107 protein-coding genes (2 of these 107 running past the window's edge) are annotated in these 111,741 nt (G+C 64.8%); 40 read left to right on the top strand and 67 right to left on the bottom strand.

The window, feature by feature from the left end:
• The 6 genes from IE126_RS15340 to IE126_RS15315 form a co-directional block, all read right to left on the bottom strand.
• A protein-coding gene (locus tag IE126_RS15340; RefSeq protein WP_054301455.1) for an aspartate-semialdehyde dehydrogenase crosses the window boundary here: on the bottom strand, positions 1–201 show its 5' end (the start). The gene continues 822 nt to the left of window position 1, outside the view; the window shows 201 of its 1,023 coding nt (coding positions 1–201); its start codon is at positions 199–201; its stop codon lies off the left edge, out of view.
• Between the two features lie 69 nt (positions 202–270).
• Positions 271–888, bottom strand: coding sequence for a glycosyltransferase family 29 protein (locus IE126_RS15335; protein WP_189381513.1), 618 nt, complete (start codon positions 886–888; stop codon positions 271–273).
• Complete coding sequence (locus IE126_RS15330; RefSeq protein WP_189381512.1) at positions 885–2,015, bottom strand: capsular polysaccharide export protein, LipB/KpsS family; 1,131 nt, start codon at positions 2,013–2,015, stop codon at positions 885–887. Before IE126_RS15330 ends, IE126_RS15335 begins: the two co-directional genes overlap by 4 nt.
• A 51-nt stretch (positions 2,016–2,066) precedes the next feature.
• Positions 2,067–3,239, bottom strand: a complete 1,173-nt coding sequence (locus tag IE126_RS15325; RefSeq protein WP_189381511.1) for an MFS transporter — start codon at positions 3,237–3,239, stop codon at positions 2,067–2,069.
• Entirely contained in the window at positions 3,239–4,474 is a 1,236-nt protein-coding gene (locus tag IE126_RS15320; RefSeq protein WP_054301454.1) for an MFS transporter, read from the bottom strand. The genes IE126_RS15325 and IE126_RS15320 overlap by 1 nt, the downstream gene beginning before the upstream one ends.
• A complete protein-coding gene (locus IE126_RS15315) occupies positions 4,471–4,641 on the bottom strand; it encodes a hypothetical protein (protein ID WP_161805983.1) in 171 nt (56 codons plus the stop codon). Before IE126_RS15315 ends, IE126_RS15320 begins: the two co-directional genes overlap by 4 nt.
• Positions 4,642–4,688: 47 nt before the next feature.
• Here IE126_RS15315 and IE126_RS15310 point away from each other — a divergent pair, with 47 nt between their 5' ends.
• The gene (locus IE126_RS15310; RefSeq protein WP_189381510.1) at positions 4,689–6,287 is read left to right on the top strand and encodes an alpha-amylase family glycosyl hydrolase; all 1,599 of its coding nucleotides are present in this window, start codon (positions 4,689–4,691) and stop codon (positions 6,285–6,287) included.
• Positions 6,288–6,290: 3 nt separating this feature from the next.
• Here IE126_RS15310 and IE126_RS15305 read toward each other — a convergent pair whose 3' ends face one another.
• Genes IE126_RS15305 through IE126_RS15295 form a run of 3 tightly spaced genes read right to left on the bottom strand, consistent with a single transcriptional unit; the run spans position 6,291 to position 7,748 of the window.
• Positions 6,291–6,779: a GNAT family N-acetyltransferase gene (locus IE126_RS15305; RefSeq protein WP_189381509.1), complete on the bottom strand. Its 489-nt coding sequence runs from the start codon at positions 6,777–6,779 to the stop codon at positions 6,291–6,293.
• A complete protein-coding gene (locus IE126_RS15300) occupies positions 6,769–7,269 on the bottom strand; it encodes a GreA/GreB family elongation factor (protein WP_189381508.1) in 501 nt (166 codons plus the stop codon). The genes IE126_RS15305 and IE126_RS15300 overlap by 11 nt, the downstream gene beginning before the upstream one ends.
• A complete protein-coding gene (locus tag IE126_RS15295) occupies positions 7,266–7,748 on the bottom strand; it encodes an NUDIX domain-containing protein (RefSeq protein WP_189381507.1) in 483 nt (160 codons plus the stop codon). The genes IE126_RS15300 and IE126_RS15295 overlap by 4 nt, the downstream gene beginning before the upstream one ends.
• Here IE126_RS15295 and IE126_RS15290 point away from each other — a divergent pair.
• The gene (locus tag IE126_RS15290) at positions 7,711–8,505 is read left to right on the top strand and encodes an alpha/beta fold hydrolase (protein ID WP_229825541.1); all 795 of its coding nucleotides are present in this window, start codon (positions 7,711–7,713) and stop codon (positions 8,503–8,505) included. The two genes, IE126_RS15295 and IE126_RS15290, sit on opposite strands and share 38 nt — an antisense overlap.
• 54 nt (positions 8,506–8,559) lie before the next feature.
• Here the strand turns inward: IE126_RS15290 and IE126_RS15285 are convergent, their stop codons facing one another.
• The 4 genes from IE126_RS15285 to ubiA all read right to left on the bottom strand — a co-directional run bounded on the left by IE126_RS15285 (position 8,560) and on the right by ubiA (position 13,592).
• Positions 8,560–10,038, bottom strand: coding sequence for an NAD-dependent succinate-semialdehyde dehydrogenase (locus tag IE126_RS15285; RefSeq protein ID WP_189381506.1), 1,479 nt, complete (start codon positions 10,036–10,038; stop codon positions 8,560–8,562).
• 118 nt (positions 10,039–10,156) lie between these two features.
• Positions 10,157–10,486, bottom strand: a complete 330-nt coding sequence (locus IE126_RS15280; protein WP_054301422.1) for a hypothetical protein — start codon at positions 10,484–10,486, stop codon at positions 10,157–10,159.
• A 33-nt stretch (positions 10,487–10,519) separates the two neighbouring features.
• On the bottom strand, positions 10,520–12,556 hold the full coding sequence (locus IE126_RS15275) for an OmpA family protein (protein ID WP_189381505.1): 2,037 nt from the start codon (positions 12,554–12,556) through the stop codon (positions 10,520–10,522).
• 61 nt (positions 12,557–12,617) lie between these two features.
• Positions 12,618–13,592, bottom strand: coding sequence for a 4-hydroxybenzoate octaprenyltransferase (gene ubiA, locus IE126_RS15270; protein ID WP_189381504.1), 975 nt, complete (start codon positions 13,590–13,592; stop codon positions 12,618–12,620).
• A gap of 14 nt (positions 13,593–13,606) precedes the next feature.
• Between ubiA and IE126_RS15265 the strand changes: the two genes are divergently transcribed.
• Genes IE126_RS15265 through IE126_RS15255 form a run of 3 tightly spaced genes read left to right on the top strand, consistent with a single transcriptional unit; the run spans position 13,607 to position 16,282 of the window.
• Complete coding sequence (locus IE126_RS15265; RefSeq protein WP_189381503.1) at positions 13,607–14,332, top strand: 16S rRNA (uracil(1498)-N(3))-methyltransferase; 726 nt, start codon at positions 13,607–13,609, stop codon at positions 14,330–14,332.
• Positions 14,329–14,877: a hypothetical protein gene (locus IE126_RS15260; protein WP_308429984.1), complete on the top strand. Its 549-nt coding sequence runs from the start codon at positions 14,329–14,331 to the stop codon at positions 14,875–14,877. Before IE126_RS15265 ends, IE126_RS15260 begins: the two co-directional genes overlap by 4 nt.
• A 55-nt stretch (positions 14,878–14,932) precedes the next feature.
• Complete coding sequence (locus tag IE126_RS15255) at positions 14,933–16,282, top strand: glutamate--cysteine ligase (protein WP_189381502.1); 1,350 nt, start codon at positions 14,933–14,935, stop codon at positions 16,280–16,282.
• A 33-nt stretch (positions 16,283–16,315) separates the two neighbouring features.
• Here IE126_RS15255 and plsY read toward each other — a convergent pair whose 3' ends face one another.
• The 15 genes from plsY to IE126_RS15185 form a co-directional block, all read right to left on the bottom strand.
• On the bottom strand, positions 16,316–16,921 hold the full coding sequence (plsY, locus tag IE126_RS15250) for a glycerol-3-phosphate 1-O-acyltransferase PlsY (RefSeq protein WP_054301416.1): 606 nt from the start codon (positions 16,919–16,921) through the stop codon (positions 16,316–16,318).
• Positions 16,922–16,924: 3 nt separating this feature from the next.
• A complete protein-coding gene (pyrC, locus tag IE126_RS15245) occupies positions 16,925–18,199 on the bottom strand; it encodes a dihydroorotase (protein ID WP_054301415.1) in 1,275 nt (424 codons plus the stop codon).
• Between the two features lie 42 nt (positions 18,200–18,241).
• Complete coding sequence (locus tag IE126_RS26280) at positions 18,242–18,364, bottom strand: hypothetical protein (RefSeq protein WP_255349794.1); 123 nt, start codon at positions 18,362–18,364, stop codon at positions 18,242–18,244.
• A complete protein-coding gene (locus IE126_RS15240) occupies positions 18,361–18,855 on the bottom strand; it encodes a hypothetical protein (protein ID WP_189381501.1) in 495 nt (164 codons plus the stop codon). The genes IE126_RS26280 and IE126_RS15240 overlap by 4 nt, the downstream gene beginning before the upstream one ends.
• Entirely contained in the window at positions 18,852–19,307 is a 456-nt protein-coding gene (locus IE126_RS15235) for a hypothetical protein (RefSeq protein WP_189381500.1), read from the bottom strand. Before IE126_RS15235 ends, IE126_RS15240 begins: the two co-directional genes overlap by 4 nt.
• The gene (locus IE126_RS15230; RefSeq protein ID WP_108128732.1) at positions 19,304–20,266 is read right to left on the bottom strand and encodes an aspartate carbamoyltransferase catalytic subunit; all 963 of its coding nucleotides are present in this window, start codon (positions 20,264–20,266) and stop codon (positions 19,304–19,306) included. Before IE126_RS15230 ends, IE126_RS15235 begins: the two co-directional genes overlap by 4 nt.
• 78 nt (positions 20,267–20,344) lie before the next feature.
• Positions 20,345–23,032 (bottom strand): calcium-binding protein, encoded by a 2,688-nt coding sequence (locus IE126_RS15225; RefSeq protein ID WP_189381499.1) that lies wholly within the window; start codon positions 23,030–23,032, stop codon positions 20,345–20,347.
• Between the two features lie 177 nt (positions 23,033–23,209).
• Positions 23,210–24,643 (bottom strand): mannitol dehydrogenase family protein, encoded by a 1,434-nt coding sequence (locus IE126_RS15220; RefSeq protein ID WP_407646043.1) that lies wholly within the window; start codon positions 24,641–24,643, stop codon positions 23,210–23,212.
• A 2-nt stretch (positions 24,644–24,645) separates the two neighbouring features.
• A complete protein-coding gene (locus IE126_RS15215; protein WP_189381498.1) occupies positions 24,646–25,416 on the bottom strand; it encodes an L-iditol 2-dehydrogenase in 771 nt (256 codons plus the stop codon).
• A complete protein-coding gene (locus IE126_RS15210) occupies positions 25,416–26,411 on the bottom strand; it encodes an ABC transporter ATP-binding protein (protein WP_189381497.1) in 996 nt (331 codons plus the stop codon). Before IE126_RS15210 ends, IE126_RS15215 begins: the two co-directional genes overlap by 1 nt.
• Positions 26,412–26,419: 8 nt before the next feature.
• The gene (locus IE126_RS15205; RefSeq protein ID WP_054301407.1) at positions 26,420–27,250 is read right to left on the bottom strand and encodes a carbohydrate ABC transporter permease; all 831 of its coding nucleotides are present in this window, start codon (positions 27,248–27,250) and stop codon (positions 26,420–26,422) included.
• Between the two features lie 3 nt (positions 27,251–27,253).
• Positions 27,254–28,126 (bottom strand): carbohydrate ABC transporter permease, encoded by an 873-nt coding sequence (locus IE126_RS15200; protein ID WP_189381496.1) that lies wholly within the window; start codon positions 28,124–28,126, stop codon positions 27,254–27,256.
• Positions 28,127–28,217: 91 nt separating this feature from the next.
• The gene (locus tag IE126_RS15195) at positions 28,218–29,525 is read right to left on the bottom strand and encodes an ABC transporter substrate-binding protein (protein ID WP_054301450.1); all 1,308 of its coding nucleotides are present in this window, start codon (positions 29,523–29,525) and stop codon (positions 28,218–28,220) included.
• 118 nt (positions 29,526–29,643) lie between these two features.
• Complete coding sequence (locus IE126_RS15190) at positions 29,644–30,600, bottom strand: sugar-binding transcriptional regulator (protein ID WP_054301405.1); 957 nt, start codon at positions 30,598–30,600, stop codon at positions 29,644–29,646.
• Positions 30,597–31,277, bottom strand: a complete 681-nt coding sequence (locus tag IE126_RS15185) for an HAD family hydrolase (RefSeq protein ID WP_054301404.1) — start codon at positions 31,275–31,277, stop codon at positions 30,597–30,599. The genes IE126_RS15190 and IE126_RS15185 overlap by 4 nt, the downstream gene beginning before the upstream one ends.
• A gap of 80 nt (positions 31,278–31,357) precedes the next feature.
• Here IE126_RS15185 and IE126_RS15180 point away from each other — a divergent pair, with 80 nt between their 5' ends.
• Positions 31,358–32,179: a uracil-DNA glycosylase gene (locus IE126_RS15180; RefSeq protein WP_189381495.1), complete on the top strand. Its 822-nt coding sequence runs from the start codon at positions 31,358–31,360 to the stop codon at positions 32,177–32,179.
• Here the strand turns inward: IE126_RS15180 and IE126_RS15175 are convergent, their stop codons facing one another.
• Positions 32,180–33,094, bottom strand: a complete 915-nt coding sequence (locus IE126_RS15175; protein ID WP_108128724.1) for a DMT family transporter — start codon at positions 33,092–33,094, stop codon at positions 32,180–32,182.
• Between the two features lie 113 nt (positions 33,095–33,207).
• Here IE126_RS15175 and ade point away from each other — a divergent pair, with 113 nt between their 5' ends.
• On the top strand, positions 33,208–34,908 hold the full coding sequence (ade, locus tag IE126_RS15170) for an adenine deaminase (RefSeq protein ID WP_189381494.1): 1,701 nt from the start codon (positions 33,208–33,210) through the stop codon (positions 34,906–34,908).
• 16 nt (positions 34,909–34,924) lie between these two features.
• Here the strand turns inward: ade and IE126_RS15165 are convergent, their stop codons facing one another.
• The 8 genes from IE126_RS15165 to IE126_RS15130 form a co-directional block, all read right to left on the bottom strand.
• Entirely contained in the window at positions 34,925–36,862 is a 1,938-nt protein-coding gene (locus IE126_RS15165) for a YfbK domain-containing protein (protein ID WP_189381493.1), read from the bottom strand.
• Positions 36,859–37,398, bottom strand: a complete 540-nt coding sequence (locus IE126_RS15160; protein WP_054301449.1) for an RNA polymerase sigma factor — start codon at positions 37,396–37,398, stop codon at positions 36,859–36,861. The genes IE126_RS15165 and IE126_RS15160 overlap by 4 nt, the downstream gene beginning before the upstream one ends.
• 119 nt (positions 37,399–37,517) lie before the next feature.
• Entirely contained in the window at positions 37,518–37,979 is a 462-nt protein-coding gene (locus tag IE126_RS15155; RefSeq protein WP_108128721.1) for an Hsp20 family protein, read from the bottom strand.
• 114 nt (positions 37,980–38,093) lie between these two features.
• Positions 38,094–38,885: an ABC transporter permease gene (locus IE126_RS15150; RefSeq protein ID WP_054301398.1), complete on the bottom strand. Its 792-nt coding sequence runs from the start codon at positions 38,883–38,885 to the stop codon at positions 38,094–38,096.
• Positions 38,882–39,601 carry an ABC transporter ATP-binding protein gene (locus tag IE126_RS15145; RefSeq protein ID WP_054301397.1) on the bottom strand — a complete coding sequence of 240 codons (720 nt, stop codon included), beginning with the start codon at positions 39,599–39,601 and terminating at the stop codon, positions 38,882–38,884. Before IE126_RS15145 ends, IE126_RS15150 begins: the two co-directional genes overlap by 4 nt.
• Complete coding sequence (locus IE126_RS15140) at positions 39,598–40,047, bottom strand: hypothetical protein (protein WP_189381492.1); 450 nt, start codon at positions 40,045–40,047, stop codon at positions 39,598–39,600. Before IE126_RS15140 ends, IE126_RS15145 begins: the two co-directional genes overlap by 4 nt.
• Before the next feature lie 17 nt (positions 40,048–40,064).
• Positions 40,065–41,033: a YVTN family beta-propeller repeat protein gene (locus IE126_RS15135; RefSeq protein ID WP_189381491.1), complete on the bottom strand. Its 969-nt coding sequence runs from the start codon at positions 41,031–41,033 to the stop codon at positions 40,065–40,067.
• A gap of 4 nt (positions 41,034–41,037) precedes the next feature.
• Positions 41,038–42,228: an ABC transporter substrate-binding protein gene (locus IE126_RS15130; protein ID WP_189381490.1), complete on the bottom strand. Its 1,191-nt coding sequence runs from the start codon at positions 42,226–42,228 to the stop codon at positions 41,038–41,040.
• Positions 42,229–42,379: 151 nt separating this feature from the next.
• Between IE126_RS15130 and pedF the strand changes: the two genes are divergently transcribed.
• Both pedF and IE126_RS15120 read left to right on the top strand, forming a co-directional pair.
• Complete coding sequence (pedF, locus tag IE126_RS15125) at positions 42,380–43,060, top strand: cytochrome c-550 PedF (RefSeq protein ID WP_108128718.1); 681 nt, start codon at positions 42,380–42,382, stop codon at positions 43,058–43,060.
• Position 43,061: 1 nt separating this feature from the next.
• Positions 43,062–43,994 carry a transporter substrate-binding domain-containing protein gene (locus IE126_RS15120; protein ID WP_108128717.1) on the top strand — a complete coding sequence of 311 codons (933 nt, stop codon included), beginning with the start codon at positions 43,062–43,064 and terminating at the stop codon, positions 43,992–43,994.
• A gap of 2 nt (positions 43,995–43,996) precedes the next feature.
• Here IE126_RS15120 and IE126_RS15115 read toward each other — a convergent pair whose 3' ends face one another.
• The 3 genes from IE126_RS15115 to IE126_RS15105 all read right to left on the bottom strand — a co-directional run bounded on the left by IE126_RS15115 (position 43,997) and on the right by IE126_RS15105 (position 46,246).
• Positions 43,997–44,785 (bottom strand): exodeoxyribonuclease III, encoded by a 789-nt coding sequence (locus IE126_RS15115; RefSeq protein WP_189381489.1) that lies wholly within the window; start codon positions 44,783–44,785, stop codon positions 43,997–43,999.
• A gap of 101 nt (positions 44,786–44,886) precedes the next feature.
• Complete coding sequence (locus IE126_RS15110) at positions 44,887–45,195, bottom strand: hypothetical protein (RefSeq protein WP_108128716.1); 309 nt, start codon at positions 45,193–45,195, stop codon at positions 44,887–44,889.
• Positions 45,196–45,559: 364 nt separating this feature from the next.
• Positions 45,560–46,246, bottom strand: coding sequence for a response regulator transcription factor (locus tag IE126_RS15105; RefSeq protein WP_054301390.1), 687 nt, complete (start codon positions 46,244–46,246; stop codon positions 45,560–45,562).
• 153 nt (positions 46,247–46,399) lie between these two features.
• Here IE126_RS15105 and ribA point away from each other — a divergent pair, with 153 nt between their 5' ends.
• Positions 46,400–47,503, top strand: coding sequence for a GTP cyclohydrolase II (gene ribA / locus IE126_RS15100; protein WP_189381488.1), 1,104 nt, complete (start codon positions 46,400–46,402; stop codon positions 47,501–47,503).
• 3 nt (positions 47,504–47,506) lie between these two features.
• Here the strand turns inward: ribA and IE126_RS15095 are convergent, their stop codons facing one another.
• Both IE126_RS15095 and IE126_RS15090 read right to left on the bottom strand, forming a co-directional pair.
• Positions 47,507–48,160, bottom strand: coding sequence for a YggS family pyridoxal phosphate-dependent enzyme (locus IE126_RS15095; protein WP_189381487.1), 654 nt, complete (start codon positions 48,158–48,160; stop codon positions 47,507–47,509).
• Between the two features lie 127 nt (positions 48,161–48,287).
• Positions 48,288–49,184: a porin gene (locus tag IE126_RS15090; protein ID WP_189381486.1), complete on the bottom strand. Its 897-nt coding sequence runs from the start codon at positions 49,182–49,184 to the stop codon at positions 48,288–48,290.
• A gap of 279 nt (positions 49,185–49,463) precedes the next feature.
• Here IE126_RS15090 and IE126_RS15085 point away from each other — a divergent pair, with 279 nt between their 5' ends.
• From IE126_RS15085 to holA, 4 genes are all read left to right on the top strand, one after another.
• On the top strand, positions 49,464–50,015 hold the full coding sequence (locus IE126_RS15085; protein ID WP_054301386.1) for a DUF3576 domain-containing protein: 552 nt from the start codon (positions 49,464–49,466) through the stop codon (positions 50,013–50,015).
• Positions 50,016–50,161: 146 nt separating this feature from the next.
• The gene (gene leuS / locus IE126_RS15080) at positions 50,162–52,720 is read left to right on the top strand and encodes a leucine--tRNA ligase (RefSeq protein ID WP_189381485.1); all 2,559 of its coding nucleotides are present in this window, start codon (positions 50,162–50,164) and stop codon (positions 52,718–52,720) included.
• A complete protein-coding gene (gene lptE / locus IE126_RS15075) occupies positions 52,707–53,192 on the top strand; it encodes an LPS assembly lipoprotein LptE (RefSeq protein WP_054301384.1) in 486 nt (161 codons plus the stop codon). The genes leuS and lptE overlap by 14 nt, the downstream gene beginning before the upstream one ends.
• Positions 53,189–54,190, top strand: a complete 1,002-nt coding sequence (holA, locus tag IE126_RS15070; RefSeq protein ID WP_189381484.1) for a DNA polymerase III subunit delta — start codon at positions 53,189–53,191, stop codon at positions 54,188–54,190. Before lptE ends, holA begins: the two co-directional genes overlap by 4 nt.
• Positions 54,191–54,227: 37 nt before the next feature.
• On the opposite strand, the gene IE126_RS15065 is transcribed toward holA, so the two are convergent.
• The 11 genes from IE126_RS15065 to IE126_RS15015 form a co-directional block, all read right to left on the bottom strand.
• Positions 54,228–55,463 (bottom strand): saccharopine dehydrogenase family protein, encoded by a 1,236-nt coding sequence (locus tag IE126_RS15065; RefSeq protein WP_189381483.1) that lies wholly within the window; start codon positions 55,461–55,463, stop codon positions 54,228–54,230.
• Positions 55,464–55,503: 40 nt separating this feature from the next.
• Positions 55,504–56,598, bottom strand: coding sequence for a carboxynorspermidine decarboxylase (locus tag IE126_RS15060; protein ID WP_108128709.1), 1,095 nt, complete (start codon positions 56,596–56,598; stop codon positions 55,504–55,506).
• A 99-nt stretch (positions 56,599–56,697) separates the two neighbouring features.
• On the bottom strand, positions 56,698–57,513 hold the full coding sequence (locus IE126_RS15055; protein WP_108128708.1) for a phosphatase PAP2 family protein: 816 nt from the start codon (positions 57,511–57,513) through the stop codon (positions 56,698–56,700).
• Positions 57,506–58,951, bottom strand: a complete 1,446-nt coding sequence (locus IE126_RS15050; protein WP_189381482.1) for an ArnT family glycosyltransferase — start codon at positions 58,949–58,951, stop codon at positions 57,506–57,508. The genes IE126_RS15055 and IE126_RS15050 overlap by 8 nt, the downstream gene beginning before the upstream one ends.
• Entirely contained in the window at positions 58,914–59,237 is a 324-nt protein-coding gene (locus tag IE126_RS15045; protein WP_054301378.1) for a lipid-A-disaccharide synthase N-terminal domain-containing protein, read from the bottom strand. Before IE126_RS15045 ends, IE126_RS15050 begins: the two co-directional genes overlap by 38 nt.
• Positions 59,234–60,019 (bottom strand): glycosyltransferase family 2 protein, encoded by a 786-nt coding sequence (locus tag IE126_RS15040; protein ID WP_189381481.1) that lies wholly within the window; start codon positions 60,017–60,019, stop codon positions 59,234–59,236. The genes IE126_RS15045 and IE126_RS15040 overlap by 4 nt, the downstream gene beginning before the upstream one ends.
• Positions 60,020–60,146: 127 nt before the next feature.
• The gene (locus tag IE126_RS15035) at positions 60,147–61,325 is read right to left on the bottom strand and encodes an acetate/propionate family kinase (RefSeq protein ID WP_054301377.1); all 1,179 of its coding nucleotides are present in this window, start codon (positions 61,323–61,325) and stop codon (positions 60,147–60,149) included.
• Between the two features lie 11 nt (positions 61,326–61,336).
• Complete coding sequence (locus IE126_RS15030) at positions 61,337–61,930, bottom strand: hypothetical protein (RefSeq protein WP_189381480.1); 594 nt, start codon at positions 61,928–61,930, stop codon at positions 61,337–61,339.
• 136 nt (positions 61,931–62,066) lie between these two features.
• Entirely contained in the window at positions 62,067–63,089 is a 1,023-nt protein-coding gene (locus IE126_RS15025; protein WP_108128703.1) for an ABC transporter substrate-binding protein, read from the bottom strand.
• Complete coding sequence (locus IE126_RS15020) at positions 63,059–64,459, bottom strand: sensor histidine kinase (protein ID WP_189381479.1); 1,401 nt, start codon at positions 64,457–64,459, stop codon at positions 63,059–63,061. The genes IE126_RS15025 and IE126_RS15020 overlap by 31 nt, the downstream gene beginning before the upstream one ends.
• Positions 64,456–65,121, bottom strand: coding sequence for a response regulator transcription factor (locus tag IE126_RS15015; protein ID WP_189381478.1), 666 nt, complete (start codon positions 65,119–65,121; stop codon positions 64,456–64,458). The genes IE126_RS15020 and IE126_RS15015 overlap by 4 nt, the downstream gene beginning before the upstream one ends.
• A gap of 117 nt (positions 65,122–65,238) precedes the next feature.
• Between IE126_RS15015 and IE126_RS15010 the strand changes: the two genes are divergently transcribed.
• The 7 genes from IE126_RS15010 (at position 65,239) to IE126_RS14980 (ending at position 71,834) form a co-directional block, all read left to right on the top strand.
• On the top strand, positions 65,239–66,204 hold the full coding sequence (locus IE126_RS15010; protein WP_054301373.1) for a Bug family tripartite tricarboxylate transporter substrate binding protein: 966 nt from the start codon (positions 65,239–65,241) through the stop codon (positions 66,202–66,204).
• Entirely contained in the window at positions 66,204–66,644 is a 441-nt protein-coding gene (locus tag IE126_RS15005) for a tripartite tricarboxylate transporter TctB family protein (protein ID WP_054301372.1), read from the top strand. The genes IE126_RS15010 and IE126_RS15005 overlap by 1 nt, the downstream gene beginning before the upstream one ends.
• A 10-nt stretch (positions 66,645–66,654) precedes the next feature.
• Positions 66,655–68,175: a tripartite tricarboxylate transporter permease gene (locus IE126_RS15000; protein ID WP_054301371.1), complete on the top strand. Its 1,521-nt coding sequence runs from the start codon at positions 66,655–66,657 to the stop codon at positions 68,173–68,175.
• 3 nt (positions 68,176–68,178) lie between these two features.
• Positions 68,179–69,537, top strand: coding sequence for an acyclic terpene utilization AtuA family protein (locus IE126_RS14995; protein WP_189381477.1), 1,359 nt, complete (start codon positions 68,179–68,181; stop codon positions 69,535–69,537).
• Complete coding sequence (locus tag IE126_RS14990; protein WP_054301369.1) at positions 69,530–69,832, top strand: DUF4387 family protein; 303 nt, start codon at positions 69,530–69,532, stop codon at positions 69,830–69,832. The genes IE126_RS14995 and IE126_RS14990 overlap by 8 nt, the downstream gene beginning before the upstream one ends.
• Positions 69,833–69,899: 67 nt before the next feature.
• Positions 69,900–70,931, top strand: a complete 1,032-nt coding sequence (gene mgrA, locus IE126_RS14985) for an L-glyceraldehyde 3-phosphate reductase (protein ID WP_189381476.1) — start codon at positions 69,900–69,902, stop codon at positions 70,929–70,931.
• A gap of 60 nt (positions 70,932–70,991) precedes the next feature.
• Positions 70,992–71,834: a calcium-binding protein gene (locus IE126_RS14980; RefSeq protein WP_189381475.1), complete on the top strand. Its 843-nt coding sequence runs from the start codon at positions 70,992–70,994 to the stop codon at positions 71,832–71,834.
• Positions 71,835–71,837: 3 nt separating this feature from the next.
• Here the strand turns inward: IE126_RS14980 and IE126_RS14975 are convergent, their stop codons facing one another.
• Complete coding sequence (locus IE126_RS14975) at positions 71,838–72,782, bottom strand: Lnb N-terminal periplasmic domain-containing protein (protein ID WP_229825539.1); 945 nt, start codon at positions 72,780–72,782, stop codon at positions 71,838–71,840.
• Between the two features lie 5 nt (positions 72,783–72,787).
• Positions 72,788–73,522 (bottom strand): bifunctional 2-polyprenyl-6-hydroxyphenol methylase/3-demethylubiquinol 3-O-methyltransferase UbiG, encoded by a 735-nt coding sequence (gene ubiG / locus IE126_RS14970; RefSeq protein ID WP_189381474.1) that lies wholly within the window; start codon positions 73,520–73,522, stop codon positions 72,788–72,790.
• 50 nt (positions 73,523–73,572) lie between these two features.
• Here ubiG and pip point away from each other — a divergent pair, with 50 nt between their 5' ends.
• Entirely contained in the window at positions 73,573–74,556 is a 984-nt protein-coding gene (pip, locus tag IE126_RS14965; RefSeq protein ID WP_189381473.1) for a prolyl aminopeptidase, read from the top strand.
• Positions 74,557–75,042: a tryptophan-rich sensory protein TspO gene (gene tspO / locus IE126_RS14960; RefSeq protein WP_189381472.1), complete on the top strand. Its 486-nt coding sequence runs from the start codon at positions 74,557–74,559 to the stop codon at positions 75,040–75,042.
• 19 nt (positions 75,043–75,061) lie between these two features.
• On the opposite strand, the gene IE126_RS14955 is transcribed toward tspO, so the two are convergent.
• Positions 75,062–76,933 (bottom strand): calcium-binding protein, encoded by a 1,872-nt coding sequence (locus IE126_RS14955; RefSeq protein WP_189381471.1) that lies wholly within the window; start codon positions 76,931–76,933, stop codon positions 75,062–75,064.
• Positions 76,934–77,192: 259 nt separating this feature from the next.
• Between IE126_RS14955 and rimP the strand changes: the two genes are divergently transcribed.
• From rimP to infB, 4 genes are read left to right on the top strand one after another with little or no spacing between them, the layout of a single operon-like run.
• Positions 77,193–77,804 (top strand): ribosome maturation factor RimP, encoded by a 612-nt coding sequence (rimP, locus tag IE126_RS14950; RefSeq protein ID WP_189381470.1) that lies wholly within the window; start codon positions 77,193–77,195, stop codon positions 77,802–77,804.
• A gap of 17 nt (positions 77,805–77,821) precedes the next feature.
• Positions 77,822–79,438, top strand: coding sequence for a transcription termination factor NusA (nusA, locus tag IE126_RS14945; RefSeq protein WP_054301362.1), 1,617 nt, complete (start codon positions 77,822–77,824; stop codon positions 79,436–79,438).
• 14 nt (positions 79,439–79,452) lie between these two features.
• Positions 79,453–80,100 carry an RNA-binding protein gene (locus IE126_RS14940; protein ID WP_189381469.1) on the top strand — a complete coding sequence of 216 codons (648 nt, stop codon included), beginning with the start codon at positions 79,453–79,455 and terminating at the stop codon, positions 80,098–80,100.
• Positions 80,097–82,715 carry a translation initiation factor IF-2 gene (gene infB / locus IE126_RS14935; protein WP_108128695.1) on the top strand — a complete coding sequence of 873 codons (2,619 nt, stop codon included), beginning with the start codon at positions 80,097–80,099 and terminating at the stop codon, positions 82,713–82,715. The genes IE126_RS14940 and infB overlap by 4 nt, the downstream gene beginning before the upstream one ends.
• A 66-nt stretch (positions 82,716–82,781) precedes the next feature.
• Here infB and IE126_RS14930 read toward each other — a convergent pair whose 3' ends face one another.
• From IE126_RS14930 to IE126_RS14915, 4 genes are all read right to left on the bottom strand, one after another.
• Positions 82,782–82,919, bottom strand: a complete 138-nt coding sequence (locus IE126_RS14930; protein WP_054301359.1) for a hypothetical protein — start codon at positions 82,917–82,919, stop codon at positions 82,782–82,784.
• Positions 82,920–83,027: 108 nt separating this feature from the next.
• Complete coding sequence (gene mutT / locus IE126_RS14925) at positions 83,028–83,426, bottom strand: 8-oxo-dGTP diphosphatase MutT (RefSeq protein ID WP_054301358.1); 399 nt, start codon at positions 83,424–83,426, stop codon at positions 83,028–83,030.
• 81 nt (positions 83,427–83,507) lie between these two features.
• Entirely contained in the window at positions 83,508–84,905 is a 1,398-nt protein-coding gene (argJ, locus tag IE126_RS14920) for a bifunctional glutamate N-acetyltransferase/amino-acid acetyltransferase ArgJ (protein WP_189381468.1), read from the bottom strand.
• A gap of 19 nt (positions 84,906–84,924) precedes the next feature.
• The gene (locus IE126_RS14915) at positions 84,925–85,770 is read right to left on the bottom strand and encodes a peptidylprolyl isomerase (protein ID WP_189381467.1); all 846 of its coding nucleotides are present in this window, start codon (positions 85,768–85,770) and stop codon (positions 84,925–84,927) included.
• A 189-nt stretch (positions 85,771–85,959) separates the two neighbouring features.
• Here IE126_RS14915 and secA point away from each other — a divergent pair, with 189 nt between their 5' ends.
• From secA to IE126_RS14900, 3 genes are all read left to right on the top strand, one after another.
• Complete coding sequence (gene secA, locus IE126_RS14910) at positions 85,960–88,671, top strand: preprotein translocase subunit SecA (RefSeq protein ID WP_054301355.1); 2,712 nt, start codon at positions 85,960–85,962, stop codon at positions 88,669–88,671.
• Between the two features lie 103 nt (positions 88,672–88,774).
• Entirely contained in the window at positions 88,775–89,740 is a 966-nt protein-coding gene (locus IE126_RS14905) for a hypothetical protein (protein ID WP_189381466.1), read from the top strand.
• Between the two features lie 14 nt (positions 89,741–89,754).
• Positions 89,755–91,278 (top strand): phosphate ABC transporter substrate-binding/OmpA family protein, encoded by a 1,524-nt coding sequence (locus IE126_RS14900; protein WP_189381465.1) that lies wholly within the window; start codon positions 89,755–89,757, stop codon positions 91,276–91,278.
• On the opposite strand, the gene radC is transcribed toward IE126_RS14900, so the two are convergent.
• Complete coding sequence (gene radC / locus IE126_RS14895) at positions 91,250–92,020, bottom strand: RadC family protein (RefSeq protein ID WP_054301352.1); 771 nt, start codon at positions 92,018–92,020, stop codon at positions 91,250–91,252. The two genes, IE126_RS14900 and radC, sit on opposite strands and share 29 nt — an antisense overlap.
• A 100-nt stretch (positions 92,021–92,120) precedes the next feature.
• On the opposite strand from radC, the gene IE126_RS14890 reads away from it, so the two are divergent.
• Positions 92,121–93,134 carry a C45 family autoproteolytic acyltransferase/hydolase gene (locus IE126_RS14890; RefSeq protein ID WP_189381464.1) on the top strand — a complete coding sequence of 338 codons (1,014 nt, stop codon included), beginning with the start codon at positions 92,121–92,123 and terminating at the stop codon, positions 93,132–93,134.
• A gap of 6 nt (positions 93,135–93,140) precedes the next feature.
• Here the strand turns inward: IE126_RS14890 and IE126_RS14885 are convergent, their stop codons facing one another.
• From IE126_RS14885 to IE126_RS14875, 3 genes are all read right to left on the bottom strand, one after another.
• Positions 93,141–94,595, bottom strand: a complete 1,455-nt coding sequence (locus tag IE126_RS14885; protein ID WP_189381463.1) for a multicopper oxidase family protein — start codon at positions 94,593–94,595, stop codon at positions 93,141–93,143.
• A gap of 38 nt (positions 94,596–94,633) precedes the next feature.
• Positions 94,634–94,912, bottom strand: a complete 279-nt coding sequence (locus IE126_RS14880; protein ID WP_189381462.1) for a hypothetical protein — start codon at positions 94,910–94,912, stop codon at positions 94,634–94,636.
• Positions 94,913–95,058: 146 nt separating this feature from the next.
• Positions 95,059–95,697, bottom strand: a complete 639-nt coding sequence (locus tag IE126_RS14875) for an SGNH/GDSL hydrolase family protein (protein WP_189381461.1) — start codon at positions 95,695–95,697, stop codon at positions 95,059–95,061.
• 113 nt (positions 95,698–95,810) lie between these two features.
• On the opposite strand from IE126_RS14875, the gene IE126_RS14870 reads away from it, so the two are divergent.
• Genes IE126_RS14870 through IE126_RS14860 form a run of 3 tightly spaced genes read left to right on the top strand, consistent with a single transcriptional unit; the run spans position 95,811 to position 97,570 of the window.
• Entirely contained in the window at positions 95,811–96,719 is a 909-nt protein-coding gene (locus tag IE126_RS14870) for a thioredoxin family protein (RefSeq protein ID WP_189381460.1), read from the top strand.
• Between the two features lie 27 nt (positions 96,720–96,746).
• Positions 96,747–97,391: an LON peptidase substrate-binding domain-containing protein gene (locus tag IE126_RS14865; protein ID WP_189381530.1), complete on the top strand. Its 645-nt coding sequence runs from the start codon at positions 96,747–96,749 to the stop codon at positions 97,389–97,391.
• Positions 97,388–97,570, top strand: a complete 183-nt coding sequence (locus IE126_RS14860) for a Trm112 family protein (RefSeq protein ID WP_054301347.1) — start codon at positions 97,388–97,390, stop codon at positions 97,568–97,570. Before IE126_RS14865 ends, IE126_RS14860 begins: the two co-directional genes overlap by 4 nt.
• 3 nt (positions 97,571–97,573) lie before the next feature.
• On the opposite strand, the gene IE126_RS14855 is transcribed toward IE126_RS14860, so the two are convergent.
• A complete protein-coding gene (locus IE126_RS14855) occupies positions 97,574–98,800 on the bottom strand; it encodes a UbiH/UbiF/VisC/COQ6 family ubiquinone biosynthesis hydroxylase (RefSeq protein WP_189381528.1) in 1,227 nt (408 codons plus the stop codon).
• Between the two features lie 84 nt (positions 98,801–98,884).
• Between IE126_RS14855 and IE126_RS14850 the strand changes: the two genes are divergently transcribed.
• The 3 genes from IE126_RS14850 to IE126_RS14840 all read left to right on the top strand — a co-directional run bounded on the left by IE126_RS14850 (position 98,885) and on the right by IE126_RS14840 (position 105,005).
• The gene (locus IE126_RS14850) at positions 98,885–100,213 is read left to right on the top strand and encodes an amidase (protein ID WP_189381529.1); all 1,329 of its coding nucleotides are present in this window, start codon (positions 98,885–98,887) and stop codon (positions 100,211–100,213) included.
• A 128-nt stretch (positions 100,214–100,341) separates the two neighbouring features.
• Positions 100,342–101,520 (top strand): aminotransferase class I/II-fold pyridoxal phosphate-dependent enzyme, encoded by a 1,179-nt coding sequence (locus tag IE126_RS14845; protein ID WP_189381459.1) that lies wholly within the window; start codon positions 100,342–100,344, stop codon positions 101,518–101,520.
• Between the two features lie 8 nt (positions 101,521–101,528).
• Complete coding sequence (locus tag IE126_RS14840) at positions 101,529–105,005, top strand: DNA translocase FtsK (protein WP_189381458.1); 3,477 nt, start codon at positions 101,529–101,531, stop codon at positions 105,003–105,005.
• Between the two features lie 76 nt (positions 105,006–105,081).
• Here IE126_RS14840 and trhO read toward each other — a convergent pair whose 3' ends face one another.
• Entirely contained in the window at positions 105,082–105,984 is a 903-nt protein-coding gene (trhO, locus tag IE126_RS14835) for an oxygen-dependent tRNA uridine(34) hydroxylase TrhO (RefSeq protein WP_189381457.1), read from the bottom strand.
• A 116-nt stretch (positions 105,985–106,100) separates the two neighbouring features.
• Here trhO and pncA point away from each other — a divergent pair, with 116 nt between their 5' ends.
• The 3 genes from pncA to pncB are packed head-to-tail and all read left to right on the top strand — an operon-like array spanning position 106,101 to position 110,311.
• Positions 106,101–106,697: a bifunctional nicotinamidase/pyrazinamidase gene (gene pncA / locus IE126_RS14830; RefSeq protein ID WP_189381456.1), complete on the top strand. Its 597-nt coding sequence runs from the start codon at positions 106,101–106,103 to the stop codon at positions 106,695–106,697.
• A 60-nt stretch (positions 106,698–106,757) separates the two neighbouring features.
• A complete protein-coding gene (locus IE126_RS14825; protein ID WP_189381455.1) occupies positions 106,758–109,088 on the top strand; it encodes a PAS domain-containing hybrid sensor histidine kinase/response regulator in 2,331 nt (776 codons plus the stop codon).
• A complete protein-coding gene (gene pncB / locus IE126_RS14820; protein ID WP_054302822.1) occupies positions 109,022–110,311 on the top strand; it encodes a nicotinate phosphoribosyltransferase in 1,290 nt (429 codons plus the stop codon). The genes IE126_RS14825 and pncB overlap by 67 nt, the downstream gene beginning before the upstream one ends.
• A 6-nt stretch (positions 110,312–110,317) precedes the next feature.
• Here the strand turns inward: pncB and IE126_RS14815 are convergent, their stop codons facing one another.
• Positions 110,318–111,741, bottom strand: partial view of an inorganic phosphate transporter gene (locus tag IE126_RS14815; RefSeq protein WP_108128680.1) — the 3' portion only. Its footprint extends 46 nt past the window's final position; 1,424 of the gene's 1,470 nt are visible here — the last part of the coding sequence; its start codon lies off the right edge, out of view — the gene reads right to left on this strand; its stop codon occupies positions 110,318–110,320.

Genomic DNA, 111,741 nt, shown 5'->3' with positions numbered 1-111,741 from the left:
GATGTCCCAGCCGGTGAAATCGAACTCGGCCAGATCCTTGGTCTTCAAAGTCTTGTCGCCGAAGCTGACTTCAGTGCCCAGCGAATTGCGCGACGCAAGCGCCACGATCTCGTCCACCGGGAACTCGCGCTCGGCGAGGATGTTCAGCATTTCTTTGCCCACGTTACCCGTGGCGCCGACGACGGCGACTCTGTAGCCCATCGGGGGGACCTCCATTTCACAGAGAAGACGAGGCCCCTTAGCCCAATCCCCCGGCGAGGGAAAGCGCGATCATCGCCGGTGAAGGATACGCGGGTCGCGCTTTGTCAGATCGGCCACGAAATCCGCCTCGCCCGCGAAATTATGCCCCACATCCGCCGCCGTGCGCGGGCCTGACAGCGACAGCGAGGCGAAGAAGTCAAACCCGTAAAGCCGCAGCTCTGCCAGGTCCGAATCCGCCAGCAGTTCGATCAGCATGATGCCCGTGGTCGGGCCGACCCCCAGTTTCGCGCGCAGGGCATCGTAGCGGGCGCGCGGATAGCGGAAGAACCCCGGCTGCGATGCCACCAGCCATGAAATGCGGTGCAGCCTGGGCGACATCCACAACAGGCGTGGCTGGCCCAGCAGCCGGTGCCGCGCGGCTGGCATGCGAACGGCAAGGCCCACCCAGTCGGTTCGCGTGCCATGTGACCGGGCGGAGGGGATCGGCGCGGCGTTAATGCGGATCACCAGATCGGCGGCGTCGATCTCGGCCCCGAATGCGCCTTGCGCCAGCGCACGCGCATTGCCGACCAGTGCGATGCGCTTGCCCGCCAGCGGGGCGAGCAATTCGCCTTCGGGAATAGAGGCGGCCTGAAAGGCTGCGTCATTCCGGCCGTATTTGGCAATCAGGTAGCCCAGCCGGTTCATTCCCGCCCCCCGGCAGCCGCCCGGGCTTCGGCCAGTTTGGCGGCGAAGGCGGGCCGGTCAAAGCTGGGCGGCTGGCCGGGTTCGTGGCTGAACCGCGGATAATAGACCTCTGCCAGCCATGCCACGAAGGCCGCGCGCAGGGCTTCGTCATAGCCCAGCGCCTCTGGTGCCGCGAACAAGGCGTTCAGCGCTTCTTGCCCCCCCGCATGATGCACCAGCCCGGGCAGGTTGAAGAAAGCCTGGCCCAGCGTCACCACCGGCCGGTCGTGAAAGAACGCCTGCAATCCCATCGAGGAGTTCAGCGTCACCACCCCGCGCGCGGCGGCAAGCTGGGCAAAGCTGTCGGTCGCATTGTCCACCACCACCCGTCCGGTCGCCAGCAGCGGCTCCAGCAGCGGCCCCAGCGCCTGTTTAGCGGAAGGGTGTTCCTTTACCCGCAGGTGCCAGCCCTCGGGCAGATGCGGCACTGCCTCCGCCAGAGCGGTCAGAAACCCGGCCATCCCGCTGCACCATCCGGCGAACAGCCGGACCTGACTGTCATCGGGCACCTGAAGCGGGCAGAACAGGAAAGTCGTATCGGGCAGTCCATCGGCCCCGGCCTGCCCCACATCGGCCCGGCGTGAGGCGCGCGCGCTGAGCCCAGCGCCCGCCTCGCGCCAGCGGTGGGTTTCATGCAACGCGGCCCAGGCGCGAAAGAATTCCGGGTCCTGCGGCACGCTGCTTTCGGCATTTACCCCTGCCGCGTCCAGCGTGATCCGCCCCGGCAGCGGGGCAAGCTCGGCATGCAGCACAGGTGCGCCCGCGTCGCGGGCGCCCTGAAGCCAGGCCATGCGCGAGCCGGTCAGTCCGTTCCACGCCACCGCCAGCCGGTCAGGATGCGCGGTGAAATAGCTGCGTGCCCAGTTGTATTGCCCGCGCAAAAGCTGTCGCTTCAGCCAGCGCATCACGGGTCCGCGCGGCTGCCGCTTTGCCCGCATCAGCGCGGTGGCCACGCGCGCGCCGGTCTCGGGCCAGTCGCGGAAGCGCAGCGGGGCGAAGGGCAGGCGGCGGGCTTCGCCCTCCACCTGCGCAAGGGCGGCAAAGACCGCCTCTTTCCGGGCATTGTACTCAGCGGGATAGACGATCATCGGCCTGCCTTTCGCGCCACAAGATAGGGGCGCGGTGCGACAAGGGAAAGCTTAGTCCGTGCGATCCTGTGCCAGAAGGTAGATGGCGCATCCAGCCAGCATGACCAGCGCATAGAACAGGAACAGCGCCTGATAGGGCGCCTCGGGCGGCACGGGTGCCACGGCGGCATGCAGCCGCCCGGTGATCATCTGCGAAATCCCGACGCTGCCCATGCCGAACAGGTTGATCAGAGTTACCCCGCGTCCCACCAGATGCGGTGGGAAGAAGGCCCGGCCATGCGCGACGATCATCGCGAAAGTGGCGCCGGTCAGCCCGATCAGCACCATCAGACCGGGCGTCACCCAGCCCCCGGCTGCGGGCATGGCCCAAAGCGCCAGAAAGCCGCCGGCGCAGATCAGGTTGCCGGTCAGGATCACCCGCTTGCGCGAGTGGAACAGCCGGTCCAGTGGGCCATAGGCAAAATTCCCGGCCACCATCGCCAGCCCCATCGCCAGCGTCACCTGCCCGATGCGCGCGGTATCGGCGCCAAAGACATCGGCATAGTAAGGCCCGGCCCACAGCCCGCGCAGCGCGGCGGGCGGCATATAGGCCACTGACATCATGGCAAGGATCGGCCAGATCGCGGGCATGCGCAGCAGATCCAGCACCGAGCCGCGCGCCTGCCCCTCCACCCGTTCCGGGTCGCGCGTCAGCAGGGCAACCAGCCCCGCGATGATCAGCGACACGGTCGCCAGCGCCACCAGCGTTTCGCGCCAGCCGAAACTCTCTACTGCCCAGGCGAGCGGCAGGGAGCCCGCGATATTGCCCAGATTGCCGATGCCGATGACCGCACCCGCCAGCGTTCCGAAGATTGCGGGCGCGTAGGTGCGGGCGAAGATATAATAGGTCGCCATCAAGACGGGCGAACAGCCCACCCCGATCAGCGCCATGGCAAGCTGGATCTGCCATGCGGAGGAGGCGGCCGCGAACACCAATGCCCCGCCGCCTGCGCAAAGGCCGAACAGAACCGCCGCCGTGCGGCGCGGCCCGATCCGGTCCAGCGCGGAGCCAACCGGAATCTGTGCCGCCGCGAAGGTCAGGAACCACAGGCCCGAGGCCGCCGCCAGATCCTCAGCCCCGATCCCGAGATCGGTTTTCAGAACCGGCGCCATGACCGCAAGAAAAGCGCGGTAGAACTGGCTGAGGACATAGGCGGCGACCAGCGCAGCGATCCCGGCGCGCATCAGGCGGCCTGCGGCGCCCAGGGTTTTTCGCGGATCGGCAGATGCACCAGCGCCGAGAAGGCACCGACCCCAACGCCGATCCACCAGACCAGCGTATAGCCGCCCGTCAGGTCATACATCTTGCCGCCCAGCCAGACGCCGAGGAAGCCGCCGATCTGGTGCGACAGGAAGACGAAGCCGTAAAGCGTGCCCATGTAGCGCAGCCCGTAGATATGTGCGACCAGCCCGCTGGTCAGCGGCACGGTTGCCAGCCAAAGTGCCCCCATGGACAGCGAGAACAGCAGCACAGTTGTCGGTGTCATCGGCAGCAGGATGAACAGCGCCGCCACGATGGTCCGCGCGGTATAAACCCCGGCCAGCAGGTATTTCTTGGTGTATTTCTTGCCCAGCATCCCGGCGGTAATGGTGCCCACGATATTGGCAAGACCAATCACCGCGATGGCAACGGCGCCCAGGGCCGAGGTCGTCTCGATCCCCATGGCGGCCAGCGGGCCGTTCGGGTCGATCGGGCCGCACATCTCGGTCACGAAGGCCGGAAAATGCGCGGTGATGAAAGCAAGCTGGTAGCCGCAGGAAAAGAACCCGAGGAAGATCATGATATAGGACGGGTCGGTGAAGGCGCGTTTCAGCACCGTGCCAAGGCTTTCCTCCAGCTCCTGTCTGGTTGCCATCTCGGGCGAGCGCAGGAAGGGCAACGCCAGCAGCGTCGCCATGATGATTGCGGCGAAGATCAGGAACACCGTCTGCCACGGAAAGCTTTGCAGCAGAATTTCGGCCAGGGGCGCGCCGACCACCTGACCGGCCGACCCGGCCGCCGTGGCGATCCCCAGCGCGAGCGAGCGGTTTTCCGGCGACGACGCGCGCCCCACCACCGCCAGCACTACGCCAAAGCCGGTGCCTGCGATGCCGAAGCCCACCAGCACTTCGTAAAGCTGCATTTCCAGCGGCGTCATCGCATAGGATGACAGTACCAGACCCAGTGCATACAGAATGGCTCCGCCGATGATCGCCTTGCGATCACCGAACCGTTCCGCCACCGCACCGAACAGCGGCTGGCCAATGCCCCAGGCAAGGTTCTGGATGGCGATGGCCAGTGAAAATTCCGCGCGCGGCCAGCCGAATTCCTCGCCAATCGGGATCTGGAACATACCGAAACTTGCCCTGAGGGCAAAGTTCAGCAGCAGGATGGCACAGCCCGCGATCAGGACTGGCGTGAAAAGGGGGGCTTTGGTCATCGGCGCGCTCCGGGGGTTCGGTGCAAGGTGATGCGCGCCTGCGGCAGGGTCAATTTGATTTTTGTGATGCATACAATGACCGTTCCTGATGCTTCCGGCAGCGATTTCGCCCCTGCGGCCACAATCGGCAGGAATTTATGCCGCCCGCTGCCGATCCCGCTTGCCATGCAGACGGCTCGTCGTGATGTTAGCGCGAACATTTATGGGGTTTCGGATGACGGATTGGTGGCGCGGCGCGGTGGTCTATCAGATCTATCCGCGCAGCTTTCAGGACAGTGATGGTGACGGCATCGGCGATCTGAAGGGTATCACCGCCCGGCTGGATCATGTGGCGGGGCTTGGCGTTGATGCGATCTGGCTGTCGCCGGTGTTCAGAAGCCCGATGGCCGACATGGGATATGATGTCAGCGATTATTGCGACATCGACCCGCTGTTCGGCACGCTGGAGGATTTTGACGCGCTGGTCGCGCGGGCGCATGATCTGGGGCTGAAGGTCATCATTGATCAGGTGATCAGCCATTCGTCGGACCAGCACCCCGCCTTTGTCGAAAGCCGCAAGGACCGCAGCAACCCAAAGGCCGACTGGTATGTCTGGGCCGATCCGAAGCCCGATGGCAGTCCGCCCTCGAACTGGCTTTCGGTCTTTGGTGGCAGCGCATGGGAGTGGGATTCGCGGCGGCGGCAGTATTACCTGCACAACTTCCTGACCTCGCAGCCCGACTTCAACTTTCACAACCCGGAGGTGCAGGATTACCTGCTGGGCACCATGCGCTTCTGGCTGGAACGCGGGGTCGATGGCTTCCGGCTGGATACGGTGAACTACTACTTCCACGATGCGAAGCTGCGTGACAACGGGCCGGAGCCACGCGAGGAAAACATTCCCGCCGTGAACCCCTATGACATGCAGGACCACGAATATTCCAAATGCCGCCCGGAAAATCTGCCGTTTCTGGAACGGATGCGTGAACTGCTCGACGAATTCGATGCCCGCACCATGGTGGGCGAGGTGGGCGAAGGCCCGCGCCGTGCTCTGCGTATCATGGAAGAATATACCTCGGGCCACCGGCTGCACATGGCCTATAGTTTCGACATGCTGGGGCCGAAGTTCACGCCTGCGCATTTCCGGTCGCGCGTCGAGGGGTTCTTTACCGCCGCACCGAATGGCTGGCCGATGTGGGCCTTTTCCAACCATGACGTGATCCGCCATGTCTCGCGCTGGGCCGACCATGGCCCGCAGGACGCGGTAGCAAAGCTGGCGGCCGCGATGCTGCTGAGCCTTGAGGGCTCGATCTGCCTCTATCAGGGCGAGGAACTGGGCCAGACCGAGACCGACATCGAATATCACGAGCTGACCGACCCGCCGGGTTTCCGCTTCTGGCCGGATTACAAGGGCCGTGACGGATGCCGTACGCCGATGGTCTGGGATGGCTCGGCCCATGGCGGGTTCACCACCGGCAAGCCTTGGCTGCCCGTAAAGCCGCCGCAACTGGCGCGGAATGTGGCGGCGCAGGGGGCGGGGTCGGTGCTGGACTGCTATCGCAGCCTGCTGGCGTGGCGCAAAGGCTCGGCGCTGGTGGCCGGGCGCAGCACGTTCTTTGATGTGAGGCCCCCCCTGCTGTCCTTCCGGCGCGACGGGGCGGAGGGGTCTGTGTTCTGCGCCTTCAACCTGTCGGACAAGCCGGTGAGCCTGCCCGTCAAGGGTCTGACCGCGCTGGACGGGCCGCAAGAGGGGGCAACGCTGGCGGGCGACAAGCTGAGCCTTGCCCCCTGCGGCTGGGTCTGGGCCTCCTGCGACACGGCTGTGCGGGCCTGAGCCTTAGAGCGCCTTCACCATCCGGTGCACGGTATGGCGCCGCGCGCCATAGTCCCGGTCGGGGAAAACCTGATCGGGCTGAAATCCTTCGCGTGCCCAGAAGGCGCGGCCCTTCGCATTCGCATCCAGCGCCGCGATGAACAGCCTTGTGGCGCCGCGCGCCCTGGCACGCGCCTCGACCTCGCGCAGCAGCCGCACGCCCTGGCCGGAGCCGCGTGCCTCTGGCGCAAAGACCATGAGGCCGATATAGGCGTCTCCGGCCTCGGGATAGCCGAAGGCGACATCCACCTTGCCGATCAGCCGGTCGGCGGCAAACATCCCGAGACGCAGGCTGGTCGCCGGGTCGATCCCGGGCGGGGCATCGGTGAAGAAACTGGCGGCCTGCGAGCCATCGACCGCCGCGCCGCTTTCCAGATCGACATAATCTGCGGCGGCGCGGAACAGCGCCTCCACCGCCGCAAGGTCGGTCTGCGGGTCCAGATCACGGATCATCGGGCACCTCGATCTTCAGGATTTCCAGTTCCACCGCCCCGGCCGGGCGGCGCCATGTCACCACATCGCCGACCCGCGCCCCGATCAGCGCCCGCGCCAGCGGCGATTGCGGGGCGATGCGGCCAAGTGCGGCATCGGCCTCATCCTCGCCGGTGATTTCATAAGCCACCTCCGCGCCGTCCTCATCCGCCACTGTCACGCGATGGCCAAAGGCAACTTCGGTCGTGCCATGGCTGGCCGGATCAATCAGGATGGCACTGCGCAGTCGGGCCTCAAGGTAGCGGATGTCCCGCTCCGCCGCCGCCTCGGGCAGCCGGTCCAGCCGCTCTGCCCGCGCGCGCAACTGGGCGAGTTCTGCCTGCACCGCCAAAAGCCGCGCCTGCAAGGCCGCCAGCCCGCGCGGGGTGAGGTAATTCGGATGCGGTGACACCGGCAGGTCGGGCAGCGGCGCCAGATCATTGGTATCTTCCTTGACGAAAGCGCGGCTCATCGGATGATCGGCTCCAGCGGGTCATAGGTCACGCCACCATCCCATGCGGCGACCGGCAGGCTGTCGGGCTTGTAGCGGATATGCGCCAGATCGTGGCGGGCGAAGAAGCGGCGCTCGGTCACCACGCCCTCGGGGTCGCGCCAGTCCGCCCGCAGGTCGCCCGCGACGATGGTGCAGCGGAAATAGACGTCCACCTGATGAAACGGCCCGTTCGGATCGTGGAACTCGTTTACCAGTGCCACCTCGCCCACAGTGACGGTCAGCCCGCATTCCTCATGCACTTCACGGATCAGGTTGTCGGGCAGCGAGGCGCCGCGTTCCACGCCACCGCCGGGCGCGCACCACAGGTCGGACACGCCGCCGCCCCAGGCATTGACCAGCAAAAGGCGGTTTTCATGCAGGATGAGGGCACGAACGGCGAGACGGGGACACGGGGTTTTCATGGATCGAGCCTTGCCGATGCACGCGGCTTTGTCCATGCTCCGCCGCATGAGCCTGCGCCGCGATCTTGTCCTGAGCCTTGCCCTTGCAACCAGTCTGACCGCCAGTGCGGTGCAGGCTGATTGCGTCGTGCTGCTGCACGGCCTTGCCCGCAGCGAGGCTTCGCTTCTGGCGATGCAGGAGGCGCTGGAGGCCCAGGGCTATCAGGTGGTGAACGAGGGCTATCCCTCGACCGAGGCGCCGATCCGCGATCTGGCCCCGCTGGTGGGCGAGGGTGTCGCGCAATGCGCGCCCGGCCCGGTGCATTTCGTCACGCATTCGATGGGTGGCATTCTGGCGCGCGTCTGGCTGAAGGATCACAAGCCCGAGGTGATGGGGCGTGTCGTCATGCTGGCGCCGCCCAACCACGGCTCTGAACTGGTGGATGCCTTCGGCCAGATTGGTGCCTTTGAATGGCTGAACGGCCCCGCCGGGCTGGAGCTGGGCACCGGCGCCGGATCGGTGCCGCGTGCCCTGCCGCTGCCGGATTACGAACTGGGCGTGATCGCAGGCAACCGTTCGCTGAACCCGATCTATTCCTCGATCATCACGGGGCGCGACGATGGCAAGGTTTCCGTCGCCTCGACCAAGGTGGCAGGTATGAAGGCGCATATCACCCTGCCGGTGACCCATACTTTCATGATGCTCAGCCCCGAGGTCATCGCCCAGACCGTGCTTTTCCTGAAGGAAGGCCGGTTCGATGCCGACATGACCTATGCCCGCGCGGTGGAGATTACGCTGGGCGATGCGCCCTGAATGCGAACGGCCGCCGGGTTGCCCCGACGGCCGCCTGCGAAAGATCCGGGCGGATCAGATGCTGAGGCAGATGTATTTCATCTCCAGATAATCCTCCATCCCGTGATGCGAGCCCTCGCGGCCAAGGCCGGATTGCTTGACGCCACCGAAGGGGGCCACCTCGGTCGAGATGATGCCGGTGTTCACGCCGACGATGCCGTATTCCAGCCCCTCTTGCACGCGGGTGATGCGGCCGATGTCGCGGGCGTAGAAATACGAGGCAAGGCCGAAGATCGTGGCATTGGCCTTGGCGATCACCTCGTCCTCGGTCTCGAACTTGAACAGCGGCGCCAGCGGGCCGAAGGTTTCCTCGTTCGTCACCAGCATCTCGTCGGTGACATTGGCCACCACGGTCGGCTGGAAGAAGGTGCCACCCAGATCGTGACGCTTGCCGCCGGTGACGATCTGTGCGCCCTTGCCGAGCGCGTCGGAGATGTGTTCCTCGACCTTCTCGACCGCACCCATGTTGATGAGCGGCCCGGTGGTCACCCCGTCCTTCAGCCCGTCGCCGACGTTCAGCTTGCGCACGGCGGCGGCGAGCTTTTCGGCGAATGCATCATAGACGCCAGCCTGCACATAGATGCGGTTGGCGCAGACGCAGGTCTGGCCGTTGTTGCGGAACTTCGACATCATCGCGCCTTCGACCGCCGCGTCCAGATCAGCGTCGTCGAACACGATGAAGGGTGCGTTGCCGCCGAGCTCCATCGAGCATTTCATCACCTGATCCGCCGCCTGACGCAGCAGGATGCGGCCCACCTCGGTTGAGCCGGTGAAGGTCAGCTTGCGGACGGCGTGGTTCTCGCAGAACTCCTTGCCGATGTCCGAGGCGCGTTTCGAGGTGATGACCGAAAAAAGGCCCTTCGGCAGCCCGGCGCGTTCGCCCAGCACCGCCAGCGCCAGCGCCGACAGCGGAGTTTCCGCCGCAGGGCGGGCGACGAAGCCACAGCCCACCGCGATGGCCGGGCCGCATTTGCGGGTGATCATCGCATTCGGGAAGTTCCACGGCGTGATCGAGCCGACAACCCCGATGGGCTGCTTGATCACAGTGATGCGCTTGTCGCGCTGGTGGCCAGGAATGGTTTCGCCATAGATGCGCTTGGCCTCTTCGCCGAACCATTCGATGAAGCTGGCGCCATAGGCGATCTCGCCCTTCGCCTCGGCGAGCGGCTTGCCCATTTCTGCGGTCAGGATCGCGCCAAGGTCGTCCTGGTTCGCCATCATCAGCTCGAACCACTTGCGCATTACGGCGGCGCGTTCCTTGCCGGTGCGGGCGGCCCATTCCTTCTGCGCCTTTTCGGCGGCGGCAATGGCGCGCGCGGTTTCGGCGCGGCCAAGGTTCGGCACAGTGCAGATCACATCACCACGGGCGGGGTTCGTCACTTCGAAGGTGCTGCCGTCATCGGCGTCGATCCATTCCCCGGCAACATAAGCCTGGGTCGCCAGCAGCGACGGGTCTTTCAGCAGCGCGCGCAGGTCGGTCACGGAATCAAGCATGGAAGCCTCCTCATTCGGGTCGCGCGCAGGAAACTCCTTTGCGCCGCCGCTGTCCAGTTCGGCAACGACGGTTTCCGGTGGATTCCGCATGTTTTGATCAAAAATCACCGCGTAGCGGTCAGCCGTTGGAATGCATCCGCTCGATATAAGCGCGCATTTCCTCGGCCTCGTGCCGGGCATCGCGCAGCCCTTCCATCGCGGCGCGCAGTTCCGCCTCGGTCTGGGCTATCTGGTTGCTCAGCTCTGCCTCGCGCTGTTCCAGATAGATAATCGCCTGATCGCGGGTTTCCTCGGCCTCGTGCAGCGATTGCGCCAGACGCTCCAGCTCACCCATATCGGCGGCCGAGACGCGACGGAAGCGGTGCACCAGCCAGTTGGCGAACCAGCCCAGAGTGAAGGCCAGCATCAGAACGACGGCCGAGACGATGACGAATTCATTGCGGTTCATGCTGTGCGGTCCTCAAGCTCGGGTCGTCATCGGTCAGTTGTTCTGTGCGGGCCGGGGTTTCGGCCTTGTGGTGATTTCCTTCGGGGCGATCGAAGGGCTGGTATCATTCGAGAAATCCGGGCCGTCCTCCCCGGCGGAAGCGGCAGGTGCGGATTCCGGCGCGGCTTCACCTTCTGCCGCCTCGGCGGTGGCCTCGACCTGATCTTCCTCGGCAGCTTCGGCCGGTGCGGCAGTTTCCAGCAGTGTGAATTCGATGCGGCGGTTCGCCTCGCGCCCTTCCTCGGTGCCGTTGTCGGCAATCGGCAGCCCTTCGCCATAGCCCTTGGCCACCATGCCGCTGATGTCGACGCGCCGCCCTTGCAGCGCCAGCAGCACCGCCTCGGCCCGCGCCTGGCTGAGCGCGAGGTTCCCCTCGGTCGATCCCTGCGCGTCGGTATGACCGGCGATTTCCAGCTTCATCACCGGGCAGCCCAGCAGGATCTTGGCCAGAGCTTCCATCGTTTCGCCTGTCGGCCCATCAATCTCGGCGGAACCGGGGGCAAAGTTGATTTTGCTGGTGGCCACCGCCTTGTTCAGCTCGGCTGCACATTCCTGCGGGCTGGGCAGGGCGGCGAACGGGTCCAGCGCCTCGTCGTAGCGCACATTGACGCGGAAAGACTGGCCCTGACCCAGCTTGCCGGACAGGATCTGCGACACCCGCGCCCGGCTGCCCTGATTGCCGCTGACCCCGGTCAGGTCCACCGTATCGGCGCGCACGGTCAGCCTGCCGTCATGCAGTTCGGCCAGCGCCTCCAGCCCGGCCAGAACGCGCACGGGCCAGCCATCGGGCAGATCCTCGTCGAAGCGTGTTGCGGTATAAACCTGATCGGCCCCGAACCGCGCGCGGGCGTAGCTGTCGACCGCCGATTTCAGCAGCGCATCGGTCAGGCGGCCGCGCAACTGCACCCGCCCCTCGGGCGACAGCGTGGCGGTAAATTCGGCTGGGCCCTGCGCCTTGGCATCGGGTTTCGGCGGCAGGGTGGATTTCAGCGAGAAGACGGCGGGAAGCGCGGTCTGCAATTCGCCCACCACCTGATCGAAGGTTGCCTGCGAGGCGCCCGGTTCCGCCAGCAGCGTGACATCGGCGTCGGAGAAGGTGATGCTGCCACCGCCCAAAGCCTCCACCGCCTTGATCCCGGCTTCTACCGCTTCGGCCCAACTGGGGGTCGGCACACCCAGACCCACGGTGCAGATCGAGGTGCCCTGCACGCCCGCCGCCGTGCCAGCGCGCAGGATGCGGTCACGCGCGCGGTCAGTGTCGGCGGAACAGGCGTCAAAGCGTGCGCCCTCGGCATCCTTGATGAACCGCAGGGTGAAGGGCGTCAGCACCGGGCGCGGTGCCGAAATCTCGACCACAACCTCCAGCCCTGCGGGCCTGATCTTGGCCAGTTCGGTTTCCAGCCGCCGTTTCTGCGCGTCGCTGTCGGAAATTGCCGTCACCGCCACCCGATCCGCCGCGACCGAGATCTTGGAGCGTGGCAGCAGTTTCAGCGCTTCGGTTCCGAAGGCCAGCGCCTCGGACCACCGCTCAGGCGCCGGAAATGCGGCGGTTTCCAGCATGTCCGATACTGGCAAATCGCCTGCGATGGCTGAAACCTCGTCGCGCAGCAACTGATCGGCGGCTTCCGGTTCGGGATCGGCCGGGTTCAGCCGCACCGAAGCGGGCAGCAACCCGATAACCGAAAGCCCGTCGGTATTGCGCAGCATTTCCACCGAAAAGCGCGGCGCCTCGATCGCACGCACCGGGGCCACTGACATCCGGTCACGCACGCGCGAAGAATCGACCACTGCGCCGACAAGGTTGACCGCCCGGAACCGCGCGGCCTCGTTCGGCGCTTCACCCGACAGGCGAACCTGAAGCCCCGTCGTGCGCACATGGGTCCATGTCATGCCGGCGGTCAGCAGTTGTGACCGCACCGCCGCCTCTGTCCGGTTCTCGATCAGCATGGCGGCTGTCCAGGCGATCACGATGGAAACCACCCCCCCGCCGACAAAAGCGGCCGTCGTCAGGAGCGGGGTGCGTAATCTCATCGGTGGGCCTTCGGAACCTTTATGTTGTTGCTTCCTTAGGGTGCCGGGACGAACGGATCAATCAGACCGTCGCCGCACCGGCAAGAAACAGCGCAAGAATCAGCCCTGCATCGCGATTCGACCGGAAGAGATGCAGGCAGTTTTCGGTGTCGGTGGTATCCAGCCGCGCCAGTTGCCAGCGCAGGTGCCAGCCGAACAACATCACCCCCAGCAACCCCAGCGCCATCGGCCAGACCGATCCGGCCTCGATCAGTGCCGCGATGACGGCCAGCGCCGCGAGGCTGACCGATCCGATCAGGAAGCGTGTCAGCCAGAGCCGCGAACTGTCATCGCCGAACAGCCGCGCGGTGGATTTGACGCCGATCAGCGCGTCGTCCTCCTTGTCCTGATGCGCATAGATCGTGTCGTAGAACAGCGTCCACAGGATGCCCGCCACCCACAGGATGACCGGCGGCAGGCTCAGGCTGCCGGTATGGGCGGCCCAGGCCACCAGTGTGCCCCAGTTAAAGGCGAGGCCAAGAAAGAACTGCGGCCACCAGGTGAACCGCTTGGCGAAGGGATAGATCGCCACCAGCGCCAGCGAGGCCACCCCCAGCGCGATGGCCATAGGGGTGAAGGTGAACAGGATCGCCGCCCCGATCAGGCATTGCAGCGTCATCCAGGCCACGGCCTGCCGCACGCTGACCTGACCGGAGGGCAGGGGGCGCGACCGGGTGCGCGCCACAGCCGCATCAAACTCGCGGTCGGTGATGTCGTTCCATGTGCAGCCAGCGCCCCGCATGACGGCTGCGCCAATCGTGCAGCCCGCGAAGATCCACAGATCGCGCCAGCCGATGCCCGCGGGATCGGCGGCAGCCGCCAGCCACAGGCCCCAGTAGCAGGGCAGAAGCAGCAGCCACGTCCCGATGGGTCTGTCGGCCCGGCTGAGCCGCAGATAGGGGCGCAGCGCAGCGGGGGCGTAAAGATCGACCCAGTTCCCCTTCGGCGCATCGGCGACGCTTGCTTGGGCCTCTGGCGTTTTGGCGCGCTCGGTCATAGGTTTGGCCTGTCATGGCAGATGCGAAGATCAGGCTTTATGTAGACCACCCTCTTGCCGGGGGGCAATCGGTTCCGCTGACCGAGGATCAGGCACGCTATCTGTTCGCCGTGATGCGGCTGCAACCCGGCGCGCTGGTGCTGCTGTTCAACGGCCGGGATGGCGAATGGCTGGCCGAGGTGGCCGAGGCGGGCAAGCGCGGCGGGCGGCTGGTCTGCCAGTCGCAGACCCGGCCCTTGCAGGCGCCGCCGGATCTGTGGCTGGTTTTTGCCCCGGTGAAAAAGGCGCGCACCGATTTCATCGTGGAAAAGGCGGTGGAACTCGGCGTGGCGCGCATCCTGCCGGTGCAGACTCACTTCACCAATTCCGAACGGCTGCGGGCGGATCGTCAGCAGGCCCATGCGGTCGAGGCGGCGGAGCAATGCGGCGCGACTTTCGTGCCCGAGGTGGCCGAGCTGCAACCGCTCGACCGGCTTCTTGCGGGCTGGCCTGCCGGACGTCGCCTCCTGTGGTGCAATGAAGCGAAGGCGGGTGTCGCCACCGCGCTGGCCGGGCAACCCGCCGGGCCTTGGGCCATCCTGATCGGCCCCGAGGGCGGCTTTTCCGACCGTGAGCGTGCAAAGCTTGCCGCCCTGCCGCAGGTGGTGGAGGCAAGCCTTGGCCCCCGCATCCTGCGTGCCGAGACGGCGGCGCTCGCGGCGCTGACGCTGTGGCAGTCGGCCTTGGGAGACTGGAAGTGATTCGCCCCGAGGCTCTGGCCACGCTCTCCCGCTGGCGCGAAAGCGGTTTTGCCGTCGCGCTGGGCCTCTTCGGCCTGTGGCTTGCCGGTCGCGGTGGCTGGGTCTTTGGGCCGCTGGGGCTGGCGCTTGCGGCGGCGGGCACGGCCTTCCTCATCCTCGCCCTGCGCCGCGCGCGGTTCCGGCAGAACAGTATCGGTCCGGGGCTGGTGGAGCTGGACGAAAGCCAGATCACCTATTTCGGCCCGACCGGCGGTGGTGCGGTTTCACTGCGCGAACTGGTCGAGTTGCGACTGCTTGCGCGCGGCGGGCGACGTTTCTGGCGGCTGAAACAGGCGGATGGTCAGGCGCTGCTGGTGCCGGTGGATGCCAGCGGTGCCGAACGTCTGTTCGATGCCTTCTCGGCTCTGCCGGGGATGGACAGCCATGCTCTTGTTGCTGCCCTCGCCCCCATAGGGGGCGCCGCGTCAGGCGGCCTGCCTGCCTCTGCGACAGATACGCTCGGGCCTGTCATCTGGCATCGCCCTGCGCGGCGTGCCTTGACTTGACCGCGAACGCGCGCCACCTGTTAGCGCCCGACCCGCATCGAACGGAGCCTTCCCCATGTCCATTCCTCAATCCGGTGGCGGCCCCATCGAGCGGTTCGAGCAACTGGCCGAATACCTCGCCTCGGGTTGCAAACCGAAAGCCGAATGGCGCATCGGCACCGAGCACGAGAAATTCGGCTTCCTGACCGACAGCCACCTGCCGCTGCCCTATGATGGTGCGCATTCGGTAAAGGCGCTGCTGGAAGGGCTGCGCGACCGTTTCAACTGGCAGCCTGTGCTGGAAGGCGAGCATATCATCGGCCTCAGCCGTAACGGCGCCAATATCTCGCTGGAGCCGGGTGGCCAGTTCGAGCTTTCGGGCGCCCCGGTGGCCAGCCTGCACGACACCGCCGCCGAATTGCAGAACCACTTCGACGAGGTGCGCGCCGTGACCGAGGGCTGGGGCGTTGGCTTCCTTGGCCTGGGTGCCGCGCCGGAATGGACCCATGACCAGATGCCGGTGATGCCCAAGGGGCGTTATCGGCTGATGACCGAGTACATGGGCCGCGTCGGCACCCATGGCACGCAGATGATGTATCGCACCTCGACGACGCAGGTGAACCTCGATTACGCTTCTGAGGCCGACATGGTGAAGAAGCTGCGCGTCGCGCTGGCGCTGCAACCCGTGGCGACGGCGCTCTTCGCCTCCTCGCCGTTCTTTGATGGCAAGCCGAACGGCCATCGGTCCTGGCGTTCACGCATCTGGCGGGGCCTTGATGACGCGCGCACCGGCATGCTGCCCTTCGCCTTTGAACCCGGCATGGGCTTTCAGCGCTATGTCGATTGGGTGCTGGATGTGCCGATGTATTTCGTCTACCGCGACGGCAAATACATCAATGCGCTGGGCCAGAGCTTCCGCGATTTCCTGCGCGGTGAACTGCCGGCGCTGCCGGGCGAAAAGCCCACGCTGTCGGATTGGGCGGACCATCTGACCACCGTTTTCCCCGAAGCGCGGGTGAAGAAATACATCGAGATGCGCGGCGCCGATTGTGGCGATCAGCCGCATATCGTGGCACTGCCCGCCTATTGGGTCGGGCTGATGTATGACGATGCCGCGCTGGATGCCGCATGGGATCTGGTGAAAGGCTTCGATGCGGAAACGCGCGAGGGGCTGCGGGTTGCGGCTTCCGTTTCCGCACTGGCGGGTGAGGCGAATGGCGTGAAGCTGATTGACCTTGCACATGCCACCGTGGGCCTGTCGCATGCCGGACTTGCCGCGCGCGGTCTGGGCGAGGAGCGCCTGCTGGCGCCCCTGATGCAAAGCCTTGGCAGCGGGCAGGTGCAGGCAGATCGCTTCCTTGCCGCCTATCACGGGGAATGGGGCGGCGGCCTCGCGCCGCTCTATCAGGCTGCGCGCGTGGTGTGACGAGCCGGGGCGCGGGGCCTGCGCCCCGATGCCTCACTTCTTGCCGATCTTCGGTTCCGTCCCGGTGCGCAGCCGCTGGATGTTGGCTGCATGGCGGAAGAACACCAGAAGCGTCAGGATCATGCCCAGAAACAGCATCTGGCCCTGACCCAGAACCAGCATCCAGATGGTCGAACTCGCCGCTGCGGCCAGCGCCGACAGTGAAGAAATCCGGGCGAGGATGGCAACCGCCAGCCAGGTGGCACAGCAGGCAAGGCCGACGGGCCAGGCCAGTGCCAGCAGGACGCCCAGAAAGGTTGCCACACCCTTGCCGCCCCTGAAGTTCAGGAACACCGGATACAGGTGGCCCAGAAAGGCCGCCAGACCGGCAAGCTGCGCCGCGTCCTCGCCCGCCACGGTCCGCGCGATCAGCACCGCCACCGCCCCCTTGGCTCCATCCAGCAGCAGGGTTGCCGCTGCGGCCCCCTTGTTGCCGGTGCGCAGGACATTGGTTGCACCGATATTGCCCGAACCGATCTGCCGCAGGTCACCCAGCCCCATCAGGCGCGTGATGACCACACCAAAGGGTACCGACCCGAGCAGATAGGCAAAGAAGGCAACCAGAAACAGTGTCGTGGGATCGGTCGTCAGGCCCGGCATGCGTTATTCTCCTGCCGCAAAGACACGGGTGCCGCCCACCCATGTGGCGAGCACCTTACCCTCCATCCGCTGCCCGTCAAAGGGGGTGTTCTTTGACTTGGAGCGCAGGGTGAAACGGTCCAGCACGAAGGGCGCATCCGGGTCGAACAGCACCAGATCGGCGGGGGCGCCCGTTGCCAGCCTGCCCTGCGGCAGGCCCAGACGCCGCGCGGGGTTGAGGCTGAGTGCGCGCCACAATTGCGGCAGGCTCAGGTGCCCGGCGTGGTAAAGGCGCATTGCGGCGGGCAGCAAGGTTTCAAGCCCGACAGCGCCCGATGCGGCCTCTTCATAGGGCAGGCGCTTGCTTTCTTCGTCGGCAGGGGTGTGCATGGAACAGATCACGTCGATCAGCCCCGACCCCACCGCTTCGACCATGGCCAGACGGTCCTCCTCGGACCGCAGCGGCGGGGTCATGCGGAAGAAGGTGCGATAGTCGCCCACGTCGATCTCGTTCAGCGTCAGGTGATGGATCGACACCCCTGCCGTCACGTCGAACCCGTTCTTCCGCGCGCGTTCCAGCGCGGGCAGGGTGCGGGCGCAGGTGATCTGGTCGGCGTGATAGCGCACGCCGGTCATCTCGACCAAGCCGATGTCGCGGTCAAAGCCCATGCGTTCCGCCATCGGATGCACACCCGGCAGACCGCGCAACGAGGCGAACTTGCCGCTGGTCACGGCGGCGCCTTTCGACAGGCCGGGTTCCTGCGGATGGCCGATCACCAGCGCGCCAAGGCTGCGGGCATAGGTGAAGGCCCGCCCCAGCGCCTTGGTATCGGTGCTGACCGCATCGGCATCGGTGAAGGCAACCGCGCCCGCATCCAGAAGAAAGCCGATCTCGGTCATCTCGTGGCCCTGACGGCCCTTGGTCAGCGCGGCCATGTGGCGGATGCGCACCGGGCTGGCTTCGGCCGCGCGGCGCGTCACGAATTCCAGCACCTCGGGCGTGTCGATGGCGGGCGCGGTATCGGGGCGTGCGATGATTGTCGTCACCCCGCCCGCCGCCGCCGCCAGCCCGGCGGATCGAAAGCTTTCGCGGTGCCGTTCGCCCGGCTCGCCGATCTTGACGCCAAGATCCACGATACCGGGCGCAAGGCATTTGCCGCCGCAATCCACGATCTCGGCCCCTTCGGGCGCAGGTTCGTTCACCGCGACAATCTGCCCGCCGCGCAGCGTCAGGCTGCCGGGCGCATCGGTCAGCGCCTCGGGGTCGATCAGGCGGGCATTGGTGAAATGCAGGGTCATGTCATGCCCTCCGGGGGTAGGATTGAAATGCAGGGGCGGGCATCAGCCGGACCCCAGCACGAAAACGAGTGTGAAAAGCCCGAGGAAGACCAGAACAGCGACGGCCACCATGCCGCCGGCGCGCATTTCCTCTTTGGTGGGCTTGCGGTTCGGATCGGGTTTCATGCAGCCCCCCTTTGCACCTGCCGGATCAGCGCCAGCACCTGCGCACTTTCGTCGATACGGTCGAAGATCAGGCTTTCGGTCACTGCGCCGCGCGGGCCGGTCATCTGCTGGCGCAGGGTGATCGTGGCGGGTTCGCCGTCACTGTCGACGATGGTCGCCGGGGTCAGGGTCAGCACCTGCTCCCGCACACCGGACAGCGGCCAGTGCATCGCCGCGATGGCGCGGCGGTCGGTCAGCGTGTAGCGCGCGAATTTTGCCCGCAGGCGCGGCTGATAGGCCCGCCAGAACGCAAGTTTCAGGCCGACAAACAGAAAGGGCAGGCCGAACAGCCAGAAGGCGCCCTGTTCCATCGCTTTGGTCATCCAGAAGAGCGAAAAAGCGATGAAGGCGAGGCCAAAGATCATTTCGCCGGGCCGCGAGACATCCAGAAGGCCGCCCGGCTCGGGCCGCCCTTCCCACAGGATACGCTCGCCCGGCTGCAAATCGGTCATGCCCGCCCGCCCCGTGCCGCTTCGATCCGCGCACGGGTGGCGGCGCCGTCGCGCAGGTATTTCATCAGGAATTTCTCGCCCGAGCGGGTGATGACGACCAGATCGCCGAACACCGGCTTCACATCGGCGATATCACCCAGCGGGATCGCCTGCCCGGCGGGGCCCAAAAGCCGCCGGTCGGTCAGCCGCCATTCCGCCGCCAGCGCCTCGGAGGCGAGCCAGGCCGACCGCAGGCCCAGCGCCAGCACCGCCGCGACCGGCCCGATCCATGGATAGGGGTTGCCAAGCGCCAGCAGCGCGGCCCCGGCCAGCGTGCCGAAAACCACCACAAGGATCAGGGTGTTGCGCCAGTAGACCGTGCGGTCAGCGCGAAAGGTCTCCACCAGCCGCTCACCTTCGGCCAGCGGATGCGGGCCGCGAAACAGGCTGTCGCGGGCGGGGCCATCGGTCATACCATGGTCTCCGCCGCCTTCGCGCCGCGTTCGGCACGCAGGTTGCGGGCCAGGAGGTCCATGCAGGCCATGCGCACCGCGACGCCCATCTCGACCTGATCCTGAATCACGCTGCGGTTGATGTCGTCGGCCAGCTCTCCGTCGATCTCCACCCCGCGGTTCATCGGGCCGGGGTGCATGACGATGGCATCCGGCGCGGCAACCGACAGCTTTTCCCCGTCCAGCCCGTAGCGGTGATAATATTCGCGTTCTGAGGGGATGAAGCCGCCATCCATCCGTTCCTTCTGAAGCCGCAGCATCATCACCACATCGGCGCCCTTCAGCCCCTCGCGCATGTCGTCAAACACCTCGCAGCCGAATTCGGCCACGCCCGAGGGCATCAGCGTCGGGGGGCCGATCAGCCGCACGCGGTTTTCCATCTTGCCCAGAAGGATCAGGTTCGATCGCGCCACCCGGCTGTGCGCGATGTCGCCGCAGATCGCCACGGTCAGCCGCTGGATGCGGCCCTTCGCGCGACGGATGGTCAGCGCATCCAGCAGGGCCTGTGTCGGATGTTCATGCTTGCCGTCGCCTGCGTTCAGCACAGCGCAATTCACCTTGCTGGCCAGAAGGTTGACCGCGCCGGAGTTCGGATGCCGCACCACCAGCAGGTCAGGGTGCATCGCGTTCAGCGTCAGCGCTGTGTCGATCAGCGTCTCGCCCTTCTTCACGCTGGACTGCGCAACGCTCATGTTCATCACATCGGCGCCGAGACGCTTGCCCGCCAGCTCGAAACTCGCCTGCGTGCGGGTCGAGTTTTCGAAGAACATGTTGATCTGGGTCATCCCCTCCAGCGCGTCAGAGCTTTTGACGGTGCGCCGGTTCAGATCGACATAGCGTTCGGCCAGATCCAGAACGCTGCGGATCTCGTCAGGGGCGAGGTGTTCGATGCCGAGCAGATGACGGGCGCGGAACGACATGGAAACCTCCCTCGGCAGCGGTTGCCGCGTTATAGGCAGCCGGGGAAGGCGGATCAATCGGTGAAATCGGCGCAGGCATTATCGGATGCTGCCGAGGATGTCATCCCACAGGTCTGCCCGCATCTGGAAAGCCTCGTTCAGACTTTCGATGGTCATCAGATTGTTCTTGATGGTCAGGTTCATCTTTTCGAGATCCAGCGACGGGTCGATCAGCAGGCGGTCTTCATCGGGGTTGAAATCCACGAGGTCGATCTTGCCCTTCGTCAGGGCATCCTTGCTGAGCACGAAAGTATCCTCGCCCTCGCCGCCTACCAGTTGTGTCGTGCCGCCATTGGCGACCAGCGTGTCGTTGCCCGCGCCGCCGCGCAGCAACAGCTTGCCGGTGCCGCCGACCAGCATGTCATTGCCGTCGCCGCCGTCCAGCGTGTCATTGCCCGCGTCGCTGACCAGCTTGTCATTGCCTGCCCCCCCTATCAGCCGGTCGTTTCCTGTGCCGCCGGAAATCTGGTCATCGCCCGCGCCGCCGTCGATCTTGTCGTTGCCGGCATTGCCTTCCAGAATGTCATTGCCGCCCAGACCGCGCAGCACATCCTGCCCGACACTGCCGACAATATGGTTGATCTTGCTGGTGCCTTTGGTGATCGCATCGCCCAGATCGGCAAAGATGGTGGCCAGCCCGCCCTTGAAGGCGAAATTCGCATTGTCGAGGAAAGAACTGAGCGTGTCCTTCTTGCCCAGTTCCACCTCGAACAGCGCGATGTCCTTGGAACTCAGCGGATCGTCCAGCGTCACCAGCGCGATGCGCTGCGCCTTGTTGGCCCATTCGATCGCAAGATCGCCGCGCGACGGTTTCAGCCCGATCTGGGCGAAGCCGGAGATATCCAGCACATCGCCGCGCTCATAGCCCTCGATCCGGTCGACGCCGCCGTTCTGGCCGAAGATGAAACGGTCCTTGCCCGCGCCGCCGATCAGCGTGTCGTTGCCCGCCCCGCCTTCCAGCGTATCCGCCCCGGCCCCGCCGCGCAGTTCATCCGCGCCGTCGCCGCCCGAGAGGCGGTCATTGCCTTCGTCACCGAACAAAACGTCATTGCCCGCATCGCCGGACAGCACATCGTTGCCAGATCCGCCCAGCAGCCGGTCCTTGCCCGCGCCGCCCGAAAGATCGTCATTGCCGCCATTGCCGCGCAATACATCGTTGCCATCCAGACCGACCAGCTTGTCCGCCGCAGCCTTGCCCACCAGCACATCATCGCCCGAGGTGCCGATGCTCTTGTCCGTCGGCTTGATAATCGTGTCGGTCAGATGGGTCGCAAGCTGAGCCACACCGTTCGATAGTTCGACCAGCGCGGTCTTGGTCGCATCGCTGACAATGATGTTCTTGCCGCTGGTGTTGAGATACCCTTCCAGCCCGTCCATCAGCTTGATCAGATTGCCACCCAGCTTGATCATTGCGGAAACTCCTGTCGCGGCGGGTTGCCTGATGCTGAGTGCATCGGTGCCAAAGGTGAAATCGGTGATCTTGTCTGGCCCGTTGGTGGCCCCCGGCGTGATGACAAAGACATCCTTGCCGTCACCGCCGGTCAGGGTATCGACACCCTCGCCGCCATCCAGCGTATCCTTGCCCGCCGCACCGGACAGCAGGTCAGCCCCCTTGCCGCCTTCCAGCAGGTTTCCCTTGTGGTCGCCCGCGATGGTGTCATTGCGCGATGTGCCGGTGACATTCTCGAAGTTACGGATCGAGTCTGCGTCGTTGCCATCCCTGGCAAAGCCCTCCGCCAGATCGACTTCAACCCCCAGATTCGGGTCGGGGCGTTCGCCGTTAAAGGCCTCCCACGAGGTTTCCAGCAGATCGTCAAAGGCGTCGGTCAGGTGAAATTCGGTCACCAGCGTATCGACACCGCCCCGCCCGTCCAGCGTGTCGTCATCCAGCCCGCCCGAGATCGCATTGGCCTTGTTGTCACCCTTGATGATGTCCTTGTTGGGTGACCCCAGGATATTCTCGATCCCCTTCAGCGAGGTGACGATGGTTGCGTAATCCTCGTAATAGCCACCGCGGGTCTGCACGGTGCCCGCCTTCAGGTCCGCGCGGATCGCTGTGAGGTCATCGGGGAAAAGCGAGCCGCCAGAGCCCCGGCCATAACCGATCCAGTCGATCCCCCCACGCCCGTTGACCGTATCGCTGCCGCCCTCGCTGAGGTCGTAGAACTCCACCTCGCCATCGCTGCCGCTGATGATGTCATTGCCTTCCGATCCGATCACGGCCTCGAAGTTGCGGAGACTGTCGGTGTAGCCACCCCAGTTCGTGATCGAAAAGCTGAAATGCTTGGTGCCCACGGCCTTGCCGTTGTCCCAGATCGTCGAGGATTCTTCCTGCACGATGTCACGGCCCTGCCAGGATGCAGTTCCGGCGGCCAGATCGACATTGGCGTAGTAACGCGGATAGGGCAGATCGAACTCCCATCCATAAAGCTCACCCTCTGCAAAGGTGTCGATGCGGAAATCCAGCAGGTCGAAGCCTGCGCCGCCTTCTACGTCATCATCGCCGCTGCTGACCTGGAACACATCGTCACCCGCGCCCAGATCGACGGTGAACCGGCCGTTGAAGGTGGGGGTGGCGATCCGGTAGTCATACCAGCTGCCAGTCCAGACCCGTTCCAGTTCGAACGGGATCATCCGGCCGCCGGATACGAAATCATCGGCTTCGCCCAGCGTCACAGAAGTATCGTCGGATGTGAGCCAGCTATGGGCCATGTCTCTGATCGGCATTCTGGTCCCCCTTCATGGCGGGTGGAAAAGGCAAGGCCTTCGGATCAATGCATCGCGATAGAACTGAACTGGAAGACCCCGGGCCTGCCGGGGTCTTTAAAGCGTAACGCGATGCCGGGCGGACGGGCAAGTGTCTTGGGCCAAAGCATCCCCTGATCAGGGGAGGCAGGGCGTTGTTCAGCTTGCCAGATAGGCGCGCAGCGTCGCTTCGGTGCCCTGTGTCGCAAGGCTGCGCAGCCAATGCGCGAAATCCGCCGCGAATCCCGCATGGTCGGCCAGATCGCCATAGATCGTGCGCTGTTCCAGCCAGACATACGGCTGTTCCTGCGCCTGCCGGGCAAGCCCTTGCAGCACGTCCCAGTTCGGGTCGTTGGGTGCGATTTCGGCGCCGCTGTCGGTGCGGCCCGCGCAATACCGGCACCACATCGCCGAAACCAGCGCCAGCCCCCGCGCCGGACGCCCCGCCGCCAGCGCATCACGCACCGAGGGGATGATGAACTTCGGCTGCCGGTTGGACCCGTCGAGGCAGAGCCTGCGTTCGGTATCCGCCACCTCCGGATTGGCAAAGCGCGCGCGGATCAGATCGAAATAGGCCGGGATATCGGTATCGGGTACCAGCGGCACATAAGGGATGACCTCCTCGCGCTCCACCTTGTCCAGCAGGGCGGAAATCAGCCGATGCGCCATTGCCTCATGCACATATTCAATGTCCATCAGCCCGCCCGGATAGGCGATGATCGCGTGTCCGCCGTTAAGGATGCGGATCTTCATCATCTCATAGGCATGAACATGGTCAGAGAAGGTGACACCCACCTGTTCCAGCGGCGGGCGGCCTGCGGGGAAATGGTCTTCCACCACCCATTGCCGGAACGGCTCACACGTCACCGGCACCGGATCGTCTGCCAGACCGAAGCTCGCCGCCATGGTGCGTTCGCGCGGGCCGGTGGCGGGGGTGATGCGGTCCACCATCGCATTGGGGAAGGCGACATGCGTGTCGATCCAGCCAGCAAGCTCGGGGTCCGACAGGCGGGCAAGGCCGACCACGGCGGCGCGGGTGACATGGCCGTTGCCCGGCAGGTTGTCGCAGCACATGACGGTGAAGGGCGGCACGCCCGCCGCCCGCCGGGCCTTCAGCGCCGCGACGATGGCGCCGAAGGCGGTGCCCGGCGCGTCGGGATTTGCGGCATCGGCCATGATCTCGGGTGCGGCGGGGTCGAATTGGCCAGTGGCCGCGTTGATGAAATAGCCGCCCTCCGTCACCGTCAGGCTGACAATGCGGATTTCGGGCTGGGTCATCGCGGCGATCAGGCTGGCATTGCCCGCTTCGACTGGCAGGAAGTCGATCATGCTGCCGACACGACGGCAGGTCTTTCCTGCCGGATCAAGCTCGATCACCGTTGAAAGGCAATCCTGCCCCTTCAGCGCATCCCGCATCTTTGCATCCGGCGCGCGCACCCCGGCGCCGAGGATCGCCCAGTCATGCCCGAGGCCGAGGTTGAACAGGTCGTCCAGATAGACGGCCATATGCGCGCGGTGAAAATTGCCCAGCCCGATATGGACGATGCCGGGGGTCAGCTTGCTGCGGTCGTAGCGCGGAGTTTCTACAGTCATGGTCAGGCCATCCAGTTTCCGCCGTCCACGCCGAAGCACTGGGCGACGATGTAATCGGCTTCCGGCGTGGCGAGGAAGATCGCCATACCCGTCAGATCCTGCGCCGTGCCCATGCGCCCGAAGGGCACGGCGGCGCCGACCTCGCGTTTCTTCTGGCCGGGGGGCTTGCCTTCAAAGCGGGCGAACAGGCTGTCCACATGATCCCAATGTTCACCGTCCACCACGCCGGGGGCGATGGCATTGACGTTGATACCATGGGCGATCAGGTTCAGCCCTGCGCTTTGCGTCAGGCTGATGACGGCGGCTTTCGAGGCGCAATAAACCGCCACAAGGCTTTCGCCGCGCCGCCCGGCCTGACTGGCCATGTTTATGATCTTGCCGCCTTCGCCCCGGTCGATCATGTGCCGCGCCGCCGCCTGCATGCAGAACAGTGTGCCCGCCACATTGACCGCGAAGATGCGGTCGTAATCGGCGCGGGTGATGTCAGCGATGGGCTGGGCGGTGAACAGCGCCGCGTTGTTTACAAGGATGTCGAGCTTGCCCATCCGCGCGATGGCGGTGGCGAAGCCGGCCTCGATGCTGGCCTGATCGGTCACATCCATCTGCACCGCATGGGCCTGCGGACCAAGCTTCGCCGCTGCGGCTTCGGCGGCAGCCGCATGGACGTCGGCCAGCGTCACCGTCGCGCCCTCGGCGATATAGGCGCGGGCGAACTCCAGCCCGATGCCGCGTGCTGCCCCGGTGATCAGGGCCGTTTTCCCCGCCAGCCGCATCAAAGTGCCATCCCGTTGGCGTCGAAGCGGTAAAGTTTGTCGGCGGGCGGCAGAAGGCTGATGGTCTGGCCATGATGCAACCCGCGTTCACCCGGGACCCGCACCGTCAGATCGCCCACGCCTTCCACCGCGACCTTGAGGAAGGTATCCGACCCCAGATGCTCCGCCAGCCCGATCACGCCCTTCCACGGGCCATCCGCCGTGACTTCCAGATGTTCGGGCCGCACACCAAGGGTGGCACAGCCGTGCCTGTCGGCCTCGGCTCCGGTGATGAAGTTCATCTTCGGGCTGCCGATGAAGCCTGCGACAAACAGGTTGCGCGGGCTGCGATACAGCTCCAGCGGGGAACCCACCTGTTCGATCCGGCCCGCGTTCAGCACCACGATCTTGTCGGCCATGGTCATGGCTTCCACCTGGTCGTGGGTGACGTAGATCATCGTGGTTTTCAGCGTCTGGTGCAGCTCGCTGATTTCCTGCCGCATCGTGACGCGCAGCGCCGCATCGAGGTTCGACAGCGGCTCGTCGAACAGGAAAGCCGCCGGTTCGCGCACGATGGCGCGGCCAATGGCGACGCGCTGGCGCTGACCGCCCGACAACTGCCCCGGACGGCGATCCAGATAGCTGGAGAGGTTGAGGATACGCGCCGCATTTTCAACCTTCCGGTCCTGTTCGGCCTGCGGCATCTTCGCCATCTTCAGCGGGAAGGCGATGTTCTTCCTGACCGACATATGCGGGTAAAGCGCGTAGCTTTGGAACACCATCGCAAGGCCGCGTTCGGCCGGGGCGGCATCGGTCGCATCGCGTCCGTCGATCTCGATCTTGCCCGAGGAGATGTCCTCGAGCCCGGCGATCAGCCGCAGCAGGGTGGATTTGCCGCACCCCGAGGGTCCGACGAAAACCACGAATTCGCCATCGTTGATCGTCAGATCCAGCGGCGGGATGACATTCACGTCGCCGAAGCTTTTCGTGATCGAGGAAAGGGTAATCTGTCCCATGGGTTACCTCACTTCACCGCGCCGAAGGTCAGGCCGCGGACGAGTTGTTTCTGGCTGAACCAGCCGAGGATAAGGATCGGCGCGATGGCCATGGTCGAGGCCGCCGAGAGTTTTGCGTAGAACAGCCCCTCGGGCGACGAATAGCTGGCGATGAACTGGGTCAGCGGCGCCGCGTTCGAAGTGGTCAGTTGCAGGGTCCAGAACGCCTCGTTCCAGGCCAGGATGATGTTCAGAAGCAGGGTCGAGGCGATGCCGGGCACGGCCATCGGCGTCAGGATGTAAAGGATTTCCGACCGCAGGTTGGCGCCGTCCATCCGCGCGGCCTCAAGGATCTCGCCGGGGATTTCCTTGAAGTAGGTGTAAAGCATCCAGACCACGATCGGCAGATTGATCAGCGTCAGCACCACGACCAGCCCGATGCGGGTGTCCAGGAGGCCGAAATCGCGGAACATCAGATACATCGGCACCAGCACGCCCACGGCGGGCATCATCTTGGTCGACAGCATCCACATCAGCAGATCCTTGGTGCGTTTGCCGGGCACGAAGGCCATTGACCAGGCGGCCGGAATGGCGATCAACAGCGCCAGCAGGGTGGAACCCAGCGACAGGACGACCGAGTTCCAGAAATGCTTCAGGTAGTTCGAGCGTTCCTGCACCTCGTGATAGCTTTCCATCGTCCAGGTCGAGGTCAGCACATCCAGCGGCGCCTTGATGGCGTCGCCCTCGGATTTGAAGCTGAGGATGATGGTCCAGAGGATCGGAAAGAAGATCAGGAAGCCGATGGTCCAGGCCGCGACCGTGACGACGGCCTGCCGGGTGGCGGTAGATTTGCGCGACATGGCTCAGGTCTCCAGGTTCTTGCCGATCATCCGCATCAGGAAGATCGCAACGATATTGGCCAGGATCACGGCGATGATGCCGCCCGCGCTGCCGCCGCCCACGTCATAGTTCAGCAGCGATTGCGCATAGACTAGGTAGGGCAGGTTGGTCGAAGCCGTGCCGGGGCCGCCGTTGGTGGTGACAAGGATTTCGGCAAAGACCGACAGCAGGAAGATGGTCTGGATCAGCACGACCACGGTGATCGACCGCGTCAGATGCGGCACCGTCAGATAGATGAAGCGGTTCAGCCAGCTTGCGCCGTCCATCTCGGCCGCCTCCATCTGCTCGCGGTCAAGGCTTTGCAGGGCGGTCAGCAGGATCAGGGTGGCAAAGGGCAGCCAGCTCCACGCGACGATCAGGATGATCGAGGCCAGCGGCGCATGGGACAGGAAGTCGAAGGGCTGCAAGCCAAACGCCTTGGCGATATGGGCGAACATGCCGTTCACGGGGTTCATGAACATGTTCTTCCAGACCAGCGCCGAAACGGTGGGCATCACGAAGAAGGGCGCGATCACCATGACGCGCACGATGCCCTGTCCCCGGAACGGCTGGTCCAGCAGCAACGCCAGTGCCACACCACCGACGACGGTGATAAGCAACACGCCCCCCACCAGCAGCAACGTGTTTATCAGCGCATCCCAGAAGGCGTGTTGCGTGATGAAGTAGTAATAATTGTCAAAGCCGGTCCAGCTTTCCATGCCGGGCATCAGCAGGTTGTAGCGCAGGAAGCTGAAATAGATGGTCATGCCCAGAGGAACGATCATCCACAGGAACAGCAGGATGACCGCGGGAGAGACCATGAGGCGCGCCGCCGTCCGCGAATGTTCGGTTGCCATGGCGTTTCCTGAATGTCGGAGGGGAATGAAGCGGCGGGGCCAGCGGATGTGAGAGGGCCGGCCCCGCCCAGGGAGGAACGACAGGCGTTCCTTACTTGATATAACCCGAGCGGGTCATTTCCGTGGTCACCATGGCCTGCGCCTGTGCCAGTGCATCATCCGCCGAGGTGGTACCCGCCAGCGCGGCCGAGAACATCTGGCCGACAGCGGTGCCAAGGCCCTGGAATTCCGGGATCGCCACGAACTGCACGCCGACATAAGGCACCTCATCCACGGTCGGATGGGTCGGGTCGGCCGCGTTGATGCTTTCCAGCGTCATCTTGGCAAACGGCACTTTCTGGTATTCGGCATTCTCATACAGCGAGGTGCGGGTGCCGGGCGGCACGTTGGCCCAGCCCTCTTTCTCGGCGACCAGAGCCAGATACTCTTTCGAGGTTGCCCAGGCGACGAAGGTCTTGGCAGCCTCTTCCTTCTGGGTGCCCGCCGGGATGGCGAGGTTCCAGGCCCAGAGCCAGTTGCCGCGCTTGCCCAGCCCCTTGTCGGGCGCCAGCGCAAAGCCGACCTTGTCGGCCACGGTCGAATCCTTCGGATTGGTCACGAAGCTCGCCGCAACGGTCGCGTCGATCCACATGCCGCACTTGCCCTGCTGGAACAGCGCGAGGTTCTCGTTGAATCCGTTGTTCGACGCGCCGGGCGGGCCGTAGTTGTTCATCAGGTCCAGATAGAAGGTCAGCGTGTCCTTCCAGGGCTGCTGGTCGAACTGGGGTTTCCAGTCCATGTCGAACCACTTGGCCCCGAAGGAATTGGACATGGCGGTCAGGAAGGCCATGTTCTCGCCCCAGCCGGCCTTGCCGCGCAGGCAGATGCCATAGACCTCGCCGGCCTTGTCGGTCATCTTCTCGGCGGCTTCCCTGATGAAGTCCCAAGTGGGGGCGTCAGGCATGGTCAGCCCGGCCTTCTCCATCAGGTCGGTGCGATACATCACCATCGAGCTTTCACCGTAGAACGGTGCCGCGACCAGATTGCCGTCAACGGTCAGGCCACCACGGATGGCAGGCAGCAGATCGTCCACGTCATAATCGGCGGGCAGATCGTTCAGTGGCACCAGCCAGCCCTGCTTGCCCCAGATCGGCGCCTCATAGGTGCCGATGGTCATGACGTCGAACTGGCCGCCCTTGGTGGCGATGTCGGTGGTGACTTTCTGGCGCAGGACGTTTTCTTCCAGCGTTACCCACTCGACCTTGATGTCGGGGTGCTTGGTGTTGAAGTCGTCCATCAGCCCTTGCATGCGGATCATGTCGCCGTTGTTCACGGTGGCGACGGTGATCGTGGTTTCAGCCAGCGCGGCACCCGCGAGCGTAAGCGAAACCGTCGCGCCAAGCATGGCGCGGAGTGTCATGTTCATCAGTGATCCTCCCTGTATGCGATGAGCAAATCATCGCACTATGGGTAATTGCTCACATGATGGCGTTACCGTCAAGCCCCCGGATTCGCCGCAAATGCGAATGAAACAAGGCTTACGGGCGGTCCAGAATGGCCGTCGCGGTGGCTTCGTCTGTCACCAGACTGTTGATTATGCGCGATTTCATCGCGCCGATGATCGCCGGGACCTTGCTTGCGCCCGCAGCGATACCGACGGCGGGCCGATCCAGCCCCGGTGTCACCCGCACCCCGCCCGTACGACGGTTGGTGCCCAGATCAAGGTAATTGCCCGCCGAATCGAAAACCCAGCCCGCGACCTCGCCGACGGCACCCGCCGCCTGCATCTCGTCCAGTTCCGCCCGGCTGACGAATCCATCGGCCAGCAGCGGCGCGTCGTCGGACATCTGCCCGACGCCTACGACCACGACATCGGCCTTGCGCGCAAGCTCCACCACCCGCTGCACCGGGGCAAGCGCGTGGAAGGCGGCGCGTTCCTCCGGGGTGGGGCTGATCACCGGCACCGGCATCGGGTAATGGGGCGCGCGCACCTTGTCGGCAATCCGCATCACCACGTCGAAGAAGCTGGCCGAGCCATCGGGGGCGATATTGCCAATCAGCGATACGAGGCGATGTTGTTCTGCCTCCATCGGGGTCAGCGCATCCACCATGCCGCGCAGCGCCCGCCCGGTGCCAAGAGCGATGACCAGCGGATCAGGCATGCGCAGGAAGCGTTCCATCTCAGCGGCGGCAGCACTGCCGATGGCGGTGACCGGATCGGCCCCCGCCCCCAGAGAGGGCACCACGCGGCAGCGCATCAAGCCAAACCTGTCCTTCAGCGCGGTTTCCAGATCCAGACAGGCGGCGATGCGGTGGTTCAGCCGCACATGGATCAATCCCTCCGCCATCGCCCGGCTGACCAGCCGCTGCGCCCGCTGGCGGCTGATGCCCAGTTCACCCGCGATCTGGTCCTGCGTCATGCCCCCGACGTAGTAAAGCCAGGCCGCCCGCGCGGCATCGTCCTGTGGTGAGGTCTCGGGTTCGGCGCGGCTCATGGCGTGCTCCGTAGGTCGGGGGCGATCCGGTAGAAATCGCCGAAAGAGGCAAAGCGATGATGCGGGCGCGCATCTTCGGGTTCGGGCGGTGTATCGGGGCCCATATGGCTGCCGCCGGTGAAACGCCAGACCTCCATCCCTGCTGCAAGGGCCGCGCGCACGCCGGTCAGGCTGTCCTCGATCACAAGGCAGTCTTGCGGCGCGGCGCCCATCCGCGCAGCGGCATGCAGGAACAGGTCAGGTGCGGGCTTGCCGCGCGACACTTCGGATGCGGTGAAGATATGCGGCGCCAGCCGGTCCCACAGCCCCACCAGCCGCAAGGACATTTCCACCCGCCGCGGGCTGGAGGAGGTGGCGACACAGGTCGGGACCGACAGGTCATCCAGCATGTCCGCAACACCCGGCATGATCTTCAGCTCGCGGCCGAACGCCTCCAGCAGCGCCTCGCGGTAGCGGGTTTCAAATTCTGGGGGCAGATCCAGCCCGAATTCGCGCCGGATCGTCGCCATGACGGTCGGATAGCTGCGGCCAAGGAAATGCTGCGACACATAGGGCAGGTCGATCTGCACACCCAGGCGCGACAGTTCGGCAACCAGCATACGGGCGCTGATGATCTCGCTGTCGATCAACACGCCGTCACAATCGAGGATCAGAAGCCTGGGAACCCGTCTCGCCATGCCCCGTTCTGGCACAACCGCCTTCGTCGGGCAATCTGGCGCTGTTGCCCCGGAAGGCGGCGGGGCATAGGTTGGCGGATATGGGAATCGACGCCGACATCCTCGCCGACTGGCACGCCTCTGCCGCAGCACTTCAGTGGCTGCACGAACTTGGTGTGACGGAGCCGGTGCTGGATGCGCCGCTGGATCGCTATGATCTGGCCGAACGGGAGGCCCCGCCCGCCCGCGCCGCTGCCCCGGCTCCGGCGCGCGGCCCGGCACAACGGCAGACGCCCGAACCACCACCCGAGCCGGTGAAGATTGATCCGGTCGCCGTGGCGCGGGAAACAGCGCAGCGCGCGCCGACGCTGGAGGCACTGCGCGAGGCGTTGGGCGCCTATCCGCATTGCGACCTGAAGCGCGGCGCCCGGAATACCGTCTTTGCCGATGGCAACCCCGCCGCCCGCGTCATGGTCATCGGTGAGGCGCCGGGCCGCGACGAGGATATGCAGGGCCTGCCCTTTGTCGGCCGTGCCGGGCAGTTGCTGGACCGCATGTTCGCCGCCATCGGCCTTGGCCGCCAAAGCCCCGACGTGGAGCGCGCGCTTTACATCAGCAATGTCATGCCCTGGCGCCCGCCCTCGAACCGCGAACCCACGCCCGAGGAAATGGCGATGATGGTGCCCTTCCTGCGCCGCCATGTCGAACTGGCCGATCCGGGGGTGATTGTCATCATGGGCAACACGCCCGCTCAGGCGGTGCTGCGTCAGCGGGGTATCACCCGTCTGCGCGGCAAATGGGCCGAGGCCTGGGGCAAGCCTGTGCTGCCGATGCTGCACCCCGCCTACCTCTTGCGCAATCCGCATGCGAAGCGCGACACATGGGCCGACCTGCTGACGCTTCAGGATCACCTCAACGCCTGATCAGGGAGTCATTGCCTTGCGTTGCCGCGCGCGTTCCAGCCCCAGCCGACGTTCGCGCCAGATGATCAGGATGCCCGCCGTGATGATCAGACTGGCCCCGCCCAGCATGGGGAGGGTTGGCACTTCGGCGAAGATGAAATAGCCGATCGCCAGCGCGAACAGCATCGAGGCATAATCGAACGGCGCTACCAGCGAGGCATCAGCCTCACGGTAGCTCGATGTCAGCAGGATCTGCCCGATCCCGCCCAAGAGCCCCGCCATCACCAGAAGCGCCGCCTCTTGCGCCGTGGGCACCACCCAGCCGAAGGGCAGCGTGATGAGCGACAGGAGCGTCGAGGTCAGCGAGAACCAGAACACGATGGCGGGTGTCTTTTCGGTGGCCACCATCTTGCGCACGAAGACCTGCGCCAGCGCGGCAAAGACCGCGCCGGTCAGCACCAGCATCGCGCCCATCGCCTGCGCATGATCGACGCCCTCGCGGCTCAGCGTCAGGCGAGGCCAGAGCACGATCAGAACGCCACACATGCCCAGGGCCACGGCGGAAATGCGGAAGGCGCGCACCTCCTCGCCCAGAAACATTGCGGCGAAAACCACGGTCAGCAGCGGCGCGGCATAGCCGATGGCGGTCACCTCGGGCAGCGGCAGCCAGGCCAGACCGGCAAAACCGAAACCCATGGCGCAGGTGCCCGCCACGCCGCGCCAGACATGGCCCATCGGGCTTTGCACCCGCAGCCCGGCGGGAAACTCGCGCCGGGTCAGCAGCCAGACCACGATCACCGGAATGGCAAAGAAGGACCGGAAGAACACGGCCTGCCCGGCGGGCACATGCGCGGCGGTGGCCTTGATCAGCCCCGACATGGTGATGAACACCAGAACGGACAGCAGCTTGTAGGTGATCCCGCGCAGCGGTCGCATGGGGCGTTTCCTTCCTTGGCCCATGGGTGGCATCCCCTGTCAGCAGGTGCAAGCCGGAAACGGCTTGCCGCGCCGCCCGCCCTGCGCTTCACTGCCGGGAAAAGGAGACCGCCATGACCCTGCCGCCGCTTTCCGATGTCATCGCGCAAGGCCGGGGCTTTGCCCCCGCCGATCTGGTGCTGCGCGGCGGGCGGGTGTTCGATGTGATCACGGGCGAGCTTCTGGAAGGCGACGTCGCCATCTGCGGCAGGCTGATCGTTGGCGTCTTTGACACCTACGAAGGCCGCGAGGTGGTGGATGTGACGGGCAAGATCCTCGTCCCCGGCTTCATCGACACGCATCTGCACATCGAAAGCTCGCTGGTCACGCCCTACGAGTTCGACCGCTGCGTCGGCCCCCATGGCGTGACGACTGCGATCTGCGACCCGCACGAGATTGCCAATGTCTGCGGGCTGGAAGGCATCGGTTATTTCCTCGACGCCTCGGCCCATACCGTCATGGACATCCGGGTAAACCTGTCCTCCTGCGTGCCCTCGACCCATATGGAGACTGCGGGCGCCCTGCTTGAGGCTGCGGATCTCGTGCCGCTGATGAATCATCCCCGCGTCATCGGTCTGGCGGAGTTCATGAACTTCCCCGGTGTGCTGCATCAGGACGCGGGTTGCATGGCGAAGCTTGAGGCGTTTCGCGGCCGTCATATTGATGGCCATGCGCCACTTCTGTCCGGGCGCGACCTGAATGGCTATATCGCCGCCGGTATCCGAACGGAGCATGAGGCGACCACGGCCACCGAGGCGATGGAAAAGCTGCGCAAGGGGATGCGGGTGCTGATCCGCGAGGGCTCGGTCTCGAAAGACCTGCATGCGCTGGCGCCGATGCTGACGGAACGGACCTCGCCCTATTGCTGTTTCTGCACCGATGACCGCAACCCGCTGGACATCGCCGAGCACGGCCATCTGGATTACCTGATCCGCACCGCCATCGCGCTGGGCTGCCCGCCGCTGGCCGCCTACCGCGCCGCGAGCCTTTCGGCGGCCGAGGCGTTTGGCCTGAAGGACCGGGGCCTGATCGCGCCGGGCAAGCGGGCCGACATCGTGGTGCTGCAGGATCTGGCCACCTGCCGCCCTGAAATGGTGTTCACCGGCGGGGTGCGGGTGGGGGATGCCGCCTTCGCCACCCGCCAGATCGTGCCGCCGGTCGCGCGCCATTCGGTGAAGGCGCCGCCCGTCCGGGCCGAGGATTTCCGCACTGGCGGCAACCGCGCCGAAACTCCGGTCATCGGCATCCTGCCCGGCAAGATCATCACCGAACATCTGACCTATGACATCGCGCCGACCGACGGCGACAAGCGCCCTGACCTCGCGCGCGATCTGGTCAAGATCGCGGTGATCGAGCGCCACGGCAAAAACGGCAACCGCGCCACCGGCTTCGTCAAGGGCTTTGGCCTGAAGCGCGGCGCCATCGCCTCGACCGTCTGTCACGACCACCACAATATCGCGGTGGTGGGTGCCGATTATGCCGATATGGCGCTGGCCGCCAACCGGCTGGGCGAGATCGAGGGCGGCTTTGTGGTGACGGAAGGCGGCAAGGTTCTGGCGGAGCTCGCGCTGCCCGTCGCCGGTCTGATGAGCCTTCAGCCGTTCGAGGTGGTGCGTGACGAACTGATCACGCTGCGTGCTGCCGCCCGATCCCTGGGTGTGGAGCTGGAAGAGCCGTTCCTGCAACTCGCCTTCCTTGCGCTGCCGGTGATCCCACATCTGAAGATCACCGACCATGGCATGATCGACGTGGACCGTTTCGAGGTGATGCCCTGAGCGGGCATCACCCGCTTTAGCGGTTCAGGCTTTTTGCCAGACGCATCAGGTTCACCGCCTCGACGCGATAGCCGAACGGGTCATCACCCCGCGCGCGGTCGGCAAGTCGGATGGCATCGTCCCAGCCCCAGTCGCCCAGATAGGTCGCGCCGGTCAGAAGCTGGCCGAAGCCTGCAATAGCGGCGGCGAAGCGGGCATCCGCGTCGGGGGTCACGTCGCTTGAAAGGATAGGGGTTTCGATCAGCTGGCTTTCTGCCGCACCCGGCGCCTTATAGCGCAGCCGCAGGAAGCCCAGTTCCCCCGCGGGTCCGGTGGCCTCGGTCGCCGTGCCATAGCGCAGCGGTTCGTTCAGGCGGGCGGGGCTGTCCGGCGCGGTGATCTCGTATAGCGCAGTCACCTGATGTCCGGCACCGATTTCGCCCGCATCCACTTTGTCATTGCTGAAATCCTCGCGCCGCAGGGCACGGGTTTCATAGCCGATCAGCCGGTATTCCGCGACCTGCGCGGGGTTCCATTCGACCTGCATCTTCACATCGTCGGCAATCGGGAACAGCGCGCCAGACAGCTGATCCACCAGCACCTTGCGGGCCTCTTGTGCGGTGTCGATATAGGCCGCCATGCCATTGCCGCTTTGTGCCAGCGCCTGCATGGTGGCATCGTCCAGATTGCCACGCCCGAAGCCCAGCACCGACAGATAGCTGCCACCGGCACGTTCCCTGGCGATGAAGGTCTCAAGCTCCTTAGGGTCGGAAATCCCGAGGTTGAAATCGCCATCGGTCGCCAGCAGCACGCGGCTGATTTCACCCTCGCCGCGCATCTGGTCGGCCAGACGATAGGCTTCGGCCAGCCCTTCGGCACCCGCCGTGCCGCCGCCGGGCGCCAGATCATCCAGCACGGCGGAAATCGCGGCGGTTTCGCGGGCGGGCGTGGGCGGCAGAACCACACCGGCCGAACCGGCATAGGCGACGATGGCCACCTCATCCTCGGGGCGCAGTTGCGGCAGCACCAGCCGCAGCGCCTGTTTCAGCAGCGGCAGCTTGTCAGGTTCGTCCATGCTGCCCGAGGTATCCACCAGAAACACCAGATTGAGCGGCGGCCGGTCCGCCAGCGCGGGCAGGCGGCCCTGCAAGCCGATCCGCACCAGGTGGGTGCCCGCATTCCACGGCGTCGGCATGACCGAAACATCGGCGCGGAACGGCGCATCGCCTTCCGGTGCGGGATAGGCATAGGGGAAGTAATTCACCATCTCCTCGATCCGCACCGCCTCGGGCGGGGGCAGGGTGCCCGCTTCCAGATCGCGGCGGATCACGGCGTAAGAGGCCGTATCCACATCGACCGAGAAGGTGGAAACCGGGTCAGTCTCGACCGATTTCACCGGATTCGCATCGGCATTGGCGAAGGCCGAGGTATCGGGTTCGGGCGCGGCCACCATGTCCGTCGGGGCCATTCCGCCGCCAGCCGCGATCATCGCTTCCGGCGCGGCTTCCAACACCATTGGCGCATCAGCGGAGGGCATGCTGGTCGGAGCGGCCTTGCGTGCGGTCAAAGCAGGCGGGGCGGCTTGCGGCGCGGGGGCGGCGAGGGGCGCCATGTCTTCGGCGGCCTCCGGCGTGGCGGGTTGCGGCGCAAGACGCACCAGTGCCGGTTCGGGCGGCTGGTGCAGCGCAGGGGAAAGGGCGATTACCGCCACGGCCAGCGCGGCGACAGAGGTCGTTGCCGCCAGAAGCCCGGCGGGGGAAAGGGATTTCAGCATGTCTTTGACTCCGGTCAGAAAGCCCTTCCTTTCAGGGCTTGCCGGATTGGGACGTGCGGGCGCAGCGGTTTCTTGGCGGCTGTCCTGCAAAAGATCGAAATTTTGCAGCGCGGCATCCAGCGCCGCCATCCGCGCCGCATCACCGGGCGGTGGCGGGGCGGCGCGCAGGGCCGATTTCAGCTTGTCGAAATCATCGGTCATTGCGCCTCGTCCTCTGCTGCGATGCGGCGCAGCCGCTTTTTCACCTCGGACATGCGCCAGGCGACCGTGCCTTCGGAAAGGCCCAGCACCTCGGCCGCCTCGGCCTGGGTCAGTTCCTCGCCCAGAACCAGCGCGACGGTTTCGCGCAGTTCCGGCGACAGCCGGGCCATGGCGCCTTCCAGCCACTGCCGCGCGGCGCGGGATTCCTCCATTTCGGCCTGACGGGCGATTTCCCAATCGCCCCAGCCATCAGCGGCCCGTGCCCGCGTCGCCTGCCGCCGCCGCAGATCGGAGGCGGCATTGACCACGACACGGTAAAGCCATGTGGTGAACCGCGCCTCGCCCCGCCAGTTTGCCAGCTTGGCGGGCAGGGCGGCGCAAATCTCCTGCGCCAGATCCTGCGCATCCGCGGCCGAGCCGGTCAGCCGCCAGCCCAGACCGTAAACCCGGTCGTAATGCCGCGTCACCAGCGCCGCGAAGGCGGCGCGGTCGCCACCTGCGGCGGCCAGAGCAAGGGTTTCATCCGGTGTTTCCATGCGCATGACGCTATTCAGACGCGACGGGCTGCGCAATCCTTGGCCTGCGGCCTGAAAATTTCGCGCCAATGCAAAAGGCCCGGAGAAATCTCCGGGCCTTGCCGTCCTTGCGGGCGGGGTCAGTTGACGGCGGCATCCACCACCTGCGCCACCCCGGCGGGGCGGGCGATTTCGATGCGGCGGGGTTTCAGCGCCTCGGGCGTTTCGCGCACGAGGTCGATGTGCAGCATGCCGTGTTCATGGGTGGCGCCGGTGACGCGCACATGATCAGCCAGCGCGAAGCGGCGTTCAAACGCGCGGGTGGCGATGCCGCGATGCAGGTAGCTGCGTTCGGCCTCTTCCGGTGCCTTGCGGGCCGACACGAACAGCGCGCCTTCCTTGACCTCGACGCTCAGTTCCTCGGGCGTGAAGCCCGCGACAGCGATCGAGATGCGATAAGCGTTCTCGTCAATCTTTTCGATATTGTAGGGGGGATAGGTCGGCTGGGCCACGTCGGCGCTGAGGGCACGATCCATCAGATCGGCGATCCGGTCAAAACCCACGGTGGCACGGTAAAGCGGTGCGAAATCGAGATTGCGCATGGTCATCCTCTTGGAGCGATGTCTGTCTGGCCCCCCGTTACGGGCGGGCCGGGGTTGAAGCGCGGGCCCGTACTGGCACCCGCTCCAGTGATCTGGGAAGCCGGTCTCGCGGTTTCAAGACCCTTTGCGCGCCTGCATTCCCCGCGCCGGATCATAGCCCCAAAGCGCTGCCGTGCCGAACACCATGAGCGCCAGCAAGACCCATCCCGCAGCCGCCGCATTGGGTTGCAGGTACAGCGCGAAGCGGATCAGCTCGACCGCATGGGTAAAGGGGTTCACGGCGCAAAGCCGGGCCAGAAGGGGGCTTGCCTCTTTCATCTTCCACAGCGGGTAAAGCGCCGAGGACAGGAAGAACATCGGGAAGATGACGAAGTTCATCACCCCCGCGAAGTTTTCAAGCTGGCGGATGAAGGAGGACAGCATCAGACCCAGCGCCCCCAGCATCAGCCCGGCCAGCAGAATGGCAGGAATGGCGGCGATATAGCCCGGCCATGGCATGCGGATGCCGAAAGCCGCCGCGATGGCAAGGAAGGCCGCGCATTGCAGCAGCGAAATCATCGCCCCCGCCGTGACCTTGGCAAGCAGCAGCCACCAGCGCGGCAAGGGTGCGGTCAACAGCAGGCGCATCGACCCCATCTCGCGGTCATAGACGAGGCTCAGCGAGCTTTGCATGCCGTTGAACAGGCAGATCATGCCGCAGAGGCCGGGGGTGATGTAGATTTCGTAAGTGATATAGGTCTGGTAGGGCGGGATGATCGACAGGCCCAGTGCCGCGCGGAACCCGGCGGCAAAGACCAGAAGCCATACCAGCGGTCGCACCAGTGCGGCAACCAGCCGTCCGCGCTGACCCAGAAAGCGCAGCGCCTCGCGGTGCAGGATGGCGCGGAAGGCCAGCCACCAGATCATGCCTCGACCCCCGTCAGACGCAGGAACATCTCGCGCAGCGGCTCGTCCCCGCGCAGGTCGCCGGTGGTGCCGGAGGCGAGCAGGCGACCGCGATGCAGAATGGCAAGCTGGTCGCTGTCGCGCACCTCGTCCGTCAGATGCGTGGCCCAGAGCACGGCCAGCCCCTGATCGGCAAGATCGTGGACATGTGCGGTGATCGCTGCCCGTGCGGCGGCATCAAGGCCGACCGTCGGTTCGTCCAGCAGCAAGACCTCGGGCCGGTGGATCAGGGCGCGCGCCAGTTCCATCCGGCGGCGGTGGCCACCGTTCAGGGCATGGACGGGTTCGGCCGCGCGTTCGGCCATGCCCAGACGCTCCAGCGCCTCGGCGGTGCGGATCTCGGCCTCGCGCCCGCCGATGCCGTGCAGGGCTGCGAAATACAGCAGGTTGCGCCGCACCGTCAGGTCAAGATCCAGCGTTGGTTGCTGGAACACCACGCCCATGCGCGCCAGCGCGGCGCGGGGCGCGCGGGCCAGATCCTGACCCGCCACGGCGATGCGGCCTGTCCGCGTGGTAAACAGCCGTGTGAGCAGGGAAAACAGCGTCGATTTTCCTGCCCCGTTCGGCCCGAGGAGCGCACAGAACCGGCCCTTCGGCACCTCAAGCGTCACCTCGCTCAGCGCCACTTTCGCGCCATAGCTGTAGCTGACCGCATGGATGCCGAGGCCGGGGGTCATTCGATGACGATGTCCAGCTTCTGCGTATCGCCCTTGGTACCGGGCACACGCATGACATAGCTGCCGGGCTTCACGGCGATAAAGCCGATTTCCATGGTGCCTGCCTCGTCAAACTCGACGGAATCGAGGCCCAGCGGCCGCACTTCCAGCCCCTCGATGACGATTTCGTCGATCCAGATGGCGCGGAAAAATTCCGGCGCGACAAGGCCAAGCTCCTGGCTGCCATCGGCCTCGATCTCGACCTCGTAGTAATGGCCGGATTTCAGCTTCCAGGGCGCATCGGTCAGCGGCGTACCGGCGGACAACAGGATCGGTGGCAGTTCGCTTTTGTTGCCTTTGGACATCAGGCCGGCAGCGCCCAAGGCCGTATCATCGTCATCTTCCGCCTCGGCGTGAACGACAACAGGCAGGGCGGCCAGCAGCGCGGCAAGGATCAGTGGTTTCATGGAATTTCCTTTCCAGGTTACGGCCGCATCGCCGCGCCCCAGGGGAAGCGGCCGACCTTGATGGATTTGACAGGTGTTTCGCTGGCAACGTCGATCACCGTCACGTCGCCGGACACGCCGTTGGTGGTGAAAAGCCGGCTTTGATCGGGGGACCAGGCCATATGCCAGACCCGCCGCCCGGTGAGGATGTAATTCGTCACCTCAAAGCTGGCGGTGTCTATGACCGCGACATGATTGGCGGGGCCAAGCGCCACGAAGGCACGCTTGCCATCGGGCGAGAACTTGAAGCCGACAGGCTGGATCAGATCGTCATTCACCCCGGAAATGGCGAAATGCACCTTGCCCAGTTCGCGCTGGTCGGCCACCGAAAACACTGTGACGGTGCCGCCGATTTCGGCGCTGACCCAAAGCTGGCTGCCATCGGCGGTAAATTCGGCATGACGCGGGCGGCTGTCGACCAGCGTATTGGCAAACAGCTTGTGCGTCGCCGTGTCGATCCAGTGCGCCATATTGGTGGTTTCAGAGGTGGTAATGGCGATCTTGCCATCGGGGCTGATGGCCATGCCTTCGGGTTCCACCCCCACGTCGATCTGCGCCACCACCTGACGGGTTTCGGTATCGACGACCGTGGTGATCGCATCATCCTCGTTGGCAATGTAGAGATGCCGGTCATCGGGGGCGAGCACGAATTGTTCGGGGTCTTCGCCCGACGGCAGGTCATGCAGGATCTCGCCGGTGTCGGGGTCCATCACCTGCACGGTGTCACTATCCGAAGCGCAGATGTACAGCCGCTTGAAATCCTTGGAGAAGGTCACGCCACGCGGGCGCTCGCCGGTGGGATAGGTCTTGATGACCTCCAGCGTATCGGTGTCGATCACGCTGACAGTGTCATCCTTTTCATTGGTGACCCAGATTTCTCCGGCATGGATCGGGGCAGGGATCAGCGGCGTGGCAGTCAGCAGCAGGGCAGCAGCAAGGCGGCGCATCGGGTTACTCCGTGAAGGCGTGGCACTGGCTCTCCGGTTCGTCGAGGCCAAGCGTGTCGGTTTCGTTGCGCTGGTGCAGGAACCCCTCGACCGGGGCGAGCGTCACAAGCGCGCGGGCATTGGCCACCGCGATGGGCTGGCGCAACTGGCCGTTCCACGACCGGAAGCTGAGCCCGCGCCCTTTGAATCCGTCGAGCTGGAACGCATCGGACAGCATGTAATCGCGCAGGGTGGCGGGGTCGGCGCTGCCGGTTCGGGTAACAGCTTCGCCGATTGCGCGTACGGCGGTCCAGGCGGCATAGTCGCGGCTGCGCATGTCGCGGCCCGCCGTCTGTTCAAATCGGTTCTGCAACTGCACGGCGCCCCATTGTTCCATCACATGCGTCCAGCCCTGCGGCTCCAGCCCTTCCGACCCGGCGATGGGCCGGGGCAGCCATGTGTTGTTTTCTACATAACGGCCGAAATCGTCGGTCTCGTCCGCCACCAGCAGCACGTCATGGTCGGGCAGATCCTGCGTGAAGGGCGGCAGTTCAACCGTGGCGGCGCGGCGCAGGTCGGTGTCGAAGCTCCACGCCTTTTCACCCACCAGCGTGAGGCCGAACTTGGCGGCGGACCGGCGCAAATGATCGGCATAGGCCAGATCGGCGGGCTTCGGCCCAGTGATCATCGCCAGCTTTGACCAGCGTTTCGCGGCAAGAACCTGCATCAGCGCATCGGTGCGCGCACCATCCTCGGGGATCGTGTGCAACAGGTTGGCCCGGCAATCGGCAGACCGCAGCGCCTCGTCCCCCGAAGCGACGTTGAACAGCAACTTGCCTGCGGCTTCTGGCATGTCCGCCACGGCCAGAATTTCGGCGGCGGTGCCGTCGACCAGCACCAGCCCGGCCCCGGCCAGCGCGTCGCGCGCGGCGGTGGGCAGATCGCCTTCCGGCGCAATGTCGATCACGTTTAACTTATAGGTCTGGCCAAGGAATTTGCCGGTGGTGGCATTGTCGGCCATTGCGACTTCGGCGCCGGCAATGCCCAGATCTTCCGGCACAGGATCAAGGTTCGACAGCACAGGCGGACGCATTTCTTGCTGGCGCAGATAGACGACCTCGACGGCAAGAGGCTCGGCGTGCAGGCCGCTGGCGGGCATCAGGCAAAAGCCGCTCACGGCAGCCACGGCCACCCGGCACAAGGTCTTTTTCGGCATCGTTCGTCTCCCTGAGAGGGATGTTGGGCGGCGGGACGGCCCGAGGGTATTGGACATTGGTCGCAAGACCCTGCCGCTTTGCACGAAAGTCCAATACCGCGGTGCGGCATTGACGGGTTAGCTCGGCTCAAGTGCTCAGGGAGGATGCGCAATGACGAACATGACCCGCGGCTTCGTTGCCGCTGTGGCCCTCGCGGGGCTTGCGACCATGGCCTTTGCCCACGGCGATGTGGCCCCGCAGCCGGTAAATACCGATGCGCTGCCCGATGTGGGTGAGGAATGGCTGACCGAAAATCCCTATCGTGCAGCGGCGGCAGGGGACGAGGTCTGGGCCAAGGCGGTCGAGATCGGCGACAGCGCCTTCAATCAGAACTGTGCACGCTGCCATGGCCTCGGCGCGGTTTCGGGCGGTCTTGCCCCTGATCTGCGCTTTCTGGAGGCCGAGGAATATGGCGATGAATGGTTCATGGAGCGGTTCCAGCACGGCTATACCCAGGACGGCGTGACCAAGATGCCGGCCTTTGGCGAGGTTCTGGGCCAGAAGGCAGGCTGGGCGATCCGCACCTATATTGAGACGCGGCCCGAGGATGGCGCGCTGGATGGCCATTCCGCAAGGCTGACAGCGATCCGCGACGCGCTGATGGCCGGTGGGGCGGATCAACCGGCACTGAAAGAAGAACTCGGAGCCATTGCCGTCGAGGTCAAGACGGCCTCCGGGGCGCCGGTGGCGGACAGCGCGGCGAGCCGGGCGGCGAAGCTGCTGGACGGCTCTGACCTCGGGGCGAAACATGCGGCCGACGCGCTGACGGTCGGGCTTTCGGCGGCACACTGACATGGATCGGCGTTCCGCACTTGTTGCGGGGCTGGCGGCGGGGCTTTTCAGCCTCGCCGCCGCACCCGTTTTTGGCCGTTGCGAAGGTGTGGCGCCGGGCGCCCGCCCGCAGAACACTTCGCGCCAGTATGTCGGGCAGACGCTGGACGATATCGTTGCACGCGGCACCCTGAACATCGCGGTCTACGAGGATTTTCCGCCCTACAGCTGGGATGACGCGGGTACGCCGCGCGGCGTGGATGTCGAGGTCGGGCGTATTCTGGCCGAGGGGCTGGGCGTGAAGCCGGAATATCGCTTCGTGCAGGCGGGCGAGAATGTGCAGACCGATCTGATGTCCTACATCTGGCGTGGCACCGTGCAGAAGGAGCCCGTATCGAATGTGATGATGCGGGTGCCCTACAACAGCGAGTTCACCTGCCTTGTCGAACAGGTGGTCTTTACCGGCCAGTATGCCAAGGAAGAGGTGGCCATTGCCTACCGGCTTGACGCCTATCCGGATGCGGTGCCTTCCGACAAACCCCGGCATGAAGGCGGGCCGGTGCCCGCCTATTTCCGTTTTGACACCGTGGCGGTGGAGAATGATTCGATCTCTGACTTCTATCTGACCGCCTTTCCGGGGGGGCAGATCGGGCCGAACATCCATCGCTTTCCAGATATGGCCAGGGCGATGAAGGCGCTGGCGGCGGGTGAGGTCATGGCGGCCATGGGCCCTCGCGCGCAACTGCAATATGGCGCGACGGAAGGGATCGCTGTGCATCAGCCGCCGCTGGCGGGCTTTGCCCTGGCAAGCTGGACCGTCGGTATCGCGGTTCATCAAAGCCACCGCGACCTTGCCTATGCGCTGGACGATGCCGTCGCGGCGGCACTGGCCGACGGGCGTATCGCCGCCGCCTATGCTGCCTACGGGCTGACCTTCACTCCGCCCGAGCGGTGAGATCACAGGTCGAAGGTGGCGAAGACCGGCACATGGTCCGAGGGCTGCTCCCAGCCCCGGCAGGGCCGCAGAATGCGGCTGCCATGCGCGGCGTCCGCAATATCGGGCGTCGCCCAGACGTGGTCCAGCCGGCGGCCCTTGTCAGCGGCATCCCAGTCGGGGGAGCGATAGCTCCACCACGAATAAAGTCGCCCTTCGGGGATATCCTTGCGGGTCACGTCCACCCAGCCACCGGCGTCCTGCGCCGCACCCAGATGCTCTACCTCGATGGGCGTGTGGCTGACGATTTTCAGCAGGGCCTTGTGGTTCCAGACGTCATCCTCGCGCGGGGCGATGTTCAGGTCGCCGACAAGAATGGCTTTCGACGGCTTTTCCGCATGAGCCCAGTCGCGCATCTCGGTCAGGAAATCCAGCTTCTGCCCGAATTTCACATTGGCCTCACGGTCGGGAATATCCCCGCCGGCGGGTACATAGAAATTGTGCACCGTCACGCCGTTTTCCAGCCGCGCGGCAACGTGCCGGGCATGACCCAGCGCGGCGAAATCGCGGTCGCCCGCATCTTCCAGCGGCAGGCGCGACAGGATGGCGACGCCGTTATAGCCCTTCTGCCCGCGCGCAACCATGTAGCGGTAGCCAAGCGCCTCGAACGCCTCGCGGGGGAATTTGTCGATCGGGGTCTTGATCTCTTGCAGGCAAAGGACGTCAGGCGCCTCCTCCTGCATCAGCCGCGAGACGATTGCCTCGCGCGGACGGACCGAATTGATGTTCCAGGTGGCAAGTGTAAAGGGCATGGCGGTTTCCTTTCGCCAACCTGTCTAGGCGGCGCGGCGCGTGACGTAAAGCGCCGGAACGGCCCCGCCGGTGTCAGGGACCATGATGGCCGGCCAGGATGTCACTGGATGGTATAGGCGCCGCTGTCGCAGATGTTGCTGCGGTCTTCCAGCACGTCGCCATCGGCGAAGACCATGCGGAAGTCATACTCGCATCCCTTGGCTTCGGCGATGGTGATGTCGCCGCTGGCTCCGGCGGGCAAGGCGCCGGTGGACAGGATATTTTCTTCCCAGGACTCTGTGCCTACGGGCGAGGCGTAAAATTCCGTGAGATCGGCATTGGATTGATTCGACAGCGTGAAGGACAGGCTTTCCGCCGCCGCCGGAAGGGTCGTGCCCGCAAGGGCAAGACAGACAAGGGAAAATCGCATCGACACCGGACCTCCTCGGGCAAAAGCGCCGCAGACACCCGATTATATGTAGGATGAGCGATGCAGGATTCCAACATCACCAGAAAATGCCGCTGCGGAATTGTCGGGCGGAAGAGACGCCGGGCACAAGGCCCGGCCAGGCTTCCAACAGGGAGAATGTGAATCGGGCGAAAAGGCCACCTCGAAGCACATCCATAGATTGTATCACATCTGTTCGGAAAAAAAAGGCCGGGCATTGCCCGGCCTAGTCCAACAGGGAGGATGCCGCGTCATGACCCCGACGCGGCGAGGGGAACCTGTCGCATGATATAATCACGCATTCCGGCAACAATAAGACCATCGTCGCCCATTTTTTTCCAACTGGTCAAGCGACCAGCCGATATCCGCCGGATTCGGTCACCAGCAGACGTGCATTGGAGGGGTCCGGCTCGATCTTCTGGCGCAGACGATAGATGTGGGTTTCAAGTGTGTGGGTGGTAACCCCCGCGTTATAACCCCAGACTTCGTGGAGAAGCACATCCCGAGCCACAACACCTTGTTGCGCGCGGTAAAGGTACTTCAGGATATTGGTTTCCTTCTCGGTCAGGCGAACCTTGCGTTCCTTTTCGTCCACCAGAAGCTTCTGGGCCGGTTTGAACGTATAGGGGCCAAGCTGGAACACCGCATCTTCGGATTGTTCGTGCTGCCGCAACTGTGCCCGGATGCGGGCCAGCAGCACAGGAAATTTGAACGGCTTGGTCACATAGTCATTTGCGCCCGAATCAAGCCCGAGGATCGTATCGGCATCGGTATCGTGTCCGGTAAGCATCATGATCGGGCATTTCACGCCCGCCTTGCGCATCCGGCGGCACAGTTCGCGCCCGTCCGTATCGGGCAGGCCGACGTCGAGGATCACCAGATCATGCCCGCCGCCCTTGGCTTTCTCCAGACCCTCAAGGCCGGTAGAGGCTTCGAAAACATCGAAATCCTCGGTCATCACAAGCTGTTCGCTCAGCGCCTCGCGCAGATCGTCGTCGTCGTCGACCAGAAGAATTTTGCGCAGCGTTGCCATCGTGCGGCCTCCGTGGTTGCTTGCCCAACACATGAGCCCCCTTCACGGTTCCGGCAAGATTTGCGACGAAGGAGTCACGGCCTCGTGTCGCAACGGGGGGAAATGTTTCACTTTCCCACCCGGATCGTTACATAGGGCGCAAGAGGACGCAGCATGACCAGCACCCCCGCCATCGCCGGGCCCGGCATCATCGAACGGCTTGCCCGCGCGCGCGGCGATCTGCGCATGGGCGTTCCCGTGATGCTGACCGAAGGCGAAGCTGCGGCGGTCGCGGTGCCGGTCGAGACGCTTGGCTCCGCGCGGCTGGAGGAGCTGCGCCGTCTGGGCCAGCCGGAACTTGCGTTGACCGTCCGGCGGGCGGAGACGCTGAAGATCAGGGTTTACGACGGCGATCTGGCGCGGCTGGCCTTGCCCGCCGACGCGGGGCTGGACTGGCTGTCGGCCATGGCCGATCCGGCCGATGACCTGCGCCTGCCGATGAAAGGACCGTTTCACGAAATCCGGGGGGGCAGGCCGGGCCTGCACCGCGCGGCCATCGCCCTGGCGAAATCGGCACGTCTGCTGCCTGCGGTCGTGGTGGTGCCGGTGGTGCAGGGTGCTGCCCTGGCGCGTGCCGCCGATCTGACGGTGATCGACATTGCAGAAGCGGCGGTGGAGCTGGACCGCGCCTCGCCGCTGTCCGAGGTCGTTTCGGCCCGCCTGCCGATGGTCGCAAGTGCGGCGGGGCGGGTGCATATCTTTCGTCCCGAGGACGGCGGCGAGGAACATTATGCCATCGAGATCGGGCAGCCGGACCGCAAGGCGCCGGTTTTGGCCCGCCTGCATTCGGCCTGTTTCACCGGCGACGTACTCGGCAGCCTGAAATGCGATTGCGGCCCACAACTGCGCGCCGCGCTGGCGCAGATGGGGGCCGAGGGCGCAGGGGTGTTGCTTTACCTCAATCAGGAAGGCCGGGGGATCGGTCTTGCCAACAAGATGCGAGCCTATTCCTTGCAGGATCAGGGTTTCGATACGGTCGAAGCCAATCACCGGCTGGGATTCGAGGATGATGAACGTGATTTCCGGTTGGGCGCGGGCATCCTGAAGACCATGGGGTTTTCAGCGGTGCGGCTGCTGACCAACAATCCCCGCAAGATCACCATGATGGAGGGGCAGGGTCTTCGTGTGACCGAACGTGTGCCGCTTCGCGTCGGGGAAACGCCTGAAAATCGCGGCTATCTGGCGACGAAAGCCGCGAAATCGGGACATCTGCTTTAGGCGTCAGGCGTAACTGCGAGCGCCGAAGATCGCGCTGCCGACACGCACATGAGTGGCACCATGGGCAATCGCAGCCTCGAAATCGCCGCTCATTCCCATGGAAAGCTGCGAGAGCCCATTTCGGGCCGCGATTTCGGCCAGGTGCACGAAATGCGGCGTGCTGTCCGTATCTTCGGGCGGAATGCACATGAGGCCCGCGACCGGCAGATCCTTCGCGCGACAATCCGCGATAAAGGCATCGGCGTCATCGGGCAGAATGCCCGCCTTCTGCGGCTCTGCCCCGGTATTCACCTGCACGAAAAGCATGGGGCAGCGCCCCTGCGCCTGTGCGAGCCGGGAAAGCTTGTCCGCCAGCGACGGCCGGTCAAGCGTGTGGATCGCATCGAACAGATCGAACGCCAGCCTGGCCTTGTTGGTCTGCAAGGGGCCGATCATATGGACCGCGGTGCCGGGAAAGCGGATGCGCAGATCTGGCCACTTCCCGGCAGCTTCCTGAACATAATTCTCGCCGAAAATGCGCTGCCCCTGCTCCAGCGTGGCAATCACCCGTTCCAGCGGCTGCACTTTCGACACGGCGATCAGCGTCACCGCACCCTGCGGGCGCCCTGCCGCTGTTTCTGCCACTGCTATCCGTGACTTGATTTCCGTCAGACCCATCGCCGCCTCCGTCTTTGGCCGCAGATGGCCACAGCAGGGGGGAAAAGAAAAGGCCCCGGCAAGACCGGAGCCAAAAAGGAAAAGGGCGGGGTTTACCCCGCCCTTTCCTAACTGACTGATCGTGGGATCAGAAGTCGAAGCGAACGCCGACGTCAGCCCAGGTCTCGCCAGCGTAACCCGACTGGATCGAGCCCGACAGACGAGCGCCGCCGAGGTCGTAGTCAGCGCCGAGGCCGTAAGCGGTGTCAGCACCGGCGACGTCCAGGTCAGCAACGTAGGCGCGCAGGGTGGTGGCGCCCATGGTGTAGTTGCCGTACAGGGTCACAACGCGGCCACCGGCCGAGTCTTCGTCGATGTAGTTCAGGCCAACGGTGGCAGCGTCATTGATGGTGTACGCAGCACCCAGGAAGAAGCCGTCGTTGTTGGCAAGGCCAGCGCCGTCCTGGTAGGCGGCGAGCGACACGGCGAACGGACCCGAAGCGTAGTCGAACGACACCGAGAGCTCTTCGGTCGAGCCCGAAACGGTCTGGTCCGGGTTCACGTACGAGATACGACCGGTGAAGTCACCCATCGAGTACGAAGCGAACACGCCGGTGTAGTTGGCCGGGGTAGCGCCCGAAGCGTAGGCGAAGAACGCGCCTTGCGGGTCGCCGTACGACGAGTCCACGAAGCCCATTTCGGCGTTGTAGATCAGGCCAGCCGAGTCAAACGCGGTGTTGACGTTGCCGACTTCAACGCGGAAGCCTTCGAACGAAGCGTAGAGCATCGCAGCGTTGGCGGTCGCATCGGTCGCGCCGTTGGTGTGCTGGATGCGGATACGGCCACCGAAGGTCACGCCCGAGTCGGTCTCGGTTTTGCCGTCGATGTTGAAACGCAGACGGGTCGTCACTTGGGTCTCGACAGCGCGGGTGTCGAGGTAGGTCAGACCGAAGCGGCCGTAGCCCGACAGGGTCACGCCGGTTTCAGCCGAAGCCACGGTGGCGGTCGAAGCCAGCAGCGTGGTGGCGAGAAGGATCTTTTTCATCGTTTTCCCTCGTTGACTCAAAGGTGCGGCCCAACTCAGGGGAATCCGAATTGGGTATGGCTTCTATTTCTGCCGTTGGGCCTCGAATTGCAATCGGCTGTGGCGGCCCGTCGGGAAACACGGCGGTGTATGGTGCACCAATGTCACAGTCCTGCCACGGGAAGGGCAAGATGCCCTCGCGCGAACGCGCGAGCCCGCACGAGAAAGCCGAAGGCGGGAAAAGCCTTGTCCGGTCCGGGGCGCTCGGCTAGACAGCCTTTATATCGACGGGAGTAGCGAATGTCCTTGCCCAGCCTTGCGCGTCTTACGCTGTCCGGCAGTCTGGTCCTTGCCCTTGCGGCCTGTGGCGGGATCGGCAGCGGCGGTTCCGGCCTGTTCAGTGGCAAGGCCAGGTCGGTGGATCATTCGCAGACCGAAGCTGTGGTGCCCAAGGCAAAGCAGCGCAGCACCGTGGCAACCCGTGAGATTTCGGACGAGACCCGTCAGCGGAAGATCTGGGATCTGTTCGGCGGCGGTGCCGATCCGAATACCACGGTCGAGGTGAACCGTTATCTGTGGCAGGCCTCGCTGGATGTGCTGAATTTCCTGCCCATCGAATCGGTCGACCCCTTCACCGGCGTCATCGTGACCGGCTATGGCACGCCGCCCGGCGGCGGTCGCGCCTATCGTGCGACGATCTATATCAGCGACCCTGCGCTGGATGCGCGTTCGCTGCGCGTCTCGTTGCAGGGGCGCGGTGGTGCCGCCGTCTCGCCGCAGACCCAGCGTGCGGTCGAGGATGCGATCCTGACCCGCGCACGGGAAATCCGCGTTCGCGACAGCCGTCTATGACGCCGCAGGGTGGGGGCGCTGCCCCCGCCGCGCCTTTGGCGCGACTCCCCCGGGATATTTGAACCAAGCTGAAAGCTGCGCGGGCTGGACTGTTCCGGCCCGGTCGGTTTAATTCGCGCGCGTCGAACCGATGAGATGAGGCCAGCATGTCGCGCTATGAACCGAGCCAGATCGAGCCGAAATGGCAGGAAACCTGGGATAAGACCGGGGTGTTCACCGCCCGGCGCGATGCGGCCAAGCCGAAATATTATGTGCTTGAGATGTTTCCCTATCCTTCGGGGCGCATCCACATGGGCCATGTACGCAACTACACGATGGGCGATGTGGTGGCGCGCTACAAATCTTCCTGCGGGTTTTCGGTGCTGCATCCGATGGGCTGGGATGCCTTCGGGATGCCCGCCGAGAACGCGGCGATGGAGCGTGGCGGCCATCCCAAGGACTGGACCTACGGCAATATCGCCGACATGCGCGGTCAGATGAAGCCCTTGGGCCTGTCGATCGACTGGAGCCGCGAATTCGCCACCTGCGACCCGGAATATTACGGCCAGCAGCAGGCCATGTTCATCGACATGATGAAAAAGGGTCTGGTCTATCGCAAGGCGGCGGTGGTGAACTGGGATCCGGTCGATATGACCGTGCTGGCCAACGAGCAGGTGATCGACGGCAAGGGCTGGCGCTCGGGCGCCGTGGTGGAACGGCGCGAGCTGACCCAGTGGTTCTTCAAGATCTCCGACATGGCGGGCGATCTGCTGGATTCGCTTGATGGTCTGAAGGACTGGCCCGAGAAGGTGCGGCTGATGCAGGCCAACTGGATCGGCAAGTCGCGCGGGCTGCAATTCGGCTTTGAAACCGTGGCGGCGCCGGCGGGCTTTGACCGGCTGGAGGTCTATACCACCCGCCCCGACACGCTGATGGGCGCCTCTTTCGCCGGGATCAGCCCGGATCACCCGCTGGCGAAGGAACTGGAAAAGACCAATCCGCAGATCGCGGCCTTTGTCGCCGAATGCCGCCGCATCGGCACCAGCGAGGAAGCCCTGCAAACCGCCGAGAAGCTGGGCATGGATACCGGCATCCGGGTGAAGCATCCGCTGGACCCGAACTGGGAACTGCCGGTCTGGATCGCGAATTTCATCCTGATGGATTACGGCACCGGCGCGATTTTCGGCTGCCCGGCGCATGACCAGCGCGATTTCGAATTCGCCACCAAATACGGGCTGCCGATAAGGGCGGTCTATGTGGCGGAAGGGGCGGAGGACGCGCCGCTGACCGAAGCCTTTGTGCCGATGAAATCCGAGCGGGTGCAATATGTTCGCGGTATCGCGGGCAACAAGCCGATGACCGGCGACGAGGGTGTGGCCGAGGCCATCGCGCTGGCCGAGGCCAAGGGCTTTGGCCAGGGCGTCACCAAGTTCCGTCTGCGCGACTGGGGCGTGTCGCGGCAACGCTATTGGGGCTGCCCGATTCCGGTCGTGCATTGCGCGACCTGTGGTGTGGTGCCCGAGAAGAAGGAAAACCTGCCGGTCGAGTTGCCTTATGACGTGAGCTTCGACAAGCCCGGCAACCCGCTCGACCGCCACCCGACCTGGGCCGCGACCGCCTGCCCGAAATGCGGGGCAGCGGCCCGGCGCGAGACAGATACGATGGATACTTTCGTCGATTCGTCATGGTATTACGCCCGCTTCACCGCACCGCGCGCCACCACGCCGACCGTGGCCGAGGATGCCGATTACTGGATGAACGTCGATCAATATATCGGCGGCATCGAGCACGCGATCCTTCACCTGCTTTACAGCCGCTTCTTCGCCCGTGCGATGAACGAGACCGGCCACCTGCCCGCCAAGGCGCGGGAGCCGTTCAATGCGCTGTTCACGCAGGGCATGGTGACGCACGAGATCTACAAAACCACCGATGACAAGGGCCGTCCGGTCTATCACCTGCCGGAGGACATTCTACGCAGCGAAACCGGCGCCACGCTGAAGGACGGGACTGTAGTCGAGGTCATCCCCTCGGCCAAAATGTCGAAATCCAAGAAGAATGTCGTCGATCCGATGAACATCATCGCCTCTTACGGTGCCGATACCGCGCGGTGGTTTGTCATGTCGGACAGCCCGCCGGAGCGTGATGTGGAATGGACGGCCTCGGGCGCGGAGGCGGCCTTCAAGCATCTGACCCGTGTGTGGAACCTGTGTTCCCGCATCGGCGAACTGCATGCGGATCATCAGGGCAAGGACGATGCGGCGCTGCTGAAAGCCACGGCGAAGGCTGTGGATGAGGTGACGAAGGGCATTGACGGCTTTGCCTTCAACAAGGCCATCGCCGGGCTTTACGCTTTTACCAATGTGCTGGCGAAGGCCGATGCCTCGACTCCGGTGATGAAACAGGCGATCCGCACGCTGGCGCAGCTGATGTCGCCGATGACCCCGCATATCGCGGAATCCATCTGGTCATATCAGGGGGGCGAAGGCCTCTGCGCGCAGGCCGCATGGCCCAATGCCGATCCGGCGCTGCTGGTGGATGATACCGTGACGCTGCCGATCCAGATCAACGGCAAGCGGCGGGCGGAAATCAGCGTGCCGAAGGATATGGCGGCGGCAGAGGTTGAAAAGATCGCGCTGGCGAACGAGGATGTGGTTAAGTTCTTGGCCGGTCAGCCGGTGAAGAAGATCATCGTCGTGCCGGGGCGCATCATCAATGTCGTGGTATAAACGCCGCCAGTTCATCACGCTCGCCGGTGCGGCCCTGACGGGCTGCACCTTCACCCCGGCTTATGCGCCGGGCGGACCTGCCGCCGCGCTGCAAGGCGCGATCCGCGTCGATGCGCCGTCCGACAAGAACGGCTTCGATCTGGTCGAGCGGCTGGAGGAACGGCTGGGACGCCCGCAGGGCGACCGCTATCGGCTGTCCTACACCATCCGCACCGAAAGCATCGGTGTCGGCGTTACACCAGAGAACGCGACGACGCGCTATAATTTGCGCGGCACGGTGGACTGGGTGGTGAAAAATGCTGCGGGCACACCGCTGGCCGAAGGCACGGCAGCCAGCTTCACCTCCTGGTCGGCGACCGGATCCACCGTCGCCGGTTTGGCGGCGGAGGAGGATGCGGCCTATCGCCTGATGCGGATTTTGGCTGACCAGATCGTTACGCGGCTTCTGGCGACGGCAGGAAGCTTCCTGTGAAGCTGACCGGCGCGGCGGGGGCGGCCTATTGTGCCAAGCCCGATCCGGCGGCGGCGGGGCTGCTGCTGTACGGGCAGGACGCCATGCGCGTTTCACTGCGGCGGCAGGAGGCGATTGCCGCGCTGATCGGGCCGGAGGGCGAGGCTGAGATGCGGCTTGCGCGCCTCTCGGGCGGTGATGTGCGCAAGGAACCGGCGCTTCTGATGGATGCGATGAAGGCGCAGGGCTTCTTTCCTGGTCCGCGCGTGGTCTTCGTGGAGGAAGCGACCGACACCATCGCCCCTGCGGTGACCGAGGCATTCCGCGACTGGCGTCCCGGTGACGCGCAGATCTTGGTGACCGCGGGCGGGCTGACTGCGAAATCGGCGCTGGTGAAGCTGTTCGAATCGCATCCGACGGCGCGCTGCCTTGGCATCTATGACGACCCCCCCTCACGCGAGGAAATCGAGAGCACGCTGGGCAAAAGCGGCCTGCGCGACATCGCGCCCGAGGCGATGACCGATCTTCTGTCGCTGGCAAAAGAGCTTGATCCAGGTGACTTCCGCCAGACAGTCGAGAAGATCGCGCTGTATAAATGGGGCGACGGCACGCCGCTGACGCCCGCCGATGTGATGGCGATGGCCCCGGCGACGGTGGATGCCGAGGTAGATGATGTGGTGGAGGCTGTGGCCGAAGGGCGGGGCGCTGCCGTGGGGCAGCTGATGCGGCGGCTGGAGGGGCAGGGGGTGCAGCCCGTCACGCTATGCATCTTTGCCATGCGCCATTTCCGCAATCTGCACGCGCTGGCGGTTGATCCGCGCGGCCCGGCCTCGTTCCGGCTGCGCGGTCCGCGCAAGGATCGGGCGATGCGGCAGGCCGAAAGCTGGGGCGCGCGGCGGCTGGAGGATGCGCTGGCGCTGCTGGTGGAAACCGACCTGACGCTGCGGTCCGCCTCGCGCGCGCCTGCCATGGCACTGATGGAACGCGCGCTGATCCGGCTGGCGATGATGCGGCGATAAGCAAAAGGCCCGGCGTTCAGACCGGGCCTTGCGTGTTTCAGAACTCCAGCGGGCGGTCGCCCTGCGCATCCTTGATGCGGCTCGGCAGGCCCATGGTGTTCAGCAGGTTGATGAAGGGTTTGGGGTCCAGTTCCTCGACATTGACCATCGTGCCCACATCCCAGGTGCCATCGGCAATCAGCAGCGCGGCGGTGACCGGCGGCACACCGGCGGTATAGCTGATGCCCTGCGAGCCGACCTCCTCGAACGCCTCTTTATGGTCCGCGACGTTGTAGATGAAGACCTCGGCTTGCTGGCCATCCTTCACGCCCTTCACCACGTCCCCGATGCAGGTCTTGCCGGTATAGTTCGGCGCGAGGCTGGCCGGATCGGGCAGCACAGCCTTCACCACCTTCAGCGGAATGACCTCTTGCCCCTCGGCGGTTTTCACCGGCTGTTCCGACAGCAGGCCAAGGTTCTTCAGCACGGTGAAGACGTTGATGTAATGGTCGCCAAAGCCCATCCAGAACCGCACATCGGCATCCTTGTAGCGCGCCGACAGCGAATGCACCTCGTCATGGCCGGTCAGATAGGCTTTCTGTTCGCCCACAACCGGCAGATCCCAGGTCTGGCCGACCTCGAACATCTTGTTCGTTTGCCAGCCGCCATTCTGCCACGAATAGACCGTGCCGGTGAATTCGCGGAAGTTGATCTCGGGGTCGAAATTGGTGGCAAACCATTTGCCATGCGACCCGGCATTGATGTCCACGATGTCGATGGAGGTGATCTTGTCCAGCATCCCCTCAGCCACGCGGGCATAGGCGTTCACCACGCCGGGGTCAAAGCCGATGCCAAGGATCGCGGTCACACCGGCCGCCTTGCAGCGGTCGCGGCGTTGCCATTCGTAGTTGCCATACCACGGCGGCGTTTCGCAGATCTTTTCCGGGTCTTCGTGGATCGCGGTGTCCAGATAGGCGGCGCCGGTCTCGATGCAGGCTTCCAGCACTGTCATGTTCACGAAGGCCGAACCCACGTTGATCACGATCTGCGCGCCGGTCTCGCGGATCAGCGCGGCGACGGCGGCACTGTCCATCGCATCGACCGCATGGGCCGCGAAAGTGCCCGGCACCTTCATCGCGTTCTTTTCATGGACGCTGGCGATGATCGCCTCGCATTTCGCCCGCATACGGCTGGCGATATTGAGATCGCCCAGCCGGTCATTGTGTTGCGCACATTTATGCGCCACGACCTGAGCCACGCCACCGGCGCCGATGATCAACACGTTCCGTTTCACTTCGAACCGTCTCCTTTAAGGACAGAGGGAAGGGAGAGTCTCAGCCCAGGCTGCTCTCGTAGTCGGCATAGCCGAATTCTCGTTTCAGGCTCAGCGAGCCATCCAGTTCGCGCACGACGATGCTGGGCATCTTCACGCCGTTGAACCAGTTCTTCTTCACCATAGTATAGCCTGCGGCATCGGCAATCGACAGCCGGTCACCCACCGACAGAGGTGTGGGGAAGTTGAACTCGCCGAAAATATCGCCCGCAAGGCAGGATTTGCCGCAGATCATCCAGGGATGATCGCCCGCGACCTCCATCTTCGCCGACTGGCGATAGATCAGCAGGTCGAGCATATGCGCCTCGACCGAGGAATCCACGATGGCCAGATCCTTGCCGTTGTTCAGCGTGTCGATCACCGTCACCTCAAGGCTGGCGGAATTGGTGATCGCGGCCTCGCCGGGTTCCAGATAGACCTGCACACCGAACCGATCCTGAAAGGCGCGGAGCCGGGCGGCGAGCTTGTCCACCGGATAGCCCTCGCCGGTGAAGTGGATGCCGCCGCCGAGGCTGACCCATTTCAGGCGTTTCAGCAGGTCGCCGAACTCATCCTCGATGCGGGCAAGCTGCGTGTCGAACAGGTCGAAATCCGCATTCTCGCAGTTGTAATGGATCATGAAGCCCGAGATGCGGTCCATCACGGTTTCGATCTTCTTCTGGTCCCATTCGCCCAGACGGCTGAAGGGGCGGGCCGGATCGGCAAGATCAAAGCCCGAAGTGCTGAACCGCGGGTTCAGCCGCAGCCCGCGTTCGATCTGTGCCGACTGATTGTCGAAGCGTTCAAGCTGACCGATGGAGTTGAAGATGATCTTGTCGGCATAGCCTACCGCCTCGGCGATCTCGTGGTCGGACCAGCCAACGGAATAGGCGTGGGTTTCCTTGCCGAACCTCTCGCGCCCCAGCCGCAGTTCGTAAAGGCTGGAGGAGGTCGTGCCGTCCATATGCTCTCGCATCTGGTCGAACACCGGCCAGGTTGCGAAACATTTCAGCGCAAGCAGGGCTTTGGCGCCGGACTGCGCGCGCAGCCGGTCGATGATTTCCATGTTGCGCGAAAGCTTCACCCGATCAATCAGGTAGTAAGGCGTCTGGATCATCAAGAATCCCCCCCGGGGCCAAAAGGGACAAGAGCGGTCCACATAGGGCCTAACCCCCCTGGGTGCAAGTCGTGTGACACTTTCTTGCGGTTCCGCGCATCAGCGCCTTTCAGCCGTCACCAGTGGCAAAAGGCGGCGCATCTGCGCGGCAAGGCGCTGAAACCGGCGTTGCAGATGTCCGGAAAGTGCCAGCCCATCACTGTGGATCGCCTGCCATGTCATCTGTTGCCGCGCGGTGCCAAGGTTGAACAGCCGGTAGCCGCCCATCACCACGAAGGCCGAAATGGCGACCGAGGCCAGCGCGTCCGAGGTGAAATGCCGCCCCATGCCAACGCGCAGCAGCAGGCTTGCCCCGATCAGCGCGGCAGCAGCGGCGACGGCCAGCCACCGGCGCGGTTTCGGCAGATGCGGCCATGTCAGGGCCAGCAGGGCAAAGGCGAAAGTCGCCGTCATCGCGACCTCACCGGAGGAGAAGGAACAGTTCTGGCTGCACTGGTCGCTGATTTGCAGGACGGGAGTGAACTGTCGCGTCCCGCCGAACTCTATGATGTCAGCGGGACGGGCACGTCCCGCATAGGCTTTCAGGATGCCGTTCACGATCAGGCCGGGGCCGATGACGAACACGGTCGCAAGGAAATGCCAGCCGGCCAGCCCGGATCGCGGTGTGAAGCCGAGCGTGCGTGCCAGCACTGGCAGAGCCACCGCCAGAAGGGCAAAAGCGGTCAACCCCCAGCGCAGGCTGTCGTTGAGTGTGGTGATGGCGGGGTTTCCGCGCAGGGCGAAAACGCCTTGCGGATCAAGAAACCGGCTTGAAAGGGCGATATCCAGTGCCGGTTCGGCGCTGAACAGGCAGAGCACAACCAGCGTTGCAATCAGCGCGGCATGATGCAGGCGGGCGAGGGTGGGGTCAGTCATCCTTGGCCTCCGTCAGGCATTCGGGGGTGGTCAGGACCAGCGACATCTGTCGCCCCTCGGCAAAGCCTGGCCCGGCGATCCAGTGGCCAGACGGGCCGGTGGCGCAGGCGGGTGGCTCCGCCCCTTGCATCAACAGCACAACCAGTGTGCCCGGAGCAGCAGTCAGCGGCAGCGCCAGGTCCCAGTGGTGTCGGGGTGGTCCGTCATGCGGGGTGGCGGCGATTTCCAGCCCGGAGCCATGGCTTTGCCAGCTCAGATCAGCCAGAAGGCCACGATCTGAGGCCACGATCACGGCGGCGCCATTGCGCGTTGCGAAATCCATTGCGCGCCGGCTGACCTCGGCCCGGCCCAGATAGCGCGACAGGATCAGCGGCCCGTCCCCGATCCGCCAGCTGGTGCCGAAAGTGGCGATGAGCGGCAGGGCAATCGCCACCGCCGCACCCAGTGCCAGCGAGGCAAAGGCCAGCGCCCGGTGCCGCGCCAGCCAGTGCGCGGCGATGATGCTGCCCGTGACCGTAAAGCCCACGCCCCAGTTTGCAAGCGCCCGGCTGGTCAGCGCCTGAAGCGTGACGATGCCAAGGATCACCAGCGCCACCGTCACGGCGCCGCGCAGGGGCGGGCGGGGGGCGCGCAGACCCAGCAGGAAGGCCGGAAAGGCCAGCGGCCCCATCACCGCGAGTTGTTCGGCCAAAAAGCGGACAGCACCAGACAGATGCAGGCCAAAACCCTGCGCCGCGCCATCTTCGGCCAGATGATGCAGGGTCACAAAACCGTGGCTGGCGATCCAAAGCAGATTCGGCAGCGCCAGCAACAGGGCAACCGCCCCGGCTATTGTCGCATCGCGGCGGGTGATCCGCCATGCCGGGGATACCAGCGCGGCCATAGCCATCCCGGCCATGGCAAACAGCATCGCATGTTTCGACAGGAACCCCAGCCCCAGCGCCAGCCCCAGCAACACCGCATCGCCGGTCGAAGCGCGCGCGGCCAGCCGGTGCTGCATCAGCAGCGCCGCCGCGATGGCACACAGCAGCGGTGTGTCGGTCGTCATCATCATCGCGCCCAGCGTGGCTGCGGGCATGGTCGCATAGGTCAGTCCGGCCAGTGCCGCCACGCGCGCATTGGTCAGCCGCGCTGCAAGCGCCATGACCAGCATCGCCGTCACCCCATGCAGCACAGGCGCCGCAAGACGCACCCCGAAGGGCGTGTTGCCCGCAACTTCGGTCGTGGCACGGATCAGCCAGCCGATCAGCGGTGGTTTGGAATAGGCGCCGAAGGACAGCGACTGCCCCCATAGCCAGTATTGCGATTCATCCGTCCAAAGTTCGGTCCGCATCGCGGCCAGCATGCCCAGCCGCCATAGTGTCAGCGCGGCAATGGCCAGCAACGCCGCCTGCAGGCAGTCAGGCGCGGCTTTGGGCAGGCTGGTGCTTTTCAGCATGGATAAGCCAAAGATTGCGGGAATAGATGACAAGCCCCGTCGCCTGCCCGAACACGAACACGGGGTCGCGCCGCCACAGCGCATAGCTCAGCAGCACCACACCCCCGGCCATCGAGAAATACCAGAAGGCCACCGGGATGACCGACCGGCGCGTGCGTTCCGACACGATCCATTGCACCAGAAAGCGCATGGTGAACATCAACTGCCCGCCAAGGCCGATCATCACCCAGGTGAACTCGGTCCAGTCGGTGACGTGCAGGGCGGCCCAGACCGCCTCGCGGCTCATGCCCCGGCCCCGGCGGCGATTTCGTGCGGGGTTTCCCGTTTGCGGCGGCGGATCAGCCAGGCAACGCCCGCCAGATCGGTGATCCCGACCAGCGCCCGCCCGAGATTGGTGTATTTCGACCGCCCGGCCAGACGCGGTGCATGGGTCACATCGACATGTGCGATCTTCCAGCCATCGCGCAGGAACAGCGCGGGCAGAAAGCGGTGCTGGTGGTTGAAATAGGGCAGTGCCAGATAGGCGGCGCGGTCAAACGCCTTCAGCCCGCAGCCGGTGTCGCGCGTCCTGTCGCCCAGCAGCCAGCCGCGCAACCCGTTGGCAAAGCGCGATGCCAGCCGACGGCCCGGCGTATCGCGGCGCCCGATGCGCTGACCGGCAACCAGCGCCAGCGCCGGGTCGCGGCGCGGGTCCATCAGGGGCGCGATCAGCGCCGGAAGGTTGACCGGCGGGTTCTGCCCGTCCCCGTCCAGCGTCGCCACGATACGGCCGCGCGCCGCCCGCGCGCCAGAATGGATCGCCGCCGATTGCCCTGCCGCCCGGTCATGCCCCAGCACGCGGATGCGCGGCTCGTGCCGGGCCAGCCGCAACAGTTCGGCCCGTGTTTCATCTTGCGAGCCGTCATCGACAAGGATCAGTTCGAACGCCTGCCCGGTGAGGATTTCCAGAATCTGCGCGGTAAGTGGCGCGATGCTGGCCGCCTCGTCATGCAGCGGCACCACGACCGAGATGACCGGCACGATCTCTTCAATCTGCCGGGCACGACGGACGGGATGGACGGCATTCATGGCATGTACCCTCCGGCAGGCGCCGCAGGCTGGTGCGGCGCGGAAATCCTGCGCCGCAGCTAACACCCGCGTTGTAAGGGTGCGGTGACTGCCAGATGACGAATTGGTGTCGGCTGCCGAAGCGGCGCTAGGACGCCGAAATCCCCACGGCAGCGCGGGCGGCACGGGCGATCACCAGTTCCTCATGCGTGTTGATGATCATGACCGTGGTGCGCGAAAACTCGGATGACAGGACCGTGGCGCTTTCTGCGTTCCTGCCATGGTCGATCTCGACCCCCATCCAGCCCAGACGCTCGCAGATCCGGCGGCGGACGCTGCGCGAGTTTTCCCCGATGCCGCCGCAGAAGACCAGTGCGTCGATTCCCCCCATGACGGCGGCCATGGCGCCCAGTTCGCGCTGTACGCGGAATACGAAGTAGTCGATGGCGCGATGGGCTTCGGGGCTGTCGGCGGCTTCAAGCGTACGCATGTCGTTCGACAGCCCGCCCGACAGGCCCAGAAGACCGGATTCGTTGTACAGGATCTGGCGGATCTGAGCGGTATTCAACCCTTCGCGATCCAGCATGTACAGCAGGACGCCGGGGTCGATCTGGCCGCAGCGGGTGCCCATCGGCAATCCGTCCAGCGCGGAAAACCCCATCGAGGAGGCAACAGAGCGCCCGCGATGGATGGCGCACATCGAGGCCCCATTGCCCAGATGCGCGACAACCACGCGCCCCTCCATCAGATGCGGCGCGAGACGGCGCAATTCTCCGGTGACATATTCATAGCTGAGGCCGTGAAAGCCGTAGCGCCGCACGCCCGCCTCGTAATAACGGTGCGGAATGGCGAAAGTGTCGTTCACGAAGGGCTGGCCACGATGGAAGGCCGTGTCGAAACAGGCGATCTGCGGCACATCGGGGAAGGCAGCCATGGCGGCGCGGATACCCGCGATGTTGTGGGGCTGATGCAGCGGGGCGAATGGCTCCAGCATCCGCAGCTTTGCCAGCACGGCATCGGTCACGACAACCGGCTGGACGTAATCCAGCCCGCCATGCACGACCCGGTGGCCCACGGCGGCCATGCGCAGGCCGGGGAAGTGCTGTTTCACCGTGCCGATCACCATGGACAGCGCGCCTTCATGGCTGGACAGATCACCGGGCGGCAATGTCAGTTCCGCGCCGGTGGCATCCTTCAGAACCATACGGCCTTCCGGCCCGATCCGCTCGGCCTGGCCGGTCAGCAGGGCCGTGTCTCCCTCTGCCGGAAACAGGGCCACCTTCAGCGAGGAAGACCCGGCGTTAAGTGCCAGAAAGCCGGTGGTCATGTCATTGCCCTTTATTGCGTCAGGATTTCATAAACCTCTCCGCGCCCGTCGACCGGCGCTAAGATGATGTAATACCGATCCGGCCCGCCCCGGTACATCAGGCCCAGACTGTCTGTTCCGGCTTCGGGGGCGCCAGTGTAGCCGCGCGGGGCCTCGCCGTTAAAATAGCTGCCACCCCGGAAGGCAAAGTTCGTTCCGGTCGCGCCGGGCAGAACCAGCCCCAGCCGGCGCTGGGAGCCTGCATCTTTCTGAAACACCAGCCCGGCCGGACCCTCCTGCCGGAAGCTGCATGGAAAGAGCGGATACCCAAGCGCGATATCGGCGGTGACCTGAAGGCTGCGCACACTGCAGGGGGTATTGGCAAGGCTCAGCCGGTCGGGCATCGGCAGGCGATCCCCGTCGATCACCGCCAGAAAATCGGCCACGGCGGCGGTGTCCTGACCGTCGGCGTGCGGGGCCAGCCGCGCGCGCAGATCGGCCTCCGCCCCCTCGAGTGTCGTGATCTGTTCGGGTGTCAGCAGGGCATCGGTGGTTTGTGCAATCAGCGGCTGGGCCGACAGAAGCAAGGCAAGACAGGCTGCACTCCGGCGGCAAAGACGGTTCATGGCAAAAGCTCCGATCCGAGACATGCACCCGGCGCGGTCAGGCTGCTTCGGTGACGTGACGGCGCGATGAACGCCCGCCGGACCGCCAAACTGTTTCAAACCGCTCCGGACAAGGCAAGCATCATCCGGCGGGCTTTCACGGCTGCTTCACTGCTGCGGCCCACTCCTCCAGAAAGGCGCGGCGCTTGACGCGGTCCAGATAGACCAGCAGGCCAGGGTCCAGCCGGATCGGGCGCAGGCGCGGGGTCTGCACGAGTGCGGCCTCGTTCACCGGCGGCAGGCCCCCCTGTTGGCCAGAGAGACGGCGGCCTTCGGGTGACAACAGGAAGTCGATGAACATGCCTGCAAGCTCGGGGTTGCGCGCGTCTTTCGGGATCAGCGCGGTGCGCAAAAGCGTCAGAGTGAAATCCTCGAACTCGATCAGCGCCACATCCGGGTCATGCGCGGCGCGGGTGGCGGCGTAGCTGCCCAGCACATTATAAGCCAGCGCCAATGTGCCGGTTTCCAGATCGTCCAGCATGGGCTTGGTGCTGGCGTAAAGCCGGGGGCGGTTGGCACCCATCACCTCGGCCAGTCGCCAGAAACTGTCGGATTGCCGCGCCTCCTGCGTTGCAAACAGATAGCCCGCGCCGGATTGCAGCGGGTCATAGGTGCCGATCCGGCCCTCGAACCGGCCGGGATGATCGCGCAGGAGGTCGATCAGATCACGGCGGGTGCGGGGCAGGGCCAGCCCTTCCAGCGCCTTGCGCGAGGCGACCAGCACCACCGGCTCCTGCGCGAAGCCGAAGATACGATCCTGCCATTGCGCCCAGTCCGGCAGTTGTGCGGCACTGGCATGCGGCAGGGCGAAGCCGTCATTTGCCAGCTTCATCTGCAGGTCCATCGCGCTGGAAATCGCCAGATCGCAGGCCACGCCCTCATCGGCCACCGCAGTGTAGACACTGGCGCTGCCGGTCACGGTATAGCGGATCGTCACCGACGGATGGCGCGCCTGAAAGGCGGTCAGCAGCGGGGCGAAATATTCAGTGTCGGTGGTGGACAGAATCCACAATTCGGACCCTGCGCCGGTGCCGGGGAAGACGTGTTCCTCCTCCACCGGGAAGGCGGCGGCGCAGAGAGGCGAAAGGATTACTGCAAGGGCACAGAGAATTCGGCGCATACGCCCCCTCCTTCACGTTCCGTCAGGCTGAACCGCCCGTCATGGGCTGCGGCGACTTCGGTCACGATGGTCAGGCCAAGGCCCGAGCCCACCACATCGGCGACATTGCCACCCCGGCGAAAGCGGCCCGAAAGGCTGGCGGGGTCAAGGCCCGACAGGCCGCGCCCGCGATCCTCGACCCGCAGCACCGCGCGGTTGTCCTCAGCCGCCAGCGACAGGCGGACAACGCTGTCCTCGGGCGAATATTTCACCGCATTGTCCAGAATATTGCGCACTGCACTTTCCAGCAGCGCCCGGTCGCCCGTCACCGGCAGGGGCTGCGGTGCGGGTGACAGCCGCAGGTCGACATCCTTCAGCGAGGCGGCGGGTTCGATGGAGGCCACCACCCCCGCGACCAGCGTGCCGAAATCCAGCGCGTCCGAGGTCATCCTGTCGGATCGATAAACGACGATGGCGTGATCCAGCAACTGCGTGGCGGACCGCGCGCTTTCCTCGACCGCGCGGATCACGCCACGCAGAGTCTGGCGCGTCGCCTCGTTATCGGATTGCCGCAGCGCGATTTCCGCCTGTGCCCGGACAGTGGCCAGCGGGGTACGGATGTGATGCGCGGCTTCTGTGATGAAGGTTTCTGTCCGGCCCAGAGCGGCGCGCAGCCGGGCGATGAAGCCGTTCAGCGCACCGACCAGCGGCACCAGTTCGCGCGGGGTGCTGGCATCGACGGCGCGCAGATCCTCCGGCCCGCGCCGGGCCACCGCCTCGGCCAGCCGGTCGATGGGGGCCAGAACCGATCCTGCCGCGATCAGCGACAGCAGAAGTGCCAGGGTGAAGAACCCCAGCCCCAGCCCCGCCGCGCGGTTGGCGATGCGTTCGGCAATCGCGTCCTGCCCCAGCCGGGTCTGGGCGACCAGCACCAGAACGGGCAGGGCCTGCCCTGCAACCACCACCTGACGGGTGACGGCTGCGATGCGCACCTCGGTGTCGCGGAAGGGGCGAGTATAGAACTGCGGGCCGACCTTGCCCGAAGCCTCGGGCGGCAGCGGCAGGTCGTCATAGCCGGTCACTGTCTCGCCGCCCACGTCGATGCGGTAGAACACCCTGTCTTCGGAAATCGAGCCCAGCACCGAGAAGGCATCGTAAGGCAGGTCAATTTCCACCTGTTCGGTGCCCGCGCGTAACTGTTCGGCGATGGCCGTGGTAGCGGCGCCCAGAATGCCATCCTGTGTCGTTTCGGCGGCCTGTCCGGCCACGGTGCGGACCGTGAAATACAGAAACACCGCCAGCATCGCGGCGATGCCCAGAAGCTGTAACAGCAGCCGCTGCCGGAGCGACAGAGGCGCCCTTGGCATGCGCCAGCGTATGCGCCCGGTCATTCGCCGGTCAGCCGGTAGCCGACGCCGCGCAGCGTCTCGATCCGGGCGGCAGAGCCTTCCAGTTTTTTCCGCAGGCGGGCGACATAGACCTCGATCGCGTTCTCTGACACGGCTTCGGAATAGGAAAACAGCCGGTCGCAAAGCTGCGCCTTCGAGAAAATCCGCTCGGGCGCGGACAGCAGGATTTCCAGCAGCCGCAATTCGCGTGACCGCAGTTCCCGTGTTTCGCCCGCGATACTGACCGTGGCGGTCAACGGGTTGAAGGTGACGCCCGCGTAGTCGCGCACCGTCTGCAAGGCGCCACCCCGGCGCCGCAGCACGGCGCGGCAGCGGGCCTCCAGCTCGGCAAAGTCGAAGGGTTTGGTGATGTAGTCGTCAGCGCCAAGGTCCAGCACATCCACCCGGTCCGAAACGGCGGCGCGGGCGGTCATCATGATGATCGGCGTATCCCGGCGGGCGCGGCGCTGGGCCACCAGAAAGTCGCGGCCATCGCCATCGGGCAGGGCGATATCCAGCAGGATCAGATCATAGCTGGCGGCAGCGAGGCAATCCTCGGCGTCGGCGATTCCCGCCGCACGGTCCACCGCATGCCCGTCCAGCGCCAGCCGTGTGGCGACCGAATGGGCCAGATCGTCGTTATCCTCGACAAGAAGAAAGCGCATTGCCGCAGTTTTCATCGCTGGTGACAGGTTCATGTCAGCTTTTCAGCGAATCGTGTTCCCCGCAAGGGCCGGTGGAGGCTGGCCCGGCTTTGAAAAAGATGTCTCGGGAGGACACGCATGAAATCGACCCTGTTCCGCGCGCTGCTGGCCAGTGCTGCCCTTGGCCTTGGCGCCACCTCGGCCTTCGCGACCGAATGCATCGCCCCGGCGGATGCCGGTGGCGGCTGGGACTTCACCTGCCGTCAGATCGGCAAGATCCTTTATGATCTTAAACTGGTCGACCAGCCGGTTCAGGTGACCAATATGGCGGGCGCCGGTGGCGGCCTTGCCTTCAGCCATGTTGTCGCCGAGCGCGGCAAGGACGCCGATCTGATCGTCGCGGCCTCGTCGGCCACCACCACCCGTCTGGCGCAGAATGCCTATGGTGGCGCGACCGCCGATCAGGTGCGTTTCGTCGGTGCCATCGGTGGCGACCCCGGTGTGATCGTGGTTGCCAAAGACAGCCCCTATCAGACGCTGACCGATCTGGTCGAGGCGATCAAGGCAGATCCCGGCTCGGTGGCTTTTGCCGGTGGGTCGGCTGCGGGCGGCTTTGACCACCTGAAGCCGCTGATGGTGCTGAAAGCCGCAGGCTTCACCGATGTGGCCAAGGTCAAGTACATCGGCATGGACGGCGGTGCAGAGGCGATCACCCAGACCATCGGCGGCTTCACCCAGGCGATGACCGGCGACATGTCGGAAATCGTGGGCTTCATCAAATCGGGCGACGTGCGTCCGCTGGCCGTGCTGACCTCCGAGCGCGTGCCGGGCTTCGAGGATATTCCGACCGCCAAGGAGCAGGGCCTCAATGTCGAGGTCGTCAACTGGCGCGGCTTGTATGTGCCCAAGGGCATCAGCGACGACGCCTTCAACGCCTGGGCCGAGAAGCTGCAAAAAGTGGCGGACAGTGATGAGTGGAAAGCGGTCATGGCGTCGAACGGCCTCGCCCCCTTCACCAAGGTCGGTGCTGACTTCCAGAGTTGGGTGGATGGCGTCGTTGCCGAAACCACCGAGCTTTCGAAAGAAATCGGGGTGATCCAGTAATGGCCAGCGACCGGATCTTCGGTCTGGTCGTGGCGATCTTGGCGCTCGCGTATCTCGCGGGCGCCTTCCAGATCCAGACCAGCTTTCTGTCGGACCCGGTGGGCCCGCGGGTGTTTCCCATGATGATCGCCGTCGTCGGCCTGCTGTGCGGGCTCGCGATGCTGTGGAAGCCCGATGCCGAACCGGAATGGCCGCCCCTGCCGGTCTGGATGAAGATGGCGCTGACGGTCGTTATCCTGACCCTTTATGCCTACATGCTTGCGCCGCTGGGCTTCCTGATCCCCACCGCGCTGGTCGCGGCCGGTGTCAGCTACATGATCGCGCCGCAGCCCGCGAAGGCGGCGATCACGGGCATCTGCCTGTCGGTCGGCCTGTTCGTGCTGTTCAAATACGCCCTCGGCCTCGGGCTTGTCGCCCTGCCAAGAGCACTGATGGGTTGAGGGGGCATTGATGGATACGATTTCCAACCTCGTCATGGGGTTCGGCGTTGCGCTGACCCCCTTCACGCTGCTGCTGGCCGTGGTCGGCTGTTTCCTTGGCACGATGTTCGGCGCGCTGCCCGGCCTTGGCCCGGCCAATGGCGTGGCGATCCTCATTCCGGTCGCCTTCACCATGGGTCTGGATGCGACACAGTCGCTGGTGCTGCTGACCTCGGTCTACTACGGCACCATGTATGGCGGGCGGATCAGCTCGATCCTGCTGAACATTCCGGGTGACGAACCTGCGATGATGACCACGCTGGACGGCTTCCCGATGGCCCGGCAGGGCCGGGCAGGGGACGCGCTGGTGATTTCGGGTGTCGCCTCTTTTGTCGGTTCTTTCCTTGCGACCATCGGCCTTGTCGTGATGGCGCCGGTGCTGGCCAGCATCGCCTATCTGTTCGGCCCGGCCGAATATTTCGCCCTGTACCTGCTGGCCTTCTGCACGCTGGGCGGCGTCGCCTCGAAGAACCAGGCGAAAGCTGCAGCGGCGGCCTGTCTGGGGCTTGGCATCGCGATGATCGGTCTGGACAATTCGACCGGCCTGCCGCGCTATACCGGCGGCAACATGCACCTGATGGACGGGGTGGATTTCCTTGTCGCAATCGTCGGTCTGTTCGCCATCTCGGAAATCTTCATCTTCATTGAAAGCCATGGCCGCAACAGCGCCATCGGCGTGACTCTCGGCAAGCTGACAATCCCGTGGCAGGATCTGAAAGCCTCCACCGGGACCATGCTGCGTGGCACCGGCATCGGCTTTGTGGCCGGAGTTCTGCCGGGGGCGGGGGCGTCGCTGGGTTCGTTCATGGCCTACATGGCCGAAAAGAGCATCCTCGGTTCGCGGGGCCGCTTTGGCCAGGGCGATCCGCGCGGCGTGGCCGCGCCCGAGGCGGGCAACAATGCCGCGGCCGGTGGTGCGATGGTGCCGATGCTGACGCTGGGTGTGCCGGGTTCGGGCACCACGGCGGTGATGCTGGCGCTGCTTCTGACGCTGAACATCACGCCGGGGCCGACGCTGTTCCGTGATCAGCCCGAAGTGGTCTGGGGTCTGATCGCCAGCCTGTTCATCGCAAATATCGTGTTGCTGGTGATGAACGTGCCGATGGTGAAGCTGTTCGTCCGCGTTCTGATGATCCCGGCCTGGGTCCTGCTGCCCATGGTCACGATGATCAGCTTTGTCGGCATCTATTCTCTGTCGGGCAGCACCTTCGATCTGCTGTTGATGGTGGTCTTTGGTGTGCTGGGCTACTTCCTGCGCAAGCTGGACGTGCCGACGGTGCCGGTGATCCTTGGCATCCTGCTGGGCTCGAACATGGAAGACAGCCTGCGCCGCGCCATGGTGATTTCGGACGGGGACTGGACCTTCCTGTTCTCGACCCCCATCTCCATCGGGTTGTGGATCGCGGCGATCGCCGGCTTCATTGCGCCGCTGTTCCTGCGCACCGTGCTGAAGAAGCCGCCGGTGCCTGCCATGGAAGCAAACGAGGACTGAGGTATGACACGGGTGCTGATCCCCACCGGGGCTTTGGGCCTTGGCTATGACCGCGCGGCTTTGTCGCGCGGTATCGCCAACAGGCCGGATATCATCGCGGTTGACGGGGGGTCCACGGACAGTGGGCCCTCTTACCTTGGGCGTGGTGTGTCCAAATATTCGCGCGCCTCGACCAAGGCGGAGTGGCGCGGGCTGATGCAGGCGCGGGCCGAGGCGGGCGTGCCGCTGGTCATCGGCACGGCGGGCACCTGCGGCGCCGACAGCGCAGTGGACTGGCTGCTGGAAATCACCCGCGAGATCGCAGCCGAAACCGGACAAACCCTGCGCGTCGCGACGCTGAAAAGCGGGCAATCCGCCGCCGCGGTGAAAGCCGCGCTGGCCGAAGGGCGCATCGCGCCGCTGTTCCCGGCGCCCGAAATCTCGGATGCGCTGATCGACGCTTGCAGCAATATCGTGGCGCTGGCGGGGGCTGAGCAGATCGCGGCGGCGCTGGCGACCGGCGCCGATATCGTGATTGCCGGGCGGACCACCGATACGGCCATCATCGCGGCGCTGCCGCTGGTGAACGGCGATCATCCGGGGGGCTGCTGGCACGGCGCCAAGATCGGCGAATGCGGTGCCATCGCCACCACCCAGCCTGCCACTGGCGTCATCCAGATCGACTTTGACGCGACCGGCTTCACTATGGAGCCGATGGCCCTGACCGCCGCCGCCACGCCCTACACGGTGTCGGCGCATATGCTTTACGAAAACTCCGATCCCTTCGTGCTGTATGAGCCGGGCGGGCATCTGGATGTCACCGGCGCCAGCTATACTGCGCTGGATGCGCGGCGCGTGCGCGTCGAAGGCTCGGAATGGATCAGGGGCGCCTATACGGTAAAGCTGGAGGGCGCCCGCGTCGCGGGCTACCAGACCGTCGCGCTGGCCCTGCTGCGGGACCGCCGCTATGTGTGCCATGCCCGCGAATGGGCGGCGGATGTGCAGGCCCGCGTCGCGGCGCAGATCGTGGAGCGGATGGGCCTTTCGCCTGATGACTTCACGCTGGAACTGCGGCTGATCGGCATGGACGCAACCCTTGGCCCGCTGGAAAACCGCACGACCACCCCGGTCGAGGTGGGGGTTCTGGGCATCGTCACCTGCCCGACCGAGGCGCAGGCGGCTGAGGCGGGCAAGATGCTCAACCCCTATCTGCTGCATCACGCGCTGACCGAGGATGAGCCGATGCCGACCTTCGCCTTCCCCTTCTCGCCGGCGGAAATGCAGCGCGGGGCGCTGTATGAATTCTGTCTGAACCATGTAATGCGGCTGGACGATCCGATGTCGGCCTTCCGTCTGGATGTGCACGAGGTGGGCCATGGCTGAACTGGGAACGCTGGTCGAAAAGGTCCGGTCCAAGAATGCCGGGCCGTTCTGGCTGACGGTGGATATTTTCTGCGGCAGTGCCGAGGCTTTCGCCCGCGTCACGACGGGGCTGGATACAACCCGCGTCGCGCATCTGTTCGGGGTTGAACCGCAGGCGATGAAACGCTTCGATATCCCTGATCTGAACGTGGTGAAACTGTCGGTGCCGCGCCCGGTGGTGCAGGGCACCCGTGCCGACCGTGATATGCACGGTGCGGGCTGGGCCGTGCTGGTCGAGGAAATGGAGATCGCCTGATCTTTCCTCCACGATCTTTCACATGCCGGGCGGTAGCGCTATCATCCTGCCGAACACGGAGGATGCCATGACCTATCGCCCGGCGGATGACCGCTATTCCCGCATGATCTATCGCCGTTGCGGCCACTCGGGGCTGAAGCTTCCGGCGGTCAGCCTTGGCCTTTGGCACAACTTCGGCCACGATACCCCGCATCAGGTCAAGCGTGACATCTGCCGCACTGCCTTTGACCTTGGGATTACCCATTTCGATCTGGCCAACAACTATGGCCCGCCTCCCGGCAGCGCCGAAGAGGCATTCGGAGAAATTCTTCGCACCGATTTCGCGGGCTACCGGGACGAGCTGATCATCTCGTCCAAGGCGGGCTATGATATGTGGGCCGGGCCCTATGGCGAATGGGGCAGCCGCAAGTATCTGATTGCCTCGTGTGATCAGTCGCTGAAGCGGATGGGTCTCGATTACGTCGATATCTTCTATTCCCACCGTTTCGACCCGGAAACGCCGCTGGAAGAGACGATGATGGCGCTGGATCACATCGTTCGTTCGGGCCGTGCGCTGTATGTCGGGATTTCCAGCTACAACAGCCAGCGCACCCGCGAGGCGGTGGCGATCCTGAAGGATCTGGGCACGCCGCTGCTGATCCATCAACCCAGTTACAACCTGCTGAACCGCTGGGTGGAACGCGACGGGCTGAAGGACACGCTGGCCGATCTGGGCGTCGGCTCCATCGCCTTCACGCCGCTGGCGCAGGGGATCCTGACCAAGAAATATCTGGGCGGTATCCCGGCGGGCAGCCGCGCCGCGCAGGGCAAGAGCCTTGCGCCCGAAACCATCACGCCGCGCGCGCTGGACAGCGTGCGGGCGCTGGATGCGCTGGCGCAAAAGCGCGGGCAGACGCTGGCGCAGATGGCGATTGCCTGGGTTCTGCGCGACGGTGGTATTACCACTGCGCTGATCGGGGCGTCGAAACCCGAACAGGTGGTCGATTGCGCGGGCGCCATCGGCAACCTGACCTTCACGCCCGAGGAGCTGGCCGAGATCGACCGCATCGCCTCGGACGAGGACATCAACCTCTGGGCGAAGTCGTCCGAGGCCGTGTAACCCGAATTGACGCTGCACGCGGTTCTGGCAGATTGCGTGCAGCGAGTCGTGAGGGGTGACATGGCAACGGTAACGGTGACCGGCGATCTGACCGGGTTGAGTGACAAGCTTCTGTCGGGTTATGGCAGTTCGACGCTGTATCTTGGCTATGGGCGGGCGATTTCGACCCATATCGGCGATTTCTACTATGCGGGCTTGTCGGGCAATGGTGTGGTGATCGAGCAAAGCGGCGATGCGGCCCTGAGCGGCAGTTTCAGCTATGCGGCGCTTACGCATTTTGCCGCTGGATTTACCACTCTGCTGAAAATCGACGGCTTTCGTGTTGATGCGGACAGCGTGTTTCCGCTGCACCATCGCGATGCAGGCGGGGTCTATGTGACCTATGGCCAGTCGGCACTGGTGCGCGCTGTCAACGCGCAAAGCTACGAGGTGACGGGTTCGGCCGGTGACGACACTCTTGCCCCCGGCAGCCTGTTCCTGCTGCGCGGTAATGACCGGCTGGACGGGCTGGGGGGCAATGACACCCTGTCTGGCGCGAATGGTTCCGATACGCTGTTGGGCGGCGCTGGCCGCGATGTACTTTCCGGCGGGCGGGGCGGTGACAGGTTGCAAGGTGGTGCGGGCAATGACGCGCTGTCAGGTGACGACGGTGCCGACCGGCTGGAGGGCGGGGTGGGGCGCGATGTGCTGACCGGCGGGCGCGGGGCCGATCTGTTCGTGTTTGGCGCGCGCAGCGGTGCCGATACGATCACCGACTTTCAGGACGGCATCGACCATCTTTCGGTGCGTGGTGGTTACGATCTGACCCAGAAGGCCGCGGGCGTTCTGGTGGAGCATGGCGATGGCACCGTCTTGCTGAAGGGCCTGACGCTTGACCAGATCGGAGCCGGGGACTTCCTGTAAGCCTTAGCGCCCCGCGCGGATACCAACGGAATAATCCGCCCCTTCGGGCAGGGCCTTCGCGCGGTCCGAAATCACCGCGCGGGCACGGATATCTTCCAGCGTACCCTCGTCGGCCAGAACGCCCATGCGGTAAAGCCAGTCGGGCAGATAGCCTGACAGCAGCAGGCTGCGGTCCAGCGGCAGATCGGGGTTCAGCACGCGCGTCAGTTGCCAGACAACGGTGGTGCAATTGGCAGTGACCGTATTATACCAGCGCGGCTTTTCGTTCAGTGCATTGCCCAGTTCGACATATCGCAGGAACACAGCGCGCAACTGCTCTGGCGTCAGGCGCAGGGGATACAGTCTCACTTCCTCGCCGCGAAAGTTGGTGCGCAGTTTGACCACATCCGCCTCGTCGGCTGCGATCAGTGACAGTTCGAACTGGCGGAAGAAGCCGCCGATGCTGCTGAAGGCCTCGCCTTTCTCGCGACGGATCTCTACCGAGAACACCACATGGCGGCCATCGGCAAAGCCGAAGCTGACCAGGAGATGCGCGATTTTCGGACTGTCCCAGACCGAAGTGATCATGTCGGCCCCGGTCAGTTGCGACAGATCGTAGCTGCGGGTTTCCCAGAGCTCGGTGGCATGGGCGGCATCGGTCCAGCGGAAGGCGCGGACGTTGTGCAGCGTCACCTTGTCCTCCTCGATATCGCCCTGCACGATATGGGCGACATCAGGCGCCCAGTCGCGGTTCTGCTGTGGGCGCAGGCTCAGATACCAGCCACTGATCACCAGCGCGGACAGCGCAAGTGCGCTCCACCCCCAGCCGGGGCCAAGCCTGGCCCAGACCACCCCTGCGACCAGCAGCGCGAAAGCCGCCATCGCGACGAGACGGGCCTGCGGAAACTGCACCCAGAGCGCGGTGCCCGCCCAGGCCGACCCCAGAAGCAGCAGCGCCCAGAACAGCACGGCTTTCACCGCTTCACGCTCGCGGTGACATAGTTCACCGAAAGGTCGCGGGCCGACAGGCTCCAGTTCCAGCTGACGGGGTTGAACACCATACCTTTGCGATCCACCGGGTCGAGACCGGCGCGGCGGATCAGGTCGTAAAGCTCGTCCGGGGTGATGAACTTGGCCCAGTCATGCGTGCCTTTCGGCAGCCAGCGCATCACCCACTCGGCACCGACAATGGCCATGGCAAAGCTCTTGGCGTTGCGGTTCAGCGTGGAACAGATCATCAGCCCGCCGGGTTTCAGCAGGGTCTGACAGGCTGTCAGATAGGCCAGCGGATCGGCCACATGTTCTACCACCTCCATGTTCAGCACCACGTCGAACTGTTCGCCCGCCTCGGCCAGCGCCTCTGCCGTGGTGTTGCGATAGTCGATCGTCAGACCCGACTGTTCGGCATGAAGCTGTGCCACAGGAATATTGCGCGGCGCCGCATCGGCGCCCACCACATCGGCACCGAGTCGCGCCATCGGTTCCGACAGAAGCCCGCCGCCACAGCCGATATCGAGGATCCGCAGCCCCGCGAACGGCTGCGGATGGGTCAGATTGCGGTCGAACTCGGCCGAAATCTGGCTGGTGATGTAATGCAGCCGGCAGGGGTTCATCTGGTGCAGCGGCTTGAATTTTCCTGCCGGGTCCCACCATTCGGCGGCCATCGCCTCGAATTTCGCGACTTCACCGGGGTCGATGGTGGTGGACATGGCATTCTCTCCCGTGGCGGAATGGTTCCGGGCGGTTATATAATACGATCATGGATCACAGATCAGGCCAAAAGCGCGCAGTCGAGTATCTTTATCCGCCGGTCGAGCCTTTCGACCAGCGCCAGATCGACATGGGCGACGGGCATCGCATCTATGTGGAACAATGCGGCCGCCCGGATGGGGTGCCGGTTCTGGTGCTGCACGGCGGGCCGGGCGGCGGGTGCAGCCCGGCGATGCGGCGCTATTTCGACCCCGAGGTTTACCGGGTGATCCTGTTTGACCAGCGCGGATGTGGCCGCTCGCGCCCGACGGCGGCGGTGGCGGCGAACAGCACCTGGCATCTGGTGTCAGACATCGAGACAATCCGCGAATTGCTGGGGATCGACCGTTTCGTGCTGTTCGGCGGCAGCTGGGGGGCGACGCTGGCGCTGATCTATGCGATCACCCACCCGGACCGTGTGCGCCACCTGGTGCTGCGCGGTGTGTTTCTGGGCACGCGGTCGGAACTGGACTGGTTCTATGGCGGCGGGGCGGGGGCGTTCTTCCCCGATCTCTGGGCGCGGTTTGTCGAACCGATCCCCGAGGCAGAGCGGGGGGATATGATTGGCGCTTACCACCGTCGCCTGTTTTCCGGCAACCTGCTGGAAGAGATGCGCTTTGCCCGTATCTGGGCACAGTGGGAAAACGCGCTCGCCTCGGTCAGCACCGAGGGGGCCTGGCACGAAAGCCCGTCAGACTACGCCCGTGCCTTCGCGCGGCTGGAGAATCATTATTTCGTCAATGGCTGTTTTCTGGAAAGCGATGGCTGGATCCTGCAGAACCGGGGCCGGATCGAGCAGATCGGTGCCACCATCGTGCAGGGCCGCTATGACATGATCTGTCCGCCCGCCGCCGCATGGCGTCTTGCGCAGGGCTGGCGGCGCTGTCATTTGCGCATGGTGGGCATGGCCGGGCACGCTCTTTCGGAACCGGGGATCTCTGCCGGGCTTGTATCCGTGATGAACGGGCTTCGGCCGCTGATGAAAGATCTGTAGATGGATGGCACACTTCCCTTTGACTGGGGGCTTTTCGCGTTGTTCCTGGGGGCGAGCCTGGCTGCCGGGCTGACCGGCTGGATGTTCAAGCCGGGGGACTGGTATGAAGGGCTGGTGAAACCCGACTGGCGACCGAAGAACTGGATGTTTCCAGTCGCCTGGACCACGATCTACGTCCTGTCCAGCCTTGCGGCCACGCGGGTTGCGGGGCAACCCGGCAACGCTTTTGCCATGGGCTTCTGGGCCTTGCAGATCGCGCTGAATACGCTGTGGACGCCGACCTTCTTCGGCGCGCGCCGCATGGGCATGTCGGTGCTGGTGATGCTGGCGCTGTGTTTTGCCGTGCTGGGGATGCTGTGGACCTTCTGGGGTCTTGATGGCCTGGCCTTCGTTCTGATCCTGCCCTATGCCGCGTGGCTCTGTCTGGCGGCGCCGTTGAACTGGCGCGTCTGGCGTGACAATCTGGCGGGCGGTGCGGGCGTCTGACCGCCCGCACGCGGATTCCTCAGAACATGAAGTTTCCCGCATCCTGCAACTGGCCCAGTGAAAGGCCGGTCACGACGATATGGATTGCCCCCATGTCGATGCGGGTTTCGGTAGCGCCGAGGCTGGTGAAGGTCAGGTCCGTCAGGGAATCCGCTCCCCCGATCTGGATGCGGTCCGCCCCGGCGGTGAAGCCTTCGATCCGGTCGGTGCCGCTGCCGGCACCGAATACGAAGACATCATTGCCGCCACCGCCCAGCAGCGTGTCATTGCCCGCCCCGCCGATGAGCGTGTCATTCCCCAGACCGCCGGTCAGCCGGTTTGCCAGCTCGTTCCCCTCAATCCGGTCCGCGCCTGCGGAACCCTGCACATTCTCGAACCCGGTCACGGCCAGATAGCCCTTGCCCGCGCCGTCGATGTTGCCGTTCTTCGCGGCGGGATTCTGCCAGGCGCCGAGGTTGTTCAGCGTGATCACCACGCCTTTTGAGAACTGGCTCAGATCCAGGGTGTCGACACCCTGACCACCGGACAGCAGCAACCCGTTGGCCGGGTCTTGCGCCTGCACGATCACCCTGTCGTCACCCCCGCCCAGCCGCAGCGTACCGACGCCGCCCTTGGCCAGCGTCACGGTGTCATTGCCTTCGCCGGTGCTGAGGCTGTCCACCCAGCCCGCGCCGGTGCGCACCACATCATTGCCGCCGCCGGTCGTTACCGACCCGGCTCCGCCCGCGCCGAGGCTGATGGTGTCGGCGCCGTCGCCGGTGGCGATATGATCCACCCAACCGGCTGCGGTTTTCACCTTGTTGATGCCGTTACCCAGAGAAAGCGTGTTCACCTGCGCAGTGCCGGACAAGGTGACGGTATCGTTGCCCTCATAGCTCTGGATCGCGCCGATCCAGCCGCCCTTGAGGATGAACTTGTTGTTGCCGCCTCCCGCCGCGATCTGGTTGATGTTGCCCGAGGTCACGGTGAAACTGTCGTTGCCGTCATAGGCGATGACCGAGTTCACCTGCTCCCCGCTCATGCGGAAGCTGTTGTTGCCGTCTCCGAGATCGGCCTGGTTGACACGACCGTTTCCGGTGATCGTCAAAGTGTCCTTGTTGGAGCCGAGCGAAACCTGCTCGACCCTGCCCGCGACGCTCACCTTGTCGATGCCGCCGGAGAAGCCAATGCTGCGCACTTCGCCGCCTGCGCCGATGGTGACTGTATTTGTGCCGGAGAAGCTGGTGATCGCGCCGACAAACCCGCCGCTGACGACAACCTTGCTGGTGCCCGATCCCAGGCTGACGCTGTCGACCCCGCCCTTCAGTTCGAAGGTGTTGTTGCCGTTGGAACGGATGGAGCCGACATAGCCCGAGCCACCGATGAAGGTGTTGTTGCCCTCGTCGAAGTCGATGAATCCGACATAGCCGCTGCCGCCGGTCACGGTGTCATTCCCCTGGCTCAGCATCAGCGTCTGAACCGCGCCGTCGCCCAGCGTCACTTTGCTTTGTCGCGCGTCATAAAGCTCGACATGTTTGGTCTGCTGCGACCCCAGCGACAGGGTGACATTCGAATCCGCGCCACCGCTCAGGTAACGGATGCGGGTGTCGTGCAGTGTGATGTTCACATTTCCGTCCGAGGGCAGCTGCACAAGATCCAGCCGCCGCCCGACAACACCGTCATTCGCATCGGTGATCGTCAGCGACAAAGGGGTGCCCGGCGCGGAACTGTCAAAGGAAAGGCGCCGGATGGTCCAGGGCTGGCCGGACAGTTTCAGCGACAGGCTGTCGGATGTGCCGGTCGATTCGTTGTTGATGTAGACGGAGCTGATCTGGCGCTCATCCCAGTTGAAACTGAAGCCGAAGGCAGAGAACGCAGTTGCCCCGTTGAGGGTGATCATGCGCTTGGACATGGGAAACTCCGTAAAGAAAATGGAACCAGAGGCTTGGGGTCTTGCAGGCGGCAGAAATACGGCGCCGCAGCGGCCTCAGGCTATCAGTGCCGTGCCCGGCCCACAATCGGCTTGAGGGGGCCTCTGGCATTCCGCCTTGCTTTCCGGGGCGGAACGGCCTATATGGCTCTCAACAGCGGCGCTGACGGGTCCAAACCGTCGGCCCATCGAAAGATGTAAACGGGCCGCTCGAGCCCGTTTTTTGCTTTTTGGAACCCGGATGACCGATCTCATCGCCAAGACCGCCATCGACCGCCGACTGGCCGACATTGTCGGCCCGGTCATCGAAGGGCTGGGATTCGAACTGGTGCGCATCCGCCTGATGGGCGGCAAGACGCGGACCCTGCAAATCATGGTGGACCGCCCGGATGGCGGGATCGAGGTGGACGAATGTGCCGCCGTCTCCACCGCCGTTTCGGCCCTGCTGGACGTGGAAGACCCGATCGAGGACAATTATGTGCTTGAGGTCTCGTCCCCCGGCATCGACCGCCCGCTGACCCGCCTGAAGGACTTCGACATGTGGGTCGATTACGAGGCGCGGCTGGAAACGACCGAGTTGATTGATGGCCGTCGTCGCTTCAAGGGTGTGCTGCAAGGCACTGAAGGCGACGAGGTACTGATCGAGATCGAGGAAGGCGGCGAGACGCTGACCATCGGGCTGCAATTCGACTGGCTGTCGGATGCCAAGCTTCTGCTGACCGACGAACTGATCGCCGAGGTTCTGCGCCAGCGCAAGGAAGCCGGCGTCATCGACGAATCGAAGTTCGACGAGATCGAAGAAACCGAAGGGGATGAGGACGAAGACCTCGAAACCCCCGCGACGAAACACTGACAGGCCAAGAGGACATCATGGCGATTACGTCTGCGAACCAGCTGGAGCTTCTGCAAACCGCCGAGGCGGTGGCGCGCGAAAAGATGATCGACCCGGATCTGGTGATTCAGGCGATGGAGGAATCCCTCGCCCGTGCCGCCAAATCGCGTTACGGCGCCGAACTGGACATCCGCGTCAAGATCGACCGCAAGACGGGCCGCGCCACCTTTGCCCGCATCCGCACCGTGGTGCCGGACGAGGAATACGAGAATCACCACGCCCAGCTGACCGTCAAGCAGGCCAAAACCTATCTGAAAGACCCGCAGGTCGGGGACGAGGTGATCGACGAGGTTCCGCCCGTGGATCTGGGCCGTATTGCCGCGCAAAGCGCCAAGCAGGTTATCCTGCAGAAGGTGCGCGAGGCCGAGCGTGACCGTCAGTATGATGAATTCAAGGATCGCAAGGGCACCATCATCAACGGTGTGGTGAAGCGCGAGGAATATGGCAACCTGATCGTTGATATTGGCCGGGGCGAAGGCATCCTGCGCCGGAACGAGAAGATCGGCCGCGAAAGCTATCGCCCGAATGACCGTATCCGCTGCTACGTCAAGGATGTGCGCCGCGAGACCCGTGGGCCGCAGGTCTTCCTGTCGCGCACCGATCCGCAGTTCATGGCGGAACTGTTCAAGATGGAAGTGCCGGAAATCTATGATGGCATCATCGAGATCAAGGCCGTCGCCCGTGACCCGGGTTCGCGCGCCAAGATCGCCGTGATCAGCTATGACAACTCCATTGACCCTGTGGGTGCCTGCGTCGGTATGCGCGGCAGCCGTGTGCAGGCCGTGGTGAATGAGCTTCAGGGCGAAAAGATCGACATCATCCCGTGGAACGGCGATACCGCCACCTTCCTCGTGAACGCGCTGCAACCCGCCGAGGTCAGCAAGGTCGTGTTCGACGAAGAGGCAGGCAAGATCGAGGTCGTGGTGCCGGACGAACAGCTTTCGCTGGCCATCGGTCGCCGCGGTCAGAACGTGCGTCTGGCCTCGCAGCTGACCGGGCTGGACATCGACATCATGACTGAGGCCGAGGAATCGGCGCGTCGTCAGGCCGAATTCGCCGAGCGTACGAAACTCTTCATGGATACCCTTGATATCGACGAGATGATGGCCCAGCTTCTGGTGGCGGAAGGCTTCACCAATCTGGAAGAAGTGGCCTATGTCGATCAGGACGAGCTTCTGTCCATCGACGGTTTCGATGAAGGCACCGCCGAGGAACTGCAAGCCCGCGCCCGCGACTACATCGAGGAACAGAATCGCAAGGCCATCGAGAATGCCCGCGCACTGGGCGTCGATGACAGCCTGTTCAACTTCGAGGGGCTGACACCCCAGATGATCGAGGCGCTGGCGAAGGACGGCATCAAGACGCTGGAAGATTTCGCCACCTGCGCCGACTGGGAACTGGCTGGCGGCTGGACGACCGAAAACGGTCAGCGCAAGAAAGATGACGGCGTGCTTGAGAAGTTCGAGGTCTCGCTGGAAGAAGCGCAGACCCTGATCATGACGGCGCGCGTCATGCTGGGCTGGGTCGACCCGACCGAACTGGCAGCGGCCGAGGCTGAAGACGAAGAGGGCGACGCCGAGGAGGCCGAGGCCTGAGCCTCGGGTTTCCCATGACGCGCGGCGGCCGCAAGGACGACAGGGACGGCCCGGAACGGCGATGCATCGTTTCGGGTGACTCCGGGCCGACGGCCGGGTTGATCCGTTTCGTCGCGGGGCCGGATGGCGACGTGGTGCCCGATCTGCTGGGCAAGCTGCCGGGCCGGGGCTTCTGGGTGACTTCCACCCGCGAGGCGCTGGACCGTGCGGCGGCAAAGGGCCTGTTCTCGCGTGCGGCGCGGACCAGGGTTACGCCGCCCCCGGCGCTGGCGGACCTCATCGAGGCGATCCTGGCGAAGCGCGTGGTCGAACTGTTGAGCCTCGCCCGCAAGGCGGGGCTGGCGGTGACCGGGTACGAGAAGGTGAAGGGCTGGCTTGTGGATGGCACGGCGACCGTGCTGATCCAGGCCAGTGACGGGTCGGAACGGGGCAAATCGAAGCTCCGCCCGCCCGCGAAGACGGGGCTGTTCATCGGCTGCCTGACCGGACAGGAAATCGGTTTGGCTTTTGGCCGCGAAAGTGCCATACACGGCGCGCTTGCGGCTGGTGGACTCAGCGACCGTGTTGTAGAGGAAGCGGCAAGGCTGGCAGGGCTCCGGGGTGGAGTCGCAGGCCAGCATGACGGCGGCGAGACCGCCGGAGAGGATACGAAGACGGTATGAGCGATACGGACGGTAAAAAACCCCTCGGGCTTGGTGGCGGCGCTGGCAAGCGCCCGGGTCAGGTGAAGCAGAGCTTCAGCCACGGCCGGACCAACACCGTGGTGGTGGAGACCAAGCGCAAGCGCGTGGTGGTGCCGAAGCCCGGCACCGCAGGCGGTGCCGCAGGTGGCGGCTCGGCCTCGCATCTGGGCGATCCGTCGAAGCGCCCCGCCGGGATCTCCGACGCCGAGATGGAACGGCGCCTGGCTGCGCTGCGCGCCGCCAAGGCCCGTGAGGCCGAGGATACCGCGCGCCGCGCCGAGGAAGAGCGTCAGCGCGAGGAAGATCGTCAGCGCCGCCGCGAGGAAATCGAGGCGAAGGAGCGCGAAGAGCGCGAGCGCGAAGCGGCCATCAAGGCCCGTCAGGAAGAAGAAGAGCGTCAGGCGCGTGCCGAGGCGGAGGCCAAGGCTGCCGCTGCCGCGCAGCGCAAGGCTGATATTCTTGGCACCAAGTCGCGTGCGCAGATCCAGCGCGAGCAGGAAGAAGCGCGTGCCGCTGCCGAAGCCGCCAAGCCTGCCGCGAAATCGCGTGAGGCCGCCCCGGCTGCCCCTGCGACCGAGGAAGAAGCACGCGGCGCTGCCAAACAGCCCGCAACGACTGTCAGCCCGCGCAAGACTGACCGCGAACGCGAAGAGCGTGATCGGGACCGTGGTGCCAAGGGCAAGGGCGATGATGGCCGCCGTTCCGGCAAGCTGACCCTGACTGCCGCGCTGGATGGCGAGGGTGGGCGCACCCGCTCGCTCGCCGCGATGAAGCGCAAGCAGGAAAAGGCCCGCAACAAGGCCATGGGATTCGGTCAGAAGGCCGAAAAGCAGGCCCGCGACGTGCAGCTGCCTGAAACCATCGTTGTCAGCGAACTGGCCAACCGGATGGCGGAACGCGCCGCCGACGTGGTCAAGGCGCTGATGAAGATGGGCATGATGGTCAACATGAACCAGACCATCGACGCCGATACCGCCGAAATCATCATCGAGGATTTCGGTCATCGCGCCGTGCGCGTGTCGGATTCCGATGTGGAACAGGTCATCGACACCGTCGAAGACAAGGCCGAGGATCTGGAATCGCGTCCGCCGATCGTGACCATCATGGGTCACGTCGACCACGGCAAAACCTCGCTGCTGGATGCGATCCGCAAGGCCAACGTCGTGTCGGGCGAGGCCGGTGGCATCACCCAGCACATCGGTGCCTATCAGGTGAAAACGCCGAATGGTTCGCTGGTCTCGTTCCTCGATACGCCCGGTCACGCGGCCTTCACCTCGATGCGTGCCCGTGGCGCGCAGGTGACGGATATCGTGATCCTGGTGGTCGCGGCCGATGACGCCGTGATGCCGCAGACGATTGAAGCTATCGCCCACGCCAAGGCGGCGAAGGTGCCGATGATCGTCGCGATCAACAAATGCGACAAGCCGGATGCCAACCCGCAGAAGGTGCGCACCGACCTGCTTCAGCACGAAGTGGTGGTCGAGGCGATGTCGGGCGACGTGCAGGATGTCGAGGTTTCTGCCAAGACCGGCAAGGGCCTGAATGACCTGCTGGAAGCCATCGCTCTGCAGGCGGAGATCCTTGAACTGAAGGCCAACCCGAATCGCCCCGCCATGGGCGCGGTGATCGAGGCAAAGCTGGATGTCGGTCGCGGCCCGGTTGCCACCGTTCTGGTGCAGAACGGCACGCTGAAACGCGGCGACATCTTCGTCGTGGGCGAGAAGTGGGGCAAGGTTCGTGCGCTGATCAACGACAAGGGCGAAACCGTCACCGAAGCCGGACCGTCGGTTCCGGTCGAGGTGCTGGGCCTGAACGGCACGCCCGAAGCCGGTGACGTGCTGAACGTGGTGTCGACCGAGGCGCAGGCGCGCGAGATCGCGGATTACCGCGAACAGGCCGCCAAGGACAAACGCGCTGCTGCCGGTGCCGCGACCACGCTGGAACAGCTCATGGCGAAGGCGAAGGCCGATGCCGATGTGGCGGAACTGCCGGTGCTGGTGAAAGCCGATGTGCAAGGTTCTGCCGAGGCCATCGTTCAGGCGCTGGAAAAGATCGGCAACGACGAGGTGCGCGTGCGCGTGCTGCACTATGGTGTGGGTGCGATCACCGATACCGATGTGGGTCTGGCCGAAGCCTCGAACGCGCCGATCATCGGCTTCAACGTCCGGGCGAATGCGACCGCGCGCAACGCGGCGCAGCAGAAGGGCGTGGAAATCCGCTACTACTCGATCATCTATGACCTGATCGACGACATCAAGTCGGCGGCCTCGGGGCTGCTGAAGGCCGAAGTGCGCGAAAACTTCATCGGTTACGCGCAGATCAAGGAAGTCTTCCGCATCACCGGCGCGGGCAATGTGGCGGGTTGTATCGTCACCGAGGGCGTTGCGCGCCGTTCGGCTGGTGTGCGCCTGCTGCGCGACAACGTGGTCATCCACGAAGGCACGCTCAAAACGCTCAAGCGCTTCAAGGACGAGGTCAAGGAAGTGCAGTCCGGTCAGGAATGTGGCATGGCCTTCGAACGCTACGAGGATATCCGGGCGGGCGATGTCATCGAGATATTCGAACGCGAGGAAGTGCAGCGCTCGCTGGCCTGAGGTCAGTGGCGCGCAAAGCAAAAGGCCGGGCAAACTGCCCGGCCTTTTGCTTTTTCATCGGTTGTCTCAGTTGCGCGCACCGGACACCGGATAGCCAACGAAGGTCTTGTCATCGACCCGCACCATCAGCTTTCCGTCCTGCGTCGAGCCGACCACAATTCCCTGCACGGATACACACGAACCCAAGGCGATCGTTCTCAGCATCTCTCCCCCCAAATTCAGCCAGAACGGGTAAAGAATACGGGGGAAGTGGTTAACCCGCTACTAAGAAAATTTCACAAAAGAGGCAAAATTCTCGTTGCCTGCAAAAAATTAAAGCCAGTCGCGCAAGATCGGGATGAGTGGAATATCGGCGGGCGGCATCGGGTAATCCTTCAGTGCCTGTGCCCGCACCCAGGCGATTCGCTGCCCTTCGCGGCCGGTGGGAATGCCTTCCCAGCGCCGGCAGGCGAAAAGCGGCATCAGCAGGTGGAAATCCTCATAGGCGTGGCTGGCGAAGGTCAGCGGCGCGAGGCAGCTTTTCCAGGTGTCGATGCCCAGCTCTTCCTTCAACTCGCGGATCAGGCAGGCCTCGGGTGATTCGCCGGATTCAACTTTGCCGCCCGGAAACTCCCACAGCCCGGCCAGAGATTTGCCCTCGGGGCGTTGCGCCAGCAGCACGCGACCGTCAGCGTCAATCAGCGCCACGGCGGCGACGAGAAGAATCTTCATGGCAGATGTTCCGCTTCTGGCAGGTGCCGGGGGACTTCGCGTCCCCCGGACCCCCTGTGGGATATTTATGAACAGATGAAATCAGGAGCGGTAATCCGCGTTGATCTCGATGTAACGGCTGGTCAGGTCGCAGGTCCAGATCGAGCGTTTGGCGCGGCCCATCCCCAGATCGACACCGATCACCAGTTCCGAACGGCGGAAATAGGCGGCGCCATCTTCCTCACAGTAGTCGGGGTTGCGCCAGCCTTTTTCGGCGACAATCAGATCGCCGAAGGTGATACGCAGCTTGTCGCGGTCTGCTGCAGCGCCGGATTTGCCGATAGCGGCGACGATACGACCCCAGTTCGGATCTTGTCCGGCCAGCGCGGTCTTGACCAGCGGGCTGTCGGCGATGGACTTGCCGATGCGAAGCGCATCTTCGGCCGAGGCGGCGCCGGTGACCCGGATTTCCACAAATTTTGTGGCGCCTTCACCATCCTTCACAACCTGATGCGCCAGATCCATCATCACACTGCGCAGCGCGGCCTCGAAGGCGTTGGCGACGGGTCCGGTGGCCTTGACCTCTGCCGCTGCGCTCTGGCCGGTGGCGCAGAGGAGCAGCGTGTCCGAAGTGGAGGTGTCGCTGTCGACGGTGATCGAGTTGAAGGTCTCGTCCACATTCCGCGACAGCATCTTTTTCAGGTTGGCGGCACTGATCTTCGCATCGGTGAAGATATAGACCAGCATCGTCGCCATATCCGGCGCGATCATGCCCGACCCCTTGGCGATGCCCGAGATATGAATCGGACCACCTTCGCCTTCGATCACGGCGCTGGCCCCCTTGGGGAAGGTGTCGGTGGTCATGATGGCTTCGGCAGCCGACTGGATCGCCTCTTCCGTCAGGCCCTCGACCAGCGCGGGCATGACGGCGGTGATTTTCTCGAAGGGCAGGGGTTCACCGATCACGCCGGTGGAGGAGGAAAACACCCGGCTGGCGGGCAGCCCCAGTGCCGCGGCGGCGCTGCCGGTGACCTCGGCCACCGCCTCGTCCCCGATCTTGCCGGTGAAGGCATTGGAATTGCCCGAGTTCACCACGATGGCGGCGCCGGCATCGGCCGGCACCTTCATCGCCAGTTTCTCCTGGCAGTCACGCACGCAGCCCGAGCGGGTGGAGGAGCGGGTGAACACCCCGGCCACGGTGGTGCCTGGGCACAGGCTGACCAGCATCACGTCGCGGCGGTTCTGATACTTGATCCCGGCGCCGACTGCGGAAAAGGCCGCACCCTTGATGACCGGCAGCACCGGGAAGGCCGCAGGGGCCAGCGGCGACACCGGCTTGGCAGCCTTCTTCACCGCAGCGACCGCAGCTTCGGCCAAATCCTCGGCGCGGTCTTTGGCGGTTTCTGCCGCCTCTTCCAGTTGCGCCGTGAGGGTGGCGACCTTCTTCTTCAGCTTCTTCTTGAGGGCCTTGGCTTCGGCCTTCCAGTCGGTCTTGCTCATGGCGCAACTCCGGCAGAGATTACTTGTCCAACAAGCTCTCGTCTTTCAGGACGGCCGGGTCAATCCCTTCGCCCGGTTTCTCGACCTTCGCATCCTTCTCCAGCGCGGCGAGGTGATCGGTGATCGCGGTTTTCTCGATCTCGGCTGCAAGCTCGTCGCGCACATCGTCCAGCGCGGGCGCGGCGGAAGGACGCGTTTCGACCAGCTTGATCAGGTGCCAGCCGAAATCGGTTTTCACCGGACCGACCAATTCACCCGGCTTCATCGCCACAACTGCATCCTCGAAGGGTTTGACCATCATACCGGGGCCGAACCAGCCCAGATCCCCGCCATTGGCTGCGGTGCCGTCGGTGCCGTGGGTCTTGGCCGCATCGGCGAAATCGACGCCGCCCTCGATCTGTGCCTTGATTTCCTTGGCCTTCTCCTCGCTGTCCACGAGGATATGCGCGGCGTGATATTCGGTGCCGGGCTTGAAGTCCTTGTATTTGGCGTCATAGGCGGCTTGCAGTGCGGCATCGGTCACGGCCGCTGTCACCACCTGTTGCAGCGCGATGGCCGAGATCTGGCCGCGGCGTTCATTTTCCAGCGTGATCTGGTCGCGCTTCGACAGATTCTTTTCCACCGATTGTGCCAGAAGCGTCTGTTGCACAAGCTGATCAAGGATGCCTTTGAACAGCACGTCATCGGGCAGCGCCTGATATTGCGGCGGCAGCGAGGCGCGCATGGCGATCATCTGCCCCAGCGTCACCGGGGTGCCGTTCACATCGGCCACAACGGTTTCGGCCGTGGGGTCGGCAGCGAGGGCCGGGGCGGCAAGGGCCACCGTCAGCGCAAACGCCCCAAGGATCGTTGTTATTTTCGCCATATCACCGTCTCCTGATCGGGGCGCGTGCCGCGCCACGTTGACTTGGCGCTTCCGCCCCCTTACATCCGCGAAGGTCGCGCGAGACGGGGCACCTTCCGCGCCTTTCCGGGTTCTTCTATGAAAGCTGGGTGAGGCGGGCAAGGCCCCCGTCTCGCACGTTTCTGTCAGCAACCGGACACCGGAGAAAACATGCTTGGTCTCGGAACGCTCGCGCGGAAGGTTTTTGGCACGCCCAATGACCGCAAGGTCAAATCGGTTCGCCCGATGGTCGCCAGGATCAACGCGCTGGAGCCGGAGTTTCAGGCGCTGAGCGACGAGGATCTGATCGCGCGCACCCGCGCCCTTCAGGACCGCGTGCAGAACAAGGGCGAAAGCCTTGACAGCATCCTGCCCGAAGCCTTCGCCAACTGCCGTGAAGGCGCGCGCCGCGCGCTGGGCCTCCGGGCCTTCGACGTGCAGCTGAAGGCAGGGATCTTCCTGCATCAGGGCAATATCGCCGAGATGAAGACCGGCGAGGGCAAGACGCTGATGGCGACTTTCCCGGCCTATCTGAACGCGCTGGCGGGCAAGGGCGTGCATGTCGTCACGGTGAACGACTATCTGGCCAAGCGCGACTCTGAATGGATGGGCAAGGTCTTTGCCCAGCTTGGCCTGACCTGCGGCGTGGTCTACCCCTATCAGCCCGAGGCCGAGAAACACGCGGCCTATCGCGCCGACATCACCTATGCGACGAACAACGAGCTGGGCTTTGATTACCTTCGTGACAACATGAAGGGCAGCATCGATGAGATGATGCAGCGCGGCCATTTCTTCGCCATCGTGGACGAGGTCGACTCGATCCTCATCGACGAAGCGCGCACGCCGCTGATCATTTCAGGCCCGAGCCAGGACCGCAGCGACCTCTACACCCGCGTCGATGCGCTGATGCCCGAACTGACTGAGGCGCATTTCAAGCTGGACGAAAAAGGCCGCAACGCGACCTATACCGAAGAGGGTAACGAGTTCATCGAAAGCCGTCTGCGCCAGTCCGGTTTGCTGCCCGAAGGCCAGACGCTTTACGACCCCGAAAGCACGTCTCTGGTGCATCACATCAACCAGGCCCTGCGCGCCCACAAGCTGTTCCACCGTGATCAGAATTACATCGTGCGCGACGGCGAGGTGGTGCTGATCGACGAATTTACCGGCCGGATGATGCGGGGCCGCCGCCTGTCGGACGGGCTGCATCAGGCCATCGAAGCCAAAGAAGCGGTGCAGATCCAGCCCGAGAACGTGACGCTCGCTTCCGTGACCTTCCAGAATTACTTCCGTCTCTACAACAAGCTGTCGGGAATGACCGGCACCGCCCAGACCGAGGCGGAAGAATTCATGGAAATCTACAAGCTTGGTGTGGTCGAAGTGCCGACCAACCGTCCGGTCGCGCGGAAGGACGAACACGATCAGGTCTATCGCACCGCGCGCGAGAAATACGAAGGTGTGGTCAAGGCCATCGGCGAGGCGCATGAAAAGGGCCAGCCGATCCTTGTCGGTACTACCTCGATTGAGAAATCGGAATTCCTGTCCGACCTGCTGAAACAGGCCGGTGTGCCACATAATGTGCTGAACGCGCGGCAGCACGAACAGGAAGCGCAGATCGTGGCGGATGCAGGGCGCTTCGGCGCGGTGACCATCGCCACCAACATGGCCGGGCGCGGTACTGATATCCAGCTGGGTGGCAATGTCGAAATGAAGGTGATGCAGGCCATCACCGCCGACCCGCATCTGCACCCGGACGAAGTGCGCGCCAAGGTCGAGGCGGAACATGCCGCAGAAAAGCAGAAGGTGATCGAGGCGGGCGGCCTGTTCGTTCTGGGCACCGAACGCCATGAAAGCCGCCGCATCGACAACCAGTTGCGCGGCCGTTCGGGCCGTCAGGGCGACCCCGGCCGCTCGGTCTTCTTCCTGTCACTGGAAGACGATCTGATGCGGATTTTCGGCTCGGAACGGCTGGACAGCGTGCTGTCGAAACTGGGGATGAAGGAAGGCGAGGCCATCGTTCACCCCTGGGTCAACAAGTCGCTGGAACGCGCGCAGGCAAAGGTCGAGGGCCGCAACTTCGATGTCCGCAAGCAGCTGCTGAAGTTCGACGACGTGATGAACGACCAGCGCAAGGTGATCTTCGGTCAGCGGCTGGAGATCATGCAGGCCGAGGATCTGTCGGAAATCGCGCAGGACATGCGCTATCAGGTCATCGACGATCTGGTCGAACAGTTCATGCCGGCGAAGACCTATCCTGAACAGTGGAACACGACCGGCCTTTATGCGGCGCTGCTGGAAAAGATGGCGCTGGACGTTCAGGTGATCGACTGGGCGAAGGAAGAGGGCGTCGACCAGGATGTGATCCGCGAACGGCTGGAGAAAGCCTCGGATGCCATGATGGCCGAGAAGCTGGAAAGCTTCGGGCCGGAAACCATGCGCAACATCGAAAAGCAGCTTCTGTTGCAAACCATCGACGGCAAGTGGCGCGAACACCTGCTGCGGCTGGAACATCTGCGCTCGGTCGTGGGCTTCCGTGGCTATGCCCAGCGTGACCCGCTGTCGGAATACAAGACCGAGGCTTTTGCCCTGTTTGAAACCATGCTGGACGGGCTGCGTCAGGATGTGACTCAGAAGCTCGCTCTGATCCGGCCGGTGACGCAGGAAGAACAGCAGCAGATGATGGCGCAATATCTGGCGCAGCAGCAGGCCGCGCAGGACGCCGCCGACGCGGCGGCGGCTTCGGGTAGCCATGAGGCGGTGGAACATATCGCAGCGGCTGGCTTTGACGAGGCCGACCCCTCGACCTGGGGCAACCCGTCGCGCAATGACCCATGCCCCTGCGGTTCGGGTGAGAAGTTCAAGCATTGCCACGGTCGCCTCGTCTGAGGCGGCCCACCGGCGCGCTGCTGGAAACATTCCCCGCTTTCGCCACGGAATGGCCCGGTTTCCTGACTAGTCCTGACCGGGACAAAAACTCGGGAGCCTTCCGATGGACATGAAACGTCGAATCGCACTTGCCGCCGCGCTGCTGGCTGTCGGGCTGGGCGCTGGTCATTTCGTGCAGAACCGTGCTGCGGAAGAGAAACTGGCCGCGCAACGGGAGGCCGCCGTGAAGGTGAAATCGACCAGCGTGGTGCCGCTGGCTGCCGAATCCGACCCGGCCCCGATCATCCTGACGCGGCCCGCTGCCGAGGTGCCCGCTGCGCCGATGCTGACGCCACAGCCGGACAGCACCCCCGCGAAGATTGCGCCACCCGCCATGCCGCAGGATACTGCCCCGACACAGGCCGAGGCCTGCCCCGTGACGCTGGATCTCGCGGCCAAGGACCATGCCATGCTGGGCCTGACCCTGCTGGCCCCCTGCCAGCCGGACGCGCGCGTTGTCATCAAACAGGGCGGGCTGGCCGTCACCGGAAAGACATCAGCCACCGGGGCGCTGTTTCTTGATCTGCCCGCGATGACGACGGATGGCACCGTGACAGTCAAGCTGGCGGATGGCACCCGGGTCGAGGCAACCCGCCCGATGCCCGAGGTCGCGGGGCTGCGCCGGTTCGCGGTGCAATGGCTCGATGCCGATGCGTTCCAGTTGCAGGCGTTTGAAAACGGGGCCGATTATGGCCAGCCCGGCCATGTTTCGGCCAATGCGCCGCACACGCCGGTGCCGGGCAAACCGCTGACCGGCGGGTTCCTGTCCCTTCTGGGGGACGATTCGGTCGATCTGCCGATGCTGGCCGAGGTTTACACCTTCCCGGCCAACGGGATGCCGGATGTGGTGGTTGAGGCCGTTGTTACCGATGCGACCTGCGGACGCGAACTGCTGGGCGAAACTGTGGCGTCGGTCGGCGGACAAAGCGACAGCTCTGAACTGACACTGGCCATGCCGGACTGCGCAGCGAAGGGCGATATTCTGGTATTGAAAAACCTCGTGTCCGGGACGAAACTCGCCACAAGGTAACTTGAAGGCCCGATATGCGTTTGATGCTTTGGTGCGCGGCGGTTTTCGCCGCGCTCTCGTTTTGCGGACAGGCGGCACAGGCGCAGGATGTCACCCTGACCGCGCGCGACGGGTCTTTGTCGATCGACGGCACGCTGATGGGCTTCGACGGTGAGTTTTACCGGGTCGAAACCCGGTTCGGCATGCTGACGGTGGATGGCGAAGGCGTGATCTGTGACGGACCGGGTTGCCCCGACCTGACCGCAACACTTGCTGTTCTGCGCATCACCGGGGCCGAGGCGCCGGGCAAGGCGCTTTTGCCGCCGCTGCTGGCCGCTTATGCGAAAACGCGCGGGCTGGCTCTGAAGCTGGAACCGCAGGACGCCGGTTTCATCGCGGCTTTGTCGGAAACCGGAACCGATCAGGTGCTTGCGCGCATCACCTTCATCCCGTCCTCGCCGGAGGAGGCGCGGGCGGCACTGTTGTCCGGCGCGGCAGAGCTTGCGGTTTCGGCAACCGCCGATAAGGGTTTCGGCGCACGGGCCATGGCGCTGGATGCGCTGGTCCCGATTGTCGCGCGCGACAACCGGCTGCCCCGGATCTCGACCCCCGATCTGGCGCAGGCGCTGTCGGGCGAAATTCGCAACTGGCAGGCGCTGGGCGGGCCTGACATGCCGCTGGCGCTGCATGCGCTGGCAAACGATACGTCGGTGCAGCAGGCTTTGGTGGCGCGTCTGGGGCGTGATGTGCCTGCGGTCGTGATCCATGACACGCCCGAGGCACTGGCCGAGGCAGTGGCGCGTGACCCCTGGGCGCTGGCGATCACCGGGCAGGCGCAGCGCGGCGCCGCACGGGCATTGCCGCTGACCGACAGCTGCGGCTTTCCGCTGCTGGCGGACCGGGCACTGGTGAAGGCGGGGGATTATCCTCTGACCTTTGCCATCAGCCTCCTGACGCCGCGCCGCCGCCTGCCGCTGTTCGCACGGGAGTTTCTGGATTTCCTCGACCATCCGGCAGCCGAAACTGCCGTGGCCGGGGCTGGATATATCGACCGCGCCCCGGAAAGCGTGCCGCTGACTGCGGACGGGCTGCGCCTGCTGAACGCGATCAAGGGGGCAGGGGGTGATGTGCCGCTGGCCGAGCTGAAACGTCTGGCCGATGCCATGGCGGGCGCCAGCCGGTCGTCGCTGACCTTCCGGTTCGAGGATGGGTCCGCGACGCTGGATGCGCGCTCGCGCGAAAACCTGCGCCTGCTGGCGCGCCTGATCGAGGTTGATGCCTTTCGTGGAAACAGGCTGATCCTCGCGGGATTCTCTGATGGTTCGGGCGATGGCGCGGCCAATATGCGGCTGTCGGAAAGCCGGGCCATCGGTGTGCTGACCGCGCTGTCTGCGACATTGCCGGGCGGCACCGATCCTGCACGCCTGCCAGAGGTCGAAGCGTTTGGCGAGGCGCTGCCCATGGCCTGCGACACCACGGCCGCCGGGCGCCGCGCCAACCGGCGGGTGGAGGTCTGGTTGCGCCCGGTGTTCACAGATAGCCCTGAGACCGGAAACTGAGCTCCCGCTCTTTCCCGATGATCAGATGATCGTGCAAAACAAGGCCCAGCACCTCGGCCGCGTCGCGGATCTGCATGGTCATTTGTATGTCTGAATCCGAGGGTGTCGGGTCGCCGGAAGGGTGATTGTGCACCAGAATCAGTGCGCTGGCATTCAGTTCCAGCGCCCGTTTCACCACTTCGCGGGGGTAGACCGGCACATGATCCACCGTGCCGCGTGCCTGCTCCTCATCCGCGATCAGCACATTCTTGCGATCCAGAAACAGGATACGGAATTGCTCGGTTTCCCGATGCGCCATGGTGGTGTGACAATAATCCAGCAGCGCGTCCCAGCTTGACAGCACCGGCCGGTGCATCACCTTCGCCCGCGCCATCCGCTGCGCCGCCGCCTCAACGATCTTCAATTCCTGCACCACCGCCTCTCCCACCCCTTTCACTGCCAGAAGACGCGGCACCGGGGCGGCAATCACGCGGTTGAAATCGCCGAAGGTTTCCATCAGCAGCCGGGCCAGCGGCTTCACATCCTGCCGGGGGATGGCACGAAACAGCAGAAGTTCCAGCAATTCGTAATCCGGCAGGGCGGTGGCGCCGCCCTCCATGAACCGTGCGCGCAGGCGTTTGCGGTGGTCGGCAATATACGAGGGCAAGCGCCCCGGCAGGGCCGCACCTGTCGCCTCATCCTCGTCGCCTGACGGGGCGAAAAGGGGCAGGGGAGCTTCGGCGAAGGCGCGTGATCTGGTCATGCCGCCAGCTTGCGCCCCGACTCGTAAACGGGCGGTTAACCGCAGCAGGGCTTGTCATCCGCCAGTCCTCCGGCTTCGATGGCAGAAAACAGGAGGCAGCATGACACTCGGTCAACTGAAAGCCCAAGGCACCCCGCGCGAGATCGGGCGGGCGCTGGGTATGGCGGGGCGGGCGGCAGTGCTGACCCATCTGCGCGGCAACCCCTTCTGGCGCGAGGTGGTCGATCCGGTACACGCAGGCCGCCGCGCCCGGATGGCGGAAACCGTGCGCAACTGCTTTCCGGCGATCTGGGCTGAGATCGAGGGGCTGGCCGAAGGGCTGGACCTGTCTTTCGCCGAGGTTTTCTCCTGGCAGTGCCGGGGGGACATCCTCGCCGCGCTGCCGCCGTTTGCTGAAGCCGAGGGCTGCACCTCGGTCCTGCGCCCCGGCACCCCGGCGGTTATGGCGCATAACGAAGACGGCTACCCCAGCCTGCGCGGCCAGTGTTTTCTGGCTGATCTGGCGCCAGAGGGTGCGCCGCAGTTCGTCAGCTTCTGCTATCCGGGGTCCATTCCAGGCCATACTTTCGCGATGACCGACGCGGGGCTGGGGATGACGGTCAACAACATCCGCCTGCAAGGGGTGGAGCCAACGGTTCCGCGCATGGTGCTGGGCCGGGCGATCCTCGCCTGCCGTTCGGCGGCCGAGGCGTTGGCGGTGCTGGAAGGCGCGAACTCCGGCGGTTTCCACATCGGGCTGGGCGAGGCCGCCAGCGGGCGGCTCTGGTCGGTGGAATATGGCGGCGGTGCAATGTCGGCGCAGGAGGTGACGGCGCCCGTCGCCCATGCCAATCATGCGCTGCACCATCCAGGCGGGCTGGCATCGCAATATATCACCCGGTCTTCCGCAGACCGGCAGGCGCGGGCTGAGGCTTTGCTGGCTGGCGATCCGCTGGCGGTGCTGGCCGATGCCGCCGGGCCGGGCCTGCCGATCCGCCGCAGCGACCCGCGCGACCCGGATGAGGAGAACACGCTGGCCACGGTGGTGATGCGGCTTGACGGTGGCGGGATCGGCTGGCGGGTTTATGACGATCCCGCGCAGCCGCCGACCCACGCAGGGTGGATCGGCGGCTGAGGCGGCTCAGGCGGAGACCGCGAGTTCCGTCATCATTCCGGTCGCCAGATGGCCCATGTGGTGACAATGCAGCATCCAGGGCGCGACCTCACCCGCGTCAAAGGCGATGGTCACGCTGCCCATGGCGGGCACATGCACCGTATCGCGCAGCGCACCCGCGAAACGGGTGCCGTTGACCTCGACCACCTGAAACACATGGCCATGCAGATGCATCGGATGTGCCATCATCGACATGTTATGGAACATCAGTTCCACCCTCTCGCCGTTTTTCGCGGCGACCGGGGTCCGGTTGTCCCATGTCCGGTCATTGATCGTCCAGACATAGGGCTGCATCGCGCCGCCCAGCATGACCATCTGCCGGTTCTGCACCGGGCGCTCGGGGAGCGAGGTCACGGCACGCAAGGCCAATTCCTGCCGCATGTCGCCGGAAACCGGCGGATGCGCCTCGTCGGAAAGCGTGGCCATCCGGGGGATTGCGGCGCCCTTCGGGGCCAGAACGATGCCGGTGCGTTCGCGCGCGCCTTCGCGCAGGGCGAGTATGGGCAGTGCGGCACCATCGGCGGGCAGGTTGATCTCGATATCCAGCCGCTGTGCCGGGGCGATGGAAAAGCGGTCGCCGGGAAGAGGCTGCACCGGCTCGCCATCCACCGCGACCAGCCGGGCCGGGGTGCCGGTATCCACCCAGAAAGCGGTCATCGAGGCACCGTTGATGACCCGCAGCCGGATGCGCCCGCCCGGTTCGACGGCGATGACCTCTGGGTCGTCCAGCGTGCGGTCATTGGCCAGATAGGCGTCGAAGTTGAAATCGTTGAGGTCCATGGCCATACCGCTCATCTCGCCCATGGTCCCCATGCTGCCGTGCCCCATGGCGGAGTGATCCATGCCAGCCGGCGCGCCGTGGTTCATGCTGCCATGATCCATCGCCATGCCGCCGGTCACCTCGGCCAGCACCTCTTCCGGCGGCCGGAAGGCGAAGTCGTGCAGGAACATCACCACCTCTTGCCGGTCGGCGCGCAGATCCTCGGCGCTGCGCAGGATCAGCGGTGCGGCCAGAAGACCGATTTCCTGCTCCGGCAGATGGCTGTGCATCCAGAAGGTGCCGGGGCGGGGCGCATAATCATAACCACGGGTCTCGCCCGGTTTCAGCATCGGGTTGGTGTTGGGCACGCCATCCTGCGCATTCGGGGGGATCTGGCCGTGCCAGTGGATGATCGTCTCGACCGGCAGCGCATTGGTCAGATCGACGCGAAAGCGTTGATCGGTGTCGAGCGTCAGGCCAAGGCGGCCCTGGGCATTCAACAGCCCCATGACGGTGGCCGCGCGACCGCCAACCTCGATTACGCGGGTGGTGGCGGTCAGCGACAGCGGGGCGGTGGCGGCACGCAGCCGGGCGGGCACTGCAAGCGAAGCGGCCATGGCCGCAGAGGCGGCCATGAAGCCGCGGCGGGAAAATCGGGTCATCTTGATCTCCGGTCAAAAGTGGGACTTTGGGACAGGAGTCAAGGGCGTGGTGGCTTGCCTTCCGGTTCGGGGCCGGTGGAGGCCGCAAGGGCAAGAACCGGCGCCGGTTCGAACGGCACGACACGCTGCACCAGGCCAGGCGGCGCGAAGGCTTCGGTCATCACCGTCTGGCCCAGACAATGCTGGCGACAGGTTTCATTCATCCTGTCAGCGGTCATGCTGTGGCAATCGGGGGTGGTCATGGCCTGCGCCCTCTGCGGCTGTGGCATCGCATTGGCGATGGACACCGCGCCGGGCGACAGGCCGACGGCCGCCATGAAGACGGCCATAGCAAGCAAGCGAAACAAAATGGCCCTGAGTTCCATGGTTGCAATCTAGTGCGGTGGCACGACACTGTCAGATGAAATTTCCGGCACCGGACAAGGTTACTGCCAAGAGGTTACCCGTCGCATCGGGCGAGGCCTCACATGAGCGCCGCCACCCTTTCGGCTACCGCCGCGCCCAGAACCGCATGGGCCTCTGCCTCGAAATGCACGCCATCGACCGGGCTGACGCTGATCACCTCCCCTGCGTCCAGAAAGGCTGCCCCGCGAGAAGTGGCGAGGGCGCGGTAAAGTGGGGACAGGGCCAGGGATTTGGCGCGGGCACCCCAGAAATCCGGGGCAAGGACGCCGGTTTCCAGCACCGGCGGCGGGCAGATCAGCAGCACCCGGAAGCCGCCGTGCCGGGTCTGCATCTCGACCCCGAGTGCAAGGTCCAGAAGCCCGGCAATGCCGCCCATTACCGTTTCGGGGCTGGCGCCGAAACGGGTTTTCACGTCATTGGTGCCCAGCATGATGGTCAGCACATCCAGCGGCCCGTGGCTTTGCAGCGCCTGCCGCAGCGCCGGATGACCGTTCATCAGCCCGTCCATACAAGGGTCGTCGAATTGCGCGGTGCGGCCGGGCAGGCCTTCCTCCACCAGCTCCCACCCCGGCCCCAGCGCGGCAAGCGCCCGGCGCGGCCAGCGGATATCCGGGCCGAAGCGATGATAGCTCACGCGGTCGGTCATCGGGGGTGAACCGTGGGTATTGCTGTCGCCGAAGGTCATCAGAACGGGCATGGCACTCTCCGCTTTTCCGGCAGGCTAGTGCCGGACGCAGGAAATGCAATTCCCCTTGGCCTTTTGCGGCACTGCGCCCATATAGGGGCAAAGCTGCAAGACACGAGGACGCGATGTTCGGACTGGATTCCCAAAAGACCGCCCCCGCCGGGGCCGATCTGATCAAGGATTCGTCGGAAGCCACCTTCATGGCCGATGTGATCGACACAAGCCGCGAAGTGCCGGTGATCGTCGATTTCTGGGCGCCGTGGTGCGGCCCATGCAAACAGCTTGGCCCCGCGCTTGAGGCGGCTGTGAGCGCGGCCAAAGGCCGCGTCAAGATGGTCAAGATCAATGTCGATGAAAACCAGATGATCGCTGGGCAATTGCGTATCCAGTCGATCCCGACGGTTTATGCCTTCTGGCAGGGCCAGCCGGTCGATGGCTTTCAGGGCGCGCTGCCGGGGTCGGAGCTGACCAAGTTTATCGAGCGCGTTGCCGCCATGGCAGGTGACGGCGGTCTGGGCGAGGCGCTGGAGATGGCGGAACAATCGCTGACCGATGGCGATGCCGTCGGTGCGGCCGAAATCTTTGCCGCGATTCTGGGCGAGGAGCCGGAGAATGCGGCCGCCTATGGCGGGTTGATCCGTGCGCATATGGCGGCGGGCAATATCGAACAGGCCGAGGCATTTCTTGCAGGTGTGCCCGCGAAGATCGCCCACGCCAAGGAGGTCGAGGCGGCTCGGGCGCAGATCGAGCTTGCCAAGCAGGCTGCCAATGCGGGCCCGGAGGCGGAGCTGCGCGCGGCGGTCGAGGCCAATCCCGACAATCATCAGGCGCGCTTTGATCTGGCGGTGGCGCTGAATGCCTCGGGCAAGGTGGACGAGGCGGTGGACGAGTTGCTGGACCTGTTCCGCCGGGACCGCGAATGGAATGACGGTGCCGCGCGTGCCCAGCTTTTCACCATCTTCGACGCGCTGAAGCCGCAAGACCCCATCGTGCTGAAGGGGCGGCGCAAACTTTCGTCGATGATATTTGCCTGACCTGCCGCGCGGCCTAGTTTGATGGCCATGATCAAAGCTGCCGACCTGCCCGACCTGATCCCGGTCTTTCCGCTGCCGGGCGCGCTGCTTCTGCCGCGGGCCCGTTTGCCGCTGCATATCTTCGAGCCGCGTTATCTGGCGATGCTGACCGATTGCATGAAGACCGAACAGCGGTTGATCGGGATGGTCCAGCCCCGCGAGGTGCCGGGGGCCGGGGCACCGCGTCTGCATGCCATCGGCTGCGCTGGTCGCCTGACCGGGTTTTCCGAAACCGAGGACGGACGCTATATGATCACCCTTTCGGGGGTGTCGCGCTTCCGCCTGCGGGAAGAGGTGCAGGGTTTTCAGCCTTATCGCCGCTGGGCGGTGGACTGGGCGCCTTTCGCCCGCGATCTTGGTGCGGCGGAAACCGATCCGGGTTTTGACCGCGACGGCTTTCTGGATCTGCTGGCGCGGTATTTCCAAAGTCAGGGCCTGTCTTCCGACTGGGGCAGCCTGAAGGAGGCCGAGGCCGAATTGCTGGTCAATTCGCTGTCGATGCTGTGTCCGTTCGAGCCGGCGGACAAGCAGGCGCTGCTGGAGGCCCCCTCGCTGCCCACGCGACGCGAAACGCTGGTGACGTTGATGGAAATCGCCCTGCGCGGCGGCACGGAAGGAGAGCGTCTGCAATGACCGATCAGAACACCCCCGAACGGCGGATGCTGGAGGCGCTGGTCTGCCCGATGTCGCAGGCGCAACTGACCTGGGATGCCGAGCGGCAGGAACTGATATCCAAGGCCGCGCGGCTGGCGTTTCCTGTGCGCGACGGCATCCCGATCATGCTGGTCTCGGAAGCCCGCGCGCTGGACTGATCCTCAGATCGGCTTCCCGTCCAGGAGTTTTGGCAGATCGCCTGTCAGCCCCGCCGCCTGCCGCATGAAACCGCGCCGCAGGCCGGGCAGGGCGTTCACCGCGCCAAGCCCCAGATCGCGCCCCAGCCGCAGAAGTGGATTGCTGTTGGAAAACAGCCGGTTGACCGTATCCATGCCAAGCGCCAGCGTCGTGGAATCGAACCGCCGCCAGCGTTGATAGGCGTCGAGCGTCGTCAGGCTGCCAAAATCCTCGCCCCGCCGATGCGCCTCGATCACCACCTGCGCCAGCGCGGCCACATCGCGCAGGCCGAGGTTCAGCCCCTGACCGGCAATCGGATGCACGCCATGCGCGGCATCGCCCACCAATGCCACGCGCGGCGCGATGAAGCTGGTGGCCAGCGTCAGGTTCAGCGGATAGGTGAAGCGGGCGCCCGCCAGTGCGATCTCGCCCAGAAAATCGCCGAAGCGCGGGCGCAGCGCGGTCAGATAGCCTTCATCGTCCAGTGCCTGTATGGCGCGTGCGGTGGCGTCGGTCTCGCTCCAGACGATGCTGGAATGGTGGCCGCCCGCCAAGGGCAGGATGGCCAGCGGGCCGGAGGGCATGAAGAACTGATGCGCCACCCCTTCATGCGGCTTTTCATGCCGGATCGCGGTGACAAGCGCGGTCTGCCCATAGCCCCAGCCTGTGCGCCGGATCCCGGCGCGGGCGCAGGTGCCTGATTGCCGCCCGTCGCAACCCGCCAGCAGCCGTGCGCTCAGCCGCTGACCCGAGGCGAGTGTGACAGTAATGCCCTGTGCCCACGCCTCCTGTGCGGTGACGGTTTCACCCGACAGCAACGTGATGCGGGGTTCGTCCCGCATGGCTTCCAGGAAGGCCGCATAAAGATGCCGGTCCTCGACCATGAAGCCCATCGGGCCTTCCTCAAGCTCGGCCGAATCGAATCCCAGCACCCAGGGCGCGGCGCCTTGCCCCGCCTCGCCATCACTGGCCCTGATCTTGAGGATCGGCTGGCTTTGCGCGATGCGCGGCCAGACGCCGGTTGCCATCAGCAGGCGTTTCGACGCCAGCGCCAGCGCATAGGCGCGGCCGTCGAACCCGGCTTCGGCCCGCGCGGGGGCGGGGCGACTGTCCACCACGGTGACACGCAGCCCGCCGCGGGCCAGTGCAAGGGCCAGCGCGGGGCCGTTCAGCCCGCCGCCCGCGATCAGAATATCGGTATCCGGCATCATGCGCCCAATATGGCGCGCCAAGCGGGATTGTCCATGCGCCGTTGCGTCGCTAGCCTGCGCCAAACAGCGGAGTTTGCGGCGATGATGGACAAATGGCTCGGGCGCAGTGCGGCGGATCTGGGACGGGCAATCGACGCGGGAAAAATCAACCCGGTTGACCTGACCGAGGCTTTCCTCGACGCCATCGCCCGCCACCCTGATGCGAAGCGCATCTATGCCCGCACGACGGCGGACCGGGCGCGCTCCACCGCAGTTTCCGCAGTCGGTCGTGCGCGCGCCGGAACCCGCATCGGCCCGCTGGATGGCGTGCCGCTGAGCTGGAAAGACAATTTCGATGCGGCGGGCGTGCCTTGCGAGGCCGGATCGGCGCTGCTGAAGGGCCGGGTGCCGGATACGGATGCCGAGCTTCTGCATGGGGCGACGACGCAGGGTCTGGTCTGTCTGGGCAAGACACATATGACGGAACTGGCGTTTTCCGGCCTCGGGCTGAACCCGGTGACGGCAACGCCGCCCTGCATCAACTTCTCCGATGCGGTGCCGGGCGGGTCATCCTCGGGCGCGGCGGCTTCGGTGGCCTTCGGGCTGGCGCCTGCTGCAATCGGCTCGGATACCGGCGGGTCGGTGCGGGTGCCAGCGGCCTGGAACGATCTGGTCGGGCTGAAAACCACGCATGGCCGGCTGTCGACCAAGGGGGTGGTGCCGCTGTGCGACCGTTTCGATACGGTCGGCCCGCTGGCGACGACGGTGGAGGATTGCGCGCTGATCCTTTCTGTCCTGTCAGCCCGTCGTGCGGCGGATCTGAACGGAGCGAGTCTCACCAACGCCCGTTTCGGCGTGCTGAAAACCGTGGCGCTGGATGATCTGCGCGACGCGCCGGCTCAGGGGTTTGACGGGGCATTGCGCCGCATGGCCAATGCAGGCGCCACCATCGACGAGTTCGATGCCCCGGAAGTGGCCGAGGCGATGCGGCTGGCTGCCGATCTGTTCACCCCCGAGGCCTATGCGATCTGGGGCAAGACCATCGAGGCGGCGCCGGACAAAATGTTCCCCCCGGTGCTGGAGCGTTTCCGCGCCGGTGCTGCGGTCACGGCGACAGCCTATATCGCGGCCTGGCGGCGGCTGGAGGATCTGCGCAAGATCTGGGAGCGCCGGGTTGGCGGTTTCGATGCCGTGCTGATCCCGACCTCGCCCATCTTGCCGCCAGATGCGAAGCGGCTGATGGAAGATCACGCCTATTTCACCTCTGAAAACCTGCTGGCGCTGCGTAACACCCGCATCGGTAACGTGCTGGGCCTGTGCGTGCTGACCCTTCCAACTGGCCAGCCGTCCTGCGGGATTTCGCTGATGGGCCCCGCGATGCAGGAGGAACGCCTGCTGCGGCTGGGCGCCGCGGTGGAACGCGCGCTGGGCTGAGGGCGCAAAAGTCACATTCGCCCGGCACATACAACCGATTGTGTCACGATCTACTGGACCGGGCAGGGCTTGCCCGCTATCCTCATCGCAAACGGGGCGATATGACCCCGAGATGAGGCAGTATACCAATGGCGTTTCCTGAGCGGTTCTCGAACCTGCCGGATTATGCGTTTCCGCGTCTGCGGAAATTGCTGGATCATTTGCCCCCCGGCGGGGCGCCGGTCGCCATGACGATCGGCGAGCCGAAACATGCGATGCCCGATTTCGTCGGGCCGATTCTGGCGGCGAATCTGGATGGCTTCTCGGTCTATCCGCCGAATGACGGCACGCCCGAATTGCTGGCCGCTATTTCTGGCTGGGTGCAGCGGCGCTATGGCGTGGCGCTGGGGGCGGATCGTTTCATGGTGCTGAACGGCACGCGCGAGGGGCTGTTCAACGCCTGTATCGCGCTGTGCCCGGAAACCAAGAACGGCAAGCAGCCCGTGGTGCTGATGCCGAACCCGTTCTATCAGGTCTATGCCGTGGCGGCGCTGACTGTGGGGGCGGAGCCGGTCTATGTGCCAGCCACCGCTGCGACTGGCCATCTGCCGGATTTCGCAGGGCTTTCTCCCGATCTGCTGGACCGGGTGACAGTCGCCTATATCTGCTCGCCCGCCAATCCGCAGGGCGCGGTGGCCAGCCGCGACTACTGGAAAACCCTGCTCGCGCTGGCCGAGAAGCATGATTTCCAGATTTTCACGGATGAATGCTATTCCGAGATCTGGCGCAACAGCCCGCCGCCTGGCATCCTTGAGGTCGCGGCCGAGGTCGGTGCAGACCCCGAGCGGGTGTTGGCCTTTCATTCGCTGTCAAAACGGTCAAACCTGCCCGGTCTGCGGTCGGGTTTCGTGGCCGCCGGGCCGCAAAGCATGGAGCGTCTGCGCAAGCTGCGGGCCTTTGCCGGTGCGCCACTGCCGCTGCCCTTGCAGCGCGTAGCGGAAGCCGCCTGGAGTGACGAGGCGCATGTGGCCGCTTCGCGCGCGCTGTATCAGGAGAAATTCGCGCTGGCCGACCGGATCTTCGGCGGCATGCAGGGCTATCAATCGCCCGAAGGCGGGTTCTTCCTCTGGCTGCCGGTCGAGGATGGCGAGGCGGCGGCGCTGAAGCTCTGGACCGAGACGGGCGTGCGGGTGCTGCCGGGGGCGTATCTGTCGCGCGATGTCGGCGGGCAGAATCCGGGCAAGCCCTATATCCGCGTCGCTTTGGTGGCGCCAAAAGACGAAACGGAACGCGGCCTGACGAAGCTGCGCGACTGCATTTACGGCTGAGGTGGCAGATGGCTTTGTATCAGATGCGTCAACGTGATCCGCTGGTGGACCCGAACACCCAGGCCGCGCTGGAGCGCCGCGCGCGCGAGTTGATCGGGCTGGGCCTGATTGCCGCCGCGCTGCTGTTCACCGTCATGTTGCTGAGCTACTCGCCGGAAGATCCGGGCTGGATGGTCGCCACAGATCAGCCCGTGCGCAACTGGCTGGGCGGGATCGGCGCTGCCATCGCCTCGACCCTGATGATCATTACTGGCAAGGGGGCCTGGGCCATCCCGCTGATCCTGTTCGCCTGGGGCATGCGCTTCGTGCTGCATCGCGGTGCCGAACGTGCTGTGGGCCGCGTGGTCTTCGCCCTGATTGCTGTGGCCATGGCCTCGGTCTTTGCTGCGACCCATGTGCCGGGTGCCGACTGGCCGCATGCCTTTGGCATCGGCGGGCTGTTCGGAGATACCGTGCTCGGGGCGATGCTGGGCGTCGCGCCGGTGAAAGCGACGTTCGGGCTGAAGGTCATGTCGCTCATCTCCGGGCTGGCGCTGCTGGGTATGCTGCTGTTCGTCACCGGCTTTGACGCAGAAGAGCTGCGCGTGCTGCGGCATTTCCTCGCCCTGGGCAGCGTGATGGCCTATTCGCAGATCATGGTCTGGGCGGGCCGCGGAACCGCTGGTGCGGCGCGCGCGGCACAGGCGGCCCAGGCGCGGCAACGCCAGCGTCGGGCAGAGGCCCAATCGGCACGGCTTGCCGAACCTCCGCCGCAGATGCAGCCCGCGATGATGGCCCCTGCGGCCCTGTCGATGCCGGGCGGAGCCGCCCGCCGCAACCGTGTCATCCGCGCCGATCTCCAGCCGACGCTGCCGATGCATCTGCCGGTCGAGAATGATCTGCTGGAAGCCGATGAGGATGATGGTTTCGTGCCGGACTTCGGCGCTCCGGCCAAGCTGGGCGGCGGGGCAGGCCGTGCGCCGGCCCGTCTTGCAGCACCTCCGATGGAGGCGCCCGCGCCGCGCCGGAAGGAAGGGCTGCTGGGCCGTCTGCGCCGGGTGGTAGAGCCTGATCCGATGCCCGAACTGCCGGTGATGCAGGCCGCAATGCCCGAGGCCGATCTGGCCCCGGAAGACCGGATCAAGGCCCGCATCTCTGACGTGATCCGCAGCCGCGTGCGGCATGGCAAGGGTGTGGCTGCGCTGCAGCCGCATATGACGCCGCTGCAAGCCGCGATTGCCCGCCGTGAACCGGCGCTGAACCGTCGTGGCCTGCGGATCGAGCCGCCGGTCATGGCCCCGGCAATGGCCGCACCCGAACCGGCGATGGCAGAGCCCGCGAATGCGATTTCCGCCGCGGTCGCTTCGGCGGCGGCGCGGGCTGCGGCGGCGCAGGCCCAGCTTGCCGAACAGGCGGCGCAGATGGCGGCCCCCGCCCTGCGGCCCGAGCCGGTTGCGCCTCCGCCGGTCGCGGCACCCGCGCCGCGCCCGATGCCGCGTCTGGTGGCCGAACCTGCCATTGCCCCGCGTGCAAAGCCGCTGACGCTCGATTCAGGCCATGCCGCTGCGGCGGCGGATCTGGATCGCCCGGCCCCGCTGCTGCGCCCCGCTGCGACCCGGATGCCGGTTGCGGCTGCGGTCCTGCCCGCGCAGCCCGCCATGTGGCGTGACGAGGCCGAGACGATTGTGCCCGCCGCCCCGCGCATGCAGACGCCTGCCCCGGCGCCGGTGGCCGAGCCGGTGGAAGACGCCTATGATGACTGGTCGCCGGATGATAATTACGAACCGGATTATGACCCGACGCCGGTGAGCCACGTCGCGCCGTTGCGTGCCGAAACGGGCGGGATGACCGCACGTCCGTCGGCGCCTCTGGTCACGCCCGAGGTGAAACGCGGTGTGGTGCAGCATCCGGCCAAGAAGCCGATCACGCCGTCACGTCAGGCGGTGGCCGAGTCGCAACCGCGCCTGCGTTTCGAGGATCAGGTGAACGCGGCTTACGAATTGCCGCCGTTGTCGCTTCTGGCATCGCCGTCGACGATCACGCGCCACGCGCTGTCGGACGAGGCGCTCGAAGAAAACGCCCGGATGCTGGAATCCGTGCTGGATGATTACGGCGTGAAGGGCGAGATCGTCTCGGTCCGCCCCGGCCCGGTCGTCACCATGTATGAACTCGAACCGGCGCCGGGCCTGAAGGCCAGCCGGGTGATCGGACTCGCCGATGACATCGCTCGCTCGATGTCGGCGCTGTCGGCACGGGTATCCACCGTTCCGGGCCGCTCGGTCATCGGGATCGAACTGCCCAATGCCAGCCGCGAAAAGGTGGTGCTGCGCGAAATCCTCGCCGCGCGCGACTTCGGTGACAGCCAGCTGCGCCTGCCGCTGGCGCTGGGCAAGGATATTGGCGGCGACCCGATCGTGGCGAACCTCGCCAAGATGCCCCACCTCCTGATCGCGGGGACCACCGGGTCCGGGAAATCCGTCGCCATCAACACCATGATCCTCAGCCTGCTCTACAAGCTGACGCCTGAGGAATGCCGCCTGATCATGATCGACCCGAAGATGCTGGAACTTTCCGTCTATGACGGGATTCCGCATCTGCTGTCGCCCGTCGTCACCGACCCGAAGAAGGCGGTCGTCGCCCTGAAATGGGTGGTGGGCGAGATGGAAGAGCGCTACCGCAAGATGTCGAAGATGGGGGTGCGCAACATCGACGGCTATAACGGCCGGGTGCGCGAGGCGCAGGCCGCGGGCGAGATGTTCAAGCGCACCATCCAGACCGGCTTTGACGAGGATACCGGCGAGCCGGTGTTCGAAACCGAGGAATTCGCGCCCGAGCCCTTCCCCTATATCGTCGTCATCGTGGACGAGATGGCCGATCTGATGATGGTGGCGGGGAAAGAGATCGAAGCCTGCATCCAGCGCCTCGCGCAGATGGCGCGGGCCTCGGGCATCCACCTCATCATGGCGACGCAGCGGCCTTCGGTCGATGTGATCACCGGCACGATCAAGGCGAACTTCCCCACCCGGATTTCCTTCCAGGTGACCTCGAAAATCGACAGCCGCACCATTCTGGGCGAGCAGGGCGCGGAACAGCTTCTGGGCCAGGGCGACATGCTTTACATGGGCAACGGCCAGCGCATCACGCGTATCCACGGGCCCTTCGTGTCGGACGAAGAGGTCGAGGAAATCGTGAACCACCTCAAGAGCTTTGGCCCGCCGCAATATATGTCGGGCGTGGTGGAAGGCCCGGATGACGAGGTTGCCAGCGATATCGACGCGGTGCTTGGCCTCAATGCCGGGGGTAATACCGATGGCGAGGACGCGCTTTACGATCAGGCGGTGGCGATCGTGGCGCGTGACCGGAAATGTTCGACCTCCTACATCCAGCGCAAGCTGGGCATCGGCTACAACAAGGCCGCGCGTCTGGTGGAGCAGATGGAGGAGCAGGGTGTCGTCACGCCAGCGAACCATGTCGGCAAGCGGGAAATCCTGATCCCCGAGGCTTAAGGAAGAAGGGGGCTGTCCGCCCCCTCTTGGCCTGCGGCCAATTCACCCCCGAGGATATTTTCACCAAGATAAAAGATCAGCCGCCGAGGTGCCGGGTGCCGCGCGTCTCGGCCAGGCGCATCTGGTGCATGCGTTCGCGGAAGCGGGCGCGGTCAGCCTCGGAATATTCATTCGCGCAGTGATGGCAGCAGACGCCTTCCTCGTATTCCGGGCGGGACAGATCCTCGGGTTGCAGCGGGCGGCGGCAGGCGTGGCAGGTGGCAAGCCCGCCCGGAACGAGGCCGTGACCCACGCTGACGCGCTGGTCAAAGACATAGCACTGACCATCCCAGAGGCTTTGATCCTCGGGCATGTCATCCAGGTATTTCAGGATGCCACCCTTGAGGTGAAAGACCTCTTCCACGCCCTGCGCCAGCAGAAAATTCGTTGATTTCTCGCAGCGGATACCGCCGGTGCAGAACATCGCGATGCGCTTGTTGTGAAAGCGATCCTTGTTCGCCTCCCACCATGCGGGGAAATCACGGAAGCTGGTGGTCTGCGGGTCGATGGCGCCACGGAAGGTGCCGATGGCGACCTCGTAATCGTTGCGGGTGTCGATCACCGCGACATCGGGCTGGCTGATCAGCGCATTCCAGTCGGTGGGTGTGACGTAATGGCCGACGCGGGCGCGCGGGTCCACATCGGGTTGGCCCATGGTGACGATCTCGCGCTTCAGCCGGACCTTCATGCGGCCGAAGGGCATGGTTTCGGCGTGGCTTTCCTTGTGCTCCAAATCCGCGCAGCCGGGCAGGGCGCGAATATGGGCCAGCATCGCGTCAATCCCGCTGCGGGAACCGGCGATCGTGCCGTTGATCCCTTCCTGCGCCAGCAGGAGCGAGCCTTTGATGCCCTGCGCCTCGGCCAGTGCAAAGAGCGGCGCGCGCAGTGCGGCGGGGTCGGGGAAGCGGGTGAAGTGGTAGAGCGCTGCAATGGTGATCATGGCACGGGCATAGGTCAGCGCCCCTTGGCTGGCAAGAGCCGCGCGCAGGGGTGCGGCGTTGACGCAAGCTGCGGGCGGCCTTACGCAAGAGGGGCAGCAGTGAAAGAGGATCAGCCATGACCGAGGCCCTGATCGTGATCGACGTCCAGAACGATTTCTGTCCCAGTGGCGCGCTGGCGGTTGCAGGGGGCGACGAGATCGTGCCCGAGATCAACGCGATGCTGGCCGATTACTCCGTGCGTGTGCTGACACAGGACTGGCACCCGGCCGATCATGCGAGCTTCGCCGCCAATCATCCGGGCGCTTCGCCATTCTCCATGGTCGAGATGCCCTATGGTCCTCAGGTGTTGTGGCCGGTGCATTGTGTGCAGGGCACCGCCGGGGCGGCCTTTCATGCCCGGCTGAATGCCGATGCCGCCGATCTGGTGATCCGCAAGGGCTTTCGCACGGGGATCGACAGCTATTCGGCGTTCTTCGAAAATGACCACACGACGCCAACTGGGCTGGAGGGCTATTTGCGCACGCGCGGGGCTACGGATCTGACGTTGGTTGGGCTGGCGACGGATTTCTGCGTGGCCTATTCGGCTCTGGATGCTGTGCGGCTCGGGTTCGATGTGAAGGTCAGGCTTTCTGCCTGCCGGGGGATCGACCTCGACGGTTCGCTGGCTGCAGCGCTGGAGCAGATGCGGAATGCGGGTGTGAAACTCGTCTGATGCACACGGTCTGTTAAGGTCCGGCATCTAGCCTGTGCGGGAAATCTGCAGGGCGTTGGGATGGATACGGCAGTCGCCGATGCGCGCGAAAGCTTCATAAAACGGAACAGCCCCGATGGATTGTTCCGCCGCTATGCGCGTGGGCGGGTTCGCACCTTTCTGGTGCGTCAGACGATGACCGGAATCGGCGCCGCAGTGATTGGCGCGCTTGGCGCTACCTGGATGGCCCCGGCGAGCATCGCGCTGGCGCTGGGCGGCGAAGCGGTGGATTGTCTGGTGCTGCGGCTGATCCTGCGGTGCTGCCCCGACCGTATTCCGCCCGGGCTGCGCAGGCTGGCGACAGCTTCTGCCGGGTTTCAGGCGCTGACAATTTCTGGCTGCATTGCGCTCTGCTGGCATGTGATCCCGCTGATCGGGGCGCAGGTCTTTGCCGCCGTCTTCCTGATGTCGGCCATCCTGAATGCAGGTCTGGTTCGGCACCATTTCCCTGAAGGCGGCGCGGCACGTCTGGGCGTGTATGGTGTGTCTGCTGTTGCGCTGATGGTGGACCTGCTGTCGCAGCACGGCTCTGACAGTCTGTTTCTGATCCTGTCGATCCTCATTCTTGGCTACAGCACCGCGCTGTTCATTCGCGCGGTCGAGAAAGGGCGGCACGAACGGGGCCGCTTCGAACGCGCGCTTCTGGATGAACAGCTTGCGCTGAGCCAGTCGCGCGAGGCGCTGGCAGAGGCCGCGCGTAAATCGGCCCGGCTTGCGCTTGTGGCGCAGCATGCGGGTGACAGCGTGGTGTTCACGGGGGTGGATGGCAGCATCCAATGGGTTAATCCGGCGTTTACCCGCATCACCGGATACACGTTTGAGGAGGCGCTTGGTCGCAAGCCTGGCGATCTGCTGAATGCGCCCGAGACGCGGGCCGAAGATCTGGCGCGCCTGCGGCGGGCCTATGATGTGGCGCAGCCGGTGCGGCTGGAGCTTCAGAACCGGCGCAAGGATGGTCAGCGTCTCTGGATGGATGTATCGCTGACGCCGGTTCTGGATGCCGGGGGCCGGGCCGAGGTGTTCATCGCGGTGGAACGCGACGTGACCGAGGCGCGCCTGCATGCCGCTGAACTCGCTGCGGCGCGCGAGGCAGCAGAGGCTGCCGCACGGACAAAATCGCAGTTTCTGGCGACGATGAGCCATGAAATCCGCACCCCGCTGCATGGCGTGATCGGAATGGCAGAACTGCTGGGCGATACGGCGCTCGACCCCGAGCAGCGGGATTATCTGGATACGATCATCGAATCCGGACGGGCCTTGGTGACGATCATCAATGATGTTCTGGATCTGTCAAAATTGCAGGCCGGAAAATCCGATCTGCTGACCGAGCCAATCTCGGTCGCTGCAGGCGTGGAAAGCGTGGTTAATCTGCTGCGCCCCTCTGCCGCGAAGAAGGGGATAGCGCTTCGGATTGTGCAGCCTGACCACCTCCCACGCCATCTTGGGGACGGCGGGCGGATACGCCAGATCCTGCTGAATGTGCTGGGCAATGCGGTGAAATTCACCGATCAGGGCTTTGTCATCGTGAGGCTGGATTGCCAGCCCGGACCCGAGGCGGACCGGCTGCAGATAGAGGTCGAGGATACCGGCATTGGCATTGCGCCCGAGCGGCTGGAGACCATATTCGACAGTTTCACCCAGGCTGACAGCACCATTTCGCGAAGGTTCGGCGGATCGGGGCTGGGTCTGACGATCTCGCGCTTGCTGGCACGACAGATGGGTGGGGATATCACGGTCGCCGCTCTGCCGGGCCGAGGGTCGGTCTTTACCGTGACGTTGCATTTGCGGCGGGCGACCGGGGCCATGCTGATGACACCGGCAGTCGGGCAGGGGGCCGCGCCCCGGACCGCGCTGCATGTGTTGATCGCGGAAGACAATGCTACGAATCTGATGATTGTCCACAAGCTGCTGGAGCGTTGTGTCGCCCGGGTCACTACCGCCCGCGACGGTGCCGAGGCGCTGCGCCAGTACAAGGCGGACCCGCCGGATCTGGTGCTGATGGATCTGTCGATGCCCGGCATGGATGGTCTGGCTGCGACACGGGCAATCCGCGCATATGAAGCCGCAACGGGCCTGCCGCGTTGCAAAATCGTGGCCCAGACGGCCTTTTCAGAGGGTGAGCAAGGGGCGGCCGTGGCGGCGGCCGGGATGGATGGCATGCTGTCCAAGCCACTGGTACGCCGGGAACTGTATGATTTGCTGACCCGGGTGGCGCATCATGGCGATACGGGTTTTGACGTTTCCCCCGCCGATGCCTTAGACATGGGCGCAAAGGGAGAGGCGTCATGGTCGATATCGCAACACGGGTCCACAACCACAACTGGAAGATCGACCCGATCGTCCGTTCGCTGATCGATACGGATTTTTATAAACTGCTGATGTGCCAGTCGATCTTCCGCAACAAGCCGGACACGACGGTGGTGTTCAGCCTGATCAACCGCACCAAATCCATCCGCCTCGCCGAGTTGATCGACGAGGGCGAACTGAGGGAACAGCTGGATCATGTCCGCTCGCTGAGCCTCAGCCGCGGGGAAAGCACCTGGCTGCGGGGGAATACCTTTTACGGCAAACGCCAGATGTTCCGCCCCGATTTCATGGAATGGTTCGAAGGGATGCGCCTGCCCGACTACCATCTTGAAAAGCGGGATGGCCAATATGAGCTGACCTTCGAAGGTCGCTGGCCCGAGGTCATGCTGTGGGAAATTCCTGCGCTTGCCGTGCTGATGGAACTGCGCTCGCGTGCGGTGCTGCGCGACATGGGCAAGTTCGAGCTTCAGGTGCTTTACGCCCGGGCCATGGCCCGCCTGTGGGAAAAGATCGAGCGGCTGCGGCGGATCGAGGGGCTGAAGATCGCGGATTTCGGCACGCGGCGGCGTCATGGCTTCCTGTGGCAGGACTGGTGCGTGCAGGCGATGCAGGAAGGTCTGGGCGATGCGTTCATCGGCACCTCGAACTGCCGTATCGCGATGAAACGCGACATCGAGGCCATCGGCACCAATGCCCATGAACTGCCCATGGTCTATGCCGCGCTGGCAGAAAGTGATGCCGAACTGGCCCAGGCGCCCTATCGCGTTCTTGCGGACTGGCATGACGAACATGACGGCAATCTGCGGATCATTCTGCCCGATACGTTCGGCTCGGAAGGGTTTCTGAAACATGCGCCGGACTGGCTGACCACCTGGACTGGTATCCGCATCGACTCGGGCGATCCGGCGGGGGCGGCCGAAATGGCGATCCGCTGGTGGAAGGAGCGGGGCGAAGATCCGACCCGCAAACTGGTGATCTTTTCGGACGGGCTGGATGTCGAAAAGATCGAGGAGCTCCACGCCCGCTTCGTCGGGCGGGTCAAAGTATCCTTCGGCTGGGGCACCATGCTGACCAATGATTTCCGGGGGTTGGCAGGGGACCGGCTGGCCCCGTTCAGCCTTGTCTGCAAGGCGGTCAGCGCGAATGGGCGGCCCACGGTGAAGCTGTCCGACAACCCGAACAAAGCGATGGGCCCGGCGGAGGAAGTGGCCCGCTACAAGCGGGTCTTCGATGTCCGTGATCAGGATGCGCAGGATCTGCTGGTCTGACGCAGGTCAGGTCAGCAGACGCAGCATCACAAAGATCAGCGCCGACAGCAGCGCGGTCAGCGGCACGGTGACAACCCAGGCTGCCCCGATGGACAGGATATGGACGCGGCGCACCAGCTTGCGGCGCGACCGTTCTTCCGGCGGGACGGGCTTGCCCTTGATGATGCCAGTCCGCCGGGCTTTCCGGTCGGCATGCCATTCCCGGTAGAAGCCGACGCCGAACACCGCCCCGACAGCGATATGGGTGGAGCTGACCGGCAGGCCAAGCCAGCTTGCCACGATGACCGTGATCGCTGCGGACAGGGCGACGCAATAGGCGCGCATCGGGTTCAGCTTGGTGATCTCGGTGCCCACCATGCGGATCAGCTTGGGCCCGAACAGGGTCAGGCCAAAGGAAATCCCGGCTGCGCCGATCAGCATGACCCAGAGCGGAATCCCCACCTTGTCGGAGGTGGCGTGATCGGTCACCGCATGGACGATGGCCGCCAGCGGGCCAACTGCATTGGCCACATCATTGGCGCCATGCGCGAAGGAGAGCAGCGCGGCCGAAATGACCAGCGGCATCGAGAACAGCACCTTGAGCGAGTTCTTGCGGTTCTCCATCCCTGCGGATTTGCGCCGGATCAGCGGGCGGGTGATCACAACCGCTGCGATTCCGACCGCAAGTCCCAGCAGCAGGGCCATGGGCATCGAGACCGAGAACAGCTTTTTCAGGCCCTTGACGGCCAGATAGGTGGTGAAGGTGCCACCCATGATCCCGATGAGCACAGGCACCCACAGCCGCGCCGCGCCAAGCTTGTCTTCGACATCATTGATGCGGGATTTGATGAAGGCAAGGAAGCCTGCGGCGATGACACCCCCGAGAATAGGCGAGATCACCCAGCTTGCCGCGATCTGCCCCATCTTGCCCCAGTCCACAGCGCCGAAACCGGCGGCGACAACGCCAGCACCCATCACGCCGCCGACAATGGCATGGGTTGTCGAGACCGGCGCCCCGAACCAGGTTGCAAGGTTCAGCCAGAGCGAGGCGGCGATCAGTGCGGCCATCATGGCCCAGATAAAGGTCTGCGGGTCGGCCACAGCTTCAGGCGCCACGATCCCGCCCGAAATGGTGGACACGACATCGCCGCCCGCGATCAGCGCACCCGCCGTTTCGAATACGGCGGCGATAATCAGGGCGCCGCCCATGGTCAGGGCATTGGCGCCGACCGCAGGCCCCATGTTGTTGGCAACATCATTGGCGCCGATGTTCAGTGCCATATAGGCGCCGAAGGCCGCCGCCGTGATGATGATGACCGAATTGGGTGCCCCGCCGGTCAGGATGGCCGCCGCAATGGCGCACAGGGCGATGAACGCGAGGCCGATGCCGACCGCAATCAGGGGCCGGGACAGGAAGACGGTTGCCTGCTCCAGCACCACGAGGCGGGACA

The organism is Gemmobacter nanjingensis, from assembly GCF_014652195.1.
GTDB classification, from domain to species: Bacteria; Pseudomonadota; Alphaproteobacteria; order Rhodobacterales; family Rhodobacteraceae; genus Gemmobacter; species Gemmobacter caeni.
This window is presented reverse-complemented; position numbering and strand designations above follow the sequence as displayed.

Excerpts from the sequence above, each read along its gene's own strand:
- IE126_RS15335 (WP_189381513.1), bottom strand. The coding sequence starts at position 888 with ATGAACCGGCTGGGCTACCTGATTGCCAAATACGGCCGGAATGACGCA.
- IE126_RS15330 (WP_189381512.1), bottom strand. The coding sequence starts at position 2,015 with ATGATCGTCTATCCCGCTGAGTACAATGCCCGGAAAGAGGCGGTCTTT.
- IE126_RS15325 (WP_189381511.1), bottom strand. The coding sequence starts at position 3,239 with ATGCGCGCCGGGATCGCTGCGCTGGTCGCCGCCTATGTCCTCAGCCAG.
- IE126_RS15320 (WP_054301454.1), bottom strand. The coding sequence starts at position 4,474 with ATGACCAAAGCCCCCCTTTTCACGCCAGTCCTGATCGCGGGCTGTGCC.
- IE126_RS15315 (WP_161805983.1), bottom strand. The coding sequence starts at position 4,641 with ATGGCAAGCGGGATCGGCAGCGGGCGGCATAAATTCCTGCCGATTGTG.
- IE126_RS15310 (WP_189381510.1), top strand. The coding sequence starts at position 4,689 with ATGACGGATTGGTGGCGCGGCGCGGTGGTCTATCAGATCTATCCGCGC.
- IE126_RS15305 (WP_189381509.1), bottom strand. The coding sequence starts at position 6,779 with ATGATCCGTGATCTGGACCCGCAGACCGACCTTGCGGCGGTGGAGGCG.
- IE126_RS15300 (WP_189381508.1), bottom strand. The coding sequence starts at position 7,269 with ATGAGCCGCGCTTTCGTCAAGGAAGATACCAATGATCTGGCGCCGCTG.
- IE126_RS15290 (WP_229825541.1), top strand. The coding sequence starts at position 7,711 with ATGGATCGAGCCTTGCCGATGCACGCGGCTTTGTCCATGCTCCGCCGC.
- IE126_RS15295 (WP_189381507.1), bottom strand. The coding sequence starts at position 7,748 with ATGGACAAAGCCGCGTGCATCGGCAAGGCTCGATCCATGAAAACCCCG.
- IE126_RS15285 (WP_189381506.1), bottom strand. The coding sequence starts at position 10,038 with ATGCTTGATTCCGTGACCGACCTGCGCGCGCTGCTGAAAGACCCGTCG.
- IE126_RS15280 (WP_054301422.1), bottom strand. The coding sequence starts at position 10,486 with ATGAACCGCAATGAATTCGTCATCGTCTCGGCCGTCGTTCTGATGCTG.
- IE126_RS15275 (WP_189381505.1), bottom strand. The coding sequence starts at position 12,556 with ATGAGATTACGCACCCCGCTCCTGACGACGGCCGCTTTTGTCGGCGGG.
- ubiA (WP_189381504.1), bottom strand. The coding sequence starts at position 13,592 with ATGACCGAGCGCGCCAAAACGCCAGAGGCCCAAGCAAGCGTCGCCGAT.
- IE126_RS15265 (WP_189381503.1), top strand. The coding sequence starts at position 13,607 with ATGGCAGATGCGAAGATCAGGCTTTATGTAGACCACCCTCTTGCCGGG.
- IE126_RS15255 (WP_189381502.1), top strand. The coding sequence starts at position 14,933 with ATGTCCATTCCTCAATCCGGTGGCGGCCCCATCGAGCGGTTCGAGCAA.
- plsY (WP_054301416.1), bottom strand. The coding sequence starts at position 16,921 with ATGCCGGGCCTGACGACCGATCCCACGACACTGTTTCTGGTTGCCTTC.
- pyrC (WP_054301415.1), bottom strand. The coding sequence starts at position 18,199 with ATGACCCTGCATTTCACCAATGCCCGCCTGATCGACCCCGAGGCGCTG.
- IE126_RS26280 (WP_255349794.1), bottom strand. The coding sequence starts at position 18,364 with ATGAAACCCGATCCGAACCGCAAGCCCACCAAAGAGGAAATGCGCGCC.
- IE126_RS15240 (WP_189381501.1), bottom strand. The coding sequence starts at position 18,855 with ATGACCGATTTGCAGCCGGGCGAGCGTATCCTGTGGGAAGGGCGGCCC.
- IE126_RS15235 (WP_189381500.1), bottom strand. The coding sequence starts at position 19,307 with ATGACCGATGGCCCCGCCCGCGACAGCCTGTTTCGCGGCCCGCATCCG.
- IE126_RS15230 (WP_108128732.1), bottom strand. The coding sequence starts at position 20,266 with ATGTCGTTCCGCGCCCGTCATCTGCTCGGCATCGAACACCTCGCCCCT.
- IE126_RS15225 (WP_189381499.1), bottom strand. The coding sequence starts at position 23,032 with ATGCCGATCAGAGACATGGCCCATAGCTGGCTCACATCCGACGATACT.
- IE126_RS15220 (WP_407646043.1), bottom strand. The coding sequence starts at position 24,643 with ATGACTGTAGAAACTCCGCGCTACGACCGCAGCAAGCTGACCCCCGGC.
- IE126_RS15215 (WP_189381498.1), bottom strand. The coding sequence starts at position 25,416 with ATGCGGCTGGCGGGGAAAACGGCCCTGATCACCGGGGCAGCACGCGGC.
- IE126_RS15210 (WP_189381497.1), bottom strand. The coding sequence starts at position 26,411 with ATGGGACAGATTACCCTTTCCTCGATCACGAAAAGCTTCGGCGACGTG.
- IE126_RS15205 (WP_054301407.1), bottom strand. The coding sequence starts at position 27,250 with ATGTCGCGCAAATCTACCGCCACCCGGCAGGCCGTCGTCACGGTCGCG.
- IE126_RS15200 (WP_189381496.1), bottom strand. The coding sequence starts at position 28,126 with ATGGCAACCGAACATTCGCGGACGGCGGCGCGCCTCATGGTCTCTCCC.
- IE126_RS15195 (WP_054301450.1), bottom strand. The coding sequence starts at position 29,525 with ATGACACTCCGCGCCATGCTTGGCGCGACGGTTTCGCTTACGCTCGCG.
- IE126_RS15190 (WP_054301405.1), bottom strand. The coding sequence starts at position 30,600 with ATGAGCCGCGCCGAACCCGAGACCTCACCACAGGACGATGCCGCGCGG.
- IE126_RS15185 (WP_054301404.1), bottom strand. The coding sequence starts at position 31,277 with ATGGCGAGACGGGTTCCCAGGCTTCTGATCCTCGATTGTGACGGCGTG.
- IE126_RS15180 (WP_189381495.1), top strand. The coding sequence starts at position 31,358 with ATGGGAATCGACGCCGACATCCTCGCCGACTGGCACGCCTCTGCCGCA.
- IE126_RS15175 (WP_108128724.1), bottom strand. The coding sequence starts at position 33,094 with ATGCGACCGCTGCGCGGGATCACCTACAAGCTGCTGTCCGTTCTGGTG.
- ade (WP_189381494.1), top strand. The coding sequence starts at position 33,208 with ATGACCCTGCCGCCGCTTTCCGATGTCATCGCGCAAGGCCGGGGCTTT.
- IE126_RS15165 (WP_189381493.1), bottom strand. The coding sequence starts at position 36,862 with ATGACCGATGATTTCGACAAGCTGAAATCGGCCCTGCGCGCCGCCCCG.
- IE126_RS15160 (WP_054301449.1), bottom strand. The coding sequence starts at position 37,398 with ATGGAAACACCGGATGAAACCCTTGCTCTGGCCGCCGCAGGTGGCGAC.
- IE126_RS15155 (WP_108128721.1), bottom strand. The coding sequence starts at position 37,979 with ATGCGCAATCTCGATTTCGCACCGCTTTACCGTGCCACCGTGGGTTTT.
- IE126_RS15150 (WP_054301398.1), bottom strand. The coding sequence starts at position 38,885 with ATGATCTGGTGGCTGGCCTTCCGCGCCATCCTGCACCGCGAGGCGCTG.
- IE126_RS15145 (WP_054301397.1), bottom strand. The coding sequence starts at position 39,601 with ATGACCCCCGGCCTCGGCATCCATGCGGTCAGCTACAGCTATGGCGCG.
- IE126_RS15140 (WP_189381492.1), bottom strand. The coding sequence starts at position 40,047 with ATGAAACCACTGATCCTTGCCGCGCTGCTGGCCGCCCTGCCTGTTGTC.
- IE126_RS15135 (WP_189381491.1), bottom strand. The coding sequence starts at position 41,033 with ATGCGCCGCCTTGCTGCTGCCCTGCTGCTGACTGCCACGCCGCTGATC.
- IE126_RS15130 (WP_189381490.1), bottom strand. The coding sequence starts at position 42,228 with ATGCCGAAAAAGACCTTGTGCCGGGTGGCCGTGGCTGCCGTGAGCGGC.
- pedF (WP_108128718.1), top strand. The coding sequence starts at position 42,380 with ATGACGAACATGACCCGCGGCTTCGTTGCCGCTGTGGCCCTCGCGGGG.
- IE126_RS15120 (WP_108128717.1), top strand. The coding sequence starts at position 43,062 with ATGGATCGGCGTTCCGCACTTGTTGCGGGGCTGGCGGCGGGGCTTTTC.
- IE126_RS15115 (WP_189381489.1), bottom strand. The coding sequence starts at position 44,785 with ATGCCCTTTACACTTGCCACCTGGAACATCAATTCGGTCCGTCCGCGC.
- IE126_RS15110 (WP_108128716.1), bottom strand. The coding sequence starts at position 45,195 with ATGCGATTTTCCCTTGTCTGTCTTGCCCTTGCGGGCACGACCCTTCCG.
- IE126_RS15105 (WP_054301390.1), bottom strand. The coding sequence starts at position 46,246 with ATGGCAACGCTGCGCAAAATTCTTCTGGTCGACGACGACGACGATCTG.
- ribA (WP_189381488.1), top strand. The coding sequence starts at position 46,400 with ATGACCAGCACCCCCGCCATCGCCGGGCCCGGCATCATCGAACGGCTT.
- IE126_RS15095 (WP_189381487.1), bottom strand. The coding sequence starts at position 48,160 with ATGGGTCTGACGGAAATCAAGTCACGGATAGCAGTGGCAGAAACAGCG.
- IE126_RS15090 (WP_189381486.1), bottom strand. The coding sequence starts at position 49,184 with ATGAAAAAGATCCTTCTCGCCACCACGCTGCTGGCTTCGACCGCCACC.
- IE126_RS15085 (WP_054301386.1), top strand. The coding sequence starts at position 49,464 with ATGTCCTTGCCCAGCCTTGCGCGTCTTACGCTGTCCGGCAGTCTGGTC.
- leuS (WP_189381485.1), top strand. The coding sequence starts at position 50,162 with ATGTCGCGCTATGAACCGAGCCAGATCGAGCCGAAATGGCAGGAAACC.
- lptE (WP_054301384.1), top strand. The coding sequence starts at position 52,707 with ATGTCGTGGTATAAACGCCGCCAGTTCATCACGCTCGCCGGTGCGGCC.
- IE126_RS15060 (WP_108128709.1), bottom strand. The coding sequence starts at position 56,598 with ATGATCCAGACGCCTTACTACCTGATTGATCGGGTGAAGCTTTCGCGC.
- IE126_RS15055 (WP_108128708.1), bottom strand. The coding sequence starts at position 57,513 with ATGACTGACCCCACCCTCGCCCGCCTGCATCATGCCGCGCTGATTGCA.
- IE126_RS15050 (WP_189381482.1), bottom strand. The coding sequence starts at position 58,951 with ATGCTGAAAAGCACCAGCCTGCCCAAAGCCGCGCCTGACTGCCTGCAG.
- IE126_RS15045 (WP_054301378.1), bottom strand. The coding sequence starts at position 59,237 with ATGAGCCGCGAGGCGGTCTGGGCCGCCCTGCACGTCACCGACTGGACC.
- IE126_RS15040 (WP_189381481.1), bottom strand. The coding sequence starts at position 60,019 with ATGAATGCCGTCCATCCCGTCCGTCGTGCCCGGCAGATTGAAGAGATC.
- IE126_RS15035 (WP_054301377.1), bottom strand. The coding sequence starts at position 61,325 with ATGACCACCGGCTTTCTGGCACTTAACGCCGGGTCTTCCTCGCTGAAG.
- IE126_RS15030 (WP_189381480.1), bottom strand. The coding sequence starts at position 61,930 with ATGAACCGTCTTTGCCGCCGGAGTGCAGCCTGTCTTGCCTTGCTTCTG.
- IE126_RS15025 (WP_108128703.1), bottom strand. The coding sequence starts at position 63,089 with ATGCGCCGAATTCTCTGTGCCCTTGCAGTAATCCTTTCGCCTCTCTGC.
- IE126_RS15020 (WP_189381479.1), bottom strand. The coding sequence starts at position 64,459 with ATGACCGGGCGCATACGCTGGCGCATGCCAAGGGCGCCTCTGTCGCTC.
- IE126_RS15015 (WP_189381478.1), bottom strand. The coding sequence starts at position 65,121 with ATGCGCTTTCTTCTTGTCGAGGATAACGACGATCTGGCCCATTCGGTC.
- IE126_RS15010 (WP_054301373.1), top strand. The coding sequence starts at position 65,239 with ATGAAATCGACCCTGTTCCGCGCGCTGCTGGCCAGTGCTGCCCTTGGC.
- IE126_RS15005 (WP_054301372.1), top strand. The coding sequence starts at position 66,204 with ATGGCCAGCGACCGGATCTTCGGTCTGGTCGTGGCGATCTTGGCGCTC.
- IE126_RS15000 (WP_054301371.1), top strand. The coding sequence starts at position 66,655 with ATGGATACGATTTCCAACCTCGTCATGGGGTTCGGCGTTGCGCTGACC.
- IE126_RS14995 (WP_189381477.1), top strand. The coding sequence starts at position 68,179 with ATGACACGGGTGCTGATCCCCACCGGGGCTTTGGGCCTTGGCTATGAC.
- IE126_RS14990 (WP_054301369.1), top strand. The coding sequence starts at position 69,530 with ATGGCTGAACTGGGAACGCTGGTCGAAAAGGTCCGGTCCAAGAATGCC.
- mgrA (WP_189381476.1), top strand. The coding sequence starts at position 69,900 with ATGACCTATCGCCCGGCGGATGACCGCTATTCCCGCATGATCTATCGC.
- IE126_RS14980 (WP_189381475.1), top strand. The coding sequence starts at position 70,992 with ATGGCAACGGTAACGGTGACCGGCGATCTGACCGGGTTGAGTGACAAG.
- ubiG (WP_189381474.1), bottom strand. The coding sequence starts at position 73,522 with ATGTCCACCACCATCGACCCCGGTGAAGTCGCGAAATTCGAGGCGATG.
- pip (WP_189381473.1), top strand. The coding sequence starts at position 73,573 with ATGGATCACAGATCAGGCCAAAAGCGCGCAGTCGAGTATCTTTATCCG.
- tspO (WP_189381472.1), top strand. The coding sequence starts at position 74,557 with ATGGATGGCACACTTCCCTTTGACTGGGGGCTTTTCGCGTTGTTCCTG.
- IE126_RS14955 (WP_189381471.1), bottom strand. The coding sequence starts at position 76,933 with ATGTCCAAGCGCATGATCACCCTCAACGGGGCAACTGCGTTCTCTGCC.
- rimP (WP_189381470.1), top strand. The coding sequence starts at position 77,193 with ATGACCGATCTCATCGCCAAGACCGCCATCGACCGCCGACTGGCCGAC.
- nusA (WP_054301362.1), top strand. The coding sequence starts at position 77,822 with ATGGCGATTACGTCTGCGAACCAGCTGGAGCTTCTGCAAACCGCCGAG.
- IE126_RS14940 (WP_189381469.1), top strand. The coding sequence starts at position 79,453 with ATGACGCGCGGCGGCCGCAAGGACGACAGGGACGGCCCGGAACGGCGA.
- infB (WP_108128695.1), top strand. The coding sequence starts at position 80,097 with ATGAGCGATACGGACGGTAAAAAACCCCTCGGGCTTGGTGGCGGCGCT.
- IE126_RS14930 (WP_054301359.1), bottom strand. The coding sequence starts at position 82,919 with ATGCTGAGAACGATCGCCTTGGGTTCGTGTGTATCCGTGCAGGGAATT.
- mutT (WP_054301358.1), bottom strand. The coding sequence starts at position 83,426 with ATGAAGATTCTTCTCGTCGCCGCCGTGGCGCTGATTGACGCTGACGGT.
- argJ (WP_189381468.1), bottom strand. The coding sequence starts at position 84,905 with ATGAGCAAGACCGACTGGAAGGCCGAAGCCAAGGCCCTCAAGAAGAAG.
- IE126_RS14915 (WP_189381467.1), bottom strand. The coding sequence starts at position 85,770 with ATGGCGAAAATAACAACGATCCTTGGGGCGTTTGCGCTGACGGTGGCC.
- secA (WP_054301355.1), top strand. The coding sequence starts at position 85,960 with ATGCTTGGTCTCGGAACGCTCGCGCGGAAGGTTTTTGGCACGCCCAAT.
- IE126_RS14905 (WP_189381466.1), top strand. The coding sequence starts at position 88,775 with ATGGACATGAAACGTCGAATCGCACTTGCCGCCGCGCTGCTGGCTGTC.
- IE126_RS14900 (WP_189381465.1), top strand. The coding sequence starts at position 89,755 with ATGCGTTTGATGCTTTGGTGCGCGGCGGTTTTCGCCGCGCTCTCGTTT.
- radC (WP_054301352.1), bottom strand. The coding sequence starts at position 92,020 with ATGACCAGATCACGCGCCTTCGCCGAAGCTCCCCTGCCCCTTTTCGCC.
- IE126_RS14890 (WP_189381464.1), top strand. The coding sequence starts at position 92,121 with ATGACACTCGGTCAACTGAAAGCCCAAGGCACCCCGCGCGAGATCGGG.
- IE126_RS14885 (WP_189381463.1), bottom strand. The coding sequence starts at position 94,595 with ATGACCCGATTTTCCCGCCGCGGCTTCATGGCCGCCTCTGCGGCCATG.
- IE126_RS14880 (WP_189381462.1), bottom strand. The coding sequence starts at position 94,912 with ATGGCGGCCGTCGGCCTGTCGCCCGGCGCGGTGTCCATCGCCAATGCG.
- IE126_RS14875 (WP_189381461.1), bottom strand. The coding sequence starts at position 95,697 with ATGCCCGTTCTGATGACCTTCGGCGACAGCAATACCCACGGTTCACCC.
- IE126_RS14870 (WP_189381460.1), top strand. The coding sequence starts at position 95,811 with ATGTTCGGACTGGATTCCCAAAAGACCGCCCCCGCCGGGGCCGATCTG.
- IE126_RS14865 (WP_189381530.1), top strand. The coding sequence starts at position 96,747 with ATGATCAAAGCTGCCGACCTGCCCGACCTGATCCCGGTCTTTCCGCTG.
- IE126_RS14860 (WP_054301347.1), top strand. The coding sequence starts at position 97,388 with ATGACCGATCAGAACACCCCCGAACGGCGGATGCTGGAGGCGCTGGTC.
- IE126_RS14855 (WP_189381528.1), bottom strand. The coding sequence starts at position 98,800 with ATGATGCCGGATACCGATATTCTGATCGCGGGCGGCGGGCTGAACGGC.
- IE126_RS14850 (WP_189381529.1), top strand. The coding sequence starts at position 98,885 with ATGGACAAATGGCTCGGGCGCAGTGCGGCGGATCTGGGACGGGCAATC.
- IE126_RS14845 (WP_189381459.1), top strand. The coding sequence starts at position 100,342 with ATGGCGTTTCCTGAGCGGTTCTCGAACCTGCCGGATTATGCGTTTCCG.
- IE126_RS14840 (WP_189381458.1), top strand. The coding sequence starts at position 101,529 with ATGGCTTTGTATCAGATGCGTCAACGTGATCCGCTGGTGGACCCGAAC.
- trhO (WP_189381457.1), bottom strand. The coding sequence starts at position 105,984 with ATGATCACCATTGCAGCGCTCTACCACTTCACCCGCTTCCCCGACCCC.
- pncA (WP_189381456.1), top strand. The coding sequence starts at position 106,101 with ATGACCGAGGCCCTGATCGTGATCGACGTCCAGAACGATTTCTGTCCC.
- IE126_RS14825 (WP_189381455.1), top strand. The coding sequence starts at position 106,758 with ATGGATACGGCAGTCGCCGATGCGCGCGAAAGCTTCATAAAACGGAAC.
- pncB (WP_054302822.1), top strand. The coding sequence starts at position 109,022 with ATGGTCGATATCGCAACACGGGTCCACAACCACAACTGGAAGATCGAC.